At 36.6% G+C, this 106,916-nt stretch carries 104 protein-coding genes, 3 tRNA genes and 1 riboswitch; of the genes, 49 read left to right on the top strand and 58 right to left on the bottom strand.

All coding sequences use genetic code 11. From position 1 onward, the window contains the following. Positions 1-382: 382 nt before the first annotated feature. The 6 genes from thrS (at position 383) to FJA49_RS01700 (ending at position 4,878) form a co-directional block, all read left to right on the top strand. Complete coding sequence (gene thrS, locus FJA49_RS01725) at positions 383-2,329, top strand: threonine--tRNA ligase (RefSeq protein ID WP_139998187.1); 1,947 nt, start codon at positions 383-385, stop codon at positions 2,327-2,329. Between the two features lie 17 nt (positions 2,330-2,346). Beyond that, a complete protein-coding gene (infC, locus tag FJA49_RS01720) occupies positions 2,347-2,901 on the top strand; it encodes a translation initiation factor IF-3 (RefSeq protein WP_199758345.1) in 555 nt (184 codons plus the stop codon). A 104-nt stretch (positions 2,902-3,005) separates the two neighbouring features. Next, a complete protein-coding gene (rpmI, locus tag FJA49_RS01715) occupies positions 3,006-3,203 on the top strand; it encodes a 50S ribosomal protein L35 (protein WP_014164268.1) in 198 nt (65 codons plus the stop codon). A 161-nt stretch (positions 3,204-3,364) separates the two neighbouring features. Continuing rightward, positions 3,365-3,709: a 50S ribosomal protein L20 gene (gene rplT / locus FJA49_RS01710; RefSeq protein ID WP_008464948.1), complete on the top strand. Its 345-nt coding sequence runs from the start codon at positions 3,365-3,367 to the stop codon at positions 3,707-3,709. Positions 3,710-3,795: 86 nt separating this feature from the next. After that, entirely contained in the window at positions 3,796-4,365 is a 570-nt protein-coding gene (locus tag FJA49_RS01705; RefSeq protein ID WP_139998183.1) for a Crp/Fnr family transcriptional regulator, read from the top strand. Positions 4,366-4,443: 78 nt separating this feature from the next. Further along, positions 4,444-4,878 (top strand): carboxymuconolactone decarboxylase family protein, encoded by a 435-nt coding sequence (locus FJA49_RS01700; protein ID WP_056072574.1) that lies wholly within the window; start codon positions 4,444-4,446, stop codon positions 4,876-4,878. 46 nt (positions 4,879-4,924) lie between these two features. Here FJA49_RS01700 and FJA49_RS01695 read toward each other — a convergent pair whose 3' ends face one another. Both FJA49_RS01695 and FJA49_RS01690 read right to left on the bottom strand, forming a co-directional pair. Next, positions 4,925-5,767, bottom strand: a complete 843-nt coding sequence (locus FJA49_RS01695; RefSeq protein WP_139998181.1) for an isoaspartyl peptidase/L-asparaginase — start codon at positions 5,765-5,767, stop codon at positions 4,925-4,927. A 1-nt stretch (position 5,768) separates the two neighbouring features. Further along, on the bottom strand, positions 5,769-6,638 hold the full coding sequence (locus FJA49_RS01690) for a cyanophycinase (RefSeq protein WP_139998179.1): 870 nt from the start codon (positions 6,636-6,638) through the stop codon (positions 5,769-5,771). Between the two features lie 298 nt (positions 6,639-6,936). On the opposite strand from FJA49_RS01690, the gene cphA reads away from it, so the two are divergent. The 3 genes from cphA to FJA49_RS01675 all read left to right on the top strand — a co-directional run bounded on the left by cphA (position 6,937) and on the right by FJA49_RS01675 (position 13,301). Continuing rightward, on the top strand, positions 6,937-9,561 hold the full coding sequence (gene cphA, locus FJA49_RS01685) for a cyanophycin synthetase (protein ID WP_139998177.1): 2,625 nt from the start codon (positions 6,937-6,939) through the stop codon (positions 9,559-9,561). Positions 9,562-9,670: 109 nt separating this feature from the next. Next, positions 9,671-11,404 carry a T9SS type A sorting domain-containing protein gene (locus FJA49_RS01680; protein WP_139998175.1) on the top strand — a complete coding sequence of 578 codons (1,734 nt, stop codon included), beginning with the start codon at positions 9,671-9,673 and terminating at the stop codon, positions 11,402-11,404. Positions 11,405-11,555: 151 nt separating this feature from the next. Further along, the gene (locus FJA49_RS01675; protein WP_139998173.1) at positions 11,556-13,301 is read left to right on the top strand and encodes a T9SS type A sorting domain-containing protein; all 1,746 of its coding nucleotides are present in this window, start codon (positions 11,556-11,558) and stop codon (positions 13,299-13,301) included. A gap of 55 nt (positions 13,302-13,356) precedes the next feature. Here the strand turns inward: FJA49_RS01675 and FJA49_RS01670 are convergent, their stop codons facing one another. From FJA49_RS01670 to tgt, 7 genes are all read right to left on the bottom strand, one after another. Then, complete coding sequence (locus FJA49_RS01670; protein WP_139998171.1) at positions 13,357-14,268, bottom strand: glutaminase; 912 nt, start codon at positions 14,266-14,268, stop codon at positions 13,357-13,359. Between the two features lie 22 nt (positions 14,269-14,290). After that, complete coding sequence (locus FJA49_RS01665) at positions 14,291-15,553, bottom strand: asparagine synthetase B (RefSeq protein ID WP_139998169.1); 1,263 nt, start codon at positions 15,551-15,553, stop codon at positions 14,291-14,293. Between the two features lie 85 nt (positions 15,554-15,638). Next, a complete protein-coding gene (gene dnaB / locus FJA49_RS01660) occupies positions 15,639-17,183 on the bottom strand; it encodes a replicative DNA helicase (RefSeq protein WP_139998167.1) in 1,545 nt (514 codons plus the stop codon). A 141-nt stretch (positions 17,184-17,324) separates the two neighbouring features. Beyond that, a complete protein-coding gene (locus FJA49_RS01655; protein WP_139998166.1) occupies positions 17,325-18,278 on the bottom strand; it encodes an acetyl-CoA carboxylase carboxyltransferase subunit alpha in 954 nt (317 codons plus the stop codon). Positions 18,279-18,410: 132 nt separating this feature from the next. Then, positions 18,411-19,316 (bottom strand): DMT family transporter, encoded by a 906-nt coding sequence (locus FJA49_RS01650; RefSeq protein ID WP_139998164.1) that lies wholly within the window; start codon positions 19,314-19,316, stop codon positions 18,411-18,413. Then, the gene (locus FJA49_RS01645; protein WP_139998162.1) at positions 19,303-20,379 is read right to left on the bottom strand and encodes an LptF/LptG family permease; all 1,077 of its coding nucleotides are present in this window, start codon (positions 20,377-20,379) and stop codon (positions 19,303-19,305) included. The genes FJA49_RS01650 and FJA49_RS01645 overlap by 14 nt, the downstream gene beginning before the upstream one ends. Before the next feature lie 35 nt (positions 20,380-20,414). Further along, on the bottom strand, positions 20,415-21,545 hold the full coding sequence (gene tgt / locus FJA49_RS01640) for a tRNA guanosine(34) transglycosylase Tgt (protein WP_139998160.1): 1,131 nt from the start codon (positions 21,543-21,545) through the stop codon (positions 20,415-20,417). Positions 21,546-21,796: 251 nt separating this feature from the next. Here tgt and FJA49_RS01635 point away from each other — a divergent pair, with 251 nt between their 5' ends. From FJA49_RS01635 to FJA49_RS01625, 3 genes are all read left to right on the top strand, one after another. Next, on the top strand, positions 21,797-22,975 hold the full coding sequence (locus FJA49_RS01635) for a M50 family metallopeptidase (protein ID WP_139998158.1): 1,179 nt from the start codon (positions 21,797-21,799) through the stop codon (positions 22,973-22,975). A gap of 102 nt (positions 22,976-23,077) precedes the next feature. Next, positions 23,078-23,929 carry a transketolase gene (locus FJA49_RS01630; protein ID WP_139998156.1) on the top strand — a complete coding sequence of 284 codons (852 nt, stop codon included), beginning with the start codon at positions 23,078-23,080 and terminating at the stop codon, positions 23,927-23,929. Positions 23,930-23,986: 57 nt separating this feature from the next. Continuing rightward, complete coding sequence (locus FJA49_RS01625) at positions 23,987-24,940, top strand: transketolase family protein (RefSeq protein WP_139998154.1); 954 nt, start codon at positions 23,987-23,989, stop codon at positions 24,938-24,940. Positions 24,941-25,010: 70 nt separating this feature from the next. On the opposite strand, the gene FJA49_RS01620 is transcribed toward FJA49_RS01625, so the two are convergent. Next, positions 25,011-25,973, bottom strand: a complete 963-nt coding sequence (locus tag FJA49_RS01620) for an FKBP-type peptidyl-prolyl cis-trans isomerase (protein WP_139998152.1) — start codon at positions 25,971-25,973, stop codon at positions 25,011-25,013. A gap of 77 nt (positions 25,974-26,050) precedes the next feature. On the opposite strand from FJA49_RS01620, the gene FJA49_RS01615 reads away from it, so the two are divergent. Together FJA49_RS01615 and FJA49_RS01610 are read left to right on the top strand one after the other, a co-directional pair. Then, positions 26,051-26,446 (top strand): RNA-binding S4 domain-containing protein, encoded by a 396-nt coding sequence (locus FJA49_RS01615; RefSeq protein WP_139998150.1) that lies wholly within the window; start codon positions 26,051-26,053, stop codon positions 26,444-26,446. 69 nt (positions 26,447-26,515) lie between these two features. After that, complete coding sequence (locus FJA49_RS01610) at positions 26,516-27,013, top strand: phosphoribosyltransferase family protein (protein ID WP_139998148.1); 498 nt, start codon at positions 26,516-26,518, stop codon at positions 27,011-27,013. On the opposite strand, the gene FJA49_RS01605 is transcribed toward FJA49_RS01610, so the two are convergent. Beyond that, positions 27,005-27,523, bottom strand: a complete 519-nt coding sequence (locus FJA49_RS01605; RefSeq protein WP_139998146.1) for a shikimate kinase — start codon at positions 27,521-27,523, stop codon at positions 27,005-27,007. The two genes, FJA49_RS01610 and FJA49_RS01605, sit on opposite strands and share 9 nt — an antisense overlap. Before the next feature lie 128 nt (positions 27,524-27,651). Here FJA49_RS01605 and FJA49_RS01600 point away from each other — a divergent pair. The 3 genes from FJA49_RS01600 (at position 27,652) to FJA49_RS01590 (ending at position 27,952) form a co-directional block, all read left to right on the top strand. Next, positions 27,652-27,724 (top strand) — tRNA-Lys (locus FJA49_RS01600). Positions 27,725-27,757: 33 nt separating this feature from the next. Beyond that, positions 27,758-27,830 (top strand) — tRNA-Lys (locus FJA49_RS01595). Between the two features lie 40 nt (positions 27,831-27,870). Beyond that, positions 27,871-27,952 (top strand) — tRNA-Leu (locus FJA49_RS01590). A gap of 410 nt (positions 27,953-28,362) precedes the next feature. Here FJA49_RS01590 and FJA49_RS01585 read toward each other — a convergent pair. From FJA49_RS01585 to FJA49_RS01570, 4 genes are all read right to left on the bottom strand, one after another. Further along, complete coding sequence (locus FJA49_RS01585) at positions 28,363-29,277, bottom strand: NmrA family NAD(P)-binding protein (protein ID WP_139998144.1); 915 nt, start codon at positions 29,275-29,277, stop codon at positions 28,363-28,365. After that, positions 29,264-29,680: a hypothetical protein gene (locus FJA49_RS01580; RefSeq protein ID WP_233590050.1), complete on the bottom strand. Its 417-nt coding sequence runs from the start codon at positions 29,678-29,680 to the stop codon at positions 29,264-29,266. The genes FJA49_RS01585 and FJA49_RS01580 overlap by 14 nt, the downstream gene beginning before the upstream one ends. Before the next feature lie 27 nt (positions 29,681-29,707). Then, the gene (locus FJA49_RS01575; RefSeq protein WP_139998142.1) at positions 29,708-30,700 is read right to left on the bottom strand and encodes a DUF6268 family outer membrane beta-barrel protein; all 993 of its coding nucleotides are present in this window, start codon (positions 30,698-30,700) and stop codon (positions 29,708-29,710) included. Between the two features lie 66 nt (positions 30,701-30,766). Then, positions 30,767-31,657, bottom strand: a complete 891-nt coding sequence (locus FJA49_RS01570; RefSeq protein WP_139998140.1) for a helix-turn-helix domain-containing protein — start codon at positions 31,655-31,657, stop codon at positions 30,767-30,769. Between the two features lie 116 nt (positions 31,658-31,773). Here FJA49_RS01570 and FJA49_RS01565 point away from each other — a divergent pair, with 116 nt between their 5' ends. Beyond that, positions 31,774-32,247 carry a hypothetical protein gene (locus FJA49_RS01565; RefSeq protein ID WP_139998138.1) on the top strand — a complete coding sequence of 158 codons (474 nt, stop codon included), beginning with the start codon at positions 31,774-31,776 and terminating at the stop codon, positions 32,245-32,247. 10 nt (positions 32,248-32,257) lie between these two features. Here the strand turns inward: FJA49_RS01565 and FJA49_RS01560 are convergent, their stop codons facing one another. From FJA49_RS01560 to FJA49_RS01540, 5 genes are all read right to left on the bottom strand, one after another. Beyond that, positions 32,258-33,190, bottom strand: coding sequence for a Dyp-type peroxidase (locus FJA49_RS01560; protein ID WP_139998136.1), 933 nt, complete (start codon positions 33,188-33,190; stop codon positions 32,258-32,260). Between the two features lie 88 nt (positions 33,191-33,278). Beyond that, positions 33,279-33,884, bottom strand: coding sequence for a CDP-alcohol phosphatidyltransferase family protein (locus FJA49_RS01555; RefSeq protein WP_139998134.1), 606 nt, complete (start codon positions 33,882-33,884; stop codon positions 33,279-33,281). Positions 33,885-34,092: 208 nt separating this feature from the next. Continuing rightward, positions 34,093-35,148, bottom strand: a complete 1,056-nt coding sequence (locus FJA49_RS01550) for a hypothetical protein (protein ID WP_139998132.1) — start codon at positions 35,146-35,148, stop codon at positions 34,093-34,095. A 503-nt stretch (positions 35,149-35,651) separates the two neighbouring features. Further along, entirely contained in the window at positions 35,652-36,143 is a 492-nt protein-coding gene (locus FJA49_RS01545) for a hypothetical protein (protein ID WP_139998130.1), read from the bottom strand. Between the two features lie 95 nt (positions 36,144-36,238). Continuing rightward, positions 36,239-37,009, bottom strand: coding sequence for a hypothetical protein (locus FJA49_RS01540; RefSeq protein WP_139998129.1), 771 nt, complete (start codon positions 37,007-37,009; stop codon positions 36,239-36,241). A gap of 300 nt (positions 37,010-37,309) precedes the next feature. Here FJA49_RS01540 and FJA49_RS01535 point away from each other — a divergent pair, with 300 nt between their 5' ends. Beyond that, on the top strand, positions 37,310-38,035 hold the full coding sequence (locus FJA49_RS01535; protein WP_139998127.1) for a response regulator transcription factor: 726 nt from the start codon (positions 37,310-37,312) through the stop codon (positions 38,033-38,035). A 137-nt stretch (positions 38,036-38,172) separates the two neighbouring features. Here the strand turns inward: FJA49_RS01535 and FJA49_RS01530 are convergent, their stop codons facing one another. From FJA49_RS01530 to FJA49_RS01505, 6 genes are all read right to left on the bottom strand, one after another. Next, positions 38,173-38,565 carry a VOC family protein gene (locus FJA49_RS01530; RefSeq protein WP_139998125.1) on the bottom strand — a complete coding sequence of 131 codons (393 nt, stop codon included), beginning with the start codon at positions 38,563-38,565 and terminating at the stop codon, positions 38,173-38,175. A 40-nt stretch (positions 38,566-38,605) separates the two neighbouring features. Further along, entirely contained in the window at positions 38,606-39,118 is a 513-nt protein-coding gene (locus tag FJA49_RS01525; RefSeq protein ID WP_139998123.1) for a hypothetical protein, read from the bottom strand. Between the two features lie 5 nt (positions 39,119-39,123). Continuing rightward, complete coding sequence (locus tag FJA49_RS01520) at positions 39,124-40,533, bottom strand: S41 family peptidase (RefSeq protein ID WP_139998121.1); 1,410 nt, start codon at positions 40,531-40,533, stop codon at positions 39,124-39,126. Between the two features lie 126 nt (positions 40,534-40,659). Then, on the bottom strand, positions 40,660-40,851 hold the full coding sequence (locus FJA49_RS01515) for a hypothetical protein (RefSeq protein WP_139998119.1): 192 nt from the start codon (positions 40,849-40,851) through the stop codon (positions 40,660-40,662). A gap of 126 nt (positions 40,852-40,977) precedes the next feature. Beyond that, positions 40,978-42,483 (bottom strand): phytoene desaturase family protein, encoded by a 1,506-nt coding sequence (locus FJA49_RS01510; protein ID WP_199758344.1) that lies wholly within the window; start codon positions 42,481-42,483, stop codon positions 40,978-40,980. A 1-nt stretch (position 42,484) separates the two neighbouring features. Then, complete coding sequence (locus FJA49_RS01505; protein WP_139998117.1) at positions 42,485-42,844, bottom strand: winged helix-turn-helix transcriptional regulator; 360 nt, start codon at positions 42,842-42,844, stop codon at positions 42,485-42,487. A 92-nt stretch (positions 42,845-42,936) separates the two neighbouring features. Here FJA49_RS01505 and FJA49_RS01500 point away from each other — a divergent pair, with 92 nt between their 5' ends. Then, complete coding sequence (locus FJA49_RS01500) at positions 42,937-43,308, top strand: DoxX family protein (RefSeq protein ID WP_139998116.1); 372 nt, start codon at positions 42,937-42,939, stop codon at positions 43,306-43,308. Between the two features lie 74 nt (positions 43,309-43,382). Here the strand turns inward: FJA49_RS01500 and FJA49_RS01495 are convergent, their stop codons facing one another. Together FJA49_RS01495 and FJA49_RS01490 are read right to left on the bottom strand one after the other, a co-directional pair. Beyond that, the gene (locus FJA49_RS01495; protein WP_139998114.1) at positions 43,383-43,946 is read right to left on the bottom strand and encodes a hypothetical protein; all 564 of its coding nucleotides are present in this window, start codon (positions 43,944-43,946) and stop codon (positions 43,383-43,385) included. 83 nt (positions 43,947-44,029) lie between these two features. Next, positions 44,030-44,857 carry a phosphatase PAP2 family protein gene (locus FJA49_RS01490; RefSeq protein WP_139998112.1) on the bottom strand — a complete coding sequence of 276 codons (828 nt, stop codon included), beginning with the start codon at positions 44,855-44,857 and terminating at the stop codon, positions 44,030-44,032. A 771-nt stretch (positions 44,858-45,628) separates the two neighbouring features. On the opposite strand from FJA49_RS01490, the gene FJA49_RS01485 reads away from it, so the two are divergent. Further along, positions 45,629-46,258: a hypothetical protein gene (locus FJA49_RS01485; protein ID WP_139998110.1), complete on the top strand. Its 630-nt coding sequence runs from the start codon at positions 45,629-45,631 to the stop codon at positions 46,256-46,258. Between the two features lie 59 nt (positions 46,259-46,317). Here the strand turns inward: FJA49_RS01485 and FJA49_RS01480 are convergent, their stop codons facing one another. Beyond that, complete coding sequence (locus tag FJA49_RS01480) at positions 46,318-47,253, bottom strand: hypothetical protein (RefSeq protein WP_139998108.1); 936 nt, start codon at positions 47,251-47,253, stop codon at positions 46,318-46,320. Positions 47,254-47,479: 226 nt separating this feature from the next. Between FJA49_RS01480 and FJA49_RS01475 the strand changes: the two genes are divergently transcribed. Together FJA49_RS01475 and FJA49_RS01470 are read left to right on the top strand one after the other, a co-directional pair. Then, entirely contained in the window at positions 47,480-48,475 is a 996-nt protein-coding gene (locus FJA49_RS01475) for a DUF4421 family protein (protein ID WP_158629429.1), read from the top strand. Positions 48,476-48,553: 78 nt separating this feature from the next. After that, a complete protein-coding gene (locus tag FJA49_RS01470) occupies positions 48,554-48,958 on the top strand; it encodes a lipocalin family protein (protein WP_139998104.1) in 405 nt (134 codons plus the stop codon). A gap of 223 nt (positions 48,959-49,181) precedes the next feature. On the opposite strand, the gene FJA49_RS01465 is transcribed toward FJA49_RS01470, so the two are convergent. The 3 genes from FJA49_RS01465 to FJA49_RS01455 form a co-directional block, all read right to left on the bottom strand. Further along, positions 49,182-50,399: an MFS transporter gene (locus FJA49_RS01465; protein ID WP_139998102.1), complete on the bottom strand. Its 1,218-nt coding sequence runs from the start codon at positions 50,397-50,399 to the stop codon at positions 49,182-49,184. A 63-nt stretch (positions 50,400-50,462) separates the two neighbouring features. After that, the gene (locus FJA49_RS01460; protein WP_139998100.1) at positions 50,463-50,738 is read right to left on the bottom strand and encodes an ArsR/SmtB family transcription factor; all 276 of its coding nucleotides are present in this window, start codon (positions 50,736-50,738) and stop codon (positions 50,463-50,465) included. Between the two features lie 157 nt (positions 50,739-50,895). Next, positions 50,896-51,360, bottom strand: coding sequence for an Lrp/AsnC family transcriptional regulator (locus FJA49_RS01455; protein ID WP_139998099.1), 465 nt, complete (start codon positions 51,358-51,360; stop codon positions 50,896-50,898). A 189-nt stretch (positions 51,361-51,549) separates the two neighbouring features. On the opposite strand from FJA49_RS01455, the gene FJA49_RS01450 reads away from it, so the two are divergent. The 7 genes from FJA49_RS01450 to FJA49_RS01420 all read left to right on the top strand — a co-directional run bounded on the left by FJA49_RS01450 (position 51,550) and on the right by FJA49_RS01420 (position 60,271). Then, positions 51,550-51,729, top strand: a complete 180-nt coding sequence (locus tag FJA49_RS01450; RefSeq protein ID WP_139998097.1) for a hypothetical protein — start codon at positions 51,550-51,552, stop codon at positions 51,727-51,729. A gap of 133 nt (positions 51,730-51,862) precedes the next feature. Beyond that, the gene (locus tag FJA49_RS01445; protein ID WP_139998095.1) at positions 51,863-54,961 is read left to right on the top strand and encodes a SusC/RagA family TonB-linked outer membrane protein; all 3,099 of its coding nucleotides are present in this window, start codon (positions 51,863-51,865) and stop codon (positions 54,959-54,961) included. Between the two features lie 11 nt (positions 54,962-54,972). After that, complete coding sequence (locus FJA49_RS01440; protein WP_139998093.1) at positions 54,973-56,391, top strand: RagB/SusD family nutrient uptake outer membrane protein; 1,419 nt, start codon at positions 54,973-54,975, stop codon at positions 56,389-56,391. Positions 56,392-56,526: 135 nt separating this feature from the next. Continuing rightward, a complete protein-coding gene (locus FJA49_RS01435) occupies positions 56,527-57,426 on the top strand; it encodes a MerR family transcriptional regulator (RefSeq protein ID WP_139998090.1) in 900 nt (299 codons plus the stop codon). A gap of 54 nt (positions 57,427-57,480) precedes the next feature. Next, a complete protein-coding gene (locus FJA49_RS01430; protein WP_139998087.1) occupies positions 57,481-58,944 on the top strand; it encodes a phytoene desaturase family protein in 1,464 nt (487 codons plus the stop codon). A 20-nt stretch (positions 58,945-58,964) separates the two neighbouring features. Next, positions 58,965-59,804 (top strand): phytoene/squalene synthase family protein, encoded by an 840-nt coding sequence (locus FJA49_RS01425; protein ID WP_139998085.1) that lies wholly within the window; start codon positions 58,965-58,967, stop codon positions 59,802-59,804. Positions 59,805-59,812: 8 nt separating this feature from the next. After that, positions 59,813-60,271 carry a sterol desaturase family protein gene (locus FJA49_RS01420; protein ID WP_139998084.1) on the top strand — a complete coding sequence of 153 codons (459 nt, stop codon included), beginning with the start codon at positions 59,813-59,815 and terminating at the stop codon, positions 60,269-60,271. A 48-nt stretch (positions 60,272-60,319) separates the two neighbouring features. On the opposite strand, the gene FJA49_RS01415 is transcribed toward FJA49_RS01420, so the two are convergent. The 5 genes from FJA49_RS01415 to FJA49_RS01395 are packed head-to-tail and all read right to left on the bottom strand — an operon-like array spanning position 60,320 to position 62,871. After that, a complete protein-coding gene (locus FJA49_RS01415) occupies positions 60,320-60,853 on the bottom strand; it encodes a DUF4252 domain-containing protein (protein WP_139998082.1) in 534 nt (177 codons plus the stop codon). Positions 60,854-60,863: 10 nt separating this feature from the next. Further along, positions 60,864-61,415, bottom strand: a complete 552-nt coding sequence (locus FJA49_RS01410; RefSeq protein WP_139998080.1) for a DUF4252 domain-containing protein — start codon at positions 61,413-61,415, stop codon at positions 60,864-60,866. A 34-nt stretch (positions 61,416-61,449) separates the two neighbouring features. After that, positions 61,450-61,929, bottom strand: a complete 480-nt coding sequence (locus FJA49_RS01405; RefSeq protein WP_139998078.1) for a DUF4252 domain-containing protein — start codon at positions 61,927-61,929, stop codon at positions 61,450-61,452. 5 nt (positions 61,930-61,934) lie between these two features. Beyond that, positions 61,935-62,375, bottom strand: a complete 441-nt coding sequence (locus tag FJA49_RS01400; RefSeq protein WP_139998076.1) for a hypothetical protein — start codon at positions 62,373-62,375, stop codon at positions 61,935-61,937. Beyond that, positions 62,362-62,871: an RNA polymerase sigma factor gene (locus FJA49_RS01395; protein ID WP_139998074.1), complete on the bottom strand. Its 510-nt coding sequence runs from the start codon at positions 62,869-62,871 to the stop codon at positions 62,362-62,364. Before FJA49_RS01395 ends, FJA49_RS01400 begins: the two co-directional genes overlap by 14 nt. A gap of 136 nt (positions 62,872-63,007) precedes the next feature. On the opposite strand from FJA49_RS01395, the gene FJA49_RS01390 reads away from it, so the two are divergent. Beyond that, a complete protein-coding gene (locus tag FJA49_RS01390; protein WP_139998072.1) occupies positions 63,008-64,462 on the top strand; it encodes a S41 family peptidase in 1,455 nt (484 codons plus the stop codon). Positions 64,463-64,529: 67 nt separating this feature from the next. Here the strand turns inward: FJA49_RS01390 and FJA49_RS01385 are convergent, their stop codons facing one another. Genes FJA49_RS01385 through FJA49_RS01370 form a run of 4 tightly spaced genes read right to left on the bottom strand, consistent with a single transcriptional unit; the run spans position 64,530 to position 69,706 of the window. After that, entirely contained in the window at positions 64,530-65,504 is a 975-nt protein-coding gene (locus FJA49_RS01385; protein WP_139998070.1) for a T9SS type A sorting domain-containing protein, read from the bottom strand. A 6-nt stretch (positions 65,505-65,510) separates the two neighbouring features. After that, positions 65,511-66,806, bottom strand: a complete 1,296-nt coding sequence (locus tag FJA49_RS01380; protein ID WP_139998068.1) for a DUF5074 domain-containing protein — start codon at positions 66,804-66,806, stop codon at positions 65,511-65,513. Positions 66,807-66,832: 26 nt separating this feature from the next. After that, complete coding sequence (locus tag FJA49_RS01375) at positions 66,833-67,870, bottom strand: DUF5074 domain-containing protein (protein WP_139998066.1); 1,038 nt, start codon at positions 67,868-67,870, stop codon at positions 66,833-66,835. Positions 67,871-67,873: 3 nt separating this feature from the next. Beyond that, positions 67,874-69,706: a TonB-dependent receptor plug domain-containing protein gene (locus FJA49_RS01370; RefSeq protein WP_139998064.1), complete on the bottom strand. Its 1,833-nt coding sequence runs from the start codon at positions 69,704-69,706 to the stop codon at positions 67,874-67,876. Between the two features lie 31 nt (positions 69,707-69,737). Then, positions 69,738-69,935: riboswitch (cobalamin riboswitch) on the bottom strand. 334 nt (positions 69,936-70,269) lie between these two features. On the opposite strand from FJA49_RS01370, the gene FJA49_RS01365 reads away from it, so the two are divergent. From FJA49_RS01365 to FJA49_RS01350, 4 genes are read left to right on the top strand one after another with little or no spacing between them, the layout of a single operon-like run. Further along, positions 70,270-71,415: an ABC transporter substrate-binding protein gene (locus FJA49_RS01365; protein ID WP_139998062.1), complete on the top strand. Its 1,146-nt coding sequence runs from the start codon at positions 70,270-70,272 to the stop codon at positions 71,413-71,415. Positions 71,416-71,423: 8 nt separating this feature from the next. Next, positions 71,424-72,455, top strand: coding sequence for a FecCD family ABC transporter permease (locus tag FJA49_RS01360; RefSeq protein ID WP_139998060.1), 1,032 nt, complete (start codon positions 71,424-71,426; stop codon positions 72,453-72,455). After that, entirely contained in the window at positions 72,455-73,246 is a 792-nt protein-coding gene (locus FJA49_RS01355) for an ABC transporter ATP-binding protein (RefSeq protein WP_139998058.1), read from the top strand. The genes FJA49_RS01360 and FJA49_RS01355 overlap by 1 nt, the downstream gene beginning before the upstream one ends. 49 nt (positions 73,247-73,295) lie before the next feature. Continuing rightward, positions 73,296-73,808, top strand: coding sequence for a hypothetical protein (locus FJA49_RS01350; protein WP_139998056.1), 513 nt, complete (start codon positions 73,296-73,298; stop codon positions 73,806-73,808). Here FJA49_RS01350 and FJA49_RS01345 read toward each other — a convergent pair. The 3 genes from FJA49_RS01345 to FJA49_RS01335 are packed head-to-tail and all read right to left on the bottom strand — an operon-like array spanning position 73,805 to position 76,495. Beyond that, positions 73,805-75,412, bottom strand: a complete 1,608-nt coding sequence (locus FJA49_RS01345) for a class I SAM-dependent methyltransferase (protein WP_139998054.1) — start codon at positions 75,410-75,412, stop codon at positions 73,805-73,807. The genes FJA49_RS01350 and FJA49_RS01345 overlap by 4 nt on opposite strands. A 39-nt stretch (positions 75,413-75,451) precedes the next feature. After that, a complete protein-coding gene (locus FJA49_RS01340) occupies positions 75,452-75,901 on the bottom strand; it encodes a tRNA (cytidine(34)-2'-O)-methyltransferase (protein ID WP_139998052.1) in 450 nt (149 codons plus the stop codon). 24 nt (positions 75,902-75,925) lie between these two features. Further along, complete coding sequence (locus FJA49_RS01335; RefSeq protein ID WP_139998050.1) at positions 75,926-76,495, bottom strand: pseudouridine synthase; 570 nt, start codon at positions 76,493-76,495, stop codon at positions 75,926-75,928. A 124-nt stretch (positions 76,496-76,619) separates the two neighbouring features. Here FJA49_RS01335 and FJA49_RS01330 point away from each other — a divergent pair, with 124 nt between their 5' ends. Continuing rightward, complete coding sequence (locus FJA49_RS01330; protein WP_139998047.1) at positions 76,620-76,949, top strand: hypothetical protein; 330 nt, start codon at positions 76,620-76,622, stop codon at positions 76,947-76,949. 11 nt (positions 76,950-76,960) lie between these two features. On the opposite strand, the gene FJA49_RS01325 is transcribed toward FJA49_RS01330, so the two are convergent. The 4 genes from FJA49_RS01325 to FJA49_RS01310 all read right to left on the bottom strand — a co-directional run bounded on the left by FJA49_RS01325 (position 76,961) and on the right by FJA49_RS01310 (position 80,313). After that, entirely contained in the window at positions 76,961-77,500 is a 540-nt protein-coding gene (locus FJA49_RS01325) for a YceI family protein (protein WP_139998045.1), read from the bottom strand. A 93-nt stretch (positions 77,501-77,593) separates the two neighbouring features. Further along, a complete protein-coding gene (locus FJA49_RS01320) occupies positions 77,594-78,031 on the bottom strand; it encodes a DUF6526 family protein (RefSeq protein WP_139998043.1) in 438 nt (145 codons plus the stop codon). Between the two features lie 62 nt (positions 78,032-78,093). Continuing rightward, positions 78,094-78,510, bottom strand: coding sequence for a hypothetical protein (locus FJA49_RS01315; protein WP_139998041.1), 417 nt, complete (start codon positions 78,508-78,510; stop codon positions 78,094-78,096). A gap of 201 nt (positions 78,511-78,711) precedes the next feature. Continuing rightward, positions 78,712-80,313: a GEVED domain-containing protein gene (locus FJA49_RS01310; RefSeq protein ID WP_139998039.1), complete on the bottom strand. Its 1,602-nt coding sequence runs from the start codon at positions 80,311-80,313 to the stop codon at positions 78,712-78,714. A gap of 236 nt (positions 80,314-80,549) precedes the next feature. On the opposite strand from FJA49_RS01310, the gene rmuC reads away from it, so the two are divergent. From rmuC to FJA49_RS01285, 5 genes are all read left to right on the top strand, one after another. Continuing rightward, positions 80,550-81,914 carry a DNA recombination protein RmuC gene (gene rmuC / locus FJA49_RS01305; protein ID WP_139998037.1) on the top strand — a complete coding sequence of 455 codons (1,365 nt, stop codon included), beginning with the start codon at positions 80,550-80,552 and terminating at the stop codon, positions 81,912-81,914. A gap of 12 nt (positions 81,915-81,926) precedes the next feature. Continuing rightward, positions 81,927-82,472, top strand: coding sequence for an acyl-CoA thioesterase (locus FJA49_RS01300; RefSeq protein WP_139998035.1), 546 nt, complete (start codon positions 81,927-81,929; stop codon positions 82,470-82,472). 115 nt (positions 82,473-82,587) lie between these two features. Continuing rightward, positions 82,588-83,685 carry a hypothetical protein gene (locus FJA49_RS01295; protein WP_139998033.1) on the top strand — a complete coding sequence of 366 codons (1,098 nt, stop codon included), beginning with the start codon at positions 82,588-82,590 and terminating at the stop codon, positions 83,683-83,685. Positions 83,686-83,709: 24 nt separating this feature from the next. Beyond that, positions 83,710-85,743 (top strand): FG-GAP-like repeat-containing protein, encoded by a 2,034-nt coding sequence (locus tag FJA49_RS01290; RefSeq protein WP_139998031.1) that lies wholly within the window; start codon positions 83,710-83,712, stop codon positions 85,741-85,743. Positions 85,744-85,904: 161 nt separating this feature from the next. Further along, positions 85,905-87,944: a CRTAC1 family protein gene (locus FJA49_RS01285; protein WP_139998029.1), complete on the top strand. Its 2,040-nt coding sequence runs from the start codon at positions 85,905-85,907 to the stop codon at positions 87,942-87,944. 66 nt (positions 87,945-88,010) lie between these two features. On the opposite strand, the gene FJA49_RS01280 is transcribed toward FJA49_RS01285, so the two are convergent. From FJA49_RS01280 to FJA49_RS01265, 4 genes are all read right to left on the bottom strand, one after another. Further along, on the bottom strand, positions 88,011-88,769 hold the full coding sequence (locus tag FJA49_RS01280; protein ID WP_139998027.1) for a T9SS type A sorting domain-containing protein: 759 nt from the start codon (positions 88,767-88,769) through the stop codon (positions 88,011-88,013). A gap of 1 nt (position 88,770) precedes the next feature. Then, positions 88,771-89,292 (bottom strand): ankyrin repeat domain-containing protein, encoded by a 522-nt coding sequence (locus tag FJA49_RS01275; protein WP_139998025.1) that lies wholly within the window; start codon positions 89,290-89,292, stop codon positions 88,771-88,773. Positions 89,293-89,514: 222 nt separating this feature from the next. Next, entirely contained in the window at positions 89,515-90,231 is a 717-nt protein-coding gene (locus FJA49_RS01270; RefSeq protein WP_139998023.1) for a LytR/AlgR family response regulator transcription factor, read from the bottom strand. Continuing rightward, a complete protein-coding gene (locus FJA49_RS01265; protein ID WP_233590049.1) occupies positions 90,228-91,307 on the bottom strand; it encodes a sensor histidine kinase in 1,080 nt (359 codons plus the stop codon). The genes FJA49_RS01270 and FJA49_RS01265 overlap by 4 nt, the downstream gene beginning before the upstream one ends. A gap of 216 nt (positions 91,308-91,523) precedes the next feature. Here FJA49_RS01265 and FJA49_RS01260 point away from each other — a divergent pair, with 216 nt between their 5' ends. Continuing rightward, positions 91,524-93,866, top strand: coding sequence for a TonB-dependent receptor domain-containing protein (locus FJA49_RS01260; protein ID WP_139998021.1), 2,343 nt, complete (start codon positions 91,524-91,526; stop codon positions 93,864-93,866). 41 nt (positions 93,867-93,907) lie between these two features. On the opposite strand, the gene carB is transcribed toward FJA49_RS01260, so the two are convergent. Both carB and rpmH read right to left on the bottom strand, forming a co-directional pair. Then, positions 93,908-96,760 carry a carbamoyl-phosphate synthase large subunit gene (gene carB / locus FJA49_RS01255; protein WP_139998019.1) on the bottom strand — a complete coding sequence of 951 codons (2,853 nt, stop codon included), beginning with the start codon at positions 96,758-96,760 and terminating at the stop codon, positions 93,908-93,910. A 124-nt stretch (positions 96,761-96,884) separates the two neighbouring features. Continuing rightward, positions 96,885-97,046, bottom strand: a complete 162-nt coding sequence (gene rpmH / locus FJA49_RS01250; RefSeq protein ID WP_091142558.1) for a 50S ribosomal protein L34 — start codon at positions 97,044-97,046, stop codon at positions 96,885-96,887. A gap of 169 nt (positions 97,047-97,215) precedes the next feature. On the opposite strand from rpmH, the gene FJA49_RS01245 reads away from it, so the two are divergent. Next, positions 97,216-97,731 (top strand): DUF2892 domain-containing protein, encoded by a 516-nt coding sequence (locus FJA49_RS01245; RefSeq protein WP_139998017.1) that lies wholly within the window; start codon positions 97,216-97,218, stop codon positions 97,729-97,731. Between the two features lie 59 nt (positions 97,732-97,790). Here the strand turns inward: FJA49_RS01245 and FJA49_RS01240 are convergent, their stop codons facing one another. Together FJA49_RS01240 and FJA49_RS01235 are read right to left on the bottom strand one after the other, a co-directional pair. Continuing rightward, a complete protein-coding gene (locus tag FJA49_RS01240) occupies positions 97,791-98,684 on the bottom strand; it encodes a lytic transglycosylase domain-containing protein (protein ID WP_139998015.1) in 894 nt (297 codons plus the stop codon). Positions 98,685-98,733: 49 nt separating this feature from the next. After that, positions 98,734-99,396: an alpha/beta fold hydrolase gene (locus tag FJA49_RS01235; RefSeq protein WP_139998013.1), complete on the bottom strand. Its 663-nt coding sequence runs from the start codon at positions 99,394-99,396 to the stop codon at positions 98,734-98,736. A 197-nt stretch (positions 99,397-99,593) separates the two neighbouring features. Here FJA49_RS01235 and FJA49_RS01230 point away from each other — a divergent pair, with 197 nt between their 5' ends. Both FJA49_RS01230 and FJA49_RS01225 read left to right on the top strand, forming a co-directional pair. Then, positions 99,594-99,878, top strand: a complete 285-nt coding sequence (locus FJA49_RS01230) for a GNAT family N-acetyltransferase (RefSeq protein ID WP_139998011.1) — start codon at positions 99,594-99,596, stop codon at positions 99,876-99,878. 222 nt (positions 99,879-100,100) lie between these two features. After that, on the top strand, positions 100,101-100,436 hold the full coding sequence (locus FJA49_RS01225; protein WP_139998009.1) for a hypothetical protein: 336 nt from the start codon (positions 100,101-100,103) through the stop codon (positions 100,434-100,436). A gap of 16 nt (positions 100,437-100,452) precedes the next feature. On the opposite strand, the gene mtaB is transcribed toward FJA49_RS01225, so the two are convergent. After that, on the bottom strand, positions 100,453-101,784 hold the full coding sequence (gene mtaB / locus FJA49_RS01220; protein WP_139998007.1) for a tRNA (N(6)-L-threonylcarbamoyladenosine(37)-C(2))-methylthiotransferase MtaB: 1,332 nt from the start codon (positions 101,782-101,784) through the stop codon (positions 100,453-100,455). Between the two features lie 92 nt (positions 101,785-101,876). Here mtaB and FJA49_RS01215 point away from each other — a divergent pair, with 92 nt between their 5' ends. From FJA49_RS01215 to FJA49_RS01200, 4 genes are all read left to right on the top strand, one after another. After that, entirely contained in the window at positions 101,877-103,496 is a 1,620-nt protein-coding gene (locus FJA49_RS01215; RefSeq protein WP_139998005.1) for an ABC transporter substrate-binding protein, read from the top strand. Positions 103,497-103,583: 87 nt separating this feature from the next. Further along, positions 103,584-104,255: a response regulator transcription factor gene (locus FJA49_RS01210; RefSeq protein ID WP_139998003.1), complete on the top strand. Its 672-nt coding sequence runs from the start codon at positions 103,584-103,586 to the stop codon at positions 104,253-104,255. Further along, a complete protein-coding gene (locus FJA49_RS01205) occupies positions 104,255-105,526 on the top strand; it encodes a sensor histidine kinase (RefSeq protein WP_139998001.1) in 1,272 nt (423 codons plus the stop codon). Before FJA49_RS01210 ends, FJA49_RS01205 begins: the two co-directional genes overlap by 1 nt. Before the next feature lie 74 nt (positions 105,527-105,600). Beyond that, the gene (locus FJA49_RS01200; protein ID WP_139997999.1) at positions 105,601-106,038 is read left to right on the top strand and encodes a PepSY-like domain-containing protein; all 438 of its coding nucleotides are present in this window, start codon (positions 105,601-105,603) and stop codon (positions 106,036-106,038) included. Between the two features lie 99 nt (positions 106,039-106,137). On the opposite strand, the gene FJA49_RS01195 is transcribed toward FJA49_RS01200, so the two are convergent. Next, the coding region (locus FJA49_RS01195) for a T9SS type B sorting domain-containing protein (protein ID WP_139997997.1) at positions 106,138-106,916 on the bottom strand (779 nt) is incomplete at its 5' end.

Genomic DNA, 106,916 nt, shown 5'->3' with positions numbered 1-106,916 from the left:
GTGCAAAAGTAAAAAACCTTTTTGATTCTCGCAAATTTATTTTTGGAAATTTTTATCCCCCTTCAAAATCCGCTTCCTGTCAGTATTTACCTATGAACTTCGCCTTTATTGCGGGTGCAAATGTAGCACCTTTTTCCGCTTTCGCAAACTTTATGGTAACTTTTTTTTGAAGTTTTCTTAACTTTAAAGCTAACTTGCTGCTATACAATTTTTTGAGTCTAAAACTTTTTTTCATCATCTCCAGACAATCCCAAACAAACCTATTTACTATCCTATATATAGGCTAAATTCAAAAAGCATATTATTATCTGTTTATATATACATATATATATTGTATGTATTTTGAGAATCTTCTATATTTGCCGGACATAAATTTTATACGATGATAAAGATTACGTTACCCGATGGGTCAGTTAAGGAGTTTGCACAAGGTGTAACTCCTATGGATGTTGCTAAAAGCATCAGTGAAGGATTAGCCAGAAATGTTATTTCTGCCTCTTTTAACGGAACTGCTGTTGAAACGACGACATCTCTGACGACGGACGGGTCACTCATATTATATACATGGAATGATATAGAAGGTAAAAAAGCTTTCTGGCATTCTACATCCCACGTTATGGCTCAAGCCTTAGAAGAGTTATTCCCTGGAATCAAACTAACTTTAGGACCTGCAATCGATAATGGATTTTATTATGATGTAGATTTTGGAGACCAAAAGATTACAGATGCCGATTTCAAAAGAATCGAGGATCGTGTTCTTGAGATTTCCCGCGAAAAGCATGAGTTCAAAATGCGTTCTGTTTCAAAAGCAGAAGCATTGGCTATATATAAGGACAACGAATACAAAACAGAATTGATCCAAAATCTTGAAGACGGAACGATTACATTCTGCGACCATGCGACTTTCAGCGATTTATGCCGAGGTGGACATATCCCAAATACAGGAATCATCAAAGCCATGAAAATCATGAGCATTGCCGGAGCCTATTGGAGAGGTGACGAAAAGAACAAACAGTTGACTCGTGTTTACGGAATTTCATTCCCTAAACAGAAAGATCTGACTGATTATCTTGAGTTACTAGAGGAAGCCAAAAGGCGTGACCATAGAAAATTAGGAAAAGAACTGGAACTGTTTGCTTTTTCACAAAAAGTAGGACAAGGTCTTCCGCTATGGTTACCAAAAGGCGCAGCTTTGAGAGATCGATTAGAGCAGTTCTTGAAAAAAGCACAAAAGAAAGCAGGTTACGAGCAAGTTGTAACGCCTCATATTGGACAAAAAGAATTGTATGTGACTTCTGGCCACTATGAAAAGTATGGCGCTGATAGTTTCCAGCCAATCCATACTCCTGCTGAAGGTGAGGAATTTTTATTAAAACCGATGAACTGTCCTCACCACTGCGAAATCTTCAACACAAGACCTTGGTCATACAAAGACTTACCGAAACGTTATGCAGAGTTTGGTACAGTATATAGATATGAACAGTCTGGGGAGCTTCACGGATTAACTCGTGTTCGTGGATTTACTCAGGATGATGCGCATATTTTCTGTACTCCAGAGCAATTGGATGAAGAATTCAAAAAGGTAATTGACCTGGTACTTTATGTTTTTGGTTCATTAGGATTTGAAAACTTTACAGCTCAGATTTCCTTAAGAGACCAGGAAAATAGAGCTAAATATATAGGTACAGATGAAAATTGGGAAAAAGCAGAAAACGCAATTATCAATGCTGCAAGAGACAAAGGACTGAATACCGTTGTTGAATATGGCGAAGCGGCTTTCTATGGCCCTAAGTTGGATTTCATGGTGAAAGATGCTTTGGGAAGACAATGGCAATTAGGAACTATCCAGGTAGACTACAATCTTCCAGAGCGTTTTGACTTGACTTATAAAGGTTCAGACAACGAATTGCACCGTCCGGTAATGATTCACAGAGCGCCATTCGGATCAATGGAACGATTCATTGCTATTCTACTGGAACATACGGCTGGAAATTTCCCTATCTGGCTTATGCCAGAACAGGCTATTATATTGTCTTTGAGCGAGAAATATGAAAATTATGCGAAAAAAGTTTTAGATTTGCTAGAAAATCACGAAATTCGCGCCCTAATTGATAATAGAAACGAAACAATCGGTAAGAAAATCAGGGAAGCTGAAGTTCAAAAATACCCGTTCATGCTAATTGTTGGTGAAGAAGAAGAGAAAAACGGAACTGTTTCCGTACGTCGTCACGGACAAGAAGGCAAAGGAAATATCAGCGTTACAATTGAAGAATTCGCTGCTATTGTCGATGAAGAAATAAAAAAGACATTAAAAACATTTGGAGTTTAACTTAAAATTTTAGAGCCATAGCAATAAGAAACAACAGAGGTCATCAACCTCGAGTAGAAAAAAAAGATGCACACAGAATCAACAACCTGATTCGTGTCCCGGAAGTACGCCTTGTAGGAGATAATGTAGAGCCGAAAGTTTATAAAACTTCTGAGGCTTTGAGAATGGCAGAAGAGCAGGAACTTGACTTGGTTGAGATTTCTCCAAATGCTGAACCTCCGGTTTGTAAAATCATGGATTATAAGAAATTCCTTTACATGCAGAAAAAGCGTGAAAAGGAGTTGAAGGCAAAATCTACTCAAATTACAGTAAAGGAAATTCGTTTTGGTCCGCAAACAGATGAGCACGATTACGAATTCAAAAGAAAGAATGCTGAGAAATTCCTTAAAGAAGGTTCTAAGCTGAAAGCTTTTGTTTTCTTCAAAGGTCGTTCCATCATCTATAAAGACCAGGGACAGATTCTTTTATTGCGTTTGGCTCAGGATTTAGAGGAATTCGGAAAAGTGGAAGCTTTACCGGTTTTAGAAGGAAAGAGAATGATTATGTTCATTGCTCCTAAGAAAAAGAAATAATTTTAGGCGATAAGCAATAAGCAATAGGCCATAAACCTAAAACTTAAAGCATAAAGCTTAAAGCAAAAATAGTAAGTAAGACAATTCAAATACACTAGGAAAAGATGCCTAAAATGAAAACTAAATCTAGCGCCAAAAAACGTTTCAAAGTTACTGGCTCTGGAAAAATCAAAAGAAAGCACGCTTTCAAAAGTCACATTTTGACTAAGAAATCTAAAAAGCGTAAACTAGCGTTAACTCACTCTGCATTGGTTCACCAATCTGACGTGAAAAGCGTTAAAGAACAATTAAGAATTATCTAATACGTCGAAAATTAGAAAGTCTTAAAGTCATTGACCTTAAACTTTACAACATTTGACTATAAAAATTCTTTAGGTTAAAACAATTAAATAACCTTGGAGTATGGCCTACTAAGATCCTTTGATTAAATTCAGGACGCCTGCTACAAAAAAACATTAAAATTATGCCAAGATCAGTAAATTCAGTTGCTAAAAGAGCAAGAAGAAAAAAGATAATGAAGCAAGCCAAAGGTTTCTTTGGCAGACGTAAAAACGTTTGGACAGTTGCGAAAAACGCGGTTGAGAAAGCAATGTCTTATGCTTACCGTGATAGAAAACAGAATAAGAGAAATTTCCGTTCTTTGTGGATTCAACGTATCAACGCTGGAGCTAGATTGGAAGGAATGTCTTACTCTCAATTCATGGGTAAAGTAAAAGCTAACGGAATCGAATTGAACAGAAAAGTTCTTGCAGATTTAGCTATGAATCACCCAGAAGCTTTCAAAGCTATACTTAACAAAGTAAAATAAACGTTTTATAAATCTATTTGTCTTACTTACTTATAAAGAAACCATCTCGAAAGAGGTGGTTTTTTTGTTATTACTATATTTGTTTTATGAATCCGCTACTTCAACACATACGAAAGTTTATACCATTAGACGATAGAGAAGCCAAAACCGTCCTCTCCTATTTTGAAACCGAAAGTTTTAAGAAAAAGCAGATCATGCTGGAAGAAGGACATATTTGCAACAAGCAATATTTTATTACCAAAGGCTGTGTTCGCTTTTACATCAACAATAGCAAAGGTGTCGAACAAACGCTTCAGTTTGGAATCGAGAATTGGTGGATTGCTGATTATTTGAGTTTCCAGGAACAAATCCCTTCTCACTTTTACATACAGGCCATAGAAGCTATCGAGGCGCTTTCTATAGACCGTAAATCGTTTGAGGCTTTATTATTGGAACTGCCGAAGCTTGAAAGATACTTTAGATTGATTATCCAAAAATCATTTGGTGCTTCACAAACCCGAATCAAATATCTTTTTACGATGTCTGCTGAAGAACGTTATCATCATATGAATTCCAGATTTCCTGAGTTTATACAACGTGTTCCTCAATATATGCTTGCCTCCTATCTTGATTTCTCTCCTGAATTCCTCAGTAAAATCCGTGCAGGAAAAGTCTAGTTTGTTTTTCTTGAAGTACTTCAAGTTTTTTCCAATCCATCTTGCGGAACTTTGTTGTGAACTTTAAAACACATCAAAATGGAAACTAGAGTAAATATTTTAAAAACGGCTCCGGAAGCCTATAAAGCAATGATGGGATTAGAAAAATTCCTTGCTTCTACTTCATTAAATCCGATCCATAAAGAACTTATCAAAATTCGTGCTTCACAAATAAACGGTTGTGCTTACTGTATTAATATGCATACGAGAGACGCTCGCAAAATGGGTGAAACCGAACAACGAATATATCTTTTGAATGCCTGGAGAGAAACTCAGCTTTATACTGAAGAAGAGCAAGCTATCTTAGCCATGACAGAAGAGATTACTTTAATTCAAAATCACTTATCAAAAGCAACCTACGATAATGCCAGAAGATTGTTTGATGAAGAATATATAGCAGCCATCATTATGATGATTACTACAATCAACGCCTGGAATCGCATAGCAATTTCTACAGAAATGGCCCTTGACTAAAACAAAAAAGCCTGGCAATTGCCAGGCTTTTTTTATTGTATTTATTCTATTTGAAGACTTCTTCAGTGACTCCATCATAACTTGCAAACACCATAGTTGGATGTGAATCCTGATGATAGATGGTTCCATCTTTATCTATCGCAATGGCACCAGCAAAACCATCAAATGGCTTTAGCTCATTAAATGTCTTTTCAAAGGCATCTTTTAAAGAGAATCCATCGGTTACGCGGGTTACAATTTTAGCTGCAACAGCACCGCTTACGATATCTTCGCCAACACCGGTGAGACTTACACCGCAAAATTCATTGGCATAATTTCCGGCAACGGTTGCTGAATCAGATATCCTTCCCGGTATTTCAAAACCTTTTCCTCCGGTTGATGTGGCAACAGCTATTTTTCCTTCGCTATCTAAAGCCACACAGCCTACAGTTCCGGTTCCGAGAGATTTTAGTTTGGCTTCATATTCTGCCCTTCTTTGAGGAATTTCAGTAGAGAATGCTTCAAAACCGTGCTTTCTGGCAAAGTTTGTAGCCCCACTTCCACCCAAAACCTTATCGTCATAATCCTGCAAAATTTGGGCAACCTGGATTGGATTTTTTACTTCTTCAATATTAATGACTCCACTCATCTTATGTGTTGAACCATCTATTAATGAAGCGCTCATCCTGATTTTTCCATCGCTTTGTATTTGAGAACCTATTCCGGCATTGAAAAGCCCATCATCTTCCAGAAGAGAAACTGCATACACAACTGCCTCTAAAGCAGAATGTGATTTCAAAAACTCATACGAATCTTTTGCGATACGCAATAGTGCATTTTGCTTGGCTATTTTAGTTTCCTGGCTGGTAGAAGATTCTGAAAAGAAACCACCGTGAATTATGATTTTCATCCTAAACGTATTGAGAAGATTGGATATGCATCTTATTTGTCTTGAGGTCATACGTATCGTATTTACTCATTACGTGTACAATCAGATTGTTGATTGAGATTGGCTGCCCAAGTTCCACCTGAGTAAGATTGGTATCCTTAATCTGGTGTCCGTCAACCAAAATAACCAATCCAGAACCAATGGCTTCCATTTTGTCTCCTATAATCAGTAGACCTGTATCTTCTCCTAATCCTACTCCAAGTACTTTAGGGTTTCCTACAACTGCCTGGAATAGTCTTCCGATTCTTCCTCTCTGAACAAAATGGGTATCAATAATAACATCATCAATCAGTCCTAAGCCACTCGTGATTTTTACTTCACCTTTCAATAATGCTTCGGAACTGCTTCCTTGGTATATCATATTGTTAGAAGCCGCAGCAGCACCTGCTGAAGTTCCGGCATACAGAAAATCTTCATTCTTGTATTTGTCTAAGATAATGTCGTGAAATTCTGTTCCTCCTAAAATAGAAGTCAGTCTTAACTGGTCACCTCCGGTAAACATTACAACATCAGCTTCTCTGATTCTTTTTAGGATTTCAGGCTCCGTCGCTTGTTCCCTTTTTTCTATATGCAGTACATCTACATTTGTTGCATTCAGGTATTGCAAAGCCTTTACATATTCAGGACCTACTTCTCTTGGTATTTTTGAAGCCGTGGTTACAACTTCGATTCTTGATTTTTCTTTGTGTTTTGATTCTGTCAAAAGCCTTTTTAAAATTCCTGTTTCAAAGAAATTCAGGTTATTGGCTACGTTGGCATCAAAACTGGCTTCTGTAAAACTTCCTTTATCTACAGCACCTCCAATGATCATTAATTTTCCTTTTATATTCATTTCAAATGGTATGTGAATTCCGTAAAAATAACCAAAAACTTAAAAAACGCAATTAAACACGTAACATTTATTTAAACTTTTCCTGATTTCATTTAAAGAATAGTTTTATGGTAAAAATTTAAAAAAATTTTGATTGATATTTTAAAAAAATTATTTTAGTAGAAATTTATTTTAATTTTTTTAACTAAATATATAAAAAGCTGTTATAAATCTGACAGCAAATAGTACACTAAAAATCATAATCACTTACCTGTTAAGTGGTTACACTTATTAATTAACTTAACTAACCCATCCATTTATGAAAATACTCAAAATACAAGCCTTACGCGGACCAAACATTTGGAGCGTTCGCAGAAAAAAATTAATCCAGATGCGTTTGGATCTTGAAGAAATGGAACAATATCCAACGAATAAGATTGACGGATTTAAAGAGAGAATCGAAGCCATGTTTCCTACGATGTATGAACACCGATGTTCTGAAGGTGTGCCCGGAGGTTTTTTCATGCGAATTGAACGAGGCACTTGGATGGGACATGTTATTGAACATATTGCCTTAGAAATCCAAACACTTGCCGGAATGGAAACCGGATTTGGAAGAACCCGTGAAACAAAAACTCCCGGCATATATAATGTTGTTTTTAGTTATACTGAAGAAAATGTAGGCCTTTTTGCAGCCGAATCTGCAGTAGCAATTGCCGAAGCTTTGATAGCCGGCACCGATTATGACTTGGAAGCCGACATTCAGAAAATGCGTGAAATCAGAGAACGCGACCGTTTGGGTCCAAGTACCGGAAGTATTGTTGAAGAAGCCGTAGCCCGAGATATTCCATGGATTCGCCTAGGCACCAATTCTTTAGTACAGCTGGGTTATGGTATCAATCAGATGCGTTTTCAGGCAACAATTACCTGCAAGACAAGTAGCATTGCAGTAGATATTGCCTGTAATAAGGAAGAAACTAAAAGGATGTTGGACAACGCTTCGATTCCCGTAGCCAAAGGTTCTATTTGTGTGGACGAAGAAGACTTGCAAAATACTATTGATAAAATAGGCTATCCTATTGTTATAAAACCTTTAGATGGTAATCATGGAAAAGGAGCTTCTATCAATGTCATTAATTATGAAGATGCAAAAGCCGGACTGGCCTATGCACAAAAATACAGCCGCAGGGTTATTGTAGAAAAATTCATTACAGGTTTTGATTTCAGGGTATTGGTAATAGACAATAAGATAGTTGCTGCAGCACAAAGAGTTCCTGCTCATGTCAAAGGAAACGGAACGAACACAATCGAGCAATTAATCGAAATTGAAAACCAGGATCCTCGCAGAGGTTACGGACACGAAAATGTCCTTACAGAAATTACGGTTGATAGAGATACGACGGATCTTCTGGAAAAGATGAATTATACTTTAGAAACCGTACCCCGAAAAGGAGAAATTGTCTATCTGAAATCTACAGCAAACCTGAGTACCGGTGGAACTTCTGTTGATGTTACCGATATGATGCACCCAGAAAACATTTTCCTTTCTGAACGAATTTCAAGAGTAATTGGTCTGGACATTTGCGGTATTGATATTATGGCAGAAAATCTGACTCAACCGTTAAACGAAAATGGCGGTGTTATTTTGGAAGTTAATGCAGCTCCTGGTTTCAGAATGCACTTGGCTCCATCTGAAGGATTGCCAAGAAACGTTGCTTCGCCTGTAATTGATATGCTTTATCCTCCAGGAAAACCGAGCCGTATCCCTATTATTGCGGTTACTGGTACTAATGGAAAAACCACCACCACACGACTTCTTGCCCATATAGTAAAAAATAACGGGTATAAAGTAGGGTTTACAACTTCTGATGGTATCTATATCCAAAACCATATGTTGGAAAAAGGCGATACGACCGGACCAATCAGTACGGAATATATACTGAAAGATCCAACGGTAGAATTTGCCGTATTGGAAACTGCCCGTGGCGGGATACTCCGTTCAGGATTAGGCTTTAGCCGATGTGATATTGGAATTATCACTAATATTTCTGCCGACCATTTAGGATTAAACGATATTGATACGTTATCAGATTTAGCCCGAGTAAAGAAAGTTGTTGTTCGAAGTGTCAAAAAAGACGGATGGGCTATCTTAAATGCAGATGACGAAGAATGCGTAAAAATTGCTTCGGAACTGGAATGCAATGTGGCCTTTTTCAGTATGGATGAAGAAAATCCACTGATTAAAAAACTAGGAAAAGAAGGCCGAACAGTTGCTGTTTATGAAAACGGATATATCACGATTAAAAAAGGTGATTGGAAAATACGCGTTGAAAAAGCGGCTCACATACCGCTAACATTAGGCGGAAAAGCAAAATTTATGGTTGCGAATGTTCTTGCGGCTACTCTGGCATCTTATCTATGGGGATTTAAAACAGAAGATATAAGTCTTTCGCTTCAGACTTTTATTCCTAGTGTTGCACAAACACCTGGAAGAATGAACATTTTTGAATTCAAAAAGTTCAAGGTTATGATTGACTTTGCACATAATCCATCCGGATATATGGCTATTGAAGATTTACTCAATAATATCGAATCTACCCGAAAAATAGGAATTATTGCGGGTGTTGGCGACAGACGTGATGAAGATATTAAAGAATGCGGAATGATTGCAGGCAGGATGTTTGATCATATCATTATCCGACAGGAAAAACATCTCAGAGGAAGAACCGAAGAAGAAATCATTAATCTGATTTTGGAAGGAATCGAAGAATCCGGAAGAGATATCACTTATGAAATTATTCCTAAAGAAACCGAGGCGATAAAACATGCTATCAATAGTGCCGATGAAGGAACTTTTATCACAGCACTCAGCGATGTCGTAACCAACGCTATAGAAATTGTCCAACAATATCTTGATAAAGAAAATGAGGATGGGCTGATTTAAAAACCACAAAAGCTGTTTAGTGTAATTTCATTAAACAGCTTTATTTTTATAATTATTTAATTAATTAGTATATTTATAACCAAATACTTAACTAATCCCTAAAATAATTATGAATAAAACTACTTTATTATTCTTTTTTATAAGTTTTTCTCTTTATGCTCAAACTTCTGATTGGAGCTGGGTTAAGAGTTTTGAAAACTTAAGCGCCAGTACTATTACCAATTCTTTTATGGACAATCAGAAAAACATTTACCACATTGGATCCTTTAGTTCTCCATCAATAACAATAGGAGAAACGGTAATTTCAAACTCCAGCGAGATACCCCAAAATCCTAATATGAAATATTCGGACGCTTATATTTCTAAGTACGACTCTCAAGGGAATCTTTTATTTGTCAAGCATTTTATCGGATCAAAATATGAAAACCTAACTTCTATCGCTTATGACAATAACAGTAATTTTTATATTACAGGATATTATAGCGGAAATATAACGATTGGCAACACCTCCTACGAGACTCCATCCGATATGGCCAAATGTTTTCTCGCAAAATTGGATTTAAATGGGAATGTCATCTGGAGCAAACCTCTTAATTTTAATGGAAGCTCAATTCTAAAATTCAAAGACAATAATTTATATATAGCAGGGATACATTCTGGAGATACTTTTACGATTGACAATCTTACAACACCGAGTGTTGGATATACGGCAGTAGTAAACGGTATGGACAAAACATTTGTTGCTAAACTTGATTTATCCGGAAATCCAATTTGGTTAAAATCGTCTACTTATAACGGGTCGGCAACCATTAGTGATTATCATAGACTTGGAACACAGGTAAAAGGATTAGCAATAGATAATTTAGGCAATGTATATGTTGCCGGAGTTATTTTTTCGCGCTCGTCAACTTTTGGAACGATTACAATCACAAAAACCGTAACCAACAATAATTCCAATTTATTTATCACCAAATATGACAGTTCGGGTAATGTCGCATGGGCCAATACTGCTCCAACAAATTCTGCAGCCAATAGTGTTGTTTCGGATATTGCTACTGATAGCAACAATAACATCTATCTATTAGGACAAATCTACAATTCTGCGACCAACTTTGGAGGAACTTCACTTAATTTCCCAGGCAACTACGGTTCTTTTCTTGTAAAATATGCCACCAATGGGAGTGTGGTTTGGGCAAAATCAGGAAAAATAGCTTCAGATGCGCAGCCCAATACAGGAATAGGATATAATTTTTTCGACCGTATGTTTATTGACAGCAATAATAATGTACATGTAACGGGACTTTTTTCAAATTATATAAATTTTGGAAACAATGTAGTTATGCAAACCAGTAACTGGGCAGGTAATCTTTTTTCCATAAAATATGACAGTAGTGGTAATGCCAGTGATTTTTATAAAATCACTGAAACCATTAATTCCAGAAATTCACAAATTCTTGATATCTCTGGAGATGTTTTTTATTATACCGGGTATGTAGGTGATGCAACTTTTGTTTTGGGAGATGTTACTATTAATAATCCTACCTTTAATTCATACTCTTATATAGCAAAAAGAGACAAAAGGCTCAGCATTGAAGAACATTCTGGAAAGGATTTTATTATTTATCCTAATCCATCGCAAGAATTAATTTATGTTTCCGGATTGAATTCTTCAGAAAATAACGTTCTTACAGTGTTTGACATGACAGGAAAAAGAATAAAATCTTTAGAATTTACAAATAATGACACTATAGCAATTGATGTTAAAGATTTGGCTTCGGGCAGTTATGTCCTAAAAATAGAAAGCGGTACTCTTCAAAAAAGCATCAAATTTATAAAAAGCTAAACTCCATTATTTCTACAAATAAAATAATGCGGTAGTCCAAATCTACAGCTGTTTGAAATAGTTATCCTACTTCAAACAGCTGTAGATTTTTTTAATTATTTAATTAATTCTTATATTTAATCCCTAAGAACTCCCTAAAAATCAAATAATAATGAAAAAAACTACTCTTTTTCTTTTATTTTTCTACTCTATTCTAAATGCCCAAACCGCTGATTGGAGCTGGGCTAAAAGTTTTCCAAATCTCAGTGTTGGCGTTAGTGATTGTTTTATGGATAGCCAAAAAAACATCTACCACATTGGTATTTTCAATTCTGAAACTTTAACTATTGAAGGAACCGTGATTACCAATTCGAGTGAAGTATCTCCAATTAGCAATGCAAAATACCAGGATACTTATATTACGAAACATGATTCTAATGGAAATCTTATTTTTGTCAAGCATTTTCCAGGATCTAAAGTTGATGGTTTTGCATCTATGGCTTATGACAACAATAATCATTTTTATGTAACCGGGTATTTTAATGGCAACATGACGCTTGGCTCAAATACATTACAATCCCAAAATGACGAAATGAAATGCTTTTTGGCCAAAATTGATTTAAATGGAAATGTAGTTTGGAGTAAAGTAATGGATTATCATGGTGCACCTATTTTAAAATTCAAAGACAATAACCTATACCTTACCGGAACACATACGAATAATACGTATACTATAGACAATCTCACAACTCCAAGTGTAGGATATACCGCTGTTGTGGGCTTTATGGACAAGGCATTTGTTGCCAAATTTGATACTTCAGGAAATGCAATCTGGCTAAAATCGTCAACTTATAACGGAAGCGCTTCCATTAACGAACCTCACAGAGTAGGCACACAACCAAAAGCAATAACTATCGACAATCTTGGAAATGTATACATAGCCGGGATGATTTTCTGCCGTTCGACAACTTTTGGTTCTATAACGCTAAACAAAAGTGTGACCAACAATAATGCAAATTTATTTATTACAAAATATGATAGTAACGGAACTGTTGTCTGGGCATCGTCTGCTTCTACCAATTCATCAGCACATACCACCGTCACTGATGTAGTAACTGATAGCAATAATAATATCTTTTTGACCGGACAAGTATATAATAGTGTGATTGGTTTTGGAGGAACTTCGTTAAACTTTAATACCGGTCAAGGCTCTTACCTTACGAAATATGCTCCAGCAGGAACTGTACTTTGGGCAAAAGCTGCAAAAATAGCAACAGATGCGCAGCCACATACGGGTATCGGGATGAGTTCTTTCGAGAGATTATTTGTTGATAGCAATAATAATATCTATGCTACAGGGTTATTTATAAAATACATCAATTTTGGAAATAATCTTGTTTATGAAAACACCACAAATACTGGTATTGGCAATCTTTTTTCTGTAAAATATGACACTAATGGCAATGCAAGCGATTTTTATAAAATTACGGAGGCCAATAATTCCAGAGATCTGAGGATTCTAGATATTGCAGAAAACGAAAGTGTACATTATTATCAAGGAAAAACATCTCAAAATTCCCTAGTTTTAGGTAATCTTACACTTAGTAATCCTTCTAACGTGCAAACTACCTATTTTGGAAAAAGAGACAAACGTTTAAGCACGGAAGAACATTTTGTAAAGAACATTACGCTATATCCAAATCCTTCACAAGAGCAGATTTATATTTCGGGTATGGATTCTTTATCAGAAAATATGCTTTTCACTATTTATGACATGGGCGGAAAGAAGATAAAATCTTTAGAATCTACAAATGAAGATGTAATGACTATCAACATCAAAGACCTTGCTTCCGGAAGCTATGTCTTGAAAATCCAAGGAGCAACTGCCCAAAAAAGTATACAGTTTGTAAAGAACTAAAGCTATACTACTAGCAGAAACTAAAAAATCCCAAGTTTAGCTTGGGATTTTTTAATTAAAATACAGACATTCCTGTTTTTGTCGTAAACAATTCTAGAGCATTCATGCCCAATTCCGAATTTCCTTTTTCGTTTAGACGTGGACTCCAGGTTACTATTGTAAAGTGTTTGGGAAACAACGCCGCTATTCCACCGCCAATTCCGCTTTTGCCGGGAAGACCAACTTTATAGGTAAATTCGCCAGATTCATCATAAAAACCACAAGTCTGCATCAAAGCATTAAGCCGCTTGACATTGCTTTTTGATAAAACCTGATTGCCATCCATTGTTTTACCTTCATTGGCAAAAAAATAAAACGAATGTGCCAGTTCCTTACAAGTCATTTCAATAGAGCATTGATGGAAATAAAAATCCAAAACGGTTGCTACATCATTTTCAATATTGCCAAACGATTTCAGAAAGTTAGCCAAAGTTGCATTCCTAAAACCCGTATCTTTTTCAGATTGGGCCACTTTTAAATTGAAATCTATTTCCTGAGTGCCCGAAATGGCTCTTATAAAAGCCAAAAAATCTTCTTTAGGGTGTTTCAAATGTGAAACCAACATATCGGCTATGACTAAAGCTCCGGCATTAATAAACGGATTTCGTGGGATTCCTTTTTCAAATTCGAGTTGGACAAGAGAATTAAAGGCTGTACCAGAAGGCTCAACTCCTACTCTTTCCCAGATTTTTTCTCCCATAAAAGAAAAAGCCAATGCAACGGTCAGCGCTTTGGACACACTTTGGATTGAAAATTTTTCATTGCTGTCTCCAATTCCATAGTCCTGCCCTTTGATTGTGGTCAGATGAATACCAAATTTATCAGGATCTATCGTGGACAGTTGTGGAATTGTTTGGGCCACATTTCCGATTTGCGGAAACGATTTGGCTTCAAGATAAACGTCTTGCAGTATTTTTTGATAATTCATTCCGTTAAAAGGATTGGAAAGATTATGTTTTTAATTTTTTCTTTCTTGCTGCCGGGAATAGTACATTGTTAAGTATCAATCTATATCCAGGAGAATTTGGATGCAGGTCTAAAACTGTCGGAGCATCACCCACTCTGTGTTGATAATCTTCCGGGTCGTGTCCTCCAAAATAAGTGAACATTCCTTTTCCTTTTGTACCATGAATATACCTGGCTTCGTTATTCACCTTGTTTTCACCCATGACCAAAACACTGGATTTAATCCTGTTGCTGTCAAAAGAAGTCGTTTGTCCCATAAAACCTTTAACCAATTGGGTATGGTTTTGGCAAAGCATACTTGGAATTGGGTCCCATTTAGCAGAATATTCCATTAACGTGAAATAATCCTTTTCCGGCATGATATTTCTTTTCAGTGTCATGTCGATATCGGAAAACTCATAGATAATAGGATTTTTTTCCAAAATATAGTCTTTAAATGCGAAGCTGTTCTCATATTTAATCTTTGACTGATAGTTTGCCTCACTTTCGTCTCCGTCAAACATTGGTTCGCAAATATCAACGCCATCAGCAGCTAGTGCAATATCAAAACTATCTGTAGCAGAACACATGGCAAACATAAACCCGCCTCCTATTACAAAATCACGTATTTTTTTAGCAACTGCCAGTTTTTCTTCTGATACTTTACTGTAGCCTAATTTTTTTGCCAGTTCCTCTGCATCTTTCTTTTGTTCGATATACCAGGGCGCATTTCTGTAGGCTCCGAAAAATTTACCGTACTGTCCCGTGAAATCTTCATGATGTAGGTGAAGCCAGTCATATAACAACAATCCGTCTGATAAAACTTCTTCATCATACACTGCAGTAAAAGGAATTTCTGCATAGGTCAATACCAATGTCACGGCATCATCCCAAGGTTGTTTTCCCTTTGGCGTATATACAGCAATTTTGGGTGCTTTTTCCAAAACTACGGTTTCCATGTTTTGCGATGGACTACTGATTTCATCCAAAATTTGATTGGCCTGTCCATCAGAAAGCAGTTCAAAACTCACGCCTCGAATCTGGCATTCTTTTCTGATTTCTGGAGCATCCGGAAGTAAAAAAGAGCCGCCTCTATAATTCAAAAGCCAGCTTACTTTATAGTGCTTATCCAATGACCAATATGTAATTCCATAGGCTTTCAAATGATTTTTTTGCGAGGCTTCATCCATGGGAAGCAAAATAAATGATGCCCAAGACGGAATTGAGGATAAGAGTACTAAAAATAAAAAGGCAGTTTTTTTAAGCATTCCAAAGATTTTACTTCAAAGATAACGGTTTTTAGGGAAGCAAATTATAAAAAAATCCGCCTCGTTGGGCGGATTTAACTCTATTTTAGAACGGTACATCGCTGTCGTCATCCACATTGTTCATGTTGCTACCAAAAGCTTCATTTGCCGAAGGCAGGTTTTTGGTCAGGAATGGCGCATCCTGCATATTCATTTTTGAAGGCAGGTCGTCAAAGTTAGTTCCGTATTCATCAAGGTTGTCAAATTTACCTAGGTTACCAACGAATTTAAGCCTTACGTTTTCCAAACTACCATTTCTGTGTTTTGCAATGATAAATTCTGCCTGACCTTCTGTTGGTGAATGTTCATCATCATCCCATTCGTCAATTTTATAATATTCCGGACGGTAAATGAACGAAACGATATCGGCATCCTGCTCGATAGCTCCCGATTCCCTAAGATCCGAAAGCAAAGGTCTTTTACTCGAACCACGGGTTTCAACGGCACGCGAAAGCTGCGAAAGTGCAATTACCGGAACGTTCAATTCTTTTGCCAAAGCTTTTAGGTTTCGGGAAATTGTAGAGATTTCCTGTTCACGGTTTCCGCCTCCTTTTCCGCCGCCGCCAGCTGTCATCAATTGAAGGTAATCGACAACTATCAATTTGATACCGTATTGCGAAGCCAAACGACGTGCCTTAGCACGTAAATCAAATATGGAAAGCGATGGTGTATCGTCAATATATAAGGGTGCCTTTTCAAGATTTTTCACCTTGATACTAAGCTGTTCCCATTCGTGTTTTTCTAATTTTCCGGTACGCAGTTTTTCTGAAGATAGTCCTGTTTCTGACGAAATAAGACGGGTAATCAACTGTACGGATGACATCTCCAATGAAAAAACGGCTACAGCATGGTTAAAATCTATCGCAATATTTCTGGCCATAGACAAAACGAAAGCCGTCTTACCCATACCCGGACGAGCCGCAATAATAATCAAGTCACTTGGCTGCCATCCTGAAGTTACTTTGTCTAACTTTTCAAAACCGGTAGCAACACCACTTAAACCTTCCTTATTTGCAATTTCTTCAATTCTTTTCTTTGCCTGGATAACCAAACTTTGGGCTGTCTCAGAACTTCTTTTGATATTTCCTTGAGTAACTTCGTATAATTTTGATTCTGCCTTATCCAACAAATCAAAAACATCTGTCGTCTCATCATAGGATTCTTCAATGATTTCTGAAGAAATCTTAATCAGACTTCGTTGAATAAATTTCTGAAGGATGATTCTCGAGTGGAACTCGATATGTGCCGAAGATGAAATTTTTTGCGTTAACTGAATCAGATAGAAATCGCCTCCTGCCAAATCCAGTTTTGCCATCTTTTTAAGCTGTGCTGAAACTGTTAATAAGTCAATTGGTTGCGAATCGTTGAAAAGCTGTACGATAGCTTCAAAAATATACTTGTGAGCTTCCTTATAGAAGGCCTCTGGCTGGAGAATATCAATAACCTCATCCACCCCTTTTTTATCAATCATCATCGCACCCAAAACGGCTTCTTCCAGTTCGACAGCCTGTGGCGGGAGCTTTCCTTTTTCGAGATTGATTATTGTAGTTTTATCTACTCTAACCGGGTTTATATTTCTGAGATTTTCCATAATGCGAATGTAACCAAAATTAAAAGATATTGCCTTTTGACTTGTTAGCTACTTTTGTTTATAAGTATTAAAATTGTGTTGATAACCAAAAAAAAATCCGAAACCACGGGGCTTCGGATTTAGTTTCAATTTTAGTAAGGTTTACTCTTTAAATTCGCCCATTTTGCTGTATTTGTCCATTCTCTGGGCCACTAATTCAGCTGTTGATAAGTCTTTTAATTCGTTGTATCCTTTCAATATGTATTTTTCAACCGATTTGAATGTTGTATCTCTATCATAGTGAGCTCCACCTAGTGGCTCAGGAATGATATCGTCAATCAGTTTTTGTTTTTTCATGTCGAATGAAGTCAGTTTTAAAGCTTCAGCTGCCTGCTCTTTATATTCCCAACTTCTCCATAAGATAGAAGAACAAGATTCTGGAGAAATTACAGAATACCATGTGTTTTCCAACATATAAACCTTATCTCCAACACCAATTCCTAAAGCACCTCCTGAAGCTCCTTCACCAACAATTACTGTGATAATTGGAACTTTAAGACGAATCATTTCAAGAATGTTTCTTGCAATTGCTTCTCCTTGTCCTCTTTCTTCTGCTTCTAATCCTGGGTATGCTCCCGGAGTATCCACTAAAGTAATTACCGGAATACCGAATTTCTCTGCCATTTTCATCAAACGTAAAGCTTTTCGGTAACCTTCTGGATTTGCCATACCAAAATTTCGGTACTGGCGTGTTTTTGTATTGTATCCTTTTTGCTGGCCAACAATCATGAAAGACTGTCCTCCAATTTTACCTAAACCTCCAATCATTGCCTTGTCATCCTTGAAGCCTCTGTCTCCAAAAAGTTCTAGGAAAGTGTCGCCGCATAGAGCGTGCACATGATCCATAGTATAAGGACGGTTAGGATGTCTTGACAACTGTACACGCTGCCAAGCGCTTAGGTTTTTGTATATATTTTTTTTAGTTTCTTCAAGTTTCTTTTCAATCTGCTTGCAAGTATTCGATACGTCAACGTCAGATTCTTGACCAATTACTTGGCATTTGTCTAATTGGTCTTCAAGTTCTTTTATAGGGAGCTCAAAATCTAAATATTCCATAGGACTTGTGCATTTTTTGTTTAGTTCGAACTGCAAAGATAGGATTTTCATTTAAGAACAAAAGCTAATTTTTGAAAAGATTTAGCCTCTTTGTGTCTTAAACGTTCCAATCAAAAACACTCGTGAATTGCTTTATTTATCAGCCAAAAGAGATTTTTTGGCCTTATAATTCTTTAAAATTCCGTTTAAAATTACTGTTGCTAAAATAATGACTGCACCTACATAAAAAGCAGGGCTCATTTTTTCTTTATCACCTAAAATAATGTAAGCCAACATAATACCATAAACAGGTTCCATGTTTGTTGTGAGCATAACCGTATAGGGTGTAAGCTTTTTCATAACATTAACCGACGCTGTAAAAGCATAGGCAGTACATACAGAAGAAAGCACTAGCAGTAAAATCCAGTCATGTTGAGAAACAGTAAAGAATTCGGCAGTAAATTTTCCGCCATATAGCAGATAAAGAGATACAAAAAAGACTCCTGCAAAAAATTCATACAGTGTAATTACTGACGGATCATATTTCTGTATCAGCTTGCCGTTGAAAAGCGTAAAGGTAACTCCTAAAAAAACAGATATCAGCGAATACACCATTCCCAAAACATAGTGTGTTTCAACCTGCATAATCATCAAAAGTCCTCCAATGATAATGAGTCCGAAGAATACTTCGTACCACAACATTTTTCTATTAAAAAAAATAGGCTCCATGATGGATGCAAAGAAAGCTCCGGTTGAAAAAACAGCCAGAGTAATCGAAACGTTGGAGACATTAATCGCTTTGAAGAAAAATATCCAATGCAGGGCAATAATCAATCCTACACTAATGAGATGGAAAAATGATTTTCGGGGAATACGCCATGGTTTTTTGGTAACCAATACATAAATCAGCATGAAAATGCCTGCCATAAGCATTCTGTACCATACCACGTTCTCTTCTTTTATAGTGATGAGTTCACCAAGTATTGCCGTAAATCCCCATATAAAAACAATCAGATGAAGATTTAGGTAGCTCTTTAGGTTACTACTATCTTTTTGCATTTCGAAGCAGGTAAATCGCTAAAATTCCAAAAACAAAATTAGGAAGCCATACTGCTATAAATGGCGGTATACTCGATTTTTCAGCCAAGGTTCCAAAAATTTTGTCAAAAAAGATAAAGGTAAAGGCAAGGCCAATTCCTATTGCCAAATTCATCCCCATTCCTCCTCTTCTTTTCATAGAAGATACAGCAACAGCAATAATTGTAAGAATGAAAGCCGAAACAGGAAGACTGTATTTTTTATATAATACTACAAGATACGTATTGATATTTGACGATCCTCGTTCTCTTTCTTTGTCGATAAAATCATTCAGTTCGCCTAAAGTCAGTGTTTCTGCGATATAAATTACCGGTGTCAAATCTTCAAGATCGAATTTAAACACCGTGTCTTTTTTCATAGATGTTTCCAACCTATCATCCAACTCACCAATTTTTCTTTTTGTATAGTTATACATGGTGTATGTTGTGTCTTTCTCATTAAAGCGAATACGGGCTGCATTAATAGTGAAATCGAGCTTATTGTCGTTGAATTTTTTAAGCGAGAAATCAAATGCCGTTTTTGAATTGATATTGAAGTTACTTACATATATAAATTCGCCCGGACTGACTTCCCTGTAAACATTACTGGTTTCCCTTGTTTTATTATTTCCTTTGAGATAGGTATATCTAAAGTCATTAAAGCCCTGGCTCGCCTTTGGAACAATAAAAAATCCCATCAATAAGGCAAAGACCGATACAATCGTAGCTCCAATCAGATACGGTCGTAAGAATCGCTGGAATGATATTCCTGAACTTAAAATTGCAATAATTTCAGTATTGTTTGCCAGTTTGGAAGTAAACCAGATAACCGAAAGGAATAAGAAAATGGGAAAAAGAAGATTGGCAAAATAAACTGTAAAATCTACATAATAAAGCGCCACTTTTCCGAAAGGCACCTTATTTTGGATGATTTTATTGACTTTTTCCGACACGTCAATTACAATCCCTATCGGAATAAACAGAAACAGCATCACAAAAAATGTGGCCAGATATCTTTTCAGAATATACTTGTCGATTATCTTCATTTTTCTACCAGATTCTAATCTTACTTTTAGATTTATTATAATCTTTTATCCATCTGCTTAACCATCATTTCCTTCCATACTCGGAAATCTCCTGCTAAGATATGTTTTCTTGCTTCACGAACCAACCACATATAGAATCCGAGGTTATGAATTGTTGCAATTTGTTTTCCAAGGTATTCATTTGCTGCAAAAAGATGACGCAAATAGGCTTTTGTATATTCTGTATCGACAAAAGTATGTCCCATTTCATCAAGTGGTGAAAAATCAGCTTCCCACTTTTTGTTTTTGATGTTGATGGTTCCGTGTGCGGTGAAAAGCATTCCGTTACGGGCATTTCTTGTTGGCATCACACAGTCGAACATATCAATTCCAAGTGCAATGTTTTCCAAAATATTGATAGGAGTACCTACTCCCATAAGATATCTTGGTTTGTCTTTTGGCAATATCTCTGTAACGACCTCAGTCATTGCGTACATTTCTTCTGCCGGTTCACCAACAGAAAGTCCACCAATAGCATTTCCCTGAGCTCCAGCGTTAGCGATATATTCTGCTGACTGCTGACGTAAATCTTTATAAGTACTTCCCTGTACAATTGGGAAAAAAGTTTGTTCGTAGCCGTATTTATATGGCAATTTTTCCAAATGATTGATACATCTGTCCAACCATCTGTGTGTCATGTGCATCGAACGCTGTGCATAACGGTAATCGCACGGATAAGGAGTACATTCATCAAAAGCCATGATAATGTCTGCCCCTATTGTTCTTTGGATTTCCATTACATTTTCGGGCGTAAAGACATGGTATGAACCATCAATATGGGATTTGAATTTTACACCTTCTTCCTTAATTTTTCTATTCGAAGAAAGAGAATATACCTGATAACCTCCAGAATCAGTTAGGATATTTCTATCCCAATTCATAAATTTATGGAGTCCGCCTGCTTTTTCAAGAATATCAGTTTGCGGTCTTAAATATAAGTGATAGGTATTCCCTAAAATAATATCAGGATTGATATCGTTTTTCAATTCTCTTTGGTGTACACCTTTTACGGAAGCTACAGTTCCTACAGGCATGAAAATTGGCGTTTCGATAACACCGTGATCCGTTGTTATTTTTCCAGCCCTTGCCTTTGAATTCGGATCATTTTGTAATAGTTCAAATTTCATTCTTTTCTCTTTATCCCAAACTTTGGGAGGCAAAGATAATTTATTTAAGATTTATCATTTTAGATTTATGATTTAATTTAACATCCAATCCGATAAGCCTAGCGTATGTATGTTTTTGAAACCTATAAAAATGTTACTGTCAGTTTTTTAAGTTGATAAAAAGCATTTGCTTTAAGAAAAAAATTTATTGTTATTTTTAGACCCAAATGTAATTACCCCCTAAGCATTTTTCTTGCCAAATCCTGATAGACATGAAAACACAATTGATGGCTGAATTGCTTGCTATACTATTAATATCTAGACCCTTGCTTACGGTCTTTCACGAACTCGGCCATGCTATTCCTGCTATTTTGATGACTCGCGAACGTGCCACAATTTTTTTAGGATCTTATGGTGATACCGACAAAAGTTTTCGATTGGCCTTTGGAAAGCTCGAAATCTGGATAAAATACAATCTTTTCAAATGGAAAGGCGGCTTATGCGTTCCTCATGCCAGCAATATTTCTATCAACAAAAAAATCATTTATACGCTTACCGGCCCGTTGGCTTCTCTTTTGATTGCAATAATTTCCTGCTATATAGCCTTTGCCTACAAACTGAAAGATTTTCTATCCTTTCTTTTTTTGGTTTTCTTATTGCTTTCCATTTTTGATTTTTTAAAAAATATCATTCCCAGCAACCAATCTATTATGCTACATGATGGTAAAATCGGGCATAATGACGGCACTTCACTTGTCAGGCTCTTTCGTCATAAAAAATATCCCAAACAATATTTTGACGCTATAGCTTTATACAACAACAAACAATATACCGAAGCAGCATCTGTATTCGACACTATACTTTCCAGCGGACTGAAGGATCAGGATACCTATCGTTGGGCTATATATTGCCATCTCCTGATTAAAAACTATCGCAAGGCTAAAAACTATTTTGATGAATTCAGGAAACGATTCCAAATGAATTCGGAAGACTATTCCAATTTGGGCCTTATCTATTCCCATTACGAAAATCACGAAAAGGCGATGAAACTGTACGGAATATCCTTAAAACTAAATCCCATGAACAGTTATTCCTTAAACAACCAAGGCTATACCCTGAACATTCTTGAGAAATATGAGGAAGCAATCACTTTTTTTGACCGGGCGCTCGAAATCGACAAATCATTTGCCTATTCCTACAACAACAGGGGATTTTCAAAAATAAAGCTTGGCCGTATCGAAGAAGGACTTCATGATCTCAATCAATCCTTTGAGCTTGATCCATATAATCCTTATTATTTCAGAAATCTTGGGATTTATTATCAGGAAAGAGGTGAATATCAAAAAGCTTTAGAATTATTCCTTAAAAGCAAATCTTTAGATAACTACACTCATGACATTGACACATTAATTGCCGAAGTCAAGAAATATTTAAGCCAAAAGGCCTACTAAATAAGATTTATGCCTTCTCCTTTCTGAAATTCTGAAAATTCAGATGTCTAAAAATCCAAATATCTGATTATCTTTGCGCCAGTTTAAATTTATCCTATAAGAATGAAACCTAACACACAACAATTAAACAACTTAACTATTCAAGTACGCAGAGATATTCTCCGAATGGTTCATGCTGTAAACTCAGGTCACCCTGGCGGTTCGCTAGGTTGTACGGAATTTCTCGTTGCACTTTATCAAAATTTAATGGATCGCAAACCAGGTTTCGATATGGATGGAAAGGATGAAGATATCTTCTTCTTGTCAAACGGACATATCTCTCCTGTTTTTTACAGCGTATTAGCCAGAAGCGGTTATTTTCCGATATCTGAGCTGGCAACATTCCGCCACATTAATTCCAGATTACAAGGTCACCCAACAACACACGAAGGTCTTCCGGGAATTCGTATGGCTTCCGGTTCATTAGGACAAGGAATGTCTGTTGCTATTGGTGCTGCTTTGACAAAAAAACTGAATAAAGATTCTCACTTAGTTTATAGCCTTCATGGTGACGGTGAATTACAGGAAGGGCAAAATTGGGAAGCTATGATGTATGCTTCGGCTTATAAAGTCGATAATTATATCGCTACAATCGATTTAAACGGAAAACAAATTGACGGACCTACTGACGAAGTCTTGAACATGGGAAGCATCAGAGCTAAATTTGAAGCTTTTGGATGGGATGTTTTAGATATCGAGAAAGGAAATGATATCGAAGCTGTTATTGCTGGTATGACCGATGCAAAATCAAGAACAGGAAAAGGAAAACCTGTTTGCGTATTGCTACATACAGAAATGGGTAATGGTGTAGACTATATGATGTATAGCCACGCTTGGCACGGAAAAGCTCCGAACGACGAGCAGCTGGCAAATGCTTTGGCTCAAAACTACAGTGAAGGCGAAAGCGATTATTAAAAAGCGGTAGGCTTTAAGTTATTGCTAACAGCTTATTCGTATATCAAAAAGACAAAAATGAAAAAATATATCAATACAGGAAATAAAGATACTCGCTCCGGTTTTGGTGCGGGACTAACGGAATTAGGTCAAAAAAATGAAAATGTCGTTGCACTTTGTGCTGACTTGATCGGTTCACTAAAAATGGATGATTTCAAAAAGAATCATCCAGAACGTTTTTTTCAGGTTGGAATTGCAGAGGCTAACATGATTGGAATTGCTGCCGGTATGACTGTAGGTGGAAAAATTCCTTTTACAGGAACATTTGCTAACTTTTCTACTGGAAGAGTTTATGATCAGATCCGCCAATCTGTTGCTTATTCTGATAAAAATGTAAAAATATGTGCTTCACACGCAGGACTTACTCTAGGTGAAGATGGAGCTACTCACCAAATCCTTGAAGATATAGGATTGATGAAAATGCTACCAGGTATGACTGTAATCAATACTTGCGATTACAATCAGACTAAAGCAGCTACTATTGCCATTGCAGAGCATCATGGACCGGTTTATCTTCGTTTTGGACGCCCATCGGTTCCAAATTTCACTCCAGAGAACGGAACATTTGAAATTGGGAAGGCAGTATTGCTTAACGAAGGAACTGATGTGACAATTGTTGCTACCGGACATTTGGTATGGGAAGCATTGGTTGCTGCAGAAGCATTAGAAGCAAAAGGTATATCGGCTGAAGTAATCAACATCCATACTATCAAACCTCTTGACGAGGAAGCAATCTTGAAATCACTTGCTAAAACAAAATGTATTGTTACTGCTGAAGAGCATAACATTCTTGGTGGTTTAGGAGAAAGCGTATCAAGAGTATTGGCGTTGAACAATCCGGCACCGCAAGAATTCGTTGCTGTAAATGATAGCTTTGGCGAATCTGGAACTCCTGACCAATTGATGCAGAAATACAAGCTAAACAATCAAGCTATTGTTGAAGCTGCTGAAAGAGCAATCAAAAGAAAATAACAAGAATAAAAGCTTTATAAATAAAAAATCCCGTTCAAATGAACGGGATTTTTTTATGCTTATTTGTTTATTAATGACAGCTCGGATCTAAATGTTTTTTCAAACCTCCGGTTGTTCCGGAACAGTTTGGTATCAAATCAAACGGATAGATATTCCCAAAAGCATCTTTAATTTCTGTTCTTGTTCTTGTACGGTCACCATCATCATCAATATCTAAAAAGTTCGGTATACCGTCACCATCTGTATCATCGTCATAATAATTGCCATTTCCATTCAAATCTTCTAAATACGACAGAATTCCGTCTCCATCATTATCAGCAAATTTTACTGAATGTAGATTGATTGTAAACACCAAAGGTGAATAAGAAGACAATCCTGAACCAGCCGGAGCTCCATTAAAATAACCTAAACCAGAAGGCACGAATACAATCCCCACACCATAATCTGTTAGCAATGTTCCTCCAGGATTAGATGGATCATCAACAGCATTTCCAGATTTAAACTCGGTCATTATATTTCTCCATCCAGAAACCACACTTTCTTGTGAAAACCAAACCGGATTTGGTCTGTAATCAAATTGTGTTCCGTCTAAAGCATTACCTCTATAGGTCACTAAAGTAGAATCTACTTTCGTTGGAGACTGGCCTACTCCTTCTCTTATTTTCAAATAATATAATTTATATTCAACCGGGTCATTAATTAGCTTTCCTACAATAGGATCTGCATTTGTATACGTTCTTCCGTCATTCTTAACTATCTTAGATTTCAATTGATAGTCTTGCTGATCCCAAATAGAAACCTGTGTACCTCCTTCTGGAATCTGAATGATGGTAGGAACCGGGTTATTATTGGCATCTATAGCAACGGTAAGATAATGCGTCTTTAAGTAGGTTTCGATATCCTGTATGTCTGAAGCATACTGTGTCGCTCTATCTCTTGGTGGAGCTACTTTAGAGGAATCATCGTCTTTTTTACATGAAAAAAGCACCGTACTTGAAACTATAGCTATTAAAAAAAGCTTAATTCTGGTCATTATTATTGATTTTAGAGGCGCAAGATACAATTTTGATTTATTTTTGTAAATAAATTAACGTAGAATTTAGTTTTAGAATGAGAGTAGATAAATACCTCTGGTGTGTTCGATATTATAAAACACGCAACATGGTTACTGAAGCATGCAAAAAGAACCATATTACCGTAAACGGACAAGTTGCAAAACCTTCAAAAGAAGTCTTCCCTACGGACAAGATTACCTTCAGGAAAGATCAGATTATACATACGGTTATCGTCTTAGACATTCCACAAAACCGTGTGGGCGCCAAACTTGTTGATATTTATCGAAAAGACGAAACTCCTATTGAAGCATTCCAACATCTGGAACTCCTGAAACTTTCAAAAGAACACTACAGAAAGCATGGTGAAGGAAGGCCAACAAAAAAAGACCGTAGGGATATTGACGGATTTAACCTGGATTTTGACGATAACGAAGACGATACGGAACAATAATTAAAATATAAACGCCCACATATTACAAACAAGCAAAGCGTTTTTTATCTTTGAAAAAAATAAATCAAAATGAGCAAGAATATCATCCTCAACAACCAAGAAATCGAACACAAAATCCTTCGAATCGCTTATCAGATATACGAAACTTTTGTTGACGAAGAAGAAATTGTCATTGCCGGAATAGCGAAAAACGGTTATGTTTTTGCTGAAAAAATTGCTCAAAAACTCACCCAAATATCGCCTTTGAAAATAGCTCTTTGCGAAGTTTTTATTGATAAGCAGAATCCGCATAAGGAAGTGACTACATCTTTAGAAAAAAAGCAATACGAAAACAAGGGTCTTGTTCTTGTAGATGATGTATTAAACTCCGGCACTACACTAGCCTATGGCGTAAAGCACTTTTTAGACGTTCCTTTGAAGAAATTCAAGACTGCGGTACTTGTAGACCGAAATCACAAGAAATACCCTGTAAAAGCCGATTTTAAAGGGATTTCACTTTCTACCTCATTACAAGAGCATGTTCAGGTTGTTTTTGAAGACAAGGAAGACTATGCTTATTTAAGCTAGGATACGGTTTATTTCATCTGCGACTTCTTCCGGAGACTTGTCATCGACAGGCACAATATGTGTAGCCTGATTGTAGTAATAACTGCGATCAAAAAGGTGCTTTGCTATATACTCTTTCATTTCCTCTTCTTCCTGCTCTGCAATCAACGGACGGTTATCTCTTATAGAAAGCAGCCTGTTATGAAGAGTTTCTATCGAAGCTTTCAAATAAAAAGAAGTCACCCCATCACCATTAAGCAATTCGTGATTGTTAGCATAGCACGGCGTGCCACCACCCAGACTAAGGATCATTTCTTTTTCAGATGAGATCAATTCTTTAAAAATCTGATTTTCCAGCTTCCGAAAAAAGACTTCTCCCTTCTGTTCAAAAATATTTTTTATAGACATTCCTGCTCTTTCTTCGATAATTTTATCCAGATCAAGAGCCTCGATTTGAGTTTTTTCAGACAGCAGATGGGCAATTGTTGACTTACCCGACCCCATATAACCCAATAAAACAATTTTTATCATTAAAGTAAAACCTTATAAATTAAGGCATTATAAAAGATTAGTAAAAAAAGACAAATTTAAAACAAAATTGCTTTGAAAAATAAATAATAAGAACGTATATTTGCACCCGCATTCAAGAAATTAATAATGACTCGATAGCTCAGTCGGTAGAGCACATCACTTTTAATGATGGGGTCCTGGGTTCGAGCCCCAGTCGGGTCACTACAAAATTTTGAAATTTCATTGAATGCTAAAGACTCGATAGCTCAGTCGGTAGAGCACATCACTTTTAATGATGGGGTCCTGGGTTCGAGCCCCAGTCGGGTCACAAAAGTTATTCGCTACGGCGAGTAACTTTTTTTGTTTACGGCCACGTGGAGAAATTGGTAGACTCGCCATCTTGAGGGGGTGGTGCTGCAAGGCGTATGGGTTCGAATCCCATCGTGGTCACTTCAAAAAGGACAAATCGGAATAATTCTGGTTTGTCCCTTTTTTTTAATCCACAATCTATTTTCAAGCAATAGTATAATCTTCAGTATTTCTTTTCTGTTTTTTGATTTTACAGCATAGGTAATTGTCAAAAAATCAATGCACTAGTTAAAAAGATAATTTTTACGCATTATAGATATAGGATTATTACTTATAAATATGTAATTTCCGCAAATCAAAACAAGATTGTCCCTTCACTTAGAATGAAAATTATGCCTTTTATTGAACGTTTTCCAGATGGTGTTTATTTTAAACAGGGCAATGAAACAACAAGAAGATTATATTCAGAAAATAGTTTTTAGTTTTTTTTAATTTGGACTTCCGGAAATCAGTAATGGTTTCTGGAAGTTTTTTTTGACGGAATATGAAAACTAAAACAAGAGTTTCCAAAGCGGCTTTCTTTTAAAAAGATGCCTATATTCCTGCAGGTATTCATCCATGATACGTGGTTTTCTTAAAATTAAGCCTGTAACCGTATCCGTTTCCGGCTCTGGAACCTTGATTGCCAAATCATCAAGTTCGACAATATGGTTAGCCAACCAATTGGGTAATTTTGCTTTTTTGGTTAATTGACTAAATAGTTCGCCTGGCTTAATGTCTACATATTCAATTTTCCGTCCGGTTATTCGAGATAATTTTTCTGCCATTTCCACATTTGTAATAGCCTGCGGACCTGCCAGAATAACGGAACGTAACTTTACTTGTTCCGTTGCCAATAAATAATTTACCGCTACGGTTGCCACATCACGACAATCGACATAATTTCTCTTAGCATTTCCTAATGCCCCGTAAATTTTACCAAAATATTGAATCGTGAATGTATTTCGTTCCCAATTTTGCATAAACGAATGCGGTCTCAGGCAACAGAACTCATCTATGTTTTGGATAAGATAATCGTCTATTTTACTATGCCATTGGCTGACTTCTACGTGAGCTGATGACTGAACTATTGGCGCTGACAACTTCACGATTCTTTTAATACCGCTTTGTTTGGCTGCATCAATTATATTAATTTCATAACCAACCTGATTTGGAGATGTTGCAGTCAGCAGAAACAAAGCATCTGCCCCGGCACAAGCTTTTTCAAGCTGTTCTTTTGAATTTAAGTCGGCACTTACATAGGCTATGTTCGACGAACCGCTATCTATCAACACAGGATAAGTGCGTTCTGGATTTCTAAGAACTCCCCTTGCCATACAATCACGATCTTTTAACTGGCGCATTACTTCTTTCCCAACGGTACCAGTACAGCCGAAAACAACTATAGTTGGTTTAATTTTTTTCATCTTTATAATTTTTTACTTTTTGACGGATTGTTATTATTGTTGCTCCCAGAAAGGCTGAAAATGTTATGTTGAAGTATTCTGATGGCAGATCAAATAGGAATGCGCAAAAGGCACCAAGACTAATCATTAGCAAGATGATAAGCAGAGCTCTCACCCACTTGTTTTGCACTAAGATCTGTTTTAACTCGAGTTGCCAGAGTATCATAAAGCTCAATATGGTTGATACTAAAGATGATAGCCCTATAGTTGTATAGCTAGCCATCATAAGCTCCGTTTTTTGAAGAAAATAGCCTGATAGAAAAGACATCAGGGTAGGAAATACATAAGAAGGCACAGCTGCCAGAACTAAGGTACGCAGGCTAAAAGCTGAAGGAAGTTGATTTGTGTTTTTCATGGCACTCATGTGATTTATTTAATGGATTTTAATTATTTATCTTCTACCAATGCGATAGGTCAGTGTGGCTTTTCCGTAAGCCATATTAGAAACAGAGAAATCGTTTACCGATTTTTGGTTGGTATCAAACAATTCATAACGATTCAAAAGTCCAACTCCTCCTTGTACCTGAAGCCAGACACCTCCTATCAAATGTTGGTGTAACTGCAAGCCGCCATGAATAGTGGAGAATTGAGCATAATCGACTTCTTTACCATTGTAACCACGATAATTTTTCAGATTAAACCGTGTCCAGTCTATCGAACCAGCCAAACCTATCTGGGTATTTGCGTTTACGTTATAGAGTACGTTTAACCTCGGCCAATAAAACTGGGCCAGCCATTTATTGTTTGTGCTTCGATAATCAAATGATATTCCTGGAGTAATCAATGTCTCACCGAAGGAATACATGGCATGGACACCAAATCCAATTTCAAGATTCAATTCGGCACCAAATTTTTTCGATACTCCAAGTATTCCGTCCAGAATAAGATCATTAGAAGAAACGGACTTTTCTCCTGCAAAAGTGGGCATAGCTATCGTCAAAATAGACCACTTACTTGAAATAGGGTGTCTGATAACTATTACGGATTTGATTTCCTGAATTTTTTCAATACGATTGGGATCATCTGTATTGTTATCGTAATTGAAATCCATCAAACGGTAATTCAGATTACTAAAGATGGTAGTTTTTCCAATTCTGATAGGTGGCACAGGCAACCAGGCATCATAAGTATTCAGTTGAAACTTATTCCCTGAATTTAAACTTTCGGGTGGCAGATCTTTAAAAGTAGCTTTAGCATGACTAGTGATAGCAACCCCACTAATATCCTGAATAATCTGGCCATGGCTTTTATTTGAAAAAAAGAGAGAAAAAAATAAGAATAAACAAAGACATGACCCTTTGTCCATAACTTTATATTTAAAATGAGAAGTAATTGAAAGTTTGCTACTGCTAACACTGTTTTTAATAACTATTAATGTTTTCATCTTCTTTATATTTAATAATACAAAGGTGGTCTGAAAACAAGAATTGCTTTAAAACTAAATCACACTTTACTCGGACAAATCTTGCATAAAAGAAATTCGATATTCCGATGGGGTTACTCCGGTTATCTTTTTAAAGAGACGCCCAAAATAACTAGGGTCGCCATAATTGAGCTCAAAAGCAATTTCAGAAATGCTCTTGGTCAAGTCTTGTAAGAGCAACTGGCTTTGCAGGATACTCACTTTGTTGATCCATTCCTTTGGACTTTCACCAATGGTTTCTTTGATACATCTATGAAGGTAGTTTTCGGAAACAGAGAGTTCCGTGGCATAAAATGAAATTGGCTTATGTTCCAGATGGTATTTATAAACCAGTTCCTTAAAATTGAAAGTGATTTCAGCACTTCGGTTTATGTTTTTATTGAGTTCTTTGCTTGAAGTAAAAATTTTCTGCAACCCTGCTTGAAAAAGAGAGTAACAGATACCAAGGTTTGGATTTGGCTGGTAAATCTCAATACTCAACAGTTCAAATAAAGAGGTTAACCATACACTACTCTCTTCAGGCAAATCAATAACCACATTGACAGAAAAGAGTTTAATGAGCTCTTGTTTTGATAACAATTGGTTGAGCGTCTGATCTTCGAATAAAATCATATGTCCGGCTGCATCCGGACTTACTTCCATTAATGAAGTCACATTGCCTTGCCTTACAAATAAGATTTCATTTTCTTTTACGGGCACCAAATTAGCATCTACCTGCTGTTTTGCACTTCCTTTGGTAATATGAACTATAAAATTGAATTCTGGTCTATGCAACGGTGTAGGCACTTTAATAAAACCCGATGTTTTTGCTATATCGTGTATTTGGATGGGCGTCCTTAAAATCGCAAAGTCAGTCGACATTTCCGACATAAACTCTCCTCTGAAATCTGTTGGAGTTATTCTTTTTATTTTAGTCATGGCGTAAAATTAATAGCATATATGATATATTCGTATAAACTTTCGTTAACAAAAAAAGGAATTTATATTACTTTTCTAATGGTATATTTTTTGCAATCTTTTATAAAACAAATCAAATGATTCCGCAGAAATCAAAGGTTGAAATTTTACATGAGGAAATAACAAAACTATATTCCGTAGGTATCCAAGCCCTATATGAAATAGACGGAATCGGTCATGCAGCACTTCAAGTCTTAAAATCGTTTACGACAACAGACCGTAAGGAATTAATCGAAAAACTATCCTCATGGAGTAATAAAGATTTAGAATTTCTTGCTTTTGTTTTGCATGACGATTTTAGCGAAACCTATGAGGATAACTACCTCTTAGGACATATATTTACTTTAGCAAATGATGCATTAGCAAGTAACCTTTTAGATCAATGGATTATATTTTTCTTTGAGGAAAACACCGTTGAATCAATAGCACTTTTGGATTCGATGCTTAACAGAATTGAAGGATTGCGATTAAACAGTTACCTAGACGAAACCACCTATAAATACTGGGTTGAGTATCTCACAAATTTGAAAATGAAGCAAAAAGGCCTGTAACCCTACCATTCTATCCTGAAAAATCAGCAAGCATATCCAATGAAGGAACGAAAAACAATGTTCCCGTTTTGGCAGTACTAAAATCCAGAATACGATCATAATTGCCTGGAGGATCACCTATAAACATATTGGTCAGCATTTTTTCTACTGTACTGAAAGTACTTGCATAACATATAAAATAGGTTCCCATTTCATTTGTAGCAACATTTCCAAAGGGCATATTGTCACGAACAACCTTTAAATCATCACCCACATTGGATAAGGCTATATGCGAATTTTTAGGTTTTACATCATCATCCATTTCTATATCCTGATCCTTCGACCTGCCTATTACTTTTTCCTGTTCTTCAACAGAAAGCGATTTCCATGCGTCAAGATTATGGATGTACTTCTGAACGAAAAGGTAGCTCCCTCCCTGATATTTTAAATCCTGTTCATTGATTACTGAAAAATAATCCCGATCTTTTCCATGCGGATTTTCCGTTCCATCCACAAATCCTAAAATAGATCGGCTATCCCAATAACGAAACCCCTGAACCTCAACAGCACAATCTGCAATATCTTTCATAAAGTCCGAAATCATCGAGGACATGTCATAAGCAAAACTTTTTTGGTCAGAGCGGATATGAAAATGAAGATCTCCTTTAGTCGCAACGGCAATATGTTTATCGCCTACAATAGGCTCAAATGCTTTCAACTCTTTTGGCAGCGGTTTTGGCAAATCAAGTTTTAGCCATGCTTCATGACCTATTCCCATAACACAGCTCGCTTTAGAATCCGGAAACCGGTCAAGGGCAGAATTATTGATATTTATTACCAAAGCACATATTCTTTGGAATCCGGCCTTTATTTTTTCTGCCAGAATATCTTCCTTGAAATTCCATACCAGAAAATAGGTATTATCATTGGGATAATCGGTTACATTTTGAGGAGTATTACTCATAGCAGGTCGGTTTATTATTTCACGGTTGTTTTATTCAAGTTTTCCTTCTTCCAGCTTCCACAAAAACATGTTCTAAGATACTTTATTATTAGCCGTTAAACAATTTTCTTCGCTTTATTTCTTTCCCTTTTCTGAGCTGTATTGCATGATAAAGCGAAGGAACATCGTTTGTCCACTTTTTTAGCGTTAGGATAATGCCTATGATTTCAATTCGCGTAATGATTCCAACCCAAAAACACATTTGAAACAGATAAGTCGATTGACATTCAACTATTACTTGAATAAGCGTTCCAAATAATAATAATGTCCAAAATTTTGCACCAAGTGAATGTGTTGCTATTTCTTTCCTAAACTTTAAAAAACTGATAGCATATGTCAGAATTTCGGTTCCAATAAGAATAGAAACCAATAGTATATTATTTTTAAAAAACTCCGGACATTGGATATAGGTTGCAAACGCAACACAAATGAAAAAAATTTGGTCAATAGTAGAATCCAGCCTTCGTAGCAGTTGTGTTGAAATATTTAATTTTCTTGCAATAATTCCATCGAATATATCTGTCAAAAGACCAATTGTTAATAGAGATATAGCTATTGGCTTGTAGTTTTCAATATTTATATAGCTTATAATAACAATTAGAAATCCGATTACTAATCTGGAGAATATTAAAATTTTGGGGATTTGATTCTTCATTAATAGACACAAAAAAGGTTAGCTTTCAATAATTTTCTCTTTACGAACTTTGCGCCTCTGCGTCTATGAGAATAATTATTTTCTTGCAAAGACGCAGAGGCGCAAAATATAAATAAGCCTACAGAACATATTGATATAACGTTCCGGCAATCAATATAATTTAAATTGGGTTCAACTTTAGGCTTTTACCCTAATCGGCTGTTGTTTTCTATTTTAGTTTTGTTAGTGCTTTAGAGTTTCTCAACAAAAATACATATTGAAAATAATCTGTCGTAAAAGTACCTTCTTTTGGAACAATATTTTCTCCAAAAATTCTCGATTTCACATTTATTAGATGTTGTGATTTAAAGTAAGGTGAATTTGGTGCATCAATCTTGAAAAGTGTTATTGCATTTGGTTTACTTAATTCTTTCAGGTCTTTTATTCCCTTAACTAATTGCAAAGGACCATCTGCATTAACCCAATCAATTTTTTCGTCTTCTGGTGTTGGAAATTGAGGATTTTTAGGAAGATACATTTCACTATCTATCGTATAACTAACAAAGCTGGTGGTTTTAATACCTGATTTTTTTAATCCTGAAGCAAATGTTTCTTTTCCATTTTCTGTTTTATTTTGTAGCGCATGGAAATATCCAAAAAGTCCGTAGAATTTCTCATTTTCGAGTTTCATTTTTTTGATGACATTTTTAAAATTCACCAACATAACAGAATCTCTTGATACTTTTGAAACATCATCAAAATTCTTGTCTATTCCAATTACAGTAATTTTTAAGGAATCCGATAGCTTTTGATTATAATCGTAAATCTCATTCCATTTATCAAATAATTCCTGACTGGATTGTTGCGGAATTCTTTGATTTATAGCCACAACAACTTCTTTTAATTTCGTTTCGTCTTTTGTATCGCTTTTCAAAAAGACATTTAGCTTTTTGGCTGTCAAGCTATCCATCTCTGCAATATAATATTTAACTCCTGCCTTTTTGTTCAGGAAGAACAATAGCTCTTTGTCCAGTCTTTGATTGTCGGCATAACCATGAATTTCTCCTAAAAGGAAGACCTGTGATTTGTAAAAATCCTCGTCAAACAATTCACTATTAATTGAATCTGTGATTTCAGTTTTATTTTTTGTCAGATAGCTAATGTTGTCTTCATTTTTGGATCCCAGAAATAATTTGTTGCTTATAAAAAAATATACGAACAAAAGTAGAAAGATGCTTATAATAGCTGTAAATGTGAACTTGATGATTTTTAAAAATTTCTTCATGGTTATTGGTTATATTTTATTTTGATACAAATGTATCTGTGGCAAAATGAATGCTCAATTTTTAATTACCGAACTGTTATATTTTTATGATGAACTGTTTTTAAATTCAAAATCAAACAACCTTATAATCTGCTAAAAAATAAATAATAAAAGAGCTTACTTAAACCCCAAAACCCGCTTATAAAGCGGGTTTTGGGGTTAATGGAATCTATATCTGCTTTTTACGCAGTTTGATTTGACTTAAATAAAAACTCAGCAATATCAGATTATAATTTACACCAATTCGGTTTCATAAAGTGATAGTAGCAAAAGACTTATTTTTTAGAATTTATTTTCTTCAGCAGCAGTACTAACAAAAAGAAAATAATCAAGAAAATAAAGAATGAAAACAAAATATATCTTTTTAAAGGTTAGAAAATCAAATCTTATGTCAGGCAGTGAAGTCATTGCCTGGAAAGATTCATAAAATAAGTCCGGATATCAACTTCTGTTATTTTCGAAAATCATATTTCCATCAAAATAAACTCATTGTTTTCCGGCATATATATCATACTATTTTTACAGATAGTACTACAGCCGCTATCTTCGAGACAATCATAAATCAAAGAACCACATGAAAACTTGCCATCACATTCTTTAGTCCAAATATCTTTGCCTCCCTTAGTACAAGTAACCTTGTATTTTTTCCCTGGTGCTATTAAACCTGAATCAGCTGGATTTTCTTTATTTAATGGTCTTTCAGATATGGGAAAAAAATCCAGTTCTTTCTCTGTTATATTGATGATTTCTATCGTTTTATTTTCTTTATCCCATAAATAATCAATATAAAAGGCATTATCCACTTTTTTTGTTGATACATTTTCTGCTATAACTTTCTCAAAAAAAGAATCAAGAGGAATTTTTTTATTTTGTAAATTTTCCAATGTATTCTCTTCGTGCTGACAACCGATTGTTACCAAACAAATTGCTAAGATTCCGTACACAATTTTTTTCATGGCTTTAAAATTTAAATTATTAAATACCTGCATTCTTTAGGAATTTAGATTCATGCCGGCAGTAGCGGATGAATTAAATCTCTGTTTATCAATTTTTATGAAAAAATTAAATCTTTTAACACCTCACCAGCTGATGCCCCCAAACCTGCCCCTGCTACTGCTCCTATTGTAACAGGATTAGGACCTAATAATAAAATTACTGCTTCGGCTGCTGCTCCTCCGGCATCTACTGACCCATAGCGTTTGACATTACACCATGTACGTTTCCACCATCCGCCTTCTTTACATTTCTTATCAGCGGAATCAGTCAAGTTATTTCGATTGGCTAGTCTGGCCCATTGTTCTAAGTTTGTAGCCCAATAAATGATTGAATTAGTAAACACATCTGTATAATATCCCCAAACTATGAAATCATTTCTATCCCTTATATATTGAGGTCTATAGGATAAAACAAAGTTTTTAAATTCATTTAGGTTCCTGAAATCAGCATTATCTAGCCTTCGATTTAAATTTTCTATTTCAAAATTCAAGCGACTTGAAAAATTATACCTTACATTTCGGTTATTTACTGTATACATATAATTTTGCATTGCTAAATCAGAATGCTCAAGTGTGGAAAAGAATTCTCTTGAATACCCATGGATATTTGAGGCACTTATATTTCCCTTTCCTCTCAAATAGGCATACATCTCATCTAAATAGGCATTATGTAATTCCCCAGCGGTCATTGTCGATAAGGCTTTCCTTTCTAATTCAGAATCCTCATTTTGGTTAGAAATTACCTTTTCTTCAATAGTAGAATCTGAACTGTCACACGATAAAAGTGTTAAACTGCTTACTAAAAATAAAAACAATACTTTTTTCATGGCTTTAAAATTTAAAAATTGATCTCTACTCTTTTTAAGGATTTTCGAGTTACTCCTGATGAAGTTCGTTTTTTTGATATAATAATTTTCTTTTGCAAAAGATTGATTTAGTTAAAATTACTTGTAAAACAGTTAATACCCGCTACACAAAAAGGCAGAATTTACTTTCAAAATGAAATTCCACCCTTTTGTGTAGTATATTGAATAACAAACAATTAAAACTATTTTCTATTTTTGTAAAAAGCCCACACAAAACTTCTACTCAGGTAGTGGAAAATATATGCACTTAACTTTTGAGCCATGCAAAACTCCAATAGTAAACATTCAGAAGAGGCTTCACATACAGCTTATATGGAAATAGCAAAAGCTTTCGACCAGCTTACTTATAAAAGCATTTATATATTTGACTCTATTCAAAAAAAAATTGAATACATATCAAATCATCGCTTTTTCTTGCATAACCGCACATCGGAAGAGATTATAGGAATGGGTGAACAGCTTTTTTCTACCTTCATCAAAGCAGAAGATCATTCCATTGTAAACCAGGCCAATCAAGCCGGCTCTGCATTTTATGCCACATTACCTGAATCAGAACGCAAAAGCTATACATTAGCATACAACTTTCATCTGGTTGACGAAAGCCAAAATACCTTGCTTGTCAACCATAGGCTTACACCATTACTGTTAACCAATAAAGGCAAGATCTGGAAAATTTTGGGTATGATTTCATTGGCAACAAGCAATTTACCTGGAAATATCACCCTTACCAAAGATGGTGATACTACCATTTTGAAATATGATATCGAAACAGATCAATGGATATGCCATAGCAAAATAGCACTTTCTGAGAGAGAAATCCAGATTCTTCGGTTTTATGCACAAGGACTTACTATCAATGAAATCGCTTCCGTGCTGAACTTGTCTGCCGATACTATTAAATTTCACCGCAGAAACCTGCTTCTAAAAATGGAAGTCAACACTATTAACAAAGCGCTAGCATATGCTACGGCTTATAAGTTGATATAATTTTGTTGTTACGGTAAGATAAAACCACATTCAGAAATAACGAGTCGACCATTGAAAATGACAATAGGAAGTAAAGGTTATAGATTAGCAGTATTTAGGAGTCAAAGAAAACCTTATTGGCTCTCAAAAAACAAACATCAACCTATAGACGTGCAAATTTCAATTAAAAAGCCATCAAGGTCTCTAATATAAGCAACGACTTGTCCCCATGGTTTTGTTTTCGGATTTTCAACAAGTATTGCCCCTGCTTTTAGGGCCGTTGAAACGGTTTCATCAACATTTTCTGTTGTAAAACCTATTTCAATTCCAAATGGTTTGTCAGCTAAATTGCTTTCTATAAAACCATCTTTCAAATTTGACTTTGCTAACGATATTGAGGCAAACGAAAGTATCCTTTCTCCTACTAAAAGCTCACCGTAGTCATTTCCGGGTGACACAAATTTTCTGGTAAAACCAAATGCATTTTCGTAAAATTCAACAGCTTTGGTTACATCCTGAACATATAGAATAGTGTAAGCAAATTTTATCATTATGAATTGTTCTTATTTGTTATTGTTGTTATCTAAGCTATTATTGCTTTAATTGGCCTATTCTTTTCAAAACTTCAGTCAATTCTTCGGGTTTATTAGTTCCGATAAGCAGTCTCTTACTGTCAGTAAATTCAATCTGTAGCCCTTTATCTCCCGAAACGTTATAGGCTTTTCCATTTCCTAAAAAGCCATAACGCAAGCCCCAACCTCCATATTCAGCAATTGGAGAATAGTGTCTTACAAAGGATTTTGTCAACTTTTCCCATGCAAAATATTTAAACTTTAAATGGAAAGGAAAAAAACGAACATAAATCCCGTCTTTCTTAATTAGGGTATCAAGTCTAAAGTTCAGAAATAAAATCATCAGGAGAATAGTCAATCCAGCGGCTATCAAAAGTCCTGTGTTGCTCATGGGCTTGTCACCAAATTGTTGCCCATTAATCACTTGCTTAAACACACCAAATAAAAAAAGTCCGTTTATCCCTAACAGGATTAGCCAAAGCCACCATTGTTTGAATCTCTGTCTTTCTGTAAATAGGATTTCGTTGGCCATCGTTTTTATTTACCGTTTAAAGTTTCATCTACAAATTGTATCCAATTGTATTCCGATATCGAGTTATCAATAAAATAATCGGGTTGCAAACCTATATCGTCAATTGCAAAATCCGGAATTCTATAACTTCTTGACAAGCCGTAATACAATTCAAAATCTTTGCAAGGCGATTCTATAATGTTGACATTAGAAATATCAAGCATTCCGTGGGTAGTCTTCCCATATAGTTTTACTTTCTTGCTTTGTTTTGCAGTCAGTAAAAACTGTTCAGTCGTACTTCCGTTTTTTTCGTTAATGATAATACCTACGTTTTCCGGATATTTTGTTATTTCTTTCTGTGTCTGTACAAAAACATCTTTGTCAAAGATATTTACAAATTTGCCCAAAGAAGCAGTCAATGTTTCATAATATTTTTTGAAACTTTCCTGAGATTCTTTGTCAAAATCGGGATTTTGTGAAAGCTCCAACATTCTTTGATTATTAAGAGGCGTAGAATAAAACAAAGTGCCTACTGTTCTTATTGGGTTTGTATATAAAAACGGTATCAATGCACTATAACTCGCATCACTTCCTCCCGGATTATTACGAACATCAATAATCAGGTTTTTTGTTGCTAAAATTATGTCCCTGTTTTTTGCAATTATACTGTCAATATATTTCTTTTCAGAAATTTCGAAGTCCGGAATTCTTAAATAGGCTGTGTTTTCATTTAATTTTTCAAATACCGGTTTTGTCGTACCTAATCGTTGGATCTCTTTCAAAAGGACAGCATCTTCCTTAAGTTCCGGATATGTTTTTTGTAAAATCGTATTATCAAGTTTTAAATACGTATTTCCAATAGCTGTAATTTTACTGACTTTTTGCGGAGATTTATTTCCTAAATAAAGAGTTCCGTTATTTTCAGTAAAAACAGTTTTTACATCTCCCACTTTCCAATTTTTATTTGTGGATGAAAGAATAGTTCCTACATATTCGTTATTTCTCTGTTTTATAGCAATAACATAACTTCCAAAACTCCAAATACCTTCATATTTGTTTAATGTTTTCTTCTTGTCTATATATTTTTTAAAATCTTTCTCGTTAATAGGAAGGTTTTCAACAGTAAAATTAGTTTCCTGAACAGGCTCTTTTAAGTATTTAATTCCTATATGCCCGTCCCGAAAAAACCTTACCCATTTATCTATCACTATCGCACATTCTTTATCATTTGGGAGCTGCTTTGCCTTTTCTAAATACATTTTACTGTGTAGCTCATAAGCATCTTTTCCCTTTTTACTAACAATGTATTCAAATCCTGCATCATTTTCTTCAAATGTTTTCTTTACCCAATTAAAATTGCTTTCGCAATCACAATTTTGAGCGTAACTAAAAGTTGAAAAAGTTAATAGTAGAAAGGGGAAAATTCTTCTTTTCATTATGTGGTAAGTAATTTTTATGTTTTGTATTAAGTTTAATTAAAGAATCGTTGCTGATTTTTCACATAAATCCGCCTAACGCAACTGTAAAGTAGCATCGCAGGCATATTCCTGTAAAGGCTGTTTTTATTTTTTTTGTTTGTTTTTGTAGTTTTTCACCAGGATGTAAATGGAGAATAAAAAAGTAATCCCATAAACAATAGCTAATCCTGTATGTTCAAATTTTAGGGTTTTAAAATCGAACTGCTTGAATAAGACGCTTCCTAAAATGATTGCTATAATGCCAAAAATAAATGATGACGCTTTGTTATTTTCCATGATTTTCAAGGTTTTAAAAAGATCAATTAGTACTCTAATTTCGTATGTAATATATATCTTTTTATACTACTTATTATCTGCTGTATGAATATTCATTTTTATTTAATAGCTACTTAGCCGATATTTTTATTTTTCAGCATATTCACTTGCTATTCTACCTGAAATCAATCCTGCAACAGTTCCAAGTCCTGGCCAAGTATTGTCACCCGTAAGCCACATATTTTCTATTCCTATGTCATGCGGAACTGCATTAAAGTTTGAATTTTCAAGAGTCTGTTTAAACCCTCCAACATTTCCTTTAGTCCTGTTTGTGAATTTTTGATAGGTTAATGGCGTTCCTATTTCATAAATAATTGCATTTTCACCAAGGCTTGGATAGACTTTTCTTGCACTTTCAATTAATTTTTGTCCGATATCCTGTTTTTTTATTTCATATTCAGTTTCTGATAAATTTTGCCATTCGGAAAGTTCACAATGAGTTGAAATCATTACAGAACGAAATCCTGCTGGTGCTGAAACAGTATCGCCTTTTGCGGATATTGAAATAAACATATTATTTCCATTTCCTAACTCTGCTTTATAATCCAATAAAATCTGATGATGAGTGTATGTCTGATTAGAAATTTCCACTTCAGGAACACCCAAAAAAACGACTATTGCACTTCCTTGATGATTCTTGTTTCTTTCTATGTATGGCTCTAATTTGCTCTTTACAGCATCAGTCCCAATTTTATACGTAAGATCAATTGGTAATGAGCTTATTATCTTTTTAGACTTAAAAACTCCTTTGCTTGTAGTTATACTCCAATATTCCTTTTCATGTTTAAAATCTACAACCCTATTTCCTTTTTTTAATGTCCCTCCTATTTTCAAATAATGGTTTGATAAATAATGCCAAAAACTCTTCATCCCTCCGTCTGCCCGCATAAGTCCAGCGCCTCGAATAGTAGTCCCTAATGCCGAATTAATAAAAGGTGCTTTGTCAATACTACTATGAACTGTGTCTTCTATAAGCATTGAGAGTAAACCTAGTAGCGGTTTATCATCTTCCAAATTGTATTTTTTTAATATATCAAGCATTGTTGAATTGATATATTTTGACAAATACAAATTTTGTATTCCAATCGCTTTTATTACAGCATAAAAATCCTTCGGACTACGGATTGGCAATTTGACATTTTTCCTACTGGCATTCCAAAAAGTTTCAGTTACCTCGTCCATTAGTTTCCAAAATTTAATGTGCCTGTCGGTTGATCCTAATTTATCTAAACGCTCCCTTTTCCATTTTTCAATATCTCGATAGAGTATAACTTGTCTGTCAGGTAGCCATGCAACATATTCAATGTATTCTCCTTTTGGAAGTTCTAAATTAATATCCCTAAAGAAATTTCCACCAATTCCACCTTCTACGAAATCTACCAAAGTAGTAGCCCCAACATCAAATGAAAAATTCTTTTTTGTAAAAAACCCTGCACATCCTCCCAATTGTCCATGGGATTCGAAAACAATTGTCCTATATCCTTTAGTTTGGAGTCTTAATGCGCTTGAAAATCCTGAAATTCCGCCTCCGAAAATTGCGATATCGTACTCTTCTATCATTGTATTGCCTAGTGTGGAAATAGTGCTTCCCATCCTATTTATCCCCTAAATTATCTTCACCCCATTTATCCATCAAATCTAATAGAGGCTGAAGTGATAATCCACGTTCTGTCAATTCATATTCAACCTTTGGAGGTACTTGCTGATGAACAATCCTATTAACTAATCCGTCTTTTTCCAGTTCTTTTAATTGTGAAATCAGCATTCGTTCAGAAATCCCGACTAATCTGTTTCTTAGTTCGCTATACCTAAGTATTTTTTCATTCAAGAGATAAGACAGTATATTTATTTTCCATCGTCCTCCAATCAAAGACAGGGTAAATGCAATGCCACAGTTGTTATTCCAATACGCCTCATTGATACTGTTGGTTGAATTCTCTTTTCTTTTATCCATACTTACTTTTTTGTTAGTACCCTACAATTTTGTATGTTCTATTTTTTACGAAAGTTAATAAAGATATTTGCTAGAACAAAAAAATATATAAAATGAAAACTATTGTACCAATCATTCATTGGCTAAGTTATGCTTATTATGTTTATGTATTCGGATATGCTTCACTGTTTAAGGTTTTTCAGAAACAATCTATGATGCAGAGTATGCAATCTTTGGGTTTCAATAAGACCTGGACAATTATCATTGGTATAGGTGAGCTAATAGGCGTGCTCCTAGTTCTAATCGGATTTTTTAAACCTCATTTGAAAAACTTTGGAATACTGCTACTATTTCCTTTTGCGGTGGGAGCATTTACGGCACATATGGCACATCAGGAATATCAACATTTTTACAATTCCTTACTCATGTGTATACTTACCTTTATTCTGTTGGCAACGGATAAAAATTTTAAGATAACACTTTAAAAAACTGCTATTTACGGTTCGCATAACTGTTGTTTCTCTTGTAAAACTGAACGGCAGTTATGCTTTCATTTTTATCAGAATTTATAACCTATCCGAAGGTGCAAATTTATCGTTACGTCACTTTCGTTTTCAAGATAACCAGCCTGTTTAGCGAAAATATACCTGTATCCAATTCCAATACCAGCTTCATAATTAAACTGTTTTGCTATATTCCTTCTGATTCCCCAGGTTGGTATCACTGAAATGTCACTAATAATATTTACATCATCATAATTTGAAATAACAAACCAATCCGGGTGATAACTCGTTTTAAGCGAAATAAAATTTCCACTATTTCCATCAATTCTTTTTGATTTGGGTTCTCTTTTATTCAAATTGTAATACCAACGTGGCTCGACAGTTATTATAGGTGTCATTAAAAATCCTGTTTTATCATAATAATCGCCTCCCCAAATTCCGCTATCTAAACCTACTTCTGTTCTGGTGACAATCTGATTTGATAATTTGGTTTCATTATACACCCAAATACCCAAAAATCCAGTCTGAATTCCAAATAATGTTTTTTCAACACTTGCATTTTGGGATTTTGCCGTAAAACTAAGGCTGCATAACGTTATGGTTATTAAAATTTTTCTCATTTTTATTTAGTAATTAAGTGGTTTAAAATTGTTCTAAGTATGAATAAAATCAGGAGTTTACTTACAGAAAAATGATTTTCAGATTATTTTTTAACATAGATAGTAATAATTTTATACAGCGAGACGATTAAGCTAGCTGTTGCGAGATAAAACAATACCAGATTTTGATTAATTATTCTGAAGGTAAGCAAAATACAGCAGATTAGAAATAACAAAATAAAAACAGGACAGTATTTTTTATTGCAAATCCAGCCCCAGAGTCTGTATTTCCGACTGATAAAGATACCTGCAAGTCCTGAGATATATCCGACGATACTGCCTACTATAACATCAAGCGGATAATGGGCTCCTACTCCTACTCGCGTAAAAACAAGCACCAACCCTGCAGCTATAATTGCCAAATACCATGCGATTTTTGATTTCAAACTCTTAGGCATAAACGAAAACAGCAGAACAGTAAGTACAGTAAAGACTGTAATAGAATGCCCAGAAGGCAAGCTGTTATGTCCAGTTAATTTTTTCCCGATGATAATAAAACTATCATCACTAAATACAGCTGCAGGCCGTGGTATGGCAAATATTTTTTTTAGCAAACCGGCCAATAACAAAGAAACCAATGAGCCTGACAACAGAGATTCCCAGACTTTTGAAGCATAAATGAAGAAAATACTTAAAAGCGACAAAATAACCAGGGCATCTCCTAATTGGGTAAGATTGATCTGTAGGTATGGGTATTGCCCCAGATACTGATTGATAAAAAAGAAACTGTCCTTTTGAATTTGTACATAGCCTTCAACACACAAAGCATTTTGGCTATAGAGAAACAGAACAACTACAACTAAGAGAAATATTGGCAACAAGAATAAAGGCAATTTGAGCCTAGCATAATTAATAATAACATTGGTGTTCATATGCCCATTTTTTTACATATGCACTTGCTAAATTTATTTTAGCAGATACAGAATATAGTTTGTTGGGCTTAAAAACAATTTGACATATAAATGCCAAATAACAATCTTATTTTGCCAAAGGCAGATTGTCAGTGCTAACGTTCAATAGAATTTCTACTATTGAATCCTACCGAAATGTTTTATGGGAGTATAGTATCTTCTTTTTCAGATTTAAGAAATGGTTATCGCATCTGATTCGCTAAACTGAGAATAAGTCTTGCTATTGATAATAATAAGTGTAGTAAACTTGCTTTTTCATGGTAAACTATTTTTAGTTGGCATTTATATTGGCAATAAACAATCGAAGAACGATTATCTAACTTTATATACAAGCACATTTAGTGCTAAAATCTCTGGCTATTTCAAACAAACATAATTAATCATTTTAAAACAATATCACAAATAAAACACAAAATATATTGAAAATTGTATTTTTTGTTTGATTTTTACGTTATCAAATTAAACGCCATGTACACACAATTAAACACTATCAAGCATCTGACACTATCAGATCGCAACTACTACACAACTGATTCAGAGGATGAAAGGCTGTTCAAACAGACTCCTATCTAACGATATTGCTATCAGTAAGCCATTCGCTGTTTTAAAGTATTAAAACAGACAATTCTCAAATTGAACATTGACTACGAAACTGGCAAACGTTGGCATCCAGAAACGACTATTTGATTCTAGGAACTAAAAACTCGTTTAATTAACAATAATATATATACCATGAAATTATTAAAAGCACGAATTAAAGAATTCAACGAAGTAATTACTCATCAACTTGATGAAGATTTTACAGACTGGTTTAGGGTAAGAAATACGGAGCCGGCTTCTACTGAGCAACTCAATGAACTTTCTACTTATTTTGAAACGGAAGTACCTACTGCATTACAAAAGTTCTATCAACAGTCAGGTGGTATATGGAATCAGTCTGAAGATTATCATATCAACATACCGTCGGTTTTCAGATTGCTCGAAGAACTGAAAGCAGAGCAAAATTTTGACAAACGGTATTCTCTGGGACTCATAGATGCCATAAAACATTCTTGGGGTAATGATCGCCCTGAATTCAATCATATATCTCAAACAAAAATTGATTATATCAATACGAATTATAAATGTATTGGCCTATATCGTTATGATTGGCAACTGGAGGAGGCATTTTATATTTATTTCGACGACAGCCATCAGTTTGGGCTGGTTCGCTACCATCAGGATGAGTTTGATGAATTATGGGACGAACATCTGACGCCTATGCTCACGAGAACCCAGGCTGATAAACCATTAGAACAATTGCTTATTCAGGTTTTAGATTGCCTAGAAGAAGGCATAATTAATGATTCCGGTGAAGATTAGCCGTAGATTGTGTTTAAAGACAGGCTCAAAAACAGAGCTTGTCTTTTTACTTATTCATTCTATTCAATTTTATATACCTGATTCCCACAATCCAAAATTATCTTCCGGTTGAGAAATAGCTTATTTCCAATCATTCCCTGCATTCCTGAGAGTTTCATCAAAAAGTTTTGTGCTTTTGAGGTTCCTTCTATGCAGGTCACTTCAGAAAGTTGGAGTATTTTGTTTCCAAATCTTATTTCCTGATCTGACAGAGCAGTAATTACCTTCAGCTCTTTCCCCCATGAATTTCCTTTTTCAGTTTTTATTGTATTGTTTGTCTTGTATTTTTCCCATTTGTCCCTATTCATAATAAGCTCATAACCGCTGGTTCCCGAATCGTACATCAGCTTAAGGTTTTCATCGCCAATCGTTGCAGGAATTAATATTCTTCGCTTTTTAAATTCAAATTTGGAAAAATCACGCTCTTCTATTGTTTTGGAAAAAGAGCAGCGGCTGTTCTTAAAATCCAACGTGATAATTCTTTTTTCTAATAAGTCTGTGCCAATAGTGCCAATTATATTCCGGGCATCGGGATTTTCAAAATCAGCTTTACTGCCATAATCCAATACCTCATAAGCACCTGACGAAACCTTCATTTTTTGAAGCAAAAAATCCAATGCAATTTTTCCTTTTTCTGTACTCATCGGAATTTTATCGGGAAATAAGCTCTTGACAGATTCCAACGAGTTCTTATAGAATACAGTAACCGGCGAACCCAAATCCAACTGCATAAAAAAAGGCTTATCTATTCCTTTAATCCGGACTGGTAAAAGAAGAGCAGCATATGGATTTTCATCATCTCCTTCCCATTGCATTGGTATATCTTCTGAAATGCCAGAAACATCGAGGTAATTTTCAGGTGGCGAGAATTTTTTTTCAAAATAAAAATAGCCACCAATCAATGATACCACAAAAAGGACAAGTAGTCCCAGCAAGATTTTTTTTAAAGTTTTCATCCCGATTTCTTTTTTTATGCAAGATTCGGAATACAACTTGAATTTAATGATAAATACAGGGCGTCATTATTACGACAATTTTACGACAGCATTATAAACAACTGTATTACAAAACAATACAAACCCTACTCTTTTCTGATATTCAGAATCAAAAACGTCACATTATTATAACCTGATGTTTTTCCTGCTCATTTATTTTATTACTTTTATAAAGATTTTTTCTACAATGAATAATCCTGACAGGCAATTTGCGTTTTCTACCACAATGAAACCTTATATTTTCCTTTTCTCTATTCTTATGACGTCTTGTGTATGGGCACAGCGCGATAGCACCTATATCAAGCCTTATGAACATAAATTCTCATTACGAACCTATCTTGCTATAAATTTCCTGTCAATGGAACAACAGACAGGTACCGAAGAATATAAAAAATTCATGCCCAACAATCCTCCTAATATCGGATTGGGATTTTCATTAAACAATACGATTGTAAATGTCAGTTATGGGCAGGGATTTAATTTTATGAGAGACAAAGAAAAAGGGAAAACCAAAGCATTGGACCTTCAGATACACAATTATGGGAAGAAATTCATCTTTGATGTTTTTATTCAGCGATATCGTGGATTTTATGCAGAAGATGAATCCGGCAATGTGCTTGCTCTTTATCCGGATCTGAAAATTCAGCAATATGGTGTCTTTGGACAATATGTCTTCAATAATAAGAAATTTTCATACAGAGCGGCCTTCAACCAGAATGAGAAGCAACTGAAATCAGCTGGGAGTTTTCTGATTGGCGGTGGCGTTTATTTTTCAAAAATAGAATCCGACAGTTCCTTCGTGCATGAGAAAAGAAACTCGTTACATAATTTTCAATTCGGAGTAAGCGGAGGTTATGCCTATCTATGGGTCATCAATAAAAGATGGTTTGCCGGGATCTCCACAACAGTAGGAGTTAATATTGGTTCTGAAAAATTCAACACCTTTGGCAAAGAAAGAATTGAAGTTTATCCAACGTTATTTCCACGTGTAGCCTTAGGATACAATACTGAAAACTGGTCTGCTGGCTTTTCATATGTAAACAATACCATATTTTCTGCCTTTTCAGATAACGACAATGCTAATGTCAGCCTATTTTCTGGAAATTTTAAAATTTCCTATATCCGAAGGCTTGACTCCTTTGATTTCTTAAAGAAGAAGAAAAATCAAAGGACTCAGGATTAAATAATTACTTACAAAAACCTTCTTTTTTCTTACTATTTTATTAATTTGGTTGCTTGCTAACATTTTAATAAAAATTCTATGAAAAACATTTTTAGAGTATCGTTCGGCTTGATTGTCCTTTTTACAGTCATTAGCTGTTCCAAAAAAGAAACTGGTCCGGAACTAAACGGAACATGGGAACTCCGGCATATTGCAGGAATACAAGTTGCCGGAGCTAATCCTAATCTCAAAGCCGGCAATGGCAATTATTTCAAATTCGACGGACAGAATTTTGAAAGATATACCGATGGAAAAAAAACCGAAAGTGGCAGTTTTTCTATTACTCCGGAAGATAATGTAGCTATCAACGACAAAAAAGCCAATTACAGCATCAAATTCAATAATGAAGAAAAGGTGTACATCCTTTTATCTGACAAAACGCTGGTTCTTTTTAATGGAATTATCGCAGCAGACGGAACGGAATTTACTTACGAAAAGCAATAAACAGAAAAAGGCCTCTTATGGGGCCTTTTCTATTAATAATTCTCAAAAAATTTATACCAAAATACATTCTAAAAACTTTGCGACTTAGCGTCTTTGCGAGAGAATAGTTGCTCGCAAAGACGCTAAGCCGCAACTATCTTCTTCCATTGGTAGAAATCACAAAATCTGTGTAATTTCCCTAATCTGTGGCTAAATTATAAGCTTCTCGATAGTCATTAAAAAATTATTCACAAGAAACGACCTTGACTGGTTCGGCTTCTTCTTCTATTAATTCTTCTATCTCTATTGCTTCTACTACTACCTTACGCTTCTTTTCTAACGTAATAAAAGTAAATCCAAAAGCCAGCAACAGTAAAGGAACGCTTAACCAAATAACTTCATGCACACCATAATGTGCTATGACAAAACCTCCTAACAAAGTTCCTAAGGTAATACCCGCATTAAAGAAAGAAGGCATCAGTCCGTTTACACTTTCAAGCGCCTGTTCAGGAACGCCGTTTATGATATGGATGTTGGCTGCCAGAAAACCTCCCGTGTGTATGAATCCCCATATAGAAAGAATAATAACCATCGGAACAAAAGCACCTCCAAATTGATACGCCAATAAATGGATTCCGATCAGGGAAAGTAAAAACAATCGGTTGGTCAACATTACATTCTTGCTGAGTGCAATTCCCATAAGCCAGTTTCCTACAATACCGGTAATACCAAAAACCAACAACATGATGCTAATCTCTGTTCCATTCATGTGCGAAATCTTATCCATAAATTCAGCCAGATAACCATACGTTGCAAACATTCCTGCTACAATAATCAGTGATGTGAAAAGCTTAAACCATACTTGCGGCTTGTCTAATACTTTAACCTGATTTTCCGCAGACGGCTTTTCTTCCACCGGCATTGAAGGTACAAAAACAGCCAGGGCAACAAAAGCAACAAGATTTATGACTCCAGCCAGGATAAAGGAAGCTCTCCAATCAAAAAGATCGGCCATATACGTTGTGATAGGCACACCCAAAACAGTCGCCACACTAAGACCTGCCATAACAACAGAAATTGCTTTTGGAGCGTCTTTAGGCCCGGCTTGTTTAGCTGCCGCCGACATAGATACCGCCCAAAAAACAGGATGCAGGAAAGCAGGCACGATACGGGCAATCATCAACATGGTAAAATTGGGAGAAATGGCCGAAAGCAGATTCGAAAGTACAAAGGTTGCTAAAACAGCACACATAATTGTTTTACGGTTTATTTTAGCAGTCAGCATGGTTGTAAAAGGACCCGCAACCGCAACGGTCAAAGCAAAAGCGCTTAACAGCCAGCCAGCTGTGTCAATTGAAACTTGAAATTCTTTAGCCAGCGTGGGCAAAATACCAATAACTCCAAATTCTGTGGTAATGATACCGAAGGCTCCTAAAGCCATTATATAGATTGATTTATTCATTAATTCAAATATTTAAATGTTTCTATTAATAATAAAGATTAAAAAAATTGTGGACAAGTAAAGCTAACCTTTCAGGTTATTCAGGCAGGCAATATAATCGTCAAGCACTTTTTGGTTGAGTGAGTATTTTAGGTTTCTTCCTTCTTTTTCTGGAATAAGAAGATCGGCATCTACCAATTGTTTAAGGTGATGGGAAACAGAAGGCTGCGTAAGGTCCAGCATATCATTAACCTCAGCACAATAAACGCCATCATGTTTTTTTTTGAATTGCTGTAGAATAGCAATCCGGCTTACATCGCTTAAGGCTTTGGATATTTTCTCTATTTTTTTGTTATCCATCATCATAATTATGATAAAGATTTATCTGGTAAATCCATTACAAAATTACAAAACATATCGAAACATATAAATATATTCATGGATAAATCTGATTTTAATATCAGCAATTTCTATTCTTTAGAATCAAGGCCTTGAAAAACACGGCTTCTCTCCTATTCTACAGGCAGTTGATTACTGAACTTTCTTTGATACTCCTGATTACAAAAGCGCTTTTGATATTGGAAATAATTTCAAGCTTGGAGATTTTGTGTACGGCAAAGTTTTGATAATCTTCCATATCATCCAACAAAAGTTTTAATAAAAAGTCATAGGTTCCTGCAATATAAGAAGCTTCCAATACCTCATCAAGTCCTAAAACATAAGCTTCAAATTCTTCAAAAAGCGATTCCTGATGTCTGACAAGCGTTACCTGGCAATACACCAGCAATTTTTTACCCAAGGCTTTTGGATCAATTACAGCCGCATAATTTTGGATCACTCCCGATGATTCCAACTTTTTGATTCTTTCATGAACAGGCGTAATTGACAGGTTTACTTTCTCTGCCAGCTGTTTTATTGATTGTTTTGCGTCTTTTTGAAGCTCTAACAGCAATTTTCTATCGGTTGCGTCTAGTGTTGTCATAGTATGATTTTCTGTTTTGGATAAAATGCTCGCTACAAAACTACATAAACATACTATTAAAATTAACTTAAAAAGAAAAATATACTGATTTTAATATCATTTACAGAATTAAACTATTTTATTAAATAAATTTGCCACAGAAATATGGACTAATAATTTGATGCTAAATCAAATAGTAAAATCTAAAAAATGAATCAGCTTACATACATCAGCGAAAACACTTTTTCAAAATCTAAAAACTTTTTTGGCTTTTTAGAGGGTATGATGCTATGTAAATGTTGTTGGCATAATGCTACAACCTGCTGTACAAATTCTACTTCAATGTATGGCAATGCATCAATGAGTTATTGGTGTATGGACATCTCTTAAAATTGTAAGACCTCAACTTTGTATAAAACAAAGGAGGCTTGTGCGAGCCTCCTTTTTTTGTGCCGTTTTTTATAGCAGCTAAAAAACGATACGTGTAAGTGTATGCTGCTAAAATTAATCAAATCTTTTAAAAATGAAGAGTAAACTATCAAAAATTCTATTCGGATTTTTGCTTCTCAATGCGCTAATAGCAGCAGCGCAAGAAAAGGAAATTTCCGGCTATGTTACTGATGCGAACAGCCTTTCGCTCCCCGGTGTTACTGTAACAGTAAAAAACACCACACTCGGAACCCAAGCCGATTTCGATGGAAAGTTCACTATTAAAGCAACTCCTGATGATATTCTTGTCTTTACTTTTTTGGGATACAAAACCCAGGAAATTAAGGTTGGAAGTCAATCCAGTCTGACAGTACAACTTTTGGATGAAAGTGTTGGGTTAGACGAAATTGTAATTGTTGCCTATGGTACACAAAAACAACGTGCGGTTGTTGGTGCTATTGGAAAAGTGAGCAGCGAAGTTTTGGAAAAACAACAGGCCACTTCAGTTATTTCTGCCTTACAAGGTTCCGTTCCGGGTGTCAGCGTTATTAATTCGAGCGGACAGCCGGGTGAAAGTCCAACGATACGTGTCAGAGGAATCGGTTCGATTAATGCATCGGCCTCTCCCCTGATTATTGTTGACGGTGTTCCGTTTAACGGAAACATTAACTCTATTAGTTCTGACCAGATTGAATCTATGAACGTTCTGAAAGATGCAGCGTCTACGGCTTTATACGGTTCTCGTGGCGCCAATGGAGTTGTTGTTATCAAAACAAAATCAGGTAAAAGAAATTCGTTGCCTCAGGTAAGTTTTAGAGTTTCATCAGGAATATCCAGTGATGCAGTGAAAACGCACGAGGTTTTGGGCACTAACGACTATGTAAAATATTTATGGGAAGCCAGAAAAAACACCTATCAGTATGTGCAGGGACAGACTCCTGAAAATGCAGCTAACAATGCCGCTTCAGGTTTGGTCAGTGCTATGGGATACAATCCGTATAATGTTCCAAACATTATCGATTCGAACGGGCAGTTAAATCCGAATGCCCAATTAAACTGGCAAACCAATTGGAAAGATGAGCTATTCAGAAACCAAAGTTTTAGGAATGAATACAATTTCAACGTAAGCGGTGGTAGCGATAACACAACCTATTTCTTTTCTGGAAATTACCTGAATCAGGACGGATTGGTAAAAACATCAAAGTTTGAACGTTCCACATTCCGATTGAACCTTGACACCAAGGTAAATGATTGGCTTGAAGTGGGCAGTAATGTTGCCTATTCTGCATCCCGACAAAACTTTCCGGTACAATCCGGTACTTCCTTCACAAGTACCATGAGCTGGATTTATGCAATGCCAAGCGTATATCCTGTATACAGGCGAAATCCTGATGGCAGTCTTGTTGCTGGAAATATTTTTGACTACGGAAATACAGCTCAATTGGTTAATGGAGTACGTCCGTTAATGAGTGGTGATAATGCTGTAGGTTCACTTTATAACGATCAAAACCGTAACAACAGAAGCAATGTAAATCTTAACGGATATGCTAAGTTTTTATTGACAGACAAGCTTTCCTTCAAGACCAATCTGGCTTATGAAGATTACAACTATGATGCTAAGGAATACATGAGTTCGGTTTATGGACAAGCATCAAGCGTTAATGGTAGGGTAAGTCGTGAAAAGACAAGCACCAAAACCATAAACTTCATCAATGCATTGCGTTATGACAATAATTTTGGAGATCATTCTGTTGGTGTTGATGTAATTTACGAAGCTTACCAATCTAAAAATGACCTGTTTGCAGCTTCTTCGACCGGATTCTTGCCTGGAGTGACTGTTATTGGCGGTGGAACAACTCCTGAATCTATAGATGGTTACGTTTTGGAAGACCGTTTGAACAGTTTCTTAGGAAGAGTGAGTTATGATTTTGCAAACAAATATTTCCTTGAAGCTTCCTATAGAAGAGATGGTTCTTCCCGATTTTCACAAGATGTACGTTGGGGTAATTTCTACTCCGTTGGAGCTTCCTGGATAATCTCGGATGAGAATTTCTTAAAAGACAGCAATGTTCTCAACCTATTAAAATTAAGAACTTCATACGGTGAGTTGGGTAACAATCAAACGGCTTCGTACTTTCCGTATATCCAAAGTTTTGAAACAGGTTTCAGCCAATTAGAAAACCCTGGTGTATTATTAGGCGACCGAGTTGATAAAAACCTGACTTGGGAAAAAACGGCATCATTCAATATCGGATTGGACTTTGCCCTTTTCAACAATCGTCTGGAAGGTTCGGTAGATTATTACAACAAAAGCTCAATTGACCTTTTATACAATGTCCCTATCCCATCATCAACCGGAAATACAAGTGTTTTGACCAATGCGGGCTCTCTAAGAAATTACGGACTTGAAGTAAGCTTGACATCGCATAACATCAAAACTGACAATTTCTCATGGAATACGAATCTGAATTTCTCTTTAGACAGAAATAAGATTACAGAACTAACACAGGATTCATTTATCACGGGATTAAACCGTTGGGAAGTAGGCCGCTCTCTTTATGATTTTTATTTGAGAGACTATGCCGGTGTTGATCCAAATGACGGTTATGCTATGTGGTATAAAGATGTAACAGATGCTAACGGCGCTGTTGTTGGTAAGGAAACTACCAAAGATTATGACGAAGCAACCAGATATTATAACAAATCGGCACTTCCTAAAATCATTGGAGGTATTACAAACTCTATCCAATATAAAAGGTTTGACGCAAGTGCTTTGTTCAATTTTAGTTTAGGTTCTTATGTTTATGATTCGGATTATGCTGCATTGATGGGCGGAATTTCAAGAGGCAGACAAAGCTCACCTGACATTGAAAATCGTTGGACAAAACCGGGAGACATTACCAATATACCGGTACTGTTAAACTCGACCAATAATTTTGCTGCTGCTTCGACACGATTCTTGTACAAAAACGATTACCTGAGATTAAAGGCCTTAACAATAGGATACAGTCTTCCGATTGAGAACATTCATAATTTGAAAATCAATCAGGCAAGAGTTTACCTTCAGGCGGATAACCTGCTGACCTTCCAATCGCATAAAGGAATCGATCCGGAACAAAGTATTAACGGTACAACCAATTTCAGGTCGCCGCTTTCAAGAACCGTGACATTAGGATTCAACCTTAATTTTTAATACCTAAAGACATGAAAAAAACATATATTTTACTCGCCCTTCTATCCGCAAGCCTTTTGCAGACCGGATGTTCTTCGGATTTCTTAGACGATCCGAAGCCAACAAATAATGTCACTCCCGATGTTATTTTTAGCAACCGTGCGGGTGTCGATGCATTTATTGCAGGAATCTTGCGATTGAACCGCGGGCAATTCCTTAACAATGAGGCAGCCGGATTGCAGTCTATTTATTTTGCAAGAAGCGTAAAAGGCGAATCGTTAATCCAGAAACAAATCTGGTTTGGTGACGATTATGATTTCCAAAATCGGGAGGCGACCTATACACGACCTAATTTTACATGGAGATTTTCATATAAAATTATCGACCAGTTGAACAACCTGATTCAAGGAATTGATTCCAGCAGTCAGCTTTCAGAGCAAGACAAGCGGGAAACAAAATCGCAGGCTTTAGCGCTCAGAGGATTTTATTATTTCCAATTGGCTTTGGAATTTGGTGATGCTTGTCAATCTCCTAAAAATTTGCAATTCCCTCCTATTTATACGGAGCCGACATCTGAAGGAAAAGGTCTATCGACAAAAACAGAGTTTTTCGGCCAGATTTTATCCGATCTTGAAACGGCTGTCGCTGGTTTGTCAGACGAAAGAATCGACAAATCGTATATCAACAAGCAGGTAGCACAGGCTTTTTTAGCACAAGTATATCAATATGTTGGAGATTGGGATAATGCCAAGACAACCGCCCATGAAGCCTATGGTGGAAACACCGCTTCGGTTTTGGATGCAGCTAGCTATTCCAAAGGATTTAATGATTTTAATGCCAGAGAATGGTTATGGGCTTTGCCACAAACGGCAGACCAAAGTGCGTATTACATGTCTCATCCACACGCCATGATGGATCACGTGGCTGTAGCGTATCACGGGACATTTGTCAATGATGATTTTGTCAGCCTGTTTTCAGCCACTGATGTTAGAAATTTGTTTTCAAATCTTTATAATGCCCCTGTTGGTGACTGGCAAGAATTTGTGACTTCAAAGTTCAAGTTTACTTTTGATGCCGATATTCCTATCCTCCGTTACCCGGAATTGATTTTGATTGAAGCTGAGGCCGAATATCGTTTGGGCAACGAGACCAGAGCACGAGAATTGCTGGATGCGATTCGTTTGAATCGAGACAACCAGGCACAAGCTTCAACAGCTTCGGGCAATGCTCTTTTTGAACTTATCTTAACAGAAAGAAGAAAAGAACTTTACGGTGAAAATGGTGTTGAATGGTTTGATGCAAAACGTTTGTTACGTGGAATTACCCGAACTGGAAATCATAGGACTCAAATTAATCTGGCACCTGACGATAAACGATTCGAGCTTAAGATTCCGCAAGAAGAAATTGATGCCAATTCAAACATCCCAAATTCTGTAAACAGTAATCGATAAAATTGTTAGTTAGTTAGAAACCCTAAAAACGCAATCTGCATTATGTAGGTTGCGTTTTTTTATACCTTCTAATTTTCACCCTATTCCCAATACTGATTTATTTTATTATTTTTGTTTAACAAACTGTCAAAAACAATGAACAGCACTAAAAGTGTTTTCAGTATCAAAGACCTGGAAAATTTATCCGGCATAAAGGCCCATACCATTCGGATATGGGAGAAAAGGTATAATATCCTTGAGCCGATGCGTACTTCCACAAACATCAGGCTATACGATGCTGAAAACCTACAAAAGCTGCTTAACATTACGCTGTTACACAGTCATGGTTATAAAATCTCAAAAATCTCAAAGTTCCCACCTGAAAAGATTCCGCAACTTGTAAGTGAAATCGTTTCAGATAAGAATATACAACATCAGGCTATCAGTTCTTTTAAAATAGCAATGATGAATTTTGATACAAAGCTGTTCCATACCACTTATGACAATCTACTTATCGCTAAATCGTTCCGGGAAATTTTTAAGGAATTATTCATTCCATTGTTGAATGAGATTGGATTGCTCTGGCAAACCGGAACAATCACGCCTGCCCATGAACACTTCATCAGTTATCTTGTTCGTCAAAAATTAATAAACAATATCGAGCAGCTGCAGCTTGTAGAACCGCTCAAAAAAGACAAAGTTTTTGTATTGTACCTACCACAAAATGAAATTCACGAGTTGGGACTACTATATCTTAATTATGAGATTCTTTGTCACGGATATCAAACTGTTTATTTAGGACAATCCGTTCCAGTTGAAAATTTAAAAGGACTGTCTGCCCATTTTCAGAATATAGTATTCCTGACATACTGGACTGTTGCACCCGAAACCGATACTATTCCTGACTATCTTAAAAAAGTTCAGTCTGAAATTTTGAATACTGACAGTACTGAATTTTGGATTTTAGGAAAAATGGCCAATCATATTGAATTGGAAAACCTCAACCCAAAAATTTCCGTACTTACTGCTATACAGAAGGCGCTAAACAAACTATAATTATTTCTTAAAACCTCAATTCTGTTTATCATTTCGCTATATTTGTTAAACAATATGAGCAAAAACATCAAAATCATAGGTTCGGGCTTTTCTGCTTTAGCAGCTTCGTGCTACTTGGCAAAACAAGGCCATTCTGTAGTGATTTATGAAAAAAATGCAACTACTGGAGGACGTGCCCGACAACTAAAAAAAGATGGTTTTGTTTTTGACATGGGGCCAACATGGTACTGGATGCCTGATGTTTTTGAAAGGTTCTTTGCTGATTTTGGAAAAAAGCCATCAGACTATTATGATTTGTCCAAATTATCCCCGGCTTACAAAGTCTATTTTGGAGAAAAAGATAGCATTACTATTGCCGACAATCTGGAACAGATTGCCTCAGCGTTTGAAGATGTAGAAAAAGGCAGTTCACAAAAACTAAAAGAATTTATTTCGGAGGCCCAAAGCAATTATGACATCGCTATAAAGAATTTGGTTTATCGTCCCGGGGTTTCTCCTTTAGAACTGATAACGCCGGAAACAATGCTAAAGGTCGGGCAATTTTTTGGCAACATTTCAAAAGATGTACGCAAACGATTTAAGAACAAAAAATTGATTCAGATATTGGAATTTCCGGTACTGTTTTTAGGCGCTAAACCTTCGGATACGCCATCGTTCTACAGTTTTATGAATTTTGCCGATTTCGGACTCGGAACCTGGCATCCAAAAAACGGAATGTATGCTGTAGTCGAAGCCATGCAAAAACTGGCAGTAGAATTAGGCGTAGAAATAAAGACAAATGCTGTTATTGATGAAATTAGTGTAGCGAACGGAAAAGCAGAAGGACTTATCGTCAATGGAACTAAAATAGAAGCTGACATTATTGTAAGCGGTGCTGATTACCATCATACAGAAACTCTATTGCCGCTAAAATACCGTGCCTACACGGAAGAATATTGGAATAAAAAAACGTTTGCACCATCCAGCCTACTGTTTTATGTAGGTTTTGACAAAAAGATAACTGATGTAGAGCATCATACTTTATTTTTTGATGTGGATTTTGAGAAACATGCCGCCGCCATCTATGACGACCCGAAATGGCCTGAAGAACCATTGTTTTACGCCAGTTTCCCATCAAAAACAGATGAAAATGCAGCTCCTGAAGGAAAAGAGGCCGGAATATTTTTAATTCCCTTGGCTCCTGGCATAACCGATACAGAAGAATTGAGAAACGTTTATTTTGACAAAATCATCAAACGTTTTGAAAAACTTACCGGACAAAACATTCGAAATAATATTATCTTTAAGGAGTCCTTTTGCATCAATGATTTTACAAAAGAATACAATTCCTATAAAGGAAATGCATACGGATTGGCGAATACGCTTTTGCAGACTGCTTTTTTAAGGCCCAAGCTCAAAAGCAAAAAAGTCAAAAACCTATATTTTACAGGCCAGTTGACGGTTCCTGGACCCGGAGTTCCTCCTGCATTGATTTCAGGAAAATTGGTTTCAGAACTCATCCAGAAGAACAAATCTTAGAATTGCTAAACTACACCACCATGAAAGCTATTTTTGACCACATTTCCTTTGAATCCAGCAAGAACGTGACCAAGGCGTACAGCACCTCTTTTTCTTCTGCCGTAAAAATGCTTTCGCCTACAATCCGACAGGACATTTACAACATCTACGGTTTTGTACGATTTGCGGATGAAATTGTAGACAGCTTTCATGAATACGACAAGAAAAAATTATTTGATTCTTTTGAGCAGGATTTTTATAGTGCCTTAGAAGATGGCATCAGCCTGAATCCCATATTAAATTCATTTCAGCATACCGTAAAAAAATATGACATTCCTATAGACCTCATTAAAGCTTTTTTGGCGAGCATGCGTTGGGATCTCACCAAAACAGAATGCAACAACAAAGACGAATACCACAATTACATCTACGGTTCTGCAGATGTTGTGGGATTGATGTGCTTAAAAGTATTTGTAAAAGGTGATTCCGCAAAATATGAAGAATTAAAGCATAGTGCCATGAAACTAGGCTCTGCTTTTCAGAAGGTAAACTTTCTGAGAGATATGAAAGAAGATTTTGAAAGCCTTAACCGCACCTATTTCCCAAATGCAAATCTGGAACAACTGGATGAAGCCTCAAAAAAACAAATCATAGACGAAATTGAAAATGATTTCAAATATGGTTACGAAGGCATTTTAAAACTGCCTATCGAAGCAAAACTTGGCGTATATACTGCCTATGTTTATTATAAAAAACTGTTATATAAGTTGAAGAAAACACCTTCGGCTAAAATAAGAACCACACGCATACGTGTTCCTGATTATGAAAAGCTAAGCCTGTTTGCCAAATGCTATTTCAGCTATAAATTGAACATTTTATAATTTGTATTATGTGGTTACATCTGCTTGTTTTTATACTTACATTCTGCATCATGGAATTCATGGCATGGTTTAGCCATAAATACATCATGCATGGTTTTTTATGGAAATTACATGCTGATCATCATAAAAAAGACCATGATTCGTGGTTTGAAAGGAATGACTCTTTTTTTATCATTTATGCTGTCATCAGTATTATCTTTTTTCTTTTATGGCAAAACGATATTCTTGAAATAGGACTGGCTATTGGCTTAGGAATCTTTGCCTATGGCTGCGCCTATTTTTTGGTACATGACATTTTTATCCATCAACGGTTTAAGCTATTCAGAAATACAGACAACCGGTATGCGAGAGCCGTAAGGCGGGCACACAAAATGCACCACAAGCATATCGGAAAAGAAGATGGGGAATGTTTCGGAATGCTATTGGTTCCTTTTAAATACTTCAGACAGGAATTCCGTAAAAAATAAAAGCGCCCAATAATCGGACGCTTTTATAACTAACCATAACAACCTAATCTAATTCGGTACCATTTTTTGAAGCGGCTTTAGCTGCTCAATATCCAGGTCTGCTTTTTTCAATACAGAAAGCATTGTCATTATTGATGTTGGAGACATATTCTTGCCCAACACTCTGACTACAGCAAAACCTGCATCATTTTTATTGGCATAAAGCACAAACTCATCAATCGCATCATCTTTGCCTACGAAATATACGGCTCCACCTTCTTTTCCGGAATTAACCTTAATAAGTTCCTGATATTTTTCATTCTTCAGGATAGTCTTAATTTTAGCACGTTCTGTTTCAAACTTCGCCGGATTTTTTTCATCCGCCTTAAATGCTAAGATGTTCATCTTTTTTAAGGTTTCCAGCGCCGCATTTTCATCGGCAGAAATTTCAGATTTATTCAATTTTAATATGTCTGTCGTAAGATCAAGAGCTATAAAATCTTTTGATTCCGTGTTTTCAACAAAATACTGCTGTAAGGTTGGTTCTGAATTGCAGCTCCATAACATAAGGCATAACGCTGCTACTATTGCAAGTTTTTTCATGGCTTTCTTTTTATTTTGGGCCTTTCGGTCCTTTTGGTCCTTTCGGTCCCTTAGAACCTTTTAATCCTTTTTTCAATGCGTCTCCACCCGGAAGATTGTCTGTCAATGCCGATACGTCGTTAAGGTCGAAATCACCTCTCAAAGACATCAAGACTGTCTCGTCTTTGCCACCGCCTTCGATAAACATCAGCAGTTCTTTTACTCTTGTAGAAGAGCCTCCTGATTTGACATAAATCTTGATATTTTTTCCGCCATCGTTGACTCTCATGAGTTCTTCCAGGGCAGCAGACTTAAGATATTTATCAGAAGTCACTTTCATATCAGACGTTACTTTAGGATTCGATGTAACGAATACTCTCAAGTTATCAAGCTTTTTGACCAGATTCATATATTGTTGTGATTCTTTGTCGTCCGCCTTGATGTTTCCCATCATTTCAAACATCTTTTTGTTTACGATGACTGCTGTTACTCCTTCAAGCCCGTCATACTTGTCAAAAGTTGACTGCGCAAAAAAGGTGAGCGGCATTAATGCTAGGATTGCTGTTATTAAAAACTTCTTCATTTTAGTTGTATTTACTGATTTTTTTATGCATTTCTTATTTTGACAAACCGTCAAGGTTGGCCAGGTCAATATCGCCTGTTAGAGAAATCAAGACTGTTTCTTCGCCTTTTTTATCCCCTCCGTCGATAAACATAAGCAATTCTTTTACTTTAGAAGAGCTTTTTCCTGATTTCATGTAAATCATCACATTTTTTCCCTCATCATTTACTCTTACTAATTCTTCAAGACCTTCTTTTTTTCGGTAAGAATCGAATGCTGATTTCATATCTGCCGCTTTTTTGATACTTGAAGTAGAGAACAATTTGAAACTATCAATATTGTTGGCCATCTTCATGTATTTTGCCGCTTCTTTTTGTTTTACATCTGGTTTCACTTCTCCAAGCATTTCAAATGCTTTTTTGTTTATTACTACAGAAGTAATATCATCTTGCCCGTCAAATTTATCAAATGCTGACTGTCCGAAAAAGAAAGTTGGAACTAAGGCTAAAGCTAGGGTAATTATAAATTTTGTCATTTTTTCTAATTTTTAAATATTAAGTTTTTTGATTCTTGGTACTCATTAACGTATTGCATACTTTCAACGCCTACATTCACATTCTTTGACAACAAATTCAAGGCTTTTTGCGTTTCTTCAAACGCTTTTTCAGGATCGTTATAGGTACCTAAATCCTCGCTCTGATTGATGTTTCTGTTGTAAAATGTAAACATGCCCAGCATAATTACAATTGATGCTGCAACTGACAACCACGCTACCTGTAGTTTTCTAGATTTTAGTGGAATCTGCTGCTCAAACTTTTGCTCTTTTGCTGAAGAGAAATAACCAAACATTGCCTTGTAATGCTCCAAATGCTGCGCAACATCTGCAGATGAAAAATAAGCTTTTAACTCTTTTTCTTCGGCAATAGAGGTTTCTCCCTCAAAGTATTTTTCTAATAATATTTCTATTCTATCCAATTCCATAATTGTGTGTTTTTGTCATAAATTCTCTAATCGTCTTCCTTGCTCTTGAAAGCGCAACTCGCACTGCGGTTTCATTCATATCCATCATTTTGGCAATTTCTTCAAATTCATATTGTTCAACATCTCTAAACTGTACTATCATTCGTTGTTGTTCTGGAAGTCCGTCGATAATTTTTTCGACCCATCCTAAACTATCCCGGTCTTCAAGTTGCTTTTGCATTCCGGCCTGTCCGTCTGTATAATTATTATGTACAATCTGGAGGTTTCCGGCTCTTTTTGATTTCAGCTGATCCAAGCAATAATTTTTTGTAATTGTCATGGCAAAAGCTTCAACACTATTATACTTGTCCAACCCATTTTTTTTATCCCAAAGCTTGACCAAAACTTCCTGCGTTGCATCTTCTGCTTCCTCCGTACTGACAAGCAGACGTTTGGCAAGCCGAAAGACTTTATCCTTAAAAGGAGTTATCAGTTTTACAAACTCAGTTTGGTTCATTATTTGACTTTTAATTGGTCGGTTATATAATCAAGACGAGCCACTTTATTTTTTGTTACAAGAAAAAATTGAAATTAAGACTAAAACTTCTAAATTTACGTTAATTATATTGCTATACCTATAAGATATCTTGTTTATGAAAAAGACCTTTATATTCGCAATCCTTTTATTCATCGGAATTTCCAGCTTTTTTGCTTGTCAGGATGACCTTGATGATATTGAAGTTCCAAGGCAATTAAAAATTAACGATTTTATATGGAAAGGTCTTAATTTATATTACTACTGGCAAGCTGATGTAACTGATCTTTCTGATAGCCGCTTCCCTAATCAGGGTGAATTGAATGCTTATCTTAATGGTTTTAGCTCACCGGAAGATTTGTTTTACAGTCTTTTGAACAATTATCCGACTACCGACAGGTTTAGCGTCATTTATAGCGATTATAGCGTTTTAGAAGGCGTTCTTAGCGGAAATACGGCTAATAACGGAGTCGATTATCAGCTGTTGCGAAAAACGGCAGGCTCTGATGAAGTTTTTGGATGGGTACGTTATATCATTCCAAATTCTGATGCTTCCTCTAAAGATATCCATCGTGGTGATATTTTTTATGCCGTGAATGGAACTCCTTTAACTGTCAATAATTACAGAGAATTGCTTGCGGGGCAGAATTATACCTTAAATCTGGCTGACTATGATGGCGGGAACATCACTCCAAATACACGTTCTATAGCATTGACCAAAACAACACTGGCTGAAAACCCAATCCTAATCAGTAAGATTCTAACTCAAGATACTCATAAGATAGGTTATTTAATGTATAATGGTTTTTACGGAGAATATGACAACAACCTGAATACAGCATTTGGCCAGTTCAGATCAGAAGGCATAACCGAGCTGGTATTAGACCTGAGATACAATTCAGGTGGCGCAGTCAAATCAGCTGCCTATCTGGCAAGTATGATAACCGGCCAATTTAGCGGTCAAGTTTTTGCCAAACAGGAATGGAATACCAAAATTGAAGATTATTTTAATGACAACGATCCGGAACAGCTTATTAACCGATTTTCAAATAACATTAGCGGCAATGCTATAAACAGCCTAAACCTGACTAAAGTATATGTATTGACTTCAAAAAGTACGGCTTCTGCCAGCGAATTAGTCATTAACGGACTAAAACCTTATATTGAGGTGGTACAGATTGGAGATGTTACAACTGGAAAAAATGTAGGGTCAGTAACTTTATATGACTCGCCTTCATTTGCAAAACAAGGACGCTCCAATCGCCATAAATATGCGATGCAGCCTATCTGTTTTAAAATTGTAAACTCTGCAGGATTTGGAGAATATCAAAATGGTCTGACTCCTACTACTCCTCAAGTTGAAGATTTAGGAAACCTTGGAGTTCTTGGTGAGCCTACAGAACCACTTTTGAGCATTGCCATTTCACAGATTACAAACGTAGGAAGAAGAAGAGGCCAACAGCCTGAAAAAACATACGAACCTTTCAAAGATCGTAAGTCAATGCAGCAATTTGGAACTGAAATGTATATCGATAAGGTTCCGGATGGAATTAAAGATTTTTTCAAGTTTTAATCAATAATAAAAAAACAAAAAAGGCTTCCTGATCAGGAAGCCTTTTTTGTTATCAACGGTTGCAAAATTATTTCACAACCAAACGTTCATTAACCTTTTTTGTTCCGGTATGTATCTCTACTATATACATTCCCGTATTTAATCCCGAAACTGGAATAGCTTCCTCGTCTTGGATATTTTTTTCAAAAACAATTCTGCCAGACAGGTCATAGATTGTTATCTTGCCTGTCTCTTCCAGATTACGGATATAGAATTTTTCTGAAGCCGGATTTGGATACAAAGCGATTGCTTTTCTGGAAGCATCATCTATACCTAACGTACTTTGATGGATTACACCTACGGCATCCAGGTCAAATCCTCCTGAATTAAACGGCGTAGGAAAAGAATCATTCACTGCATTTCCGTGACTATCATAAGTAGCATACAACGGATCTATCGAACCTACAACATCGATTACTTTTACGTGCGTAATTTTGTTCTTATCCAACAGCTGATTGTCCGGAATATCCGTCAAATCAAAAGGTGTTCCTTTGCTACCGTACTTTCCTGCCAGATTGTTCAGAAAAGGTGCTGATGGTGTTCCAAAAGTTCCAATCTGGGTAGCGGTCTGTGTTTGGCTATGCGCCGGAAATCTAAAAAAATTAATACCGTCAGAACTTACTTCTACAAAACCGAGTTCTAAAAAAGAAGGGCCTCCGTTTTCAAAAACAGCAAAATCAAATCCCGGCCCGTTGATGATTGGCAATTCAAATGTCAGAATTGCACTGCCTTCATCACCCAGACATACAACGCTTCCATTGGCAGGCCCAACCGCATTTTGAGGAACACCAGCCGAAGCCCGGTTGCTTCCAGAAACTACAAGACTTGAATTGGCCTTATTGACATAACCTCGCTCTACCGTAACACCTGTAGCCCAAGCCACAAAAAGCGGACTATTGGGTTCTATAGCTGTTGAGCCTGCCACTCCTGCTTCCGGCGCATACGATTGTGCGAAAACCGGAGAAAGAGACATCAGAGACATCAGGGATAAGATTCTTTTCATTAGGTCTTACCTTTTTATTATTTTCTGTACGCTTTTTGTATTATCGATTGTGATTTCCACAACATACATCCCCGGATTCAATTCAGAAATACCAATTCCTGAAGTAGCATAAGCTTGATTTTTTATCAGTCTTCCTGCCATATCATACATTTTTACTGTAGCCGGCTTATCTGTATTTACATATAAATAATCTGTTGCGGGGTTAGGATAAAGCACAATATCCAGTTTTGAATGTTCTCCGGTTCCCAAATTGCTATCAACAGCTTTGACGAAACCATTTGGCAATTTCCCTACAGTATAGGTATTCGCTAAAGTTCCATCTGTTGTTGAATACACATATACTTTACCATTAGCTACATAATTAACTGCATCACCTATATAAATCTTGTTATTGATGATTTCCATGCCATAGATTCCGTACTGGTTCTGTGGAGGCAACGTAAAGAAAGGTGTTGCTGGCACAGTTGTATCTGTAATCGATGTTTTGAAAACATCTGCATTAATACCATAATACACATTGCTGCCATCAATTTTCAAATTCGATGGATGCTTTTGAGGAAAGTCAACCTGACCTATAACGGTATTGGTTGTAGTATTTATTTTAACTAAAGCTCCAAATGTTTCTGATCCTGACCAGTTTGGTTTTCCACCGCAAAGCACGTATAAAATTCCATCTTTTTCTACCATTGAATTTGGAACATCACCTACCTGAATAGTTTGTTCCAAAGTATTTGTTGCAGGATTAATTACAGAAATTGTGTTTCCATAACCATAGCCCCCTTGATGCGCCACATACAACTTTCCGTTTATTTCCAGAATTCTTTCAACACCTTCTGCCAAAGCAATATTTGTTTCAATTGTATTGGTAGAAAGATTAATTACTGCTACATAATCATCGGTTGCACTTCCTCCGTTACCCCAATTGGTCACATAGGCTTTTCCATTACTAAAAGCAATATATCTTGGATTGCTAAGTCCTGTATTGATAGTCGCTACATATTGAAATGTCTGGCTATTGACAATTTTAATCGTATTAGAAATATTCACAACGATATATGCATAATCACCGTGGATAGCAATATTCTGAGCCGTATCTCCAAGAGCACCGTCATTTGGATTTACTGTTGCATAAATATTGTTTTGCAGGTCTCCTGTATTGGAAAGAAAAGAAACCGAAGCGTTGTTAGAACCTGCGCCTCCTTCATTCAGGATAAAAACGCCATCGTTAAAGTTTTGTCCAAAAACCGGCAGAGCGGTAAAAGATAGTAAGCTGGCTACAAGAAAGCCGTAAAGTTGTTTCATGGAATTGAGTTAAAAAAAATTGATTATTAATTGAAATAAAAGCCGTTTGGTCCGACTCCTACTGTAATTGTTCTTAATAGGGAACCTGTTGTTGAATAGATATACGCTTTGCTGTCTGAGGCGAAATCTCCACCATCGGCAATATAAATTTTGCCATCGTTTACTGCAAAACCATACATTCTTCCATCTTGTGACTGGGATTGATAGGTTAGCAATGGAGTTGACGGAGCTACAGTCGCATTAATAGCCATAGCATAAACAGCCGTATCCACAGTATAATAAATCTTATTGTCTTCAATATTCAGGTTTTTAGCTCCTGCTGAAATAGTAATCGGAGTTCCAACAACTGCATTGGTAGCCAGATTGATTTTTGCAAGTTTTTCAGAACCTAAAACATATAAGATCCCGTTTTCTTCTTCAAAAGAATTAGGATTGAATCCAAGTTGGATAGTCGTTTCTACATTATTTGTTACCGGATTGAAAACTGTAATAGAAGTAGCATCTCCATAAGCATAACCGTTAGCGATATACAGCTTGTTATTTTCTTCTATTATTTTTTCTGACCAGACACCAATAGTTGCCTTACTTGTAGAATAATCTGACAGATTGATTACCGTCAAGAAATCGTCTGCACCTGTCATCCAGTCTCCTGCATTAGTTACATAAGCCTTACCATTGGCTACAGCTCCATATCTTGGGTTTTCCAGGTTAGTACTGATCGTTGCAATAAACTCAAAAGTATAACGGTTGACAACTGTAATTTTATTAGCCGAACCTGAAATGATAAAAGCTCTTGTATTATCAAAAAACATTGGCTGAAGGTAGGTTCCTAATCCTGCCGCTCCCGGATTGACATTTCTAAAAACATCTTGCTCTACAGCTCCAGAATTGCTGATAAAAGTAATAGAGCTGGTAGTAACGGTTGAATTTCCTTCATTTACTACAAACATTCCATTGTCATATTGACCTAATGATACGTTTGGAGAACTGTCATCACTGCTACATGAAGCCAAAAAAAGTGAGCTTGCAAACAGCATCAAAAAAAACTTATTTAGCTTTTTCATATTTTAAAAATTTAAGGTTAGATACATATTAAAATTTCTTCCAGGCAGAAATCGGCTTTCTACACTGGCATAGTTTTCATTTAAAAGATTCAGTACCTGAAAGCCTACAATCCAGGAATCTTTTTTTCCAAAATCATAACTTACTGAGGCATTGCTTACAAAATAAGCATCAATATTATATCGTGAATTGTTGTCAGATCTGGTAAAAACTTCTCCGTTATACAGACATTGGTAATCTACAGCCAGCTTGTTCCAGGAATAACTCAATGAGGAAGTAGCCTTATGATACGGAACATAAATCAACTGTTTCTTTTTTTCCATGTCTTCTGAAACAGTATAAGCATAAGTCCCGTTCAACATGAAATGGTGCTTTCCAAAACTTTTTGACCAATTGACCAAGGCTTCACCTCCGTAGGTACGGACTTTATCTGTGTTTTGTGGCGACCATACAGAACCATTCGGAATCCAGCGAAGCATGTCTTTAATATCGATATAATAACCGGTCAGCGTGACTTTGAAACCTGCAAAACGGAACTCGTTTCCTATTTCTGCCTGATACGAGGACTCGGGTTTAAGGTCTTCATTTCCGCCCGGTTGCCAGTATAAATCATTAAAAGTGGGTACTCTGAAGTTTTTTGAACCGTTTAGTTTTAATGTATAAAAATCAGTAGCTGCCCATTTCGTCCCTAAAGAAAATAAAAATGGGCTTTTGTAGTTATTGGTAAATTCTTTTCTGAAGCTTAGATCGTAGCCTATTTTTTGTGTCAGTTGATGCTTAAATAGCAGACTGGCGGAACCGATGTTTCTTTGTTCGTTTTTAATATCAGAACCTTCTCCTTTATTTTGTGTAAAATCAACAACCGCATTTAGCTTAATTGCATCACTGGCATCAAAGGCAAGGTCGTATTTTCCAATATAAGTCCTCACCTGCCCAAAGGTGTAGTTGTCTGACTTTACGTTGCCAAAATATTTATACTTTTCGCTTAGTGCGGCTACTTTTACTTTAGAAACAAATTTGCCGAAAAAGCTATCCCATTCCAGTAAATTACGGGAATTCAGATCCTGATATTTGGTTGGGATTTCAGAAGGAAAGATGAGCGAAAAATGTCTTTCGCCTTCAAACACCTGACTGTATAGTTTTAAAAAGTTAGCATCGTTAATCTTATAACCTACTGCTGCATTGAGGCTGGTATTATGGTATTGTCCGTTTAAGTTTTTGCCGTCGGAATCCACATACTCATAATCATTATCAGAACTGTTTCTGGACACACTCATCTGAACGCTGAATTTGCCATCAGAAGCATCAATCTTATAGTTTCCACCAAAAGTATTGAAGCTGCCATAATTCAACCGAAGCGTATTAGAAAAATGTTCTTTAAAACTAATAGTGTTATTGAGGTGGATACTTCCGCCAATGGCGCTGCTTCCATAAATCGAACTTCCGCCTCCGGCACGAACAGCTATAGAATTAAAGTCTCTTGTAGTGATGGTATTGAAATCAGTCTGCCCGTTCAATTGCGAATTAATATTGATTCCGTTCCAGACAACGGCAGTTTGCTGTGCGGTTGTTCCTCTGAAAGATGGAGAAGACACCATACCAAGTCCATTTTCTTTAAAATAGATTACGGAATTATAATTCAGCAATGAAGTAAGCGAAGATTGGTTTTTGTTGATAATGGAGTCCTGCAATTTCAATACCGACTGCGAATCCGAATAATCCTTAAGCTGTAGGTCTGAAATTTCTACTACTTTCAAATTATGGATGCTGTCATGCTGTGCCAATGCAGATTGGCAGATGCAGAAAAATAAAAACAGGTATAGCTTTCTAAAAATCATAATTTTCGAAACCTTTTTCCCGAAGGTTTGATAATTGTTAAGAAAAAAGGCAGGTCTCCTGGCTTGCGTCTTGTTGTTTACCTTCCCATCCGCAATGTGCCGGACAGTGGTTTGTAGATAACAACAAGCTAAATAGCTTACAGTTGCGGGAACAGCTTTGGTTTTACACCAAATTCCCTTTTAATGTGATTTGTAACAATCAATCACAACCTTAATTCGAATGCAAATATAAAGCATTTGATTTAATTTTTTTCAAAAAGCTCAATGGAATGCTTTTTTGAGCAGCCTTTTTTGTTTTTTTATTATTTTTTCATTCGATTACAAAACATTTTTGCAATGCAAAAAAATTCTCCTGCCAAAAAAAATTGAATGAATTACCTAAAATCTTATACCAAAATCAAATTCCAATAAGTTTATATTTTTCTTGCTTTGCGGCTCTGCGTCTTTGCATGAAATAGTTGTGCGTAAAGATGCAAAGTTCCTCACTTGATTGAAAAATCAAAAAACTGCTGTCGGTTCAATACAATAACTTTTATCTTTGCGGTCTTCACAAAAACTTTTTTATGAAATCATTTCTTTCAAAATATTCCTTATTTCTGTTCTTGCTTTTCGCAGTAGCGTGTAAAAAAAATGACCCTGTCAACTCCACTGTTACAGAAGCAAAACCTCAAAACAGCATACGTTACGCAAAAGGATTTGAAATTTACAAGCATGAAGGATATTCTATCGTAAAGGTTTCAAACCCTTGGCCTGAAGCCAATAAAACCTTTACCTATGTGCTTCATAAAAAAGGAATTTCTTTGCCTGACAGTTTAAAAAATTATACTTCCCTGCAAGTTCCTATCAAAAGTGTTGTGGTGACTTCAACAACACACATCCCATCTTTAGAAATGCTTGGAGTTGAAAACACTTTGCTTGGTTTTCCGGACACCAATCTTATTTCGTCTGAAAAGACCCGAAAGCTTATTGATGCTGGCAAGGTTAAGGAAGTTGGAGCGAATCAGAGCCTCAATACAGAAAGGCTGATCGACCTTGATCCGGAAGCTCTTGTAGGCTACAGCAGCGGCAGTGATACTAAGACCTATGACAATTTGCAAAAAAGTGGACTGAAAGTTTTTTTTAATGGAGACTGGATGGAAGAATCACCTTTAGGCAAAGCAGAATGGATTAAATTTTTCGGAGCTTTATATGGCCTGGATGAAAAAGCAGATCTTTTGTTTTCTGAAGTGGAAACTGCATATAAAGAAGCTACAGAATTAGCTAAAAAGGCAACAACAAAACCGACTGTTTTAAGCGGTGCCATTTATAAAGAACAATGGTATATGCCTCGAGGCAACAGCTGGGCAGCGACATTTCTGAAAGATGCCAATGCAGCTTATCTTTGGGCCGACAGTGAAGGAACAGGAAGTCTGGCACTTTCATTCGAAACGGTTATGGAAAAGGCCGAAAATGTAGATTTTTGGATTGGCCCTGCTCAATTTACTACTTTTAAGGAAATGACAGAAAGCAATCCTAATTATGCTCATTTCAAAGCTTTTAAAAACAAAAACATCTATTCTTTTAGTAGCAAAAAAGGAAAGACAGGCGGGATATTGTATTATGAGCTGGCATCAAATCGTCCGGATCTTATCCTGAAAGATCTTATCAAGATTTTACATCCTGAACTGCTTCCGGAATATGAACTGTATATTTTTGAAAAATTAAAATAATCTATCGTTTGCAGCAAAACAGCCGAAATAGAATTCTTTTCATAGCCTTGCTTATCTGCCTGGCTGCCTGTTTTTTGCTGAATATCAGCCTAGGCTCTGTCAATATCCCTATTGAAGATATCGCCAGTTCCCTTTCTGGTGGACAGGCCAGCAAAAATTCATGGGAAATTATCATTTGGAATTATCGCTTTCCTAAGGCTTTGACCGCCATATTGGTTGGCATGGGCTTATCGATAAGTGGCTTGTTGATGCAGACTTTATTCCGAAATCCGCTTGCCGGGCCTGATGTTTTGGGATTGAGTTCAGGAGCCAGTCTTGGCGTTGCTTTTATAATTCTAGGTTCAGGACTTCTACCTCCTTTTTTAAGCGGCTTTTTCCTTTCTTCCTACGGAATCGTACTTGCTTCATGTTTGGGCAGTCTTATGGTATTGTTAGCCGTATTAGTGGTTTCACAGCGGCTTCGCAATACAATGGCCATTCTTATTGTGGGTTTAATGTTTGGAAGTTTTACAAATGCAATTATTGGCGTACTCTCCTACTTCAGTACGGCAGAAGAGCTGCAAAAGTTTACCTTCTGGTCTTTGGGCAGTCTGGGTAATATATCCTGGCCCAATATTCTGATTCTGTCTATCTGCTGTTTGATTGGACTCTTATTAAGTGCTTTATGTATCAAACCTTTAAACGCCCTGCTTTTAGGCGAGCGTTATGCTAAAAGCCTTGGTATCAATTTTAAAAAAACACGGCTGATTATTATTATAGCAACCAGCTTGTTAGCAGGCAGCATTACTGCCTTTGTTGGCCCAATTGCTTTTATAGGACTTGCCGTTCCGCATATTTCAAAAATGGTTTTCCAGACCAGCAGCCATTATGTATTATTTTGGGGCACGCTACTTTTTGGAGCTATAATACTGTTGATATGCGATACCGTTTCACAAATGCCGGGGAATGATTTTACTTTGCCTATCAATGCAATAACTTCTATCCTGGGAGCACCTATTGTAGTATGGCTCTTAGTCCGTAAACGAAAATTCATGATCTGATGAGCACAGGCAAGACTATACTTAAGGCTGAAGAATTGAGCATTGGATATTTCTCAAAAAAAGAGAAAACTATCATCGCTTCGCAAATTCATTTGGATTTAAAAGCGGGAAAACTGATTTCTTTGATTGGAGCTAATGGGATAGGAAAATCGACTTTGCTCCGAACGCTTACCGGAATCCAAAAAGCACTTTCTGGCCAGGTTATATTAAACGAAAAAGACATTCGGAATTACAGCCCTTCTTCTTTAGCACAACAACTTAGCATCGTATTGACAGAGAGTTTGCCTCCCAGCAATCTTACTGTTTTTGAATTAGTCGCTTTGGGCAGACAGCCTTATACCAACTGGATTGGGAAGCTTACATCAGATGACAGGGAAAAGATCAAGGAAGCCATGGATCTCACGCAAATCAGCCATCTGGCAGATAAAAAGCATTACGAAATTAGCGATGGCCAATTGCAAAAAGTTCTGGTTGCAAGAGCCCTGGCACAAAGCACTCCTTTGATTATATTAGATGAACCCACAACACATTTAGACCTGCTTCACAAAGTCTCATTATTTAAACTGCTTAAAAAACTGGCTGTAGAAACTCAAAAGTGCATTTTGTTTTCTACACACGATTTGGATCTGGCGCTACAATTAAGTGATGAAATGATTGTCATGAGTCCCGAGAAAACATTGCAAGGCACACCCGAATCTTTAATCCAGTCAGGAATATTGAATTCTTTATTTAAAGATGAAAACATCTTTTTTGACACCGGAAAGGCTAAATTTATTCTTAAAAACCTATAAAATAATCAGTGTATCGCCTATCTTTGATAGGACGCTAAAAACTGATACAATGAAGTTTTGTTTATCTATCTTATTCCTTTTCTCATCAATTATCATCAACGCTCAGGTTCGGATGGAGTTGACACCAAAAGGATTTGATCCGAATCCGATACGGGTCAGCATTCCTTTTATGACGAATGAGAAATTTATTAACGGTACACAGCTTTGGATACAAGAGTTTAGTCGTGGCGAAGCAGATGTTTCAGAAGTAACCCAAAATTCGCTGACAATCGATGCTTTTAGAGACAATGCTTTTTTTTACCGAAACCTTGGAGATACGTTCTATCAAAAAGTAAAATACCGCATGAAAATTTCCAAAGAAGGAAATGAATATGTGCTTTCTTTCCAGGTAACTGAAATTTATGCTAAAAAAACACTCTTGAAATCAGGCATTACGGATTATTTTACGCCCGACGGGAAAATGAAAGACGGGTTTCAGGACGTAAAACCATCTATTGAGAAAACAGTAGGCATTATATTGGATTCTTACTACCGATATATCACTAATTACGCCAAGTCTTAATCTCCTTTCAGCAGGTTGATGCTTACGGTAGCTATATCGGAGTCCGGAAATTTTCTAAAAATAGCTTTATCCGGAAATAAGCCTGCTTCAGCTGCTATTTTATTAAATACGTCTATTTCTACTATATACTGGTCTGAAAACCCATGTGTAGCATCATAGGCTGTTGCAGCCGTCTTTCCTATATTCATTGCTGTTAAAGCAGGATTTATGGTATGGAGCTCTATCAGCAAAAGTCCAAATTTCTTGACATAAGGCGACCATTTTTGCAGATGCTCTAAAAGATTGTCTTCTACTTTGTTATTAGAAATTCGTTCGCCTCTAAAAGCAAAAGCGCCGGTAGAGTTGCTAATCCTGTCTTTGGATATATGTTTTGGTTCTTCCCAAATACGGTTATGGTCAAGAAATGTCCTGACATTCAGCAAATCTTTCAAATCGATTGCATAATTTTCCATCAGATCATGTGACAACAGATCCGGTCTTCCAATGTCGCCCCAGATTACTTTAGCCCAGATATCTGCTTTTATCAGGTTGGCACGTGTGACTTTCAAGGCTGCCTGATTATAATCGGCTCCTACAAGAAACAACGGATATTCATCAAGCATTTTCCCTCTCAAGGTTTGCCTGTCAATAACTTCAAAAATGTGTTGCATAAAAGCGCCGTTTCCGCAACCCATATCCAAAATCCCTTTAGGCTGTTCTTCTATCGGGCGATTAAAGAGCTGAACGATGATTTCATCTACAATTTTAAAATAAGTATCATGGGCACCTCCACTTCCCCAAACATTCATTTCTCTGTCTACATGGATTTCATTTTCGCCATCGGCAACCATCCTTAGCACATTTGGGTCACCAAATATCAGTTCTTCAATTTTAGCAAATGTTGGCAAATAGGAGACGGTAACACCGTAAGCGCTGGCTCTTTTGGCAAAGAACAACCCGGTTTCGGTAAATTGGTAATTCCCATTTTTTTCCTGAAACCATCCCAAATAGGTAAAAAAGTTCAATATCTTTTTAAAGCTTTCCGGATTCTTGTGAAATTCTTCCGGCCTGAACGAAGTTTCCATAAAATACTTATGAAACATTCCACTCATAGCCAATCGCACAATCGTAGGCCCAATCAAATAGCCTTCTATATGTTTTAGGACTTGTTTCTGGACTTCATTTTCTAACGCATCTGCAGAGAAATCGATTCCATAATTAAGCTTAAATTTTTCAAAGATCTGATCCAATCTTTCAAAAGGAGCATCTTCAAAAATTCTGGGATGAAATTGCGTTGAAAATTGCAAAAGATCGACTACATCCTGGTAAAGATGTACCATTGAAAATGCAATGGATGTCTTATCATTTACCGAAAAACTAATAGTATCGGTAGTCGTATCAATATGATAATCCAAAAAACCTTGTGAGCATAATACCCGTAAGCCGACATTCAAATAACCTTCGTTAGCTTTGAATTGGGTTTTTAATTCTGACAGGTTGGCTTTTTTATTCTTCAGTATATATTCAAGAACTCCTTTATTTTTTAAAGCAATGGCTACAGGAGCAACTGCCAGGCCGTCGAGATGCCTGAAAATAGAACTGCGAAGGTAGGATTTGTCAATCATAGATATTTTTAAAAAACTGCTTTCAAATATACTATTTTTTTAGATGGAAAGCTGCCTTTTTGCCTCGCCTATTGCAAAGGCGACCGAGTTTGCCAGATTATAACTTCTTACCAAAGGTGAAATTGGAATAGTCAGATGGTTTTCAAATAGACCCAAAACTTCCTTACTCAATCCAACTGATTCTTTTCCAAATACAAGCCAATCACCATCCTGAAAAGTTTCTTGTAAATAGGACTTAGGGCTATGAGAACTAAATAGAAAAACTCTTGATTTGTCTGGTATTTGATCCATCCATTCTTCAACAGACTGGTATTCTTTCCAATCCAAATGTACCCAATAATCAAGACCGGAACGCTTCAGGTTTTTATCAGTAATCTGAAATCCAAAAGGATGGATCAGGTGAAGGCGGCTGCCTGTGCCAACACATAAACGGCCAATGTTACCGGTGTTATTAGGTATTTCTGGTTCAACAAGAACTATATTCAGCATTTTTTAGAAATTTTAAAGTTTTTATTATAGTGAGAACTGGCCGACTTCTTTGACTTCTCCCGATTTCAAATTGTCAAGGTGAACATTACCTACTCTTACTCGTACCAATCGAAGCGTTGGAAACCCTACAGCCGATGTCATTTTCCTAACCTGGCGGAACTTTCCTTCATTTAATGTAATCGAAATCCAACTGGTAGGCCCGTGGCGCTCATCTCTTATTTTTTTAGAACGAGGTTCAAATCCCGGGTCGGATATCTTAATAGCATTACACGGATTTGTGACATAACGTATTCCGTCAAAACCAATCTCAACTCCTTTTTTTAGTTTTTCAATGGCTTCCTCGGTTATTACTCCATCTACTTGCGCATAATATTCTTTGGTTACTTTTTTACTCCTAACCAATTCGCTCATTAATCCGTCGGTTGTCAAAAGCAGTAATCCTTCCGAATCTTCATCCAGCCTCCCAATTGCCATTGTGCCTTCTGGAAAATCATATAGTTCTCCCAACAGTTTTTTCTTTCGTTTTAATTCATAGATAAACTGGCTGAGATAGCCATAAGGTTTATGCAACAAAAAATGCTGGTGGGCAGACATAGGATACTTTTGCCGCAAATTTACTACTAACAATCGGAAATCTTACACATTAAAGCAATGTTAAAGATGTGGCTTTTGTTTTTATATCGTCGTAAATTAACAAGAGGAACTAAAAATCAAAATTATGGCAACTTCAGGTAAAGACATCGGAAATAAAAAATGGAATGGTGAACAGGAAAAACCAAAAGGAGAAATCAACGAAGGTTTTAGCGGAAAAAATCTTCCGGACGATTATAACCCTTCCAAAGGGAAATTGAAAACAGAAATAGAGAAAGATGCAAAAGGCAACTCCGATGTTGTAAAAAGAGCTCGTCCAAGCAAAGATGTCAAAACAGATGAGAGCCTAAAGAACAAGAAAAATCCGGAGAACCGAGATAAAAATTCAGATATTGATCCGAATCGTTATCCTTCGTCACATCCGGACAATAAGAAAAACCGGGGTAATCTAAAATAGAAGATTACTAATTAATCTTCTTCTTTATCAAATTCGATGTTGGCATGGATTTTTAATTCTTCCCCAATTATCAAATGCCCGCTTTCGGTGATATCATCGGCTAGAATTCCAAAGTCTTTTCTATCTAGCTTTCCGCTGATTTCAAAACCTGCTTTCATTTTACCAAAACCATCTTTTGCCTGTCCACCAAAAACAGCATCCAAGACAATTTCTCTGGTTACTGATTTGATGGTTATGTTTCCGGTGAGCTTATAATGATCTCCCTCTATTTTTTTGAGACTTGTTGAGCTAAAGTTAATTTCAGGAAACTGATCGGCATCTAAAAAATCTTTAGACTTGATATGCTCATCTCTTTCGATATTGTTCGTATCAAAACTATAAACATCAATAGACAAGGTTATTTCCGCAGTTTCAAAGTCGTCATTTTTTGTGGTCATCTTTCCGTTAAAAATCTTGAATGCTCCAGAAATATGAGAAATCACCAGATGCCTGATTCTAAATTCTATGTTTGAATGATCGGGATCAATAAACCAGTGTGTAGTAAAATTCATAATTATATTCTTTAGTGTGAGAATGGCTAAGTATAAATTTACGCATAGCGATTTTCATTTTATAAAAATAAATCGTGAATTGTTTGTTAAAGTTTATACTCTATGATGGTCCGGTTTCCAATTGATTATGCTCTTTTTGATGGCCTGTCCCGAAAGATTTTCCTGCAAGGCTCTTTTTGCCAGATTTACAAATTCTTCGTCGGGAGCAAATCTCAAGGCAAACAGTTGGCTGTCGGACAATCGATCTTCAATAAGTTCAAGCCTCTCGCCTGTCAATGTAAAATACCGATAATGCAGTTCCATCCTAACAATCCTGTCTTGCAATGTCAATGCATAATGCTGCCGTAGCATAAAAGCCAGCCAGAAAATTAACAGCAGTACAATGCTGATAAAAATCCAGATGGCCCTTTCTGCTTCTCTACTAAAGACAAAATAAATCGCTGTCCCGAGTAAAAGCAATAACAAGGGATACAAAACAAAATGATGCGGAGTATAGAAACGGATATGATTGGAATAGCTTTGCGGTTTCATAGGACAATAATTTAGTTATATCCTATAAAAATAATCAATTCCAGAGATAATTCCGTGTCCTGTTAACCTAAAACCGGATTCTCCAAATCCTGGAGAGAAGATTTTTTCAGTTCGATGCAGAATGTACTACTATCAATATACTCTGCTGCCGAGAAATCGAGCAGGTACATTTTTTTTCTGAAAAATCCATAAACGGTGAGTACTATTTTTTGTGACTCATCCGGCTTTTCAAGCAAGAAGTGTCTTTTTTCAGTAATTTTAGTTCCAACCTTATACCATAAAGCATTTCGGAACCTATAATCTAATATGATAAATTTATCTCCAAAAAAGTGTTTGTTGGAATAATTGGAGTAAATCAGCCTGATATTTTTATCGGTCCTAAAAAAGACCTTAATAATACGTGCGGCTACATTGGTCACAAATTCATATGTGATAGGTGAATCTGTAACTTTTTCTAAAGCTAAATTTTGCGGTTTCATTAATAAGAACTTAGGGGGTAGATTACAATAATAAGAACTATTTCTTAAAAATTAATTAAAAAATCGACGAAATACCAAAATACACCCCTAAATCACCTAATTATACTAAAATTCACAATCCTTTTTTAAATTATCCTAAGATTTATAGCACAAAAAAACCGCCTACAGGAGGCGGTTTATATTTAAAATTAATTGTAATAATTAATTTTTGATTAATCGTTTAACGATTGTTCCATTTTCTCCTTCCAGCTTCATGATGTAAACACCAGTAGCAGCTTTTTGAAGATCGATAGTATAGCTATCTGATGCATTGTTAAATTGCTTAGAATAAACTAACTGTCCGGAAACTGAATACACATTGATTGCATTAACATTTGTTTGGTTAGCAAACTGAATATTCACCAATCCGTTTGTAGGGTTTGGATATACAGAAACCGAAGCATTTTCAAATCCAGGAGTTGAAAGTGACGGAGCTATTGTTACCGTATAATCTTCCATTTCACCAAAATTGTTATCAGCAACTACTGGCCCACAAGCAAATTGGTGTCCAAAAGATGTCGCAGCAGACGCTGCAACAACAACTCTCATTCTGGTGTTACCCACCACTGCCGTTGCAGGGATTGTTATACTACCAGCAAGTGCTTCATTCAATCCTGTACCAATATAGTTATATTCTGCCTCTTCAAAAACTCCATTTCTGTTGTAATCAATCCAAACACCAACAGACTCATATAACCATCCTTCTCCAGACGGTCCTACAGAAACAGAAACCGGAATAGCCGACCCAATATTAAATACCGGAGGCGTAACTGAACCACTATAGTTAGTATATCCTGTTGTTGAATTTCCACAAGCTGTAGCATTGGTCATTGTCCCAATAGTAACATTAGTAATTACGTCACCGTCACCGCAATTGAAGTTGATAGCATTTGTACAGTAGCAAGCATCAACTGAATTTTGCGCTACAGAAATTGCTGTTGAAGTAGCGGTTAGACCACTCCCAGAACAAGTTATGATAACTCTATAAAAAGTAGCTTGTGTCTGACCCGTAACAGTATAATTTAATGAAGTCTGTGCGCTACCTATATTAGCCCATTGGTCTGTTCCTGTTGGAGAAGACTGCCATTGGTAAGAAAAACCAGCAGCTGGTGTCACACCAGTAGCATTCAAAGTAAAGGAAGTTTGCGGGCAAACAGAAGCTTGGTTAGAAGTTGCCGCACCCACCGCAGGAGTACCAGTACACGCTGTAGCCGGAACGATATTTACAGCATAATCTTCATACTCTCCATACCCTAGATAAGGCGCTGCACAAGAACTTGTTGCCGCAATAGCTTGTGCATATTGAGCTTTAACCCTCATTCTTGTATTTCCGCCGATAGCCGTAACCGGAACTGCAACAGATGTTGTAACTACAGAACCCGCAGCTGGTGAATTTCCAATAGCTGTAAATTCTGAAGCGTCAAAAGTCCCATCATGGTTATAATCAATCCATACCGCTACATACTGGGCTCCAATATGTGCCGGAATTGTTACCGAAATAGTATGCGATTGACCTGCTATAATGCTGGCTGCTGTTCCTGCAGTAAAATCATTGTACCCTTGTGTTCCGCAACCAGAATCATTATTAATCCCTGCAAAAGTAACATTTGCAATTTGATCACCTTCTGAACAGTTACCAGTTCCAGTCGTACAATACGTCTGAGATTGAGCTGTTGCTGATACCAATAAAAAAGTTCCAAAAAATAAACTTTTAATTTGTGTAAAGTTTTGTCTTACACCTGACAGTAATGTAGTTTTTTTCATGAAAAGTTATTTTCATGCAAATAACCCTAATACATTGATTAAGTTTCGTATTAAAAAATTATTTACATCGTTATACTTCACTAAGATATGAATTTTATTGTTAAAATAAAATTTTAAAAGCCAAAACAGACAACAAATCCCTAAACTTTAACATCTATCAAAACTTTTTAGCCAGAAATCAAGTGCCGCAAAACCTAATAATTTATTCTTACTTTTACCTCTACAAAAATTTCAAAATGAACGACACAATCATCACCATCATTGCTTTTATAATTGCCTTAGCCATAGGAATTTTTATTGGAAAAGCATTATTTTCCGCCAATGCAAAATCAGAAAAAGCCGGCCTTGAAGAAAGAGTAAACGGACTGATGTCCCAAATCGAACAATTAAGGCTACAACACCAGCAGGAAATCCGGAATGCAGAAAATCAACTGCAGCAAACGGCAATGGAACGAGAAAACCTCAGAGCCGAGAAAGAGGCGTTCGCTATTCAGCTTTCTAAAAAAGAGGTGGATTTCGAAAACTTATGGGAACGCAACAAAGAGCAGAAACAGGAAGTAGAACAACTTCAGGAAAAATTCACAAAAGAGTTCGAAAATCTCGCCAACAAGATATTAGAAGAAAAATCTTCAAAATTTACCGAGCAAAACAAGGAAAACTTAAAAAACATACTCTCTCCTCTTCAGGATAAAATTCAACTTTTTGAAAAAAAGGTCGAAGACACGCATAAAGAAAGCATTGATTATCATGCTGCTCTTCGTCAGCAAATACTAGGCCTTCGTGAAATGAACGAACAGATGAGCAAGGAAACCCTTAATCTTACCAAAGCGCTAAAAGGCGATAGTAAAATGCAAGGAAACTGGGGCGAACTTATTCTTGAAAGAGTACTTGAAAAATCAGGTCTTGAAAAAGGCAGGGAATATGAAGTACAGCAGAGTTTCGTAACCGAGGATGGAACACGCGTTTTTCCTGACGTAGTAATCAATCTTCCTGACGGAAAGAAAATGGTTGTGGATTCAAAAGTATCGCTGATTTCTTATGAAAGATACATCAATGAGGAAGATGACATCCTGAAAGCCTCATTTTTAAAAGAACATATAAATTCTATAAGAAGACACGTTGAACAGCTGGGCGCTAAAAACTATCATGACCTCTACCAAATAGAAAGCCCGGATTTTGTACTTCTTTTCATTCCGATGGAACCCGCATTTGCCATAGCACTCAACGAAGATGCTACTTTATACAACAAAGCTTTTGAAAAGAATATTGTAATCGTGACGCCTTCTACCCTTTTGGCTACTTTACGAACTATCGACAGCATGTGGACCAACCAGAAGCAACAAGAAAATGCTTTTGAAATTGCCAGACAAGCCGGTGCGTTGTATGATAAATTTGAAGGCTTTGTGAGCGACCTGGTAAAGATTGGCAAGAAAATGGACGAAGCCAAAACAGAATACCAAGGCGCAATGAACAAACTGTTTGATGGAAAAGGAAACCTTATCAACAGTGTAGAACGATTGAAAAAAATGGGAGCCAAAGCCAAAAAATCACTTCCGGAAAATATACTGAAAAGAGCTGAAACCGACGAAACCGAAAATTAATCCCTATTGAACATGGACAAAATCTATAAAACTCCGAAATCTTCACGAATCACGATTTCTGAATTGATGCTACCTTCACATTCTAACTTTAGCGGTAAGATTCATGGCGGTTATATCTTATCGCTCATGGATCAGATTGCGTTTGCCTGCGCTTCAAAATTCTCAGGTACTTATTGCGTCACGGCTTCTGTGGATACTGTAGATTTCCTAAATCCTATAGAAATTGGCGAATTAGTCACCTTGAAAGCTTCCGTAAATTATGTAGGCAACAGTTCGATGGTAATCGGTATTCGCGTTACGGCCGAAAATATCCAAACCCGAAAGATAAAACATTGCAATTCGTCCTATTTTACGATGGTCGCAAAAGACGATGCTGGTAAAAACGTTTCTGTACCCAGATTGACACTAACAACAGCAGAAGAAGTACGTCGTTTTTGCGATTCTTTGAGAAGAATCCGATCCAAAAAAGAACACAAGGAACAGGAAGAATTATTTGACCACACCTCACTGGATATGCTACAAGAGATTCAAAACATGGACATCAAAATCCATCTGTAAAAGGCTTTCAAACAATTTATTATCAAGGCTATAACTTTTTTACTATAAAACCATTTTCTTTATAGTTTTATTATATATTTGCTATATTATTTCCTAATTTTTTGATAGCAAATCTATGAAACAAAACTATTTTTTAAAGAAATCATTATTATTCTTACTTTTCTTTGCCTTTATTTCATGCGGTTCTGACAATGATTATACTCCTATTCCTGAACCGACTTCTCCGGTTGTAGTTGACCTTGCTTCTGTTCCTTATCCAAAGTTATCCGATTACAAATTTTTTGAAGGAACGATGAAAAATCAGGTCCCATCACTTGATGTATTACCGTATGAACCAGCCAGCCAACTTTTCACAGATTATGCTCACAAAAAGAGATTTGTTTGGATGCCTAAAAACACAAAAGCCGTATATGACGGTGATGGGAAAACATTGGTTTTTCCTGTAGGCGCAGCATTGATCAAGACTTTTTATTATGACAATGTACAGCCTAATAATACTACCCGGATTATTGAAACTCGAATCATGATTCGAAAAGAAGAAGGCTGGATTTTTGCTAACTATATATGGAATGCAGAACAGACCGAAGCCACTCTTGACACAAACGGTAGTTTTACAGATATAACATGGATGGAAGGTGGAACTATAAAGAATGCGAACTATCGCATTCCGTCATCTGCTGGTGGAGAATGTCTTACTTGCCACAAATCAGTCGATAAGGCGCTACCAATTGGGCCAAAACCTCAAAACCTGAACTTTGCAATAAACTATGGTTCAGGCAGTAAAAATCAATTAGAAAAATGGGCAGAAGTAGGCTATCTGGATAACAACTACCCAAGAAACATTGTATCGACTGTGCGTTGGAACGATACCTCACAACCTCTAGAAAAAAGAGTACGCTCATACATTGATATTAATTGTGCTCATTGTCACCAGGAAGGCAGCCATTGCTCCTACCGTGACATGCGTTTTGCCTTCAGCGAAACTTCAAACATAGCCAACATGGGTGTTTGTATGGTTCCTGTAGACAATGTTGGTAGCGGATTATCACATATTGTAACACCGGGAACGCCTGAAAGATCAGTGCTGTCTTTCCGAATAGAATCTGTAAACGAATCAACACGAATGCCTTTACTAGGAAGAACTATTGTCCATGAGGAAGCTGTCCAAATGATTAACCAATGGATAAGTTCTTTAGACACAAGATGTAACTAACAACAAACAAACAAACAACAAATTATGAAAAAAAAATTACCCCAAATTATCTTAGCCTTTTCCGCTTTTTTTGCTCAGGCACAAGATAATTGTCAATCTGCCCTTACTATTACTCCGGGAAGATACACTATTACCCAAATTGATGGAGCTGCTAACACTAATGCTATTTGTGCCGGAACCATGGCTGCAACAAACGCTGAATGGTATAAGTATACACCCACTACAAATACTATAGTAACTATCACAACTGACCTTCTTGTTAATATTGGCGGAGATACCCGATTTCATATTTATAGAGGTAGCTGTGGAGCCTTGACTTGCTCTGGCGGTGATGACGATAGTGGAAATTTAGGAAATGGCTATTTGTCTGCCTATACTTTTAATGCCATAGCAGGAACTACCTATTATATTGTTTTTGATAATAGATGGCGAGCCACTGGTTTTGATTTTGTTGTGGCAGAAGGATCTTATACTCCGGAACAGCCAGAAGTGCCAGGACAAATTGTTCGATTTACAACCCAAACCATTTCTCTTACAGGTTCCTATAAAAACTGTGTCGTGGATATGAATGGTGATTATCTGGATGATATTGTCGGTATCAGCACCAATAGCCTAAATATCCTTTATCAAAATAGTGCTGGTGGATTTACTTCAGCCAATGTACCTACTACACCAATTACCTTTTTGCCTTCATGGAGTGTTACTGCTGCAGATTTTGACAAAAATGGCTATAATGACTTAGTAATGGGAGCTGGTAATGGTGTGACTTTCTTGAAAGCTAATAGCAACGGAACAGCCTATACAGCAATTTCAGGACCTCAATCCATATTCAGTCAGCGTTCTAATTTTGTAGATATCAATAACGATGGACATCTTGATGCTTTTGTTTGCCATGACGTAAATCCTAATGTTTATTATATTAATGATGGAAACGGAAACCTGGTCTTCCATCAAGGAGGTATGGGTGACTATCCGAATGGAGGAAATTACGGTTCTATCTTCGTTGATTATGACAACGATGGCGACCAGGATCTTTTTATTGCAAAATGCAGAGGCGGTAACGTTGCGGCTAGTACTGATGAATTGCACAGAAATAACGGAAACGGAACTTTCACCAACGTAGCTGCTGCTGCAGGATTAGCTGACCCGGATCAATCATGGTCAAGTGCTTTTGGTGATTTTGACAATGACGGCTATATGGATGTCTTGATTGGTTCAAATGCCAGTGGAACGTCACAAAAACTGATGCGTAATAATAAGGATGGTACGTTTACCAATGTAACTGCCGGATCAGGATTTGACACTTATAATGAAATGGGAAGAGAATATATTGCCCGTGATTTCAACAACGACGGATTTATCGATGTTTATGGACCAGGCGGTATTATAATGATTAATAATGGCGACTGGACATTCACAAAATCAGGCGGAGCTCCTCCTTCTCCTAATGGTTCTATTGGAGATTTAAACAATGATGGTTTTCTTGATGTACAGATATTAAACACCATCTACCTCAACGAAGGAAATGATAACAACTGGATTACAATCAACCTTAAAGGTATTCAAAGCAACAGCAATGGTATTGGAGCAAGAATTGAACTTTACGGAACTTGGGGCAAGCAAATCAGAGATGTAAGAAGCGGCGAAGGTTTTGAATTTGCCAATACGCTTAACACACATTTTGGAATAGGTGAAGCCACAGCAATTGAAAAAGTGGTTATCAAATGGCCTTCTGGATTAGTAGAGGTCATTTCAAATCCAACTAAAAATTCCAGACTGCTTATTACCGAAGGAGCTACTTTAGGCATATCTGAAGCCAACAGCAGTATGTTTGTGATTTATCCAAATCCGGCATCTCATCAAATCCGAATCCAGCTTAATGAAATGAAATATGACATTACGGATGCGAAAATATATGACTATAACGGAAGAATGGTTTCTGATGTAAAGATTAAAGACAATACTATCGATATCCAATCCTTATCTGTAGGAAACTATATGATGGTTTTACAAAATAGCAACGGTGAAAAATACTCACAAAAATTCATCAAAAAATAATAATCTTAAATAAAAAAATCCCGAACAGTGTTCGGGATTTTTAGTTTAAAACGCGAACTGGTTGATTCCTAAATTAGAAATCCAACCCTATATCATACTTCTTGATAAAACTAAAAAACATCGTAAAGAATAGAATGTAACAATTACCTAAAAACCAATCTATGAAACAGCATTATAACAAAAAACTCCCCCTGTTTATCCTTTGCCTTATGGCATTTGTAAGCAGAGCACAAGATAATTGCGAATCTGCATTGGAAATTACCCCTGGAATGTATTTAGTAGACCAAATCAATGGAAATGCCAATCCATATGGAATTTGCGCAGGAATCGGCACGGCTACAAACAGCGAATGGTACAAATACATACCCTCAACAAGTACTTCAGTAACCGTAACAACAGACCTGCAAGTTAATAGAAACAAAGACACTCGTTTTCATATTTACAAGGGCAGCTGTGGCGCATTGACTTGTGTAGGCGGCGATGACGACGGTGGAAATACCGGAACCGGACTTTTAGCAAGATACGCCTTCAATGCTACCGCCAACGCAACTTATTACATAGTTTTTGATAATAAATGGCAAAGCATCTCCTTTAATTTTCTCATAGTAGAAGGGGCATACACTCCCGAACCGTCGACAGTACCAGAAGAAATCGTTGGATTTACTCGACAAACCATAGCCTTAACCGGCAGTTATAAAAACTGCGTTGCAGATATGAATGGTGATTATCTGGATGACATTGTTGGCATCAGTAGCTCTAGTCTTAACATTCTTTATCAAAATAGCTCTGGCGGGTTTACTCCAGCAACCATAACAATCCCTACTGTTAACAATATGCCCTCATGGAGCGTTACTGCAGGCGATTTTGACAAAAATGGTTATAATGACTTAGTATTTGGAGGTGGCAGTGGTGTGACTTTCTTGAAAGCCAACAATACTGGCAACGGCTACACGAAAATATCAGGACCTCAATCTATATTCTGTCAGCGTTCCAATTTTGTAGACCTCAATAACGATGGAAATCTTGATGCTTTTGTTTGTCACGATATAAATCCTAATGTTTATTATATTAATGACGGAAGCGGAAACCTTGTCTTCCACCAAGGTGGCATGGGCGATTATCCAAACGGAGGAAATTACGGTTCTATTTTTGTTGATTATGACAATGACGGCGACCAGGACCTCTTTATTGCAAAATGTAGAGGCGGTAACGTTGCGGCCAGTACTGATGAATTGCACAGAAATAACGGAAACGGAACTTTTACCAATGTAGCAGCAGCTGCAGGATTAGCTGATCCGGATCAATCATGGTCAAGTGCTTTTGGCGATTTTGACAATGACGGCTATATGGATGTCTTGATTGGCTCAAATGCGGGTGGAACAGCACAAAAACTGATGCGTAATAATAAGGATGGCACGTTTACCAATGTAACTGCCGGTTCTGGATTTGACACCTATAACAATATGGGAAGAGAATATATTGCCCGTGATTTTAACAACGACGGATTTATTGATGTTTATGGGCCAGGTGGTATCATAATGATTAACAATGGTGACTGGACATTCACAAAATCTGGTGGAGCTCCTCCTAATGGCGCTATTGGAGACTTGAACAATGATGGTTTCCTTGATGTCCAAACAGCAAACATCGTCTATTTCAACAACGGAAATGACAGCAACTGGATTACAATCAACCTTAAAGGCATTCAAAGCAATAGCAATGGTATTGGAGCAAGAGTAGAACTTTACGGAACTTGGGGCAAGCAAATCAGAGATGTAAGAAGCGGCGAAGGTTTTGAATTTGCCAATACGCTCAACACGCATTTTGGAATAGGAGAAGCCTCAGTAATTGAAAAAGTAATTATCAAATGGCCTTCTGGATTGGTAGATGTAATCGAAAATCCATCTAAGAATTCCAGACTGCTAGTTACTGAAGGTTCTACTTTAGGCGTATCTGAAGCCAATAGCAGTATGTTTGTGATTTATCCGAATCCGGCATCTCACCAAATCCGAATCCAGCTCAATGAAATGAAATATGACATTACGGATGCTAAAATCTATGACTATAACGGCAGAATGGTTTCTGATGTAAAAATCAAAGACAACACTATTGATATACAATCCTTATCTGTAGGAAACTATATGATGGTTTTACAGAATAGCAATGGTGAGAAATACTCCCAGAAGTTCATTAAAAAATAAAGAATACTTTAATCAATAAAAAATCCCGAATAATGTTCGGGATTTTTTTATTTGGTTCGTTTAGGATTATTCTACTATCAACGTTTTTGTTGCGTTTCCATAATTTGTCCTAACAACCACCATATAAGAACCTGTAGCCAAACCTGAAGTACTAATTGTAGTCTGCGAATCTGAAACAGCTTGTACTTTGATCAGCTTACCTAAATTGTCATATACTTTAATTTCACATTCTGAAACAAAATCAGGAAGTTCTACTGTTGTAAAACCTTTAGCAGGATTAGGGTATAGCTTAAACGATTCAGCAGTAAAGCTCTCCGTTCCTAGTGCAAAATTAGCCATCGTAGCTCCACTATTTCCCGATCCGTGATAACCCATAGCTAAACTTCCTGGTCTATGTGCCCAAGCCAGATTGAGCGCCTGAGCCGAAGCACTAAAAGTATAATCATTTGAATCTCCCGTATCACGTGCACGTGTTGCCGTTACAGTTCTTACGCCTGCGTTGATTGTATTGGAGGTCACCGTCCAATTTTGGTTGGCATCCAAAGGCGGCGTAGCACCTATTCCGGCAAATGTTCTGTCTGTCATATTAGTTCCATCAAAAATCACTACATCGCTTCCATTATCATTCATAGATGTTGCATTAAAAGACAATCCCAGCCAATCTGTTGACGGGCCAACAAAAGTAAGCGTAACCAAACTGCTGGTTACATCTACCTTAGCGGTAAATCCGGTTGTCAAAGTCACCGTTCCCGTGCTGTAGGTCTGGGCCGTCAAACTGAAACCCGAAAGGAGTATTGCAAAAAAGGCTAAAGTAGTTTTTCTCATATCATTTTGTTTTTAGGATTTGTATCAGCTTATCATCATTGGACAATATCGCATAATCAATTGCCGAATTTCCTCGATTGTCTTTGGCATGCGGATCTGCTTTTGCTTTTATGAGGAAATCTGCAACTTCATAATTTTTAAAAATAGAAGCATAGATCAAAGCGGTAGTTCCGTTAGAATCCGGAATATTTGGGTCAGCTTTTTTTTCAAGCAATTTTTTTACTATTCCTACATTTCCTTTTACGGTAGCGGCCATCAGAGCCGTACCCATACCACTCACCGCATTGATATCTTTTACATGTTGAATCAAAAAATCAGCAACCTCAACATTTCCTCTATAACAGGCCAAAATAAGCGGAGAATAACCTTCAGGAGATACATCATTAATACAATCCGGGCTGTGCTTCATCAACGTTTTTGCCTCATCGACTGTTCCGGTTCGGGCTACATTGAAAATGTCTTTTTGGGAAAAGACAGTTGTGGTTAAAAAGAAAAGAAAAAGAAGAAAAGTAGTTTTTCTCATAGGCTGCTTATTAAACCAAAAAAGTGATATAAAATAAAATTACTATTAAATTACAACAAATATAAATAAAAAATTATCTTTTTTACTTAATAATAAGCTACAAATCAGTTAATTATTTGATTTAATTTAAAACAAAATGAGGCGTTTTTTAGTAAAAATAAAAGCCTCCAGATTGGAAGCCTTACTATCAATGCCAAGATATTTATTCCTGGAAACAATTGTTTATTTTGAATTCTTTAGTGTCTTTAAATACAGCAAAACATCTTCTTTATAACTGGCTCCAATAGGAATTTCAATGTTATTAACTTCAATTTCGTTTATTGTAAAGGCAGTAATTTTGGAAGTGTTTATAATAAAGGATCTATGGATTCGTAAAAAATGATCTCCATTTAATTCTTCTTGAATATCCCCAATTTTATATTTAGAAGTAATATTCTTATCGCCTACCGTATTGATTTTTATATAATCTTTTAGGCTTTCAATATAGACAATGTCGTTTGTATTGATTTTGTAGTTTTTGATTCCTGACTTTACCAAAATAAATTCATCAGGTACCGATTCTTTAATTTTTACTTCATTTTTGGCGTTTTCGCTTAAAAACTTGTCAACCGCTTTTAAGAAACGCTCAAAAGTAATAGGCTTGAGAAGATAATCGACAACGCCCAAATCATAGCCTTCAATCGCATATTCCCTATAGGCAGTAGTCAGTATGGTTTTAGGTGGATTTTTTAGATTTTTCAAAAATTCAATCCCCGTAATATTTGGCATTTTTATATCAATAAACAACAAGTCTATTCTTTGCAAATTCAATATCTCAAATGCTTTTAATGCCGTATTGCAGGTCGCAACAACTTCCAGGTTGTCTATTTTGGCAATATGCTTTTCAATTAATCGAATTGCAAGCGGTTCATCATCAACTACCAGACATTTAATTTTCATAAGTTGTTGTTTTGATTGATTTGTAAAACTACTGAAAACGAATTTACAGCTTGTTTGATATCTAATGAATAATTTTCAGGATAAATCAGGTCCAGCTGTTTTTTTATGTTGGTCAACCCTATTCTATCTTTATCCTTGCTTACATAATCGCTTGAAACTGTATTTGAAATTTTAAATGTAAAAACCTCTTTTGCTTGCATGATAGAAATCCAGATTTTTGGAGAACCGCTATCTTCACCCGCACCATGCTTAAAGGCATTTTCTACCAATGACAAAAGCAATAATGGTGGAATTTGTATATCATTTTCAATATCTGTATCAAAAGTAATTTCTAGTCTATCGTCATATCTCAATTTTTCCAATTCGATATAGTTTTTCAACAGCTCTATTTCGCTTGATAAGGTCACGACCTGATTATTGCATTTATACAGGACATGGTCCAGAATATCTGACAACTTCCCAATGGCACTAGCTGTCTTAGGCGAATTGTCTAATGAGAGTGAATAAATATTGTTAAGCGTATTGAATAGAAAGTGCGGATTTAATTGCGCCTTCAACATCTTTAGCTCCGTTTCAGTTTTTTTCTGCTCCAACTGCCTTAGTTCGCTTTTTTTCTGCTCGTTATTGATAACGTATTTCACAAATAAAAACTGAAAGGAAATTGAAAAAACCGCAGGAAAATATTTAGCCACCAGTGAATTGATATCTGTCAGGATTTCATAAACAGACTCTTGTACAAAAGGAGGCGTTCTGACCAGTTCTTCACCAACATGAATAGTCAAAAAACGGGCAAGAGCAGAAAACAAATAAGCCGATAATAGGAATAAAATTACAGAGAGGAAATACTTCTTTTTTAATACAAATTTTGGAATCAGATAATAGGCCAAAAAATAAGAAGCCAGCATTTGCGGTATATGAATGCAAAAATTGAACAGCAAAATCACCCAAACCGGATCATTGTGTTCATCTAACAAACCTGCCGGAACGAAAGTTATTACAATAATCAGCCAGAATAGGACATGCTGTGCCACTCTATGATTCCGAACATATTCCGATATTTTCTTAAAATAATCCATCGCTAAAAAAAACTAAAGATAATCAAGAACAATTTAAATTCAATCGCAGTCGACAAAAACGCAATTTTGACTCCTGAATATTCTATTTTTAGTCTTAAACACCATTTTATTGGCAAAAAACAGCTTTTCACCTATAAAAATACGGTTTCTATCTATGCTAATTTTCCGCTTCATAAAACATCCAATCTTTGCCTTGTAATTCTAAACCAAAGCGTGATGAAAAAAATATTTTTTATAGGAATCCTTCTCTCCTTTACGGCTATTTATTCTCAGGAAAAACAGAAGACAATAACTATTAGCGGAAAAGTAATAGAGAAAAAGACAGCTACTGCATTAGAGTTTGCTACCATAACTTTAATAAATAGTCTGGATGGTCAATCTACTGCCGGAACAATAACGGACAGTAAGGGAAATTTTAGTTTTAAAGCGACTACCGGAAAATACACTATTAAAGCGGAGTTTATTGGTTTGGAAAGCAGTACTCTTGAAAATTTTGATTTACAAAACGATCAGGTCTTGCCAACATTTATGCTGGAAGAGGCTGCTACCCAACTCGAAACTATTGAAATTCAAGCAGAAAAAACTACTATAGAACACAAATTAGACAAAAAGGTCTTTAATGTAGGTAGCGACCTGGTTTCAAAAGGTGGAAATGCAACCGACATCCTAAACAACGTACCTTCTGTGAGTGTAAATTACAATGGTGCAGTCAGCTTGCGTGGCAATACAGGTGTTCGAATTTTGATTAATGGAAAACCTTCCGTTTTAACTGCCAATAATGGATTGGAACAGATACCAGCAGAGAGTATCGAAAAAGTGGAAGTAATTACCAATCCATCATCCAAATACGATTCTCAAGGAACAGCCGGCATTATCAATATCGTTTTAAAGAAAAACAAAAACAAAGGATTTGGCAGCTCTGTTCAGGTCACAACCGGAATTCCAGACAATCATGCTCTAGGTTACAACGTAAATTATAAAAACAAAAAGATCAATATCTTTTCAGATTTAAGATACCAATATATCAATTTCCCAAGTAATGAATCCAGCTCCAGGGCCACTTACAATGGTAACATTATTGATTCGTATTTGGACGGGAATGTTGACAGAGACAGAACAAACAGAACGTTTACGACTTACCTGGGTGGCGACTATTATTTTAATGACAAGAACATGATTACGCTGAGTTACTTTTACAGAAACAATACCAGCAAGAATTCGGTTGATTATGGTTTTACTTATTTAGATGAGAATCGCAACCCTGAGCGTATTGTTAGTGCTAAGGAAGCCTATAAAGAGCCACAGACCGCCAATCAGATTGAATTGAACTATATCAAGACCTTTGCCAAAGAAGGCCAAAAATTCACCATCAACCTGCAATATGACTTTTGGAACGATGATGAAAACGAATCGATTGCAGAACAGGAAATCTTTCCGGTTGTCTTGCCTGTCAGAGCATTAAAAAGTAGAAATATTGAAAGCAGCAAAGACTTTCTGTTCCAATCGGATTATAACTTACCGATTAATGAAAAATCCAAACTTGAATTCGGAATAAAGGGTGAAATCAGAAGAATCAACAGCGATTATCAGGCCTATGACAATAATGTTATTGTTGACAGTTTAAACAATGTATTGCATTATGACGAAAGAATCATTGGTGCCTACGTGCAATATGGAAGCAGCATTAAAAAACTTAATTATTTATTAGGCCTTAGAATAGAAGATTCAAACACAGGAAGCAATGACAGGATCAACCGGTTTAACATCGATAAGAAGTATACTGATTTTTTCCCTACAGCCCACTTCACTTATGAAATCAATGATGTTTTCAATATCCAATTGAGCTATAGCCGACGTATCAACCGTCCGGGTTTCTGGCAGCTCAATCCGTTTGGTGGAATTGCAGACAGAAGAAACATCCGAATTGGAAATCCTGATTTAGATCCGGTATATACCAATTCTTATGAGCTTGGGACATTAATAAAATGGGGCAAAGTCACTATCAATCCAAGCGTGTACCATCAATATTCAAAAAACATTTTTGAAGACATCCGCTATACAAATTCCGATGGTTTTCTAGTAGATCAGGCCATAAATTTCGGGACAGAAAGCAGAATTGGAACAGAAATCAGCTTTACCTATTCTCCCTTAAAGTGGCTGACATTAACCGGAGAAGTGAACTACTATACCTTTAAACAAAAGGGACTACTTAATGTTTCTGACCAAAATTTCATTTCAAAACAAAGTACAAGAATCAAATTTTCTACATGGAACTTTCAAACCAATTTTAATTATTTAGGACCTACCAGTAGTGGCCAATACAGCTCGAAATCGCAATATTGGGTTAATCTCGGAATGGGAAAAGATATCTGGAAAGAAAAAGCCAGTATTACATTAAGAGCAGACAATATCTTTGATTCCCGAATTTCAAAAGGAGTTGCAAGAGGAACTGACTATGCCTGGGATTATAACTACAGAAGTCCTGGCCCTAGAGTATCTGCTACATTTACATATCGATTGAATAGAAAAAAGAGCGACAGAGATCGTTTGCCTGACTAGCAAAAACAAAAATCCCGACCATATGAGTCGGGATTTTTTTATTATTTACTTAAGTACATTTTGCGTCGGCTATACAGCTCATAAAACTGATCGTCTTTCAGATCGTCAATAAACAAAATGCTTTCTCCTGTAGATTTCATTTCCGGGCCAAGTGCCTTGTTAACTCCTGCAAATTTGCTGAAAGAGAAAACCGGCTGTTTTATGGCATACCCTTTCAGGTGAGGATTAAAGTCAAAATCGGTTACTTTATTATGTCCCAGCATTACTTTAGTCGCATAATTCACATAAGGCTCACCGTAGGCTTTTGCGATAAACGGAACCGTTCTGGATGCTCTCGGGTTGGCTTCGATGATATAAACCATATCATCTTTAATAGCAAACTGGATATTAATCAAACCTACCGTCTTTAAAGCCAAAGCGATTTTCTTCGTATGATCTTTAATCTGCTGCATTACGAACTCACCTAAATTGAACGGTGGCAAAGTAGCATTAGAATCTCCTGAATGCACTCCACAAGGTTCTATATGCTCCATGATTCCGATGATGTAGACATTTTCACCGTCGCAAATTGCATCGGCTTCAGCCTCAATCGCACCATCCAAATAATGATCCAGTAACAGTTTATTTCCAGGAATACTACGCAACAAATCGATTACGTGTTCTTCCAGTTCTTTTTTATTGATAACGATTTTCATTCCTTGTCCGCCAAGCACATACGATGGTCTAACCAACAAAGGAAAATCTAGTTTATCTGCCAAAGCCGAAGCTTCATCAGCCGTTTCTGCAATACCAAATTGAGGGAACGGAATCTTCAGTTCTGTCAAAAGCTCAGAGAAACGCCCTCTGTCTTCAGCTAAATCCAAAGCGTCAAAACTTGTTCCTATAATCTTGATTCCGTATTTAGAAAGTTTTTCTGCCAGTTTTAATGCAGTCTGACCACCTAACTGTACAATTACGCCTTCCGGTTTTTCATGTTGGATAATATCGTAGATATGTTCCCAGAAAACAGGCTCGAAGTATAATTTATCTGCTGTATCAAAATCAGTCGAAACCGTTTCTGGGTTACAGTTAATCATTATCGTTTCGTAACCGCATTCTTTAGCTGCTAAAACTCCATGTACGCAGGAATAATCAAACTCAATCCCTTGTCCGATACGGTTTGGACCTGATCCAAGAACGACAATTTTCTTTCTGTCGGTTACTGTACTTTCGTTATGCACATATCGTTTTCCGTCAGCCGTTTCGATTTCCGCTTCAAACGTTGAATAGTAATATGGCGTTTTTGCAGTAAACTCGGCAGCACACGTATCAACCAGCTTATAAACACGATTGATATTCATGTCCTCACGTAGCTTGTGTACCTGACTTTCAAGACAACCTATCATATGGGCAATCTGTCTGTCAGCAAAACCTTTCTGTTTGGCTTCCAACAATAATTCTTTTGGAAGCGTATCTATTTTAAAGTTGGAAATTTCTTTTTCCAACGTATATAATTCTTCGTATTGTTTCAGGAACCACATATCGATTCTCGTGATTTCATGAATCCTGCTCAACGGAATACCCATTTGGATAGCATCATAAATCACAAAAACACGATCCCAACTTGCGAAAGTCAGTTTTTCGATAATCTGCTCATAGTTGGTATAGCCTTTTCCGTCAGCTCCCAAACCATTTCTTTTGATTTCTAACGATTGTGTAGCCTTATGTAGCGCTTCCTGGAAAGAACGGCCAATACCCATCACCTCACCTACTGATTTCATCTGAAGTCCTAACGTTCTGTCTGCTCCTTCAAATTTATCAAAGTTCCAACGTGGTATTTTTACGATTACATAATCCAAAGTTGGCTCAAACAAAGCTGAAGTCGACTTTGTAATTTGATTTTGCAGTTCATCCAAGTGATACCCTAAAGCCAGTTTTGAAGCAATCTTAGCAATTGGGTAACCCGTTGCTTTTGACGCCAAAGCTGAAGAACGGGACACACGTGGATTGATTTCGATGGCTACAATATCTTCTCTTTCATCAGGAGAAACGGCAAACTGCACATTACATCCGCCTGCAAAATTTCCAATGCTTCGCATCATTTTGATAGCCATGTCACGCATCTTTTGGAAAGTTGCGTCAGATAATGTCATTGCCGGAGCTACCGTAATCGAATCACCTGTATGGATTCCCATTGGGTCCATATTTTCAATAGAACAGATGATTACGACATTATCATTTTTATCTCTTAAAAGTTCTAATTCGTATTCTTTCCAGCCAAATAAGGCTTTATCAATAAGTACTTCGTGTATAGGAGAAGCTTCTAATCCTTTAGTAAGCAGGTCGTCAAAATCTTCTTTCTTATGTACGAAAGCTGCACCGGTTCCTCCTAACGTAAACGACGGGCGTATTACCAATGGAAAGCCAAATTCTTGTGCGATTTCTTTTCCTTGCAAGAAAGAAGTTGCTGTTCTTGCAGGTGCTGCAGGAATTTCAATTTTCTCAAGCAATTGCTTAAACTGTTCACGATCTTCGGTAATATTGATCGCATTGATGTCCACTCCAATCAATTTGACACCAAAATCTGCCCAGATTCCTTTTTCATCAGCTTCAAGACATAAATTCAAAGCTGTCTGTCCACCCATTGTTGGCAAAACAGCATCAATCTGCGGATGTTCTTTAAGGATTTCGATAATAGACTTGGTAGTCAGTGGCTTTAAATAAACGTGGTCAGCCATTGACGGGTCTGTCATGATTGTAGCTGGATTGGAATTGATCAGGATGACTTCAATTCCTTCTTCTCTGATGGATCGTGCGGATTGTGAACCAGCATAATCAAACTCGCAGGCCTGTCCGATGACGATTGGACCTGAACCGATGATCAAAACTGATTTGATTGAATTGTCTTTTGGCATGTTGTTGTGTGTTGTTGTAGTTAATCCTGCCAGGGCGAGCCCTGACCTATTTTAATTTAGCGACAAGGTATAAAAAAAGGCGGTACTAAAACAAGTAACGCCTTTATCGATGTTTATTCAAACATTATTTTTTGTGTCTTGGTTCAGAAGAAACAGTCAATTTATGTCTTCCTTTAGCTCTTCTACGAGCAAGCACTTTTCTTCCATTGGCAGTAGCCATTCTATCCATAAAACCGTGCTTATTTCTTCTTTTTCTTTTCGATGGTTGAAACGTTCTTTTGCTCATTGCTTTATATCTTTAAAAATCTTAATTAAATATCTTTTCTATAGGTTCGAAATCAATAGCTATTCCAAAACCGAGTGCAAATATACGAAGTCTTTTTTTTCTGGCAAGTAGTTTTATAAAAATATTTTTAATTGATTTTATTACCTTTGCGACTCAAATATACAAAATTATGTTCCATAGAAATATTAAACTCATCTTAGCCGGACTAATTATCGCTACCGGAATTTGGCAATTTACAGAAAACAGTATTGGAAACGGGATCTTTCTTATTCTGTTATCACTAGTCTTTATATTACTTTATTTTAAAAATGAATTTATCTTACTGGCTTTCCTTAAATTGAGAAAACAGGATTTTGCAGGAGCTCAGAAATGGTTAGCCTATATCAAGAACCCTGAAACTGCATTGGTAAGAAAACAACAAGGATATTACAACTACCTTCACGGATTGATGCTTTCGCAAACGAACCTGATGCAGGCTGAGAAACATTTCAAAAAAGCGGTGGAATTGGGATTATCAATGGACATGGACCTTGCCGTTGCTAAATTAAATCTTGCGGGTGTTGCAATGTCCAGAAGACGAAAAATTGAGGCTACGAACTTATTGAACGAAGTCAAAAAATTAGACAAGCAGAATATGCTTAAGGATCAGATTAAGATGATGAAGGAACAGATGAAGAAAATCTAAAGAAAATATATTCATAAAAAAAGCCATACTGAGTGTATGGCTTTTTTTATGGGTTTTATTTAATATCCTGCTGTAGGAATTTCAATTACGTATTTCTTTTTAGTTGGATTTGCCAATTTTCTGTCACGCAACCACGGGTTGTGGATTTTCAAAATCTTATAATTGATGCCTTGTGATTTTGCAAAAGAAGCCAAATCTGTTATTGAGCTGTCAATTTCCAATTTTCTTGTTGGGATAGCCTGATACAATTCTGCCGGCGCTATATCAAAACCGTATTGAACCGGGTTTTTCATGATTTGTTTTAAAGCCAAAATCCTGAAAACATAACGGGCTGTCTCATCTGTCAGAAGCAAATCATAATAATTTGTAACTCCCTGAATTGTGATTTGCTTATTTACACCTCCAAAGCCTCCATTATAGGAAGCTGCTGCCAGCGTCCAGCTACCAAATTTTTTATAGGCATCCAGCAAATATTTACAAGCTGCTTCTGTTGATTTTTCTAAATGATATCTTTCATCAACGCCATCATTTACCTCCATACCTCTTTCTTTTGCTGTATCAGCCATAAATTGCCAGAAGCCTTTGGCTCCAGCAGAGGAAGTTGCATTCATTAATGCACTTTCAGCCACAGCCAAATATTTAAAATCATCTGGAACACCATTCTTTTTCAAAATAGGTTCTATAACCGGAAAAAAGCGGTTGGCTCTTTTTATAATCAAAAGCGTGGAAGCATCCAGATTTGCATTGACTAATAGTTCTCTATCCAAACGTTCTTTTACATCAATAATATTAAGCGGTGTTTTTTCACCTGCAAAATCAATTTCTGCAGGAAAAAAATATCCTTTTGTTACCGGAGCCTTATCTCCTATTTTTTCATCGGAAACCGCATGGATTAAAATCCCACTTACCAAAACAACCGAGGCTATCAAGCCAGTCTTTTTCATCAATTTCATAGTCTTTAGTCTTTGTATTTTTGTAAACCTACAAACATTTTTTTAATTTTTATACTCCTGCTATAATTTTAGGAAGGTGCTCGTTCAGCCATTTGAACTTGGTAATAATCATAATATGCGTTCCACCTTTCACCGGGATGAAATCCTTGATGTATTTAGGAGGAAAAACTTCGTCTTCATCACCATGAATATGAACTACTTGCCCATCAGGTTCTGCCCTGTCCCACAGAATAATCTGCTCTAAAGCCCAGTCCAGGTATTTTTTGTCTCTCATGGAAAGAAATTTTTCATAAAGCTTTAGCTTTTTATTCATCTTATCGTTTCCAAAAGAAAATTTAGCAAAGGTTTCAACATTTTGCATCAGTCCGGTCGGGAAAAACTTGTAAGCTTTAATCGACTTTGCCACCTTCATCCTTCTCGGGAATTCAGTATTGCTTTTGACGCTTGAAATAATAATAACCTTTCTCGGATTTACAAACTTCGCCATTTCCTGAACCAAAACCCCTCCAAAAGACACGCCTATCAGTACCGGATTTTCATGTTTGATTTCTTTTGCTGTCCGCTCTGCATAATGCGCAAGGCTTTCACCATCAAGTGGAAGCGTCCATTCTAAAAGATGGATTTCAAACTGATCTTCCGGAAGATGAATTCTTTCAAAAATGGTTGAGCTTGCCGCCATACCCGGCATAAAATACACTGGAATTTTCTCCATCATAATTGTTTTAACGCTATCATAACAGCAACAAAAGGTTTTTATTACGAAATTTGTATAAAATTATGGTTTTTATACCAAACACCTCTTCTCAACATTTTAAATAATCGATAAGTTATGAAGCGCCGATGTTTTTTTAAAATCAAAACTCATGCCGTTTAAACCTTCGATACCACTACAATATCTTTATTTGAATTATGGAAATTAAAGACAATACTTTTTCAAGACAGTTTGAAGCCCATATTGACGGAAAACTAGTTGCAATTGAATATTCTTTTCAGGAGAAAAAAATATTCCTGACAAAAATACTCACTCCCGATCCCTTTGAGAATGACGAATTTATAAATGACTTCCTAAAAGAAATCATGTCGATTGCAGAACAGCGTAAATTAAAAGTCGTTCCAATACATCCAAAAACGGCAGCCTTTTTCAGAAAAAATCCTGTCTACAAAGAATTACTCCCTCCGGGAATCCGCATTTAATCTAGCGAGTCTAGCTAAGTTTATTAGCCACAGATTAAAATAATTATACCGATTTATGTTTTCTCTAAACAAGAAAAACATAAAAAACCTTAATCTTCAATGACTTTCTCTTTGCGGCTCTGCGTCTTTGCGAGCAATTATTTTCACGCAAAGACGCAGAGCCGCAAACATATCGAATATATTTTTGTTGTAAAGTTTCTGACAATCCATTATTTTTATCGGATGACGGAAGAAAATCTTAAAATTCTTAGCTTCTTCGAAAACATCGAGAAATATTACGGGTGCAAAACCGAAATCACGGAAGGACTGTATAGTCTCCAAGATAGTTTTGACCACCATTCTACTACATGGAATTTATCCGAATTTACGCTTATCCGTTCTGGTTATAGAAAAACCGGCGACCGAATGATGATGGAGGGTGAAAAGATGTATTTTGAAATTTCTGCAGCCCTAATTGTGAGCTTTAAGCAAACCGGCAGGAATTCTTTTGAGTTTATCGAGAAATATGGGGAATCTGTTTTTAGAATTACTAAAATCCGATTCCATTATAAGTATTAAAAAAGCCTAATCTAAATTAGGCTTCAATATTTAAAAATTCCATTCTGACCATTCCATCTTCATCGATTTTTGTCAGGTTGATTTCATGTAATGTATTTACCAATTCCGGATTCCAAGGCGTTTTTACCTTTACATAATTTTCAGTAAAACCATGAATGTAGCCTTCTTTGTTTTCTCCTTCAAACAAGACTGTTCTGTTGGTTCCTAACTGGCCTTCATAAAAAGCTCTTCTCTTTTTAACCGATAATCCTCTCAGCATCTTGCTTCTTTTAGCACGCACATTTGCAGGAACAGGGTTTGGCATTGCTGCCGCTTCTGTATTATCTCTTTCAGAATAGGTAAAAACATGCAGATAGGAAATATCCAAATCATTCAGGAAATGATAGGTTTCCAGAAAATGTTCATCGGTTTCACCTGGAAATCCTACGATAACATCTACGCCTATACAGGCATGCGGCATAACTTCCCGGATTTTATTTACCCTATCAGTATATACTTCTCTCAGATAGCGGCGTTTCATCTTTTTCAGAATATCGTTGCTTCCTGATTGTAACGGAATATGAAAATGCGGTACAAAAGTTCTTGACTTCGAAACAAATTCTATGGTCTCATTACGAAGTAAATTTGGCTCTATAGAAGAAATTCTCAAACGCTCAATTCCTTCTACCTTGTCCAATTCCTGAACCAATTCGTAAAAAGTATGCTCATGTTTTTTATTTCCGAATTCTCCTTTTCCATAATCTCCAATGTTGACTCCGGTAAGAACGATTTCCTTGATATTTTGCTGTGAAATTTCTTTGGCATTCTTTAGCACATTCTCCATTGTATCGCTTCTCGAAATTCCTCTCGCTAAAGGAATCGTGCAGTAGGTACATTTATAATCACAGCCATCCTGAACTTTCAAAAAGGCTCTTGTCCTGTCGCCTATGGAATAACTACCTACGTAAAAATCAGCCTCGCCAATTTCACAAGAGTGTACTTCGCCAAAATCATTTTTCGACAAATCGTTTATATAATCTGTAATCTTGAACTTTTCAGTAGCACCCAAAACCAAATCCACACCATCAACTGCTGCCAATTCTTCTGGCTTCAATTGAGCATAACAACCCACTGCTGCTACAAATGCCTTTTCATTGAGCTTCATTGCTTTTTTTACAACCTGCTTGAATTGCTTGTCAGCATTTTCGGTTACGGAGCACGTATTTATCACATAAATATCGGCAACTTCTTCAAATTCGACACGGTCAAAACCTTCGTCCTGAAAGTTTCGGGCAATAGTAGATGTTTCTGAGAAATTCAGCTTACATCCCAGCGTATAAAAAGCAACTTTTTTTCTGTTCTCTGTCATTATAAATATTCCCGAAAATTGGGGAATTGGTATCTTTAATTATATTTACATTTTGCAAATAGCCTGCAAATTTACATACAATATTTTTCAAAATGAAATCAACAATACACTATATATCAATATTTTGGATAACGTTAACTTTATATTCCTGCGGAAAAAGGGCGGAAGAAAATCGTGACAATGAAGTTTTCCGATTTAATCAGGATGCCAATGTCAGCTCTCTTGATCCAGCTTTTGCAAAATCTCAGGACAATATTTGGATGTGTAACCAGCTTTATAACGGCCTAGTGCAATTGGACGATAGCCTGAATATTAAACCAGACTTAGCTAAATCCTGGACGATTTCTGAAGACGGAAAAAACTATAGTTTCAATCTAAGAAAAGATGTTTTTTTTCACAAAAATGGCGTGTTTGCAAACAGTAAAGATTCGACCCGCACCGTAAATGCTCCCGATTTTGAATACAGCTTTAACCGACTTCTAGACGAAAAAATAGCATCGCCGGGCGGATGGATCATGCAGAATGTAGAAAATTTCAAGGCCAAAAACGATTCCGTGTTTGAAATACAGCTAAAGAAACCATTTCCTGCTTTTTTAGGACTGCTTTCTATGAAATATGCTTCGGTGGTTCCAAAAGAAGCTTTTGCTATTTCTGATTATGATTTTAGAACCAGACCAATAGGCACCGGTCCGTTTCAATTTAAATTATGGGAAGAAAACGTAAAACTTGTACTGAGAAAGAATCCGTTGTATTTTGAAAAAGATGAAAACGGACAGCAGTTGCCTTATCTGGAAGCCGTTGCCGTAACTTTTCTGCCCGATAAACAAAGTGGTTTTCTTTTGTTTGCCCAAGGAAAAATTGATTTTGTATCCGGACTACATCCGTCTTATAAAGATGAAATCCTCACACAAAGCGGACAACTACAGGAAAAATACAAAAATGATGTCACGATGATTACCGGACCTTATCTGAATACGGAATATCTGGGCTTCCGTATGGATGGAAAAGATAAGGCTGTACTCGACAAAAGAATCCGCCAGGCAATGAATTATGGATTTGACAGACAAAAATTAGTAACCTATCTCAGAAACGGAATGGGAACTCCTGCAATAAACGGAATGATTCCTGCCGGACTTCCAAGTTTTGATGCCTCAAAAACAGGATATGATTATAACATCCAAAAAGCAAGAGAACTAGTAGCAGCTTATAAAAAAGCTACTGGTGATTCTAATCCTAAAATTGCCTTGAGTACCAATGCTACTTATCTTGATATTTCAGAATATTTGCAGCGGGAATGGAAAAAAATCGGTCTTGATGTTGCTATAGACGTCAATCCTCCAGCAACTTTAAGACAGGCGATAGCAACAGGAAAAGTTTCTTTTTTCAGGGCAAGCTGGATTGCAGATTATCCTGATGCTGAAAATTATCTTTCATTATTTTACAGTAAAAACTTTGCTCCTAACGGGCCAAATTATACGCACTTTAAAAACGAAGAATTTGACAAACTCTACGAGCAGGCTTTCTTAGAAACTGATAATGCAAAACGTTTTGAATTGTACCAGAAAATGGATGCACTAGTTATCAAAGAAGCTCCGGTCATTCCGTTGTTTTACGACAAAGTTGCCCGATTTACCAGAAAAAATGTTACCGGACTGGGTATAAACCCTCTAAATATGCTGGATCTAAGGCGAGTAAAGAAAAGTAAGACGTAATCTATCTTTTTCAATTCCTAATTGTTTCCAAAATCTGCTTTTATTTTGGCTGCCAATTCATACATTTAAGCTATAAAATCCGAAAGCATGAAAATCTTAATCATTGAAGATGAAGCCGGACTCAGGGAAGTAATCCAACAATCTTTGGAAAAGGAAAAATACATTGTGGAAACTGCCCATGATTTTATTTCCGGACTGGACAAACTCGGCTCCTATGATTATGATTGCGTTCTAATTGATATCATGCTTCCCAACGGAAATGGTTTGGATTTGCTTGCCGAAATAAAAAAACAGCGAAAACAGGAAGCCATCATTATTATATCTGCAAAAGATGCGGTTGACGATAAAGTAAAAGGACTTGATTTGGGTGCCGATGATTATTTGAGTAAGCCGTTTCACCTTGCAGAATTGCATGCTCGTATAAAATCAGCCATCCGCCGAAAAAGCCATAATGGCGACAATCTTGTCGTATGGAAAAATTTGACTTTATCGCCAGAGCAAAGAAGCGTAATAGTCAACGATGAAAATCTGGTTTTAAATCGAAAAGAATTTGATCTTCTGTATTATTTTGTCATAAATCCTAACCGGTTGATTAGCAAAACTGCCTTGGCAGAATATGTTTGGGGCGATCATACGGATCAGGCTGATAATCTGGATTTTGTATATTCGCAAATAAAGAATCTGCGTAAGAAACTGAAGGATGCCAATGCTGAAATCGACATACAGGCAGTGTATGGCATTGGTTATAAAATGAGCTGATGAAATTACAGAATTACACACTACGCTATCTGGCAATTACGCTTCTTGTCGTCATCCCGATCTGGGCAGGCTTGTTTTATGTACTTATTCTGGATGAAGTGTATGATAATATTGATGATGATCTGAAAAACTCCAAAATCATCATTATCAGGCAGGCTTTTGCTGATGAAAAACTACTAAACACACCGGAATTCGGAATCAATAAATTTACAATAAAGCCATTACCAAAAGGAGACTATTCCTCAAAAGACGAATTTTCTTCTTCGTCGGAATTTATGGAATATGATGATGATGATGAACCTATCCGAACATTAACGACCGTTTTCAATGATAAAAACGGCAATCCGCACGAGCTTATAATAAAAGCTTCTATTGTTGAAGAAGACGAGTTGCTCGAAGATCTTGCTGTAGCTCTTTTGGGATTGTATGTGATGCTCGTTATTAGTATTCTGGTCGTAAACCATTTTCTTTTAAAGCGAATCTGGAAATCGTTTCATGCTATTCTGGGCAATCTCAAAAACTTTAAGTTGGGTACCGGAATTAAACCAAAGCCTATAAAATCGCCAATTGATGAATTTAACACACTTGCGAAGGAAGTAGAAGAAATGCTGCAACGCAACGAAGTTATTTACTCCAGCCAGAAACAGTTTATTGAAAATGCATCGCATGAATTGCAAACGCCATTAGCCATCAGTATCAACAAGCTCGAATTATTTGCAGAAAATAACACCTTACCTGAAGAACAGATGATTGAGATTGGCAAAATTGCAGACACGCTCAATCGATTGGTTCGTTTAAATAAATCGTTGCTAATGCTTTCAAAAATTGAAAACCAACAATATGCGGAAGAAGAGCTCGTCAATTTTAATGAACTTATTCAGCAATTGGCAGATGATTTTTCTGACTTGGCTGCTTATAAAGAAATTTCAATTACGGTTACTGAAAACGCTTCACTGCATTTCAGTATGAATAAAGGACTTGCCACTGCATTAATAAATAACCTACTTAAAAATGCTGTGACCCATAATCATCAAGGTGGTTCGATTACTTTCTTAATTGATGAAAATAGCTTTACGATTTCAAATAGCGGAGCAAATCTTCCTTTAAATCCGGAAGTTATTTTCAACCGATTCTACAGGCATACCAATACTAATGAATCCACCGGACTGGGACTGGCAATTGTAAAATCAATTGCCAACACCTATTCTATTTCAATAGCTTATAGCTTCAACAACAGCCATCAGTTTAAAATAATTTTTCCAAAAAAATAAGTTTTTCCATAGTATTCCTAATTGTTTCCAAATTCGGCTTGTAATCTTGCATAAGAAATTTAAAACAATTAGCCATGAGAGTACAAATGATTTTGGGACTGATAGCAAGCACATTTTTCAGCTTGTCAGTCTCTGCACAAAAAACTACAATTACAGCTGCCGAGCTTCCTGCAAATGCACAGACATTTTTAAAGAAGCACTTCCCTAATGAAACTCCTTCTTATATCGTTAAAGAAAAGGAGGTTTTTTCTACAGAATACAAAGTGCAGTTTTCCAATGCTATCGAAATTGAATTTGACGGCAAAGGCAATTGGGAAGAGATAGACGGAAACCATACAGCGATTCCAGCTTCAGCAATTCCTGCTAAAATAGCTGCTTATGTAAAAGCAAACTATAAAGAAGCGAATGTTACCAAAATAGACAAGAGTCGTTGGGGTTATGAAGTTGATCTTAATAATGGTTTGGAATTGGAATTTGATTCCGGTGAAAAATTCTTAAGAATAGACCATTAATTAAATTTATTTTTATAAAAATCCAAAGGGAGCTTCCATAAAACAGAAGCTCCCTTTTTCAATCAAAATAACCTAAACAAAATTATCTTTTATAATTAATTATCTCTTCAGCGAGAAGTGAGCCTTGAACTCCTTGCTCGCATTGTTCTCCTTATAGAGTACCTTGAACCAGTAGTCGGTCGATGGCAGCGGGTGGCCGTTCATCGTTCCGTCCCATCCCCCGCCAGCTGGGCTGATCTGTTTCAGCAGCTTGCCGTAGCGGTCAAAGATGTAGATCGATGCCTCTGGCTGGTTGGCAAGCCCGATGATGTTCCACGTGTCGTTGTAGCCGTCCGCATTCGGGGTGAAGTACTTCGGATAGTCGATAACCGATACCTTGATCGGTGCGGTATCCGTACAGCCGCCGTTGTTCTTGTCCCTAACGTATACCGTATGCTCCCCTGCAGATACCGGCGCAAAAACGTTGCTGTCCTGCCATGGGCCCTCGTCAAGCCTGAACTCGTAGTCCCCTAGGCTCGTAGGGTCCACCACTACCGTGACGGTCGCATTGTCCGTGAAGGCGTTGGTTACCGTAACATCGGTGATGATGGCCGCAGACGTGGCCGTAACGATGGCCGGGTCAGACGGCTCGGACACGCAGCCCGTGGCGATATTGGTGGCCGTCACCGTATAGCTTCCCTGCTCGTCTACCACAAGGGTAGCTCCCGTATCGGGAAGGGTGCCACCGTCCTTGGTCCACACGTAGGTGTAGTCCGCTGGGTTCGCACCGTTGTCCGTATTGGCCACAAGGGTGAAGGTGTTCAGAGGGTCAAGCGTTACCGGGTCCACGCAGAAGAATCCTCCCGCAAGGGTCACCTCCGGCAACTTGTTCACCGTAA

Origin of the sequence: Flavobacterium microcysteis, assembly GCF_006385255.1 — a bacterium.
Taxonomy (GTDB): domain Bacteria; phylum Bacteroidota; class Bacteroidia; order Flavobacteriales; family Flavobacteriaceae; genus Flavobacterium; species Flavobacterium microcysteis.
The sequence above is the reverse complement of the archived record's forward strand: the minus strand, read 5'-3'. Positions and strand labels throughout refer to the sequence as shown.

Coding starts and splice junctions, on each gene's coding strand:
- FJA49_RS01475 (WP_158629429.1), top strand. CDS start 47,480: ATGAATAATCCTGACAGGCAATTTGCGTTTTCTACCACAATGAAACCT.
- FJA49_RS01395 (WP_139998074.1), bottom strand. CDS start 62,871: ATGAACCAAACTGAGTTTGTAAAACTGATAACTCCTTTTAAGGATAAA.
- FJA49_RS01500 (WP_139998116.1), top strand. CDS start 42,937: ATGAAAACTATTGTACCAATCATTCATTGGCTAAGTTATGCTTATTAT.
- FJA49_RS01675 (WP_139998173.1), top strand. CDS start 11,556: ATGAAAAAAACTACTCTTTTTCTTTTATTTTTCTACTCTATTCTAAAT.
- FJA49_RS01240 (WP_139998015.1), bottom strand. CDS start 98,684: ATGAAATTGATGAAAAAGACTGGCTTGATAGCCTCGGTTGTTTTGGTA.
- FJA49_RS01545 (WP_139998130.1), bottom strand. CDS start 36,143: ATGAAAAAAATTGTGTACGGAATCTTAGCAATTTGTTTGGTAACAATC.
- FJA49_RS01615 (WP_139998150.1), top strand. CDS start 26,051: ATGAGAGTAGATAAATACCTCTGGTGTGTTCGATATTATAAAACACGC.
- FJA49_RS01690 (WP_139998179.1), bottom strand. CDS start 6,638: ATGAATATAAAAGGAAAATTAATGATCATTGGAGGTGCTGTAGATAAA.
- rpmH (WP_091142558.1), bottom strand. CDS start 97,046: ATGAGCAAAAGAACGTTTCAACCATCGAAAAGAAAAAGAAGAAATAAG.
- FJA49_RS01645 (WP_139998162.1), bottom strand. CDS start 20,379: ATGAAGATAATCGACAAGTATATTCTGAAAAGATATCTGGCCACATTT.
- rmuC (WP_139998037.1), top strand. CDS start 80,550: ATGAACGACACAATCATCACCATCATTGCTTTTATAATTGCCTTAGCC.
- FJA49_RS01535 (WP_139998127.1), top strand. CDS start 37,310: ATGCAAAACTCCAATAGTAAACATTCAGAAGAGGCTTCACATACAGCT.
- FJA49_RS01210 (WP_139998003.1), top strand. CDS start 103,584: ATGAAAATCTTAATCATTGAAGATGAAGCCGGACTCAGGGAAGTAATC.
- FJA49_RS01620 (WP_139998152.1), bottom strand. CDS start 25,973: ATGACCAGAATTAAGCTTTTTTTAATAGCTATAGTTTCAAGTACGGTG.
- FJA49_RS01465 (WP_139998102.1), bottom strand. CDS start 50,399: ATGAATAAATCAATCTATATAATGGCTTTAGGAGCCTTCGGTATCATT.
- FJA49_RS01445 (WP_139998095.1), top strand. CDS start 51,863: ATGAAGAGTAAACTATCAAAAATTCTATTCGGATTTTTGCTTCTCAAT.
- FJA49_RS01265 (WP_233590049.1), bottom strand. CDS start 91,307: ATGGATTATTTTAAGAAAATATCGGAATATGTTCGGAATCATAGAGTG.
- FJA49_RS01295 (WP_139998033.1), top strand. CDS start 82,588: ATGAAACAAAACTATTTTTTAAAGAAATCATTATTATTCTTACTTTTC.
- FJA49_RS01490 (WP_139998112.1), bottom strand. CDS start 44,857: ATGAACACCAATGTTATTATTAATTATGCTAGGCTCAAATTGCCTTTA.
- cphA (WP_139998177.1), top strand. CDS start 6,937: ATGAAAATACTCAAAATACAAGCCTTACGCGGACCAAACATTTGGAGC.
- FJA49_RS01470 (WP_139998104.1), top strand. CDS start 48,554: ATGAAAAACATTTTTAGAGTATCGTTCGGCTTGATTGTCCTTTTTACA.
- FJA49_RS01550 (WP_139998132.1), bottom strand. CDS start 35,148: ATGAAGAAATTTTTAAAAATCATCAAGTTCACATTTACAGCTATTATA.
- FJA49_RS01230 (WP_139998011.1), top strand. CDS start 99,594: ATGGAAATTAAAGACAATACTTTTTCAAGACAGTTTGAAGCCCATATT.
- FJA49_RS01385 (WP_139998070.1), bottom strand. CDS start 65,504: ATGAAAAGAATCTTATCCCTGATGTCTCTGATGTCTCTTTCTCCGGTT.
- FJA49_RS01630 (WP_139998156.1), top strand. CDS start 23,078: ATGAAACCTAACACACAACAATTAAACAACTTAACTATTCAAGTACGC.
- carB (WP_139998019.1), bottom strand. CDS start 96,760: ATGCCAAAAGACAATTCAATCAAATCAGTTTTGATCATCGGTTCAGGT.
- FJA49_RS01405 (WP_139998078.1), bottom strand. CDS start 61,929: ATGACAAAATTTATAATTACCCTAGCTTTAGCCTTAGTTCCAACTTTC.
- FJA49_RS01440 (WP_139998093.1), top strand. CDS start 54,973: ATGAAAAAAACATATATTTTACTCGCCCTTCTATCCGCAAGCCTTTTG.
- FJA49_RS01275 (WP_139998025.1), bottom strand. CDS start 89,292: ATGAGAAAAACTACTTTTCTTCTTTTTCTTTTCTTTTTAACCACAACT.
- FJA49_RS01340 (WP_139998052.1), bottom strand. CDS start 75,901: ATGCTGAATATAGTTCTTGTTGAACCAGAAATACCTAATAACACCGGT.
- FJA49_RS01425 (WP_139998085.1), top strand. CDS start 58,965: ATGAAAGCTATTTTTGACCACATTTCCTTTGAATCCAGCAAGAACGTG.
- FJA49_RS01480 (WP_139998108.1), bottom strand. CDS start 47,253: ATGAAAACTTTAAAAAAAATCTTGCTGGGACTACTTGTCCTTTTTGTG.
- FJA49_RS01450 (WP_139998097.1), top strand. CDS start 51,550: ATGAATCAGCTTACATACATCAGCGAAAACACTTTTTCAAAATCTAAA.
- FJA49_RS01695 (WP_139998181.1), bottom strand. CDS start 5,767: ATGAAAATCATAATTCACGGTGGTTTCTTTTCAGAATCTTCTACCAGC.
- FJA49_RS01510 (WP_199758344.1), bottom strand. CDS start 42,483: ATGGGAAGCACTATTTCCACACTAGGCAATACAATGATAGAAGAGTAC.
- FJA49_RS01575 (WP_139998142.1), bottom strand. CDS start 30,700: ATGAAAACATTAATAGTTATTAAAAACAGTGTTAGCAGTAGCAAACTT.
- FJA49_RS01245 (WP_139998017.1), top strand. CDS start 97,216: ATGTTCCATAGAAATATTAAACTCATCTTAGCCGGACTAATTATCGCT.
- FJA49_RS01285 (WP_139998029.1), top strand. CDS start 85,905: ATGAAACAGCATTATAACAAAAAACTCCCCCTGTTTATCCTTTGCCTT.
- FJA49_RS01365 (WP_139998062.1), top strand. CDS start 70,270: ATGAAATCATTTCTTTCAAAATATTCCTTATTTCTGTTCTTGCTTTTC.
- FJA49_RS01345 (WP_139998054.1), bottom strand. CDS start 75,412: ATGATTGACAAATCCTACCTTCGCAGTTCTATTTTCAGGCATCTCGAC.
- FJA49_RS01235 (WP_139998013.1), bottom strand. CDS start 99,396: ATGGAGAAAATTCCAGTGTATTTTATGCCGGGTATGGCGGCAAGCTCA.
- FJA49_RS01585 (WP_139998144.1), bottom strand. CDS start 29,277: ATGAAAAAAATTAAACCAACTATAGTTGTTTTCGGCTGTACTGGTACC.
- FJA49_RS01315 (WP_139998041.1), bottom strand. CDS start 78,510: ATGAAACCGCAAAATTTAGCTTTAGAAAAAGTTACAGATTCACCTATC.
- FJA49_RS01270 (WP_139998023.1), bottom strand. CDS start 90,231: ATGAAAATTAAATGTCTGGTAGTTGATGATGAACCGCTTGCAATTCGA.
- FJA49_RS01495 (WP_139998114.1), bottom strand. CDS start 43,946: ATGAGAAAAATTTTAATAACCATAACGTTATGCAGCCTTAGTTTTACG.
- FJA49_RS01410 (WP_139998080.1), bottom strand. CDS start 61,415: ATGAAGAAGTTTTTAATAACAGCAATCCTAGCATTAATGCCGCTCACC.
- FJA49_RS01625 (WP_139998154.1), top strand. CDS start 23,987: ATGAAAAAATATATCAATACAGGAAATAAAGATACTCGCTCCGGTTTT.
- FJA49_RS01420 (WP_139998084.1), top strand. CDS start 59,813: ATGTGGTTACATCTGCTTGTTTTTATACTTACATTCTGCATCATGGAA.
- FJA49_RS01370 (WP_139998064.1), bottom strand. CDS start 69,706: ATGATTTTTAGAAAGCTATACCTGTTTTTATTTTTCTGCATCTGCCAA.
- FJA49_RS01605 (WP_139998146.1), bottom strand. CDS start 27,523: ATGATAAAAATTGTTTTATTGGGTTATATGGGGTCGGGTAAGTCAACA.
- FJA49_RS01555 (WP_139998134.1), bottom strand. CDS start 33,884: ATGAAGAATCAAATCCCCAAAATTTTAATATTCTCCAGATTAGTAATC.
- FJA49_RS01325 (WP_139998045.1), bottom strand. CDS start 77,500: ATGAATTTTACTACACACTGGTTTATTGATCCCGATCATTCAAACATA.
- FJA49_RS01680 (WP_139998175.1), top strand. CDS start 9,671: ATGAATAAAACTACTTTATTATTCTTTTTTATAAGTTTTTCTCTTTAT.
- FJA49_RS01655 (WP_139998166.1), bottom strand. CDS start 18,278: ATGGAATATTTAGATTTTGAGCTCCCTATAAAAGAACTTGAAGACCAA.
- tgt (WP_139998160.1), bottom strand. CDS start 21,545: ATGAAATTTGAACTATTACAAAATGATCCGAATTCAAAGGCAAGGGCT.
- FJA49_RS01455 (WP_139998099.1), bottom strand. CDS start 51,360: ATGACAACACTAGACGCAACCGATAGAAAATTGCTGTTAGAGCTTCAA.
- FJA49_RS01390 (WP_139998072.1), top strand. CDS start 63,008: ATGAAAAAGACCTTTATATTCGCAATCCTTTTATTCATCGGAATTTCC.
- FJA49_RS01435 (WP_139998090.1), top strand. CDS start 56,527: ATGAACAGCACTAAAAGTGTTTTCAGTATCAAAGACCTGGAAAATTTA.
- FJA49_RS01540 (WP_139998129.1), bottom strand. CDS start 37,009: ATGAAAAAAGTATTGTTTTTATTTTTAGTAAGCAGTTTAACACTTTTA.
- FJA49_RS01505 (WP_139998117.1), bottom strand. CDS start 42,844: ATGGATAAAAGAAAAGAGAATTCAACCAACAGTATCAATGAGGCGTAT.
- FJA49_RS01705 (WP_139998183.1), top strand. CDS start 3,796: ATGAATCCGCTACTTCAACACATACGAAAGTTTATACCATTAGACGAT.
- FJA49_RS01430 (WP_139998087.1), top strand. CDS start 57,481: ATGAGCAAAAACATCAAAATCATAGGTTCGGGCTTTTCTGCTTTAGCA.
- FJA49_RS01665 (WP_139998169.1), bottom strand. CDS start 15,553: ATGCTTAAAAAAACTGCCTTTTTATTTTTAGTACTCTTATCCTCAATT.
- FJA49_RS01375 (WP_139998066.1), bottom strand. CDS start 67,870: ATGAAAAAGCTAAATAAGTTTTTTTTGATGCTGTTTGCAAGCTCACTT.
- FJA49_RS01635 (WP_139998158.1), top strand. CDS start 21,797: ATGAAAACACAATTGATGGCTGAATTGCTTGCTATACTATTAATATCT.
- dnaB (WP_139998167.1), bottom strand. CDS start 17,183: ATGGAAAATCTCAGAAATATAAACCCGGTTAGAGTAGATAAAACTACA.
- rplT (WP_008464948.1), top strand. CDS start 3,365: ATGCCAAGATCAGTAAATTCAGTTGCTAAAAGAGCAAGAAGAAAAAAG.
- mtaB (WP_139998007.1), bottom strand. CDS start 101,784: ATGACAGAGAACAGAAAAAAAGTTGCTTTTTATACGCTGGGATGTAAG.
- FJA49_RS01330 (WP_139998047.1), top strand. CDS start 76,620: ATGGCAACTTCAGGTAAAGACATCGGAAATAAAAAATGGAATGGTGAA.
- FJA49_RS01560 (WP_139998136.1), bottom strand. CDS start 33,190: ATGAGTAATACTCCTCAAAATGTAACCGATTATCCCAATGATAATACC.
- FJA49_RS01580 (WP_233590050.1), bottom strand. CDS start 29,680: ATGAGTGCCATGAAAAACACAAATCAACTTCCTTCAGCTTTTAGCCTG.
- FJA49_RS01530 (WP_139998125.1), bottom strand. CDS start 38,565: ATGATAAAATTTGCTTACACTATTCTATATGTTCAGGATGTAACCAAA.
- FJA49_RS01310 (WP_139998039.1), bottom strand. CDS start 80,313: ATGAAAAAAACTACATTACTGTCAGGTGTAAGACAAAACTTTACACAA.
- rpmI (WP_014164268.1), top strand. CDS start 3,006: ATGCCTAAAATGAAAACTAAATCTAGCGCCAAAAAACGTTTCAAAGTT.
- FJA49_RS01205 (WP_139998001.1), top strand. CDS start 104,255: ATGAAATTACAGAATTACACACTACGCTATCTGGCAATTACGCTTCTT.
- FJA49_RS01565 (WP_139998138.1), top strand. CDS start 31,774: ATGATTCCGCAGAAATCAAAGGTTGAAATTTTACATGAGGAAATAACA.
- FJA49_RS01290 (WP_139998031.1), top strand. CDS start 83,710: ATGAAAAAAAAATTACCCCAAATTATCTTAGCCTTTTCCGCTTTTTTT.
- thrS (WP_139998187.1), top strand. CDS start 383: ATGATAAAGATTACGTTACCCGATGGGTCAGTTAAGGAGTTTGCACAA.
- FJA49_RS01215 (WP_139998005.1), top strand. CDS start 101,877: ATGAAATCAACAATACACTATATATCAATATTTTGGATAACGTTAACT.
- FJA49_RS01400 (WP_139998076.1), bottom strand. CDS start 62,375: ATGGAATTGGATAGAATAGAAATATTATTAGAAAAATACTTTGAGGGA.
- FJA49_RS01260 (WP_139998021.1), top strand. CDS start 91,524: ATGAAAAAAATATTTTTTATAGGAATCCTTCTCTCCTTTACGGCTATT.
- FJA49_RS01525 (WP_139998123.1), bottom strand. CDS start 39,118: ATGGCCAACGAAATCCTATTTACAGAAAGACAGAGATTCAAACAATGG.
- FJA49_RS01670 (WP_139998171.1), bottom strand. CDS start 14,268: ATGAATTATCAAAAAATACTGCAAGACGTTTATCTTGAAGCCAAATCG.
- FJA49_RS01610 (WP_139998148.1), top strand. CDS start 26,516: ATGAGCAAGAATATCATCCTCAACAACCAAGAAATCGAACACAAAATC.
- FJA49_RS01415 (WP_139998082.1), bottom strand. CDS start 60,853: ATGAAAAAACTTGCAATAGTAGCAGCGTTATGCCTTATGTTATGGAGC.
- FJA49_RS01350 (WP_139998056.1), top strand. CDS start 73,296: ATGAAGTTTTGTTTATCTATCTTATTCCTTTTCTCATCAATTATCATC.
- FJA49_RS01320 (WP_139998043.1), bottom strand. CDS start 78,031: ATGAAACCGCAAAGCTATTCCAATCATATCCGTTTCTATACTCCGCAT.
- FJA49_RS01700 (WP_056072574.1), top strand. CDS start 4,444: ATGGAAACTAGAGTAAATATTTTAAAAACGGCTCCGGAAGCCTATAAA.
- FJA49_RS01650 (WP_139998164.1), bottom strand. CDS start 19,316: ATGCAAAAAGATAGTAGTAACCTAAAGAGCTACCTAAATCTTCATCTG.
- FJA49_RS01380 (WP_139998068.1), bottom strand. CDS start 66,806: ATGAAACAACTTTACGGCTTTCTTGTAGCCAGCTTACTATCTTTTACC.
- FJA49_RS01300 (WP_139998035.1), top strand. CDS start 81,927: ATGGACAAAATCTATAAAACTCCGAAATCTTCACGAATCACGATTTCT.
- FJA49_RS01515 (WP_139998119.1), bottom strand. CDS start 40,851: ATGGAAAATAACAAAGCGTCATCATTTATTTTTGGCATTATAGCAATC.
- FJA49_RS01200 (WP_139997999.1), top strand. CDS start 105,601: ATGAGAGTACAAATGATTTTGGGACTGATAGCAAGCACATTTTTCAGC.
- FJA49_RS01355 (WP_139998058.1), top strand. CDS start 72,455: ATGAGCACAGGCAAGACTATACTTAAGGCTGAAGAATTGAGCATTGGA.
- FJA49_RS01225 (WP_139998009.1), top strand. CDS start 100,101: ATGACGGAAGAAAATCTTAAAATTCTTAGCTTCTTCGAAAACATCGAG.
- FJA49_RS01520 (WP_139998121.1), bottom strand. CDS start 40,533: ATGAAAAGAAGAATTTTCCCCTTTCTACTATTAACTTTTTCAACTTTT.
- FJA49_RS01485 (WP_139998110.1), top strand. CDS start 45,629: ATGAAATTATTAAAAGCACGAATTAAAGAATTCAACGAAGTAATTACT.
- FJA49_RS01570 (WP_139998140.1), bottom strand. CDS start 31,657: ATGACTAAAATAAAAAGAATAACTCCAACAGATTTCAGAGGAGAGTTT.
- FJA49_RS01335 (WP_139998050.1), bottom strand. CDS start 76,495: ATGTCTGCCCACCAGCATTTTTTGTTGCATAAACCTTATGGCTATCTC.
- FJA49_RS01280 (WP_139998027.1), bottom strand. CDS start 88,769: ATGAGAAAAACTACTTTAGCCTTTTTTGCAATACTCCTTTCGGGTTTC.
- FJA49_RS01460 (WP_139998100.1), bottom strand. CDS start 50,738: ATGGATAACAAAAAAATAGAGAAAATATCCAAAGCCTTAAGCGATGTA.